We start from the raw sequence: 113498 nt of genomic DNA on the forward strand, positions 1-113498 counted from the left end.
GATGCGTCGATTAACACCACTTTGTCTTTATTGGCTTTATCGATAAACAGGATGGAAACGTTGGTTCCCGTGGTGGCGAAAATATTGGAAGGCATGGACACCACACCGGCGAGCATTTTGTTTTCCACCAAATATTCGCGGATTTTTTTGTCGATGCCCGATTGGGCAGTGATAAAGCCCGTCGGCAACACAATTGCCGCTTTGCCGTTTTCTTTCAGGCTGAACAAAATATGCTGGATAAAGAGCTGGTAGATTTCCATCTTATCCGTATCTTTCGCCTTGATTTTTGGGATACCGGCAAAAAAGCGTTCGCGGTTTTCCTCGCCTTCCAGTTGGTCGCGGAAATCGCTGAAATCCAATTTAAACGGCGGATTGGAAACAATGAAATCAAATTTTTTCAGACGGCCTGAAGCGTCTTTATGGGCGGGCGACAAAATCGTATTGCCCTGAACCACATTATTCAGCGAATGCACCAGATTATTCAAAATCAGATTCAGCCGCAACAGATTGGACGATTTCTGCGAAATATCCTGCGTATAAATCATACATTTATCTTCACCGATGGCATGGGCAACGTTCATCAACAGCGTTCCCGAACCGGCCGACGGGTCGTAAACGTCCACGCTGCGGATTTGCCCGCGCACCGCCTCCGGCACCAAAATATCCGCCATAATTCGCGCTACTGCGTGCGGCGTGTAGTATTCGGCGTATTTGCCGCCGGAATTGCTGTTGTAGTCTTTAATCAGGTATTCAAAAATCGTGGCGAAAAAATCAAATTTTTGCGCAAAAATCGCCTCGAAACTGAAACCCGCCAGTTTGGAAATCAGCGCACGGCAGAAATCATCGCGGCGACCTTCATCCGTAATATATTGACTGATACGCTCGAACAACACGATTTTCGCCCCGCCTTCGGTTTTCACTGAAAACAGTTCCGCATTATGCGCGGCGATGTCGGTGAGCGTATCGTCAAAGAGTTTGGCAAAGTCCGCGCCGTTTTGTCGCTCCGACAAATACTTGATGGAATGCTCAGGCTTCAAAACGGCTGTTTTTCCCTCAATATTCATATTGATGAACTCAATCGGCTCGTCGGGATTTTCTTTGCGAATTTGTTTCACTTCAAAATCGTATTTGTCGTTTAAGAATTTATACAAAAACGCCTGACTGATGATTTTGAACTCGTTGCCGTCATTGCCCAAACCATAGTTGGCGCAAATGGTTTTTAAGCTGTCGATTAGGGCTTTGGTTTGTTCGGTAAAGTGTTGTTCGGTCATTTTTTATCTCGTTTGTTTTATTGTATCAGTCCAATTTGAATCCGACGTTTTTAGCTTTATGGTTTATCGGACTAGCGGTATAGCCTAGTCCGCCACGGATACCTGTCCGTTCATCAGCATGGGCAGTAGGAAATCGCGGAGTTGGGTTAGTTGGTGGTTTTGTTTTTGGGTTATTAGCATTTTTTGAAAAATAGGAGTAACAATTCTTTCCATTTTTTCTAACAATAATTGAGAAGGAATACAAATATATGCTTGTTTTAAATGGTCTTGGGTAATATGTCCCATCGTCGTTTTTCTTAAATCAGCAATCATTTTAAAATGCTTCAAATAGTTTAATAATTCAAAATAAAAAAAGTATTTTGGATATTCGGAAGAAGTTACTTTAAAAATATGTTGATTTAAAGCCCCTTTGCCTTGAGACCAAATTTTGATTTCTAAAGTTGCAGACCAAGAAAATAAAATATCCCCTTCATCAATAATTGCTTCTTTTGGGATATTTGTTTTAGCTCTTTCAGTATTTAAAGAAACACCTTCATTCATTTCTCTAATTTTAATAACTGGCAAAAAATCATCGAATTCATTTTCAGGACGATATTTTTGCAAAGCTAATCCGTTAAAATACTTCGCTACTTTCCATAAACTCTTCACCTCCCACCCCTTCGGAATTTCCCGTTTCAAGGTTTCATCAAACACCATGTCGCCGCCTGAGGATTTGTAGGGCTTGCCTTCCGCGTCGGGGAAGTCAAACTGCACAAACCAGTAGTCGTACAGGGTTTTCGCCATCTCTTCCAAGCGCGCGTTGATTTGTTTGTTCAGGGCGATTTTTTTGTCCAAAGCGGATAGGACGGCGGCGATGGATTGTTGGGTTTGAGGTTCTGGAATCGGCAACTCCAGTGTTTTTAATGCATTTTCATTGACACGTTGCCTGCCGGAAGTTCCTTCCATACATTCAATCGCCCGTTTTCTAAAATCGGGACTGATTGCAAAATAATAGAGAAATTCGGGATTGGTTTCATTTTTTGCTCTTAACACGATAAATTCGGTAGAACCGAAAGCCACTTCTCCATCATCTAAAATATCTACAAAAGCGGTTTTCCCATTTTCCAAACACGGGGTAATCTTAGCTAATAAGGTATCACCATTGCGAAACTTAGCTCCACCGTTAAATGTCTTGATTTCGTAACCCGTAATTTGTCGTTGAAATTCTTTCAACATTGCCATCGGAACACTTTTTGCCAATGCTCCCTTGGCTAGTTGCTCTCTCGGATTAAAATCAGCAATATTTTGAATTTGTTGTTTCTTAAAATGATTCATGATGTTCTGTTATAAAACTCTTCAAAGGCCGTCTGAAAAAAACATTTCAAAATCCGACCGCACTTTTTCAAGCAGCCTGCATTGATGCCTGCTATTTTTTCAGGCTCAGCAGTTCGGCAATATGGCGTTCGCCCTCGCGTTCTTTTTCCAGTCTGCGTGCGGTGGCAAATTTTTCGTATTCGATGCGGGCTTTTTCGTCTGCCTGCGTTTTGCTGATTGTCCCTGCCGTTTGTAAGACTTGGCGGTCATTGAAGGCGAGGAAGGCATCCAGTTTTTCCGTCCAGTCTTGCAGGAATATCTGTTTTTTCATGCTCGCCTGGTCTTCGGCAAAATCCAGCCACATGGAAACAATGCGGTTGAGGGCGTCGATTTCTGCCTCGTTCAGGTAATTTTTGGCAACGGTTACATCGGCTTTGGCGATTTCTTTGCCCCGCCAATGGGTCAACCCCATATTGGGTTTCCCCGCATCTGCCCTTTGGTAAATAATTTCAGGGGCGGTATGGCGGGTGCAGGCGTAATGAAGTTTGTTTTGTATGATTTTGAAAAAATGGGTGGTTTCTTTGAAGCTGGGCTGGTAATCCGCCGCCATGGCGAATATTTCGCGCACGCGCAGATACATCCGCCGTTCGCTACTGCGGATGTCCCTGATGCGGTTGAGCAACTGTTCAAACTGATCTTCGGCACGGTTCGTCCCGACAGGCGGGTTTTTCAGCCGGTCGTCGTTTAATACGAAGCCCTTGCTGATGTATTCGCCCAATGTCCGTGTTGCCCATTGGCGGAATTGTGTACCGCGTGTGGAGCGGACGCGGTAGCCAACGGCGATGATTAGGGAGAGGGGATAAAGCCCCATCCGGTAGTTCTTGCCGTCTGCGGCAGTTGTAAACTGAAAGTTTACAACTGAATCGTCCAGTTCTTGTTCTGCAAATATGGCTTTGATGTGTTTACCGATGTTTTGTTTGCTGGTTTGGTAGAGTTCGGCAATTTCTTTTTGGGTAAGCCATAGTTCGCCGTCAAGCTCGCGCAGGGTAAATTCGGATAGTCCGTCTTCCGTGGTGTAGATGATGATGTCGTTGTTGTGCATAGCTTTCCTGTATTTATAAATGGTTAAGGCTGCCTGAAAATCTACTCCTCAAATCCGCCCGCTTTCTTTTAAATATTCCCGCACCAACAGGCGGTTGATGGCTTGGATGTCTTGGGGTTGAACAGGAAATTGTTGCTCCGTTCTAAAGCGTTTTAATACGATGCCCTGCATTTGTTTTTCAAAGTAATTCTGGTTGTCCAAAATCTGCTCCATATCCAGTACTTTTTGGTCGGCATCGGCTTTGACGCCGTTTAGCGCGTTAAAGACTTTGAGTTTGTCGCCGTAGAAGGCGGCGTTTTCCATCAGCCGCTTGTGGGTGCGGGCATATTTGGCATCGCCGCCGTATTTGTGCCGCAAGAGGTCGTTTTGGCGGTTCAGCTCTTTGATTTTGGCGTAGACGGTTTCTAGTGTGGCGATGTTTGCCTGCATTTCTTCTTGCCCGACTTCGGCGAGGTTCTTTTTCTTGAAGATGCGTTCCAGCTCTTCGCGCAGGCTGATGTATTCGGGGTCGTCTTGGTCGAAGTTGCCCGCCAGCCCTTCGCGCACTTTGCGCATGATGTCTTTTAAATCATCGGCAAGTTTGAGTTCGGCTTCGCCGATTTTGACGAATTGAAAGTAAACGTCTTCCAGCGCTTCATTGAGCAAATGGGCGGTGTCGCCTTGCTGTAGTTTTTCGGCAAGGTTTAAGGTATCCAAGCGGGCGGCGGTTTCGCGGTACAAAAGATTGAGCTTGTCAAAATCCAGATGTTCGAGAAATTCATGGCTGCCTTGCAGGCGCAGGATGTTGTACAACTCTTTGGCGGTTTGCAGGGCTTTTTTTAGGGCGAGAAGCTGTTTTTTGTCTTCTATTTGGCTAATTTGGCTGCAAAATTCTTCGGCGTTTTCGGTGTCGAAATCAAACAGGGCTGTTTTGATATTGACGATTTCTTGTTCGATTTCTTCGGCGGTTTTGAATAGCTGGCTGTAACTGCCGATTTCGTCGCCCAATTCGTTAGAAAGTTCGTCCCAATAGGCGCGGTTGGTTTTGTCGAATTCGCGCTCGATGTCGGCAAAATCGACAACATAGCCGTAACGGTAAGATTTGTAGGTGCGGTTGACGCGGGTCAGGGTTTGTAAAAGGTTATGGGCTTTTATCAGTCTGCCCAAATAGAGCTTTTTCAGGCGCGGCGCGTCAAAACCAGTCAAAAGCATGTTGTACACAAACAGGATGTCGATTTTGCCTGCTTTGAAGTCTTTAACCCATTGGTCGCGTCCGTCTTTGGTGCCGACGTCGTGCAATATCAGCGCGGCGGTGAGATTGTGGTCTGAGGCCGTCTGAAAATGCTCAAAAAGCTGGCGTGCCTGTTCTGCGCTGTCGCAAACGACCATGGCGCCGAGGCTGTCGTCTTGGTTGGTTTTTCTGAATTTGGCAAAGTCGGCCAAGATATAGTCGAGCATCGGGCGGACGAAGTGCGGATGGGCGTAGATTTCTTTGCGGTCAAAGCTGCCTTTTTCAACTTCAAGCTGCGCCAATGCAGCCTGCAATTGGGCTTTGTATTGGCTGCTGATGGCTTCGCGAATCAGGCGCAGGGTGTAGCCGTCGGCAATGGAGGCGTTGTAATAGTATTTGTGGATGTAGTCGCCAAAGAGCTCGCGGGTGTTGACGTTGCCTGCGGTTACGCCGATAAGTGGCGTGCCGGTCAGCCCGATTTTGACGGCGTTTACGTCGGACTGATTGAGGTTGGCAAGAAACGAGCCTTTGGGGTTGTAGCTGCGGTGTACTTCGTCGAGAAAATAAACGCGCTGGATGGCGAGGTCGTAGTCGTTACGGGCGACGACATCGGGGTCGTCTTTGAATTTTTGGATGTTAACGACAGTGATTTCCGCTTTGCCTGCGTGGTTGTGCAGGGTTTGGGCAGATTTGATGTCGGCAGCAAAGGCTTCGCGGCTGTCGATGGTATGGACGACTAAATCGCGGGCGGTAAATTCCCGCTGCGCCTGTTTCAATAAATCGAGCCTGTCCACGATGAAATAGAATTTCGGCACGATGCCCTGTTTGGCGTAATAGTGCGTCAGGTAGCGGGTGTTGTAATAGGCAAGCGCGGTTTTGCCGGAGCCTTGGGTGTGCCAAATCACGCCTTTTTTGCCGCCGTTTGCCAAATGTTTTTCAATGGCGAGAGTGGCAAATAGCTGCGGATAGCGCATGATGTGTTTTTGCAGCGCGCCTTGGTTACTTTTAACGTACGTCAGCCCGTGTTGCAGAAGAAAAGCGAGGCGTTCGCGGCAAAGCAGCGAAGTCAGGATGCGGTTGGTCGGCGTATCGGGCGATTTATTACTGATAAATTCGGGGCTGTGTTTGATAACGGGCAGATTATTGTCTTGCAGAACGTTGTTTTCGAGGTCGTCTGAAAGTGTGTTCAATAACTCGGCAAGGTTTAATTTATGCCCTTCGCGGAAATAGTTAAACACGGGCTTGCCGTAAGCAGACGAGGCATAAAACGCCCCCAGCGCCGGCTCGGTTGCGCCGTCATCGTATTCCATGTTGTTGGAAAAAATCATGAATTGGGTGATGTTGATGAAACGGCGGAATTTGGGGTTGTTCGCACGTTTGCCCATGCGCTCCCGCTCTTCGCCAATACCCCCTTTGTTATTAGGCTTTTTGACTTCGATAAAGACTAAAGGCATGCCGTTTACCAGCAGGGTAATGTCGGGGCGGAATTCTTCATCGCCGTTAATGCAGGGCAATTCGGTTACAACATGGAAGCTGTTGTTATTGAAATTTTGGAAGTCGATCAGTTTCTTGCCGCCGGATTGATTGGTGAGGCGTTCGTAAAATTTTTGCCCCAAGTCTTCGTTATCCAGCTCTAAGCGTATGTCGGTGAGCAAACGGCGTGCATCGTCCGGCGACAAATCAGGATTGATGCGGCAGAGACTTTTTATAAAGATTTCGGGAAAGATGTTGGTTGGTTGGTCCCAATTTTCGTTTTTGAGCGAGAGGTAATCGTAGCCCAACCGCATCAGATGCAAAATAGCAGGGATTTTGACGCGGGAGTTTTCGTTGTGGGTTTGGGGCATTCAGACTTCTCCTGGCTATTCTTTGCAAGCTGGAAATTATATCAATCCCGCTCTGGCAACACCATTACCACATTGATAATTTAAAATAAAATTTTTGATTGTTGCAGTTGGCTTATTTGAACAGGTATGGCAAAAACCCATCTTTCAGACGGCCTGACTTTGCCAAAGCAATTGATTTTATGTAAGGGGCTGTACTAGATTAGCAGATATGTTACCCTCGAAATATGAAGATAACACACTGCAAATTAAAGAAAAAAGTACAGAAAGAACTGCTCCGCTTTTTTGTACTCGAAGTTACCGCCCGTTCCGCTGCCGATATTTTGGGCATTCAGCCCAACTCTGCTATTCTGTTCTACCGCAAAATTCGTATGGTTATCAGCCATTATCTGGCCTTGGTTGCCGATGAGGTTTTTGAGGGCTCTGTCGAGTTGGATGAAAGCTATTTCGGCGGACGGCGTAAAGGCAGACGCGGTCGCGGTGCGGCAGGAAAAGTGGTTGTCTTCGGCATTCTGAAACGCAACGGACGGGTCTATACCGTTGTTGTAGATAATGCCAAGTCTGAAACGTTACTCCCTGTCATCAAAAGGAAAATCATGCCGGACAGTATTGTTTATACCGATAGTCTGAGCAGCTACGACAAGTTGGACGTGAGTGGTTTTATCCATTACCGCATCAACCATTCCAAGAATTTGCCGACCGCCAGAACCACATTAACGGCATTGAGAATGGGGCTGTACTAGATAAGCAGTCATGTTAGACTGCAAAAATGAAGATAACCCGTTGTAAACTAAAAAAGAGTATTCAAAAGAAACTGCTTCAGTTTTTTGTACTCGAAGTTACTGCCCGTTCGGCTGCTGATTTATTGGGCATCCACCCCAATTTAGCAGTGCTGTTTTACCGTAAGATTCGCGAAGTCATCAGCCATCATCTTTCATTGGAAGCCGATACGGTTTTTGGCGGCTCAATTGAGTTGGACGAGAGTTATTTTGGCGGACACCGCAAAGGCAAACGCGGACGCGGTGCGGCAGGAAAGGTGGCAGTCTTTGGCATTCTCAAACGCGGCGGCAAGGTTTATACCGTGGTTGTTGAAAACGCTAAAAGAGAGACGTTATTTCCTGTTATAACAAAGAAAATTATGCCTGACAGTATTGTCTATACGGATTGTTTGAGCAGCTATGATGTGTTGGATGTAAGCGGATTTACCCACCACCGTATCAACTACAGCAAGCTGTTTGCCGACAGACAAAACCATATCAACGGCATTGAAAACTTTTGGAATCAGGCAAAACGCGTACTGCGCAAATACAATGGAATCGACCGTAAATCTTTCCCGCTTTTCTTGAAAGAATGCGAATTTCGGTTTAACTTCGGCACACCGTCCCCGACAGCTAAAAATCTTGCGGGAGTGGTGTGGAATTTAGGGCTAATCTACGTCAGCCCCTTCAAAAGCCCTTAAAGGCATTTAGTGCAAAAGGTATTTAGTGCAAAAGCTGTTAAAAAACTGTGCAAAAGCTTTTCGCGCGTTACACATTTGCGAAACAGACAGCCAGGCGGTTTCTTCTGAAAAATTCACTTCGATAGAAACATTCCCGTCGCGGCTGTTGAATATGACAAGATCGGCTTTTTTATCATCCATGGCATTTGCTCCTTTTGGCAAGTCGTCAAGCCTGTAAAAAATAGTTTCCAACCGTCAACTTTTAATCACCGGTTGAATTTTGCGCATTTATTCCGCCTGCCCGATCTCCGCCACTATCTTGTCAATCTCGGCGCGCAGTTTTGCTATCTTGGCTACGGTCGTCTGAATTTCGGCGTTCAGCTCGGCGATGTTGATTTTTTCGCGCGTGTCTTTGGCTTCGACGTATGAACTCACCGCCAAATTGTAATCGTTGGCTTTAATGATGTCGTAACCGGCCATTTTGACGACGTGCGGCACGTCGGTTTTGTCGGCGAAAAGCTGCATGATGCGGCTGATGTGTTCTTCGGTGAGGACGTTGTTGTTGGTTTCTTTTTTAAACAGCTCGGACGCGTCGATGAATTGGGTGCGGGTGTCGGTTTTGTGTTTGGACAAAACCAAGATATTCACGGCGATGGAGGTGCCGTAAAACAGGTTGGGCGCGAGGGCAATGACGGTTTCGATGTAGTTGCCGTCGACAAGGTATTGGCGGATTTTCTGCTCTGCGCCGCTGCGGTAGAAAATGCCGGGGAAGGTGACGATGGCGGCGCGGCCTTTGGCGGAAAGATAGGACAGCGCGTGCATGATAAAGGCGAAATCGGCTTTGGATTTGGGCGCGAGCACGCCGGCGGGGGCAAATCGTTCGTCGTTGATGAGTGTGGGGTCTTCGTCGCCTATCCATTTGACGGAATACGGCGGATTGGACACGACGGCATCAAAGGGGCGGTCGTCTGAAAGAAGTGGATTGAGCAGGGTGTCGCCCAGTTCGATGCTGAATTTGTCGTAGTTGATGTTGTGCAGAAACATATTCATGCGGGCGAGGTTGTAGGTGGTGTGGTTGATTTCCTGCCCGAAGAAGCCTTCTTCGATGATGTGTTCGTCAAACTGTTTTTTGGCTTGCAGCAGCAGCGAGCCGGAGCCGCAGGCGGGGTCGTAGATTTTGTTGACGGTTTTTTGCCCGTGCAGCGCAAGGCGGGCGATAAGCTTGGAGACGTTTTGCGGTGTGAAAAATTCGCCGCCGGATTTGCCTGCGTTGGCGGCGTAGTTGGAAATCAGAAATTCGTAAGCATCGCCGAACAGGTCGATGTGGTTGTCTTCAAAGCGGCCGAAATCCAGATCTGCCACGCCTTTGAGCACGGCGGCAAGGCGTTGGCTTTTTTCTTTCACGGTGCTGCCCAGCCGTGTGCTGGTGGTGTCGAAATCGGCAAACAGGCCTTTGAGGGCTCGTTCGGATTTGTGGCCGTTGGCGGAATTTTCGATTGAATCGAAAACGGCTTTGAGCTGGGTATTGAGGTTTTCGTTGCTGTTGGCGGTGTTGACGACGTTGGCAAAAAGCTGGCTGGGGGCGATAAAATAGCCTTTGGTTTTGACCGCATCTTCGCGGATTTCGGCGGGAATGTCGCTGTCGCTCATGGCGGCATAGTTCACGCTTTCGTCACCCGCTTCGATGTAGGCGGTGAAATTTTCGCTGATAAAGCGGTAAAACGTGCGCCGAGCACGTATTGTTTGAAGCCCCAGCCGTCCACCGAGCCGCGTACATCGTTGGCGATTTGCCAGATGCGGCGTTGGAGTTCGGCGCGTTGTCGGATGCCGTCAGTCATAAAAAAACCTTTCTGAAATCATGTTGGTATCGTATTCGGAGGCCGTCTGAAAGTTTCAGACGGCCTCTTTATCTATACAAAAGCGCGGCTATTTCTCGGCCACATGGCAGGGGATGCCTGCTTCTTCGAGCTGTTTGGCCACTGCGGCGGCGGGGGCTTCGTCGGTAAAGACGCCGTCGAACTCGGTAACCGAGGCCATGCGAACGAGGGCGGTGCGGCCGGAGTGGCTGCGGTCGACGGCCAGATAGCGCGTGCGGGCATTGGCCATCATCGCCTGCATCACGCTCACTTCTTTGTAGTCGAAATCGAGCAGCGAGCCGTCGTTTTCCATCGCCGCCGCGCCGAGCACGGCATAGTCGGCCTTGAACTGGTTGATGAAATCCACCGTTGCCACGCCGGTGACGCCGCCGTCGACGGGGCGCACTACGCCGGAGGTGATGATAACGGTGTAGTCGCTGCGGCCGGAAACGAGGGCGGCGACGTGGATGTTGTTGGTGATGATGCGCAGGCTGCTGCGGCTTTTGATCAGGGCGGCGGCCACGGCTTCGATGGTGGCGCCTATGCTCATAAACAGGCTGGCGCCGTCGGGGATGCGTTCGGCAATCAGGTCGGCGATATGGGCTTTTTCGTTTTGGCGGCGGTTTTTCTGCAAAAGGTAGGTGTCGTTTTCCGCCGCCTCGCCCAGCGTCGCGCCGCCGTGGTAGCGGCGCAGCAGGCCGCTTTGGCAGAGTTCGCCGATGTCGCGGCGCACGGTTTGCGGTGTGACGTCCAATTCGCGCGCCAGTCCTTCTATCGGCATAAAGCCGTGTTCGCGCACGAGGCGGACGATTTTTTCGTGCCGGTGGATTTTGTGTGCCATGGTGTTTTTCTTTTGGTGTTTAAGTGTTTGCTACGATTTCAGACGGCCTGTGTTTGTTTGAGGCCGTCTGAAAAGCTTTTCAGTCTTCGGGCTCGAACAAGGCGAAAAAGTCTTCGATATTGTCGGCCGGGGTGCGCAAAACCAATTCCGCATCGTCCCAGTAAAGCACGGACGGGCGGCTTTGCGGGCGGGAGAAATCCATGAAAAACGGGTTGCCCGCGCCGTCGGCGGCGAAACAAACCAGGGTTTTCAGACGGCCTTCTTTTTCTGCGGCACCCATGTCTTCTTCGTCGAAGCTGTCGAGAAAAAATGACAGCTCGCGCGCGCTGACGGCGGCGATTTTTTCCGCCGTCAGGATGCTGCCGATTTCGCTTTCCAAGGGTTTGCCGAAGGCATCGCAACCGGCTTTCAGACGGCCTCCGTATTTGAATGCTTCGGCAAAGGCGGCATAGCCTGCGGGAAGGGTGTGTTGTTGTGCGTCCATATCAGGGTTTCCTTACGGCGGCGTTTCTGAAAAAACGCGGATGATAGCAGCACGGCCGCGCCGCGTGTCGGCGGCGGGGCGATTTTTTCAGACGGCCTCAGCCGCCTTCCGCTATCATACGCCCTTTGCTTTTTTGCCCGACCGCCATGCTGCACACCGACAATCTCACCGCCGCCGCGCCCGAACGCATCATCACCGCGCAAACGCTCTCTTCGCAGGAAGAACAAATCGAACGCGCCCTGCGCCCCAAATTCCTTGCCGACTACATCGGCCAGCACAAGGCCAAAGAACAGCTCGAAATCTTCATCCAGGCGGCGAAAAAACGCGGCGAGGCGCTCGACCACACCCTGTTGTTCGGCCCGCCCGGGCTGGGCAAAACCACCCTCGCCCACATCATCGCCAAAGAACTGGGCGTCAACCTGCGCCAGACCAGCGGCCCCGTGCTCGAACGCGCAGGCGACTTGGCCGCGCTCTTAACCAACCTCGACCCGCACGACGTGCTGTTTATCGACGAAATCCACCGCCTCAGCCCCGTCGTCGAAGAAATCCTCTATCCCGCCCTCGAAGACTACCAACTGGACATCATGATAGGCGAAGGGCCGGCCGCACGTTCGGTGAAAATCGACCTGCCGCCCTTCACCCTCGTCGGCGCCACCACCCGCGCCGGTATGCTCACCAATCCGCTGCGCGACCGCTTCGGCATCGTCGCCCGCCTCGAGTTCTACAACCATGCCGACCTCTCCACCATCGTTTCCCGCTCCGCCCAGCTTTTGCAGCTCGATATGGACGAAGGCGGCGCACTGGAAATCGCCCGCCGCAGCCGCGGCACGCCGCGCATCGCCAACCGCCTGTTGCGCCGCGTGCGCGACTACGCCGAAGTGAAAGGCAGCGGCCGCATCGCCGCCGACACGGCCGACGCCGCCCTTTCGTTGCTCGACGTTGACGCCGTCGGGCTGGACGTGATGGATAGGAAATTCCTCGAAGCCGTGCTGCACAAATTCGGCGGCGGCCCCGTCGGCCTCGACAACATCGCCGCCGCCATCGGCGAATCGTCGGACACCATCGAAGACGTGATCGAACCCTACCTTATCCAGCAGGGCTTTCTGCAACGCACCCCGCGCGGCCGCGTCGCCACCGAAATCTGCCGCCTGCATTTCGGTTTGAAAGCGGAATAAGGCCGTCTGAAAACAAAAAACGGAGCAGCCGCCGTGAAACTGAAACTACCCTATCCGCCCGAAGCCGTTGCCTCGTTTTTCCTTTATGACTACGAATTTATCGACTATTAGGGCGTGTTGACATTCGACTTTTGAAGCGGATTTTTTGGCATAAAACGGCAGATGCAAGGCGAAAATGCGAGCCTATGCCGCTCATAGGCGAGTATTTTCAACGCGGCAGATGCCGTTTTAGGACGGAAAAGCCGCCAAAATGTTGATTGTCAACACGCCCTATAACTTTATGCGCGACCCGCGCGAATGCCTGGAAAACTACGCCGCCTACGAAGCAGCTGTACGCGCGCATTTTGCCGCCCGCGTCCCCGTCGACAAAATGCCAAGCATCCCGATAAACGCCCTGTGGCTGCCGCCTTTCGTCCTCGCCGCCGTCTTAAAAGACGGCATCGCCCAATACGAACGGCGGCAGGGCATCAGCTCTTCTTGGTATCCCGACGCGCCGCTCGACAAATGCTGGACGCTGGGCTGCGTGCTGTTCCACCTTAAAGACAGCGAATACACCGGCGGCTCGTCGCTGCTGCTGTCGCCCTTCGAGCTGGACATTCCCCTGTATGGCTTATAGGCCGTCTGAAAACCGTTCAGACGTCCTCAGCCGCCCGCCGCAAAGCTGCTATAATCCGCGCCGTTTCAGGCCGTCTGAAAAAGCGTTTTCAGACGGCCTCACTATTCAAAACCGGACACCCCATGAAACCCTCGATTTTAGACAAACTGCAAACCCTCGCCGACCGCCTCGAAGAAGTTACCGCGCTGTTGGGTTCGCCCGAAGCCACCGCCGACATGGACAACTACCGCAAGCTCACGCGCGAACACGCCGAGCTGACCCCCGTAGTCGAAACCTTCCAACGCTACACCCAAGCGCAAAACGACATCGCCGACGCGCAAGAAATGCTGTCTGACCCCGAAATGAAAGACTTTGCTGCCGAAGAAATCGAAGCGGCCAAAGCGCGCATGGAAGCCTTGGACACCGAGTTGCAAAAACTCCTGCTGCCCAAAGATGCCGACGACGACAAAAACATCTTCATCGAAATCCGCGCCGGTACCGGCGGCGACGAAGCCGCGCTGTTTGCCGGCGACCTCTTGCGTATGTACAGCCGCTACGCCGAACGTAACCGCTGGCAGGTGGAAATCGTTTCCGCCAACGAAAGCGAGCTGGGCGGCTATAAAGAAGTCATCGCCCGCATCATCGGGCTGGGCGTGTACAGCCGTCTGAAATTCGAGTCGGGCGGTCACCGCGTGCAGCGCGTACCCGCCACCGAAAGCCAGGGGCGCATCCACACATCCGCCTGCACCGTCGCCGTGATGCCCGAAGCGGACGAACTCGAAGAAATCCAACTCAACCCCGCCGACTTGCGTATCGACACCTTCCGCGCATCCGGCGCGGGCGGCCAACACATCAACAAAACCGATTCCGCCGTACGCATCACCCATCTTCCCACCGGCATGGTGGTCGAATGCCAAGACGGCCGCAGCCAGCACGCCAACAAAGCCCAAGCAATGAAAGTGCTCGCCGCGCGGCTGAATGACGCGCAAAAACGCGAAGCCCAAGCCAAAGAAGCCGCCGAACGCAAATCTCTTATCGGCAGCGGCGACCGCAGCGAGCGCATCCGCACCTACAACTACCCGCAAGGCCGCGTTACCGACCACCGCATCAATCTCACCCTGCATAAGCTCGATTTTGTGATGGACGGCGATATGGAAGAAATCACCGCCGCGCTGATTGCCGAGCATCAGGCCGAGCTTCTGGCCGCAATGGGCGATTAAACGCAAAGGCCGTCTGAAAATCTGTTTGCAATCTTTCAGACGGCCTGAATCCCAATAGGAAACCCACCCATGTCCTTCACCTTCCGCCGCCACAAAAAACTGCACAAACAAGCCTACGCCGCCTTCGACAGCGGCGAACTGGCGCAGGCCGCCGAACACTTCGCCAAGCTGGTCAAACGCTTTCCCGACGACAGCAGCTACCACTACATGCAGGGTTTGACCGCCAAAAACCGCATAGACTGGCTGACCGCCCTGCGTGCCAACCTGTGCGCCATCGAATGCGCCGATGGTTTTGCCGAAGGCGTGCACTGGAACGCCGCCTTCGTCCGCTGCTCCGCCGCCGCAGACGCACAGGCACTCACCGAACTGCTGGAACAACACGGCTGGACGGCTGAAGACTGGACGCAAAGCCTGCGCTATCTCTGCCTGCGTTGCAGCTACGGTATCCCGCACCAACACACAGCCGACGCCGAAAAAGCCGTTGACAACAGCTGGCAGACCGAGCGCAGCATCGGCATCGCCGCCCCTGTTACCCAATCCGCCGAACTGGCCCCCTACAAAGCTGGGCACCCGCCGCCGCAGGCCGCGCATTCTCCGAACTCTGCCGGCAAGACTTCGCCCCGCCCGCACGGCAGGACGGCAAGGTCTGGTGGGTTTGGCATGAAGATTGATTAAAGGCCGTCTGAAAAACCGCTGCCGTTTTCAGAAACATCATTCCCGCACAGGCCGCAACGGCCTCCGCCACCTGTTTTTCAAACCATCCGACACCGAAAGGACCATCCGTGAATCAAGCAGCCAAACTTCTCCTTGCCGCCCTGCTCTGCGCCGCCCCCGCCGCGCAGGCCGACACCCCCGTCGAAATCGACACCAGCCACGGCAAAATCAAACTCACCCTCGACGAAAAACGCGCGCCGAAAACCGTTGCCAACTTCGTGCGCTACGCCCGCAGCGGCTTCTACGACAACACCGTCTTCCACCGCGTAATCGACGGCTTTATGATCCAAGGCGGCGGCTTCACCGCCGACATGGCGCAGAAAGCCACGGAAAAAGCCGTGCCCAACGAAGCGGCCAACGGCCTGAAAAACAGCGCGGGCACCATCGCCATGGCGCGCACCGGCAACCCACATTCGGCCACCAGCCAGTTTTTCATCAACCTCGCCGACAACCCCAACCTCGACCACAAAAACACCACGCCCGAAGGCTACGGCTATGCCGTGTTCGGCAAAGTCACCTCGGGCATGGACGTTGTGCGTGCCATCGGCAAAGTGAAAACCGGCGACCACGGTTTCCACCAAAACGTTCCCGTCAAACCCGTCGTGATCCGCAAAGTCACCGTTTTGCAATAAAGCGTTGCCGCAAAGCAGAGGCCGTCTGAAAGCCCCGTTCCGTCTTTCAGACGGCCTGTTTTGTTTTTTCAGACGGCCTCAAATCCTTTTTTCCGCAGCAAAACATTGACCGCCTACGGCAAAACACGGATAATCCGCCGCTTTCGTCGGCACTGCCCGGCCAAACCGAATCCCGCCGCCGCGCACAAGGCGCGGCTTTGTTAGGAGGTGATGTGTCCCTCACGGCGCGTAACCCGCCCTGCCCCGCCGCAGAAAGCGTTACCGAACCCCATTTGACCCGCCGTCGCCCTTTTCAGACGGCCTCACAGAATTTAAAGGAAACAAAATGCCTACAATCAAAGTTAAAGAAAACGAACCCTTCGAAGTTGCCATGCGCCGTTTCAAACGCGCCATCGAAAAAACCGGTCTCTTGACCGAACTGCGCGCCCGTGAAGCCTACGAAAAACCGACAACCGAACGCAAACGCAAAAAAGCCGCCGCTGCCAAACGCCTGCAAAAACGCCTGCGCAGCCAGCAGCTGCCGCCGAAAATGTACTGATTCCGACGGGCTTTACCGTTCCGACACCGCGCCTTTCGTTTGGCGCGGTGTTTTTCTATAATGCGCCCTCCCCAACGAGACAAGGAAACCCGAAATGTCCCTGAAACAGCAAATCAACGAAGACATGAAAACCGCCATGCGCGCCAAAGACCAAACCGCGCTCGGCACCATCCGCCTCATCAACGCCGCCGTCAAACAGTTTGAAGTAGACGAACGCGCCGAAGCCGACGACGCGCGTATCACCGCCATCCTCGGCAAAATGATCAAACAGCGCAAAGACAGCGCGAAAATCTACGCCGAAGCCGGACGGCAGGATCTGGCCGACAAAGAAAATGCCGAAATCGCCGTGCTGAACCGCTACCTGCCCGAGATGCTTTCCGCCGAAGCAATAGCCGCCGAAGTGGCCGCCGCCGTTGCCGAAACCGGCGCATCCTCGCCCGCCGACATGGGCAAAGTGATGGGCGTACTCAAAGCCAAGCTCGCAGGCAAAGCCGATATGGGCGAAGTGAACAAAGCCGTCAAAGCCGCCCTGTCGCAATAAACCCCAAGGCCGTTCCCGCCTTCGCGGGAATGACGTTTCCGAAAGCAGCTTCAACGCGGTTGGATTCATTCCGCATCCGATCCGCACCGCTGCAATCGGACGTTCAGACGGTCTCCTGCCATATCGCACAAGGATCGCCCCATGCGCCAGTCCTCCCTCTTCTTCCCGCTGCTGCTGATTACCGTCGGCGCCGTTTGGTTTCTCAAAACCACCGACATCCTGCCAGCTACCTCCACCCTGATTGCCATCGGCCTGGCCGCTTTCGGCCTCCTCGTGCTGCTGGCCGACGGCATCAACAAACAGTCCGTCGTTGCCGGCCCCCTGCTGATGTACTGCGGCGCGGCACTCTACCTGCAAAGCGAATACCTGCTCGACACCTCGCCGCTTGCCGCCTTCGGCATGATCCTCCTCGGCTGCCTGCTCCTGCTCTCGCGCAGCAGCCTCATCCCTTACAAAAGCGCCCATAAGCCGCCCGTGCAGTAACTTTTGAGAGGGTACACAAAAGGCCGTCTGAAAACCCTGTTTCGGGCTTTCAGACGGCCTTTTCTCATAAGCTGTCGGGGCAAACTGTGTTTAACCCATAAGGCTTATTTTTTCTTTTTCTGCGGCGGCAAATCGGTGCACACACCCAGCGCCACTTCCGCGCTCATGCCGATGGATTCGCCAAGCGTCGGGTGTGGGTGGATGGTTTTGCCGATGTCGGCGGCATCGCAGCCCATTTCGATGGCCAGACAGATTTCGCCGATCATATCGCCGGCGTGTGTGCCGACGATGCCGCCGCCGATAATCAGGCCGGTTTCGGCGTCGAAAATCAGCTTGGTGAAGCCTTCGTCGCGGCCGTTGGCGATGGCGCGGCCGGAAGCTGCCCACGGGAACACGGATTTGGTGATTTTGATGCCGTCGCGTTTGGCGATTTCTTCGGTTACGCCCACCCAAGCCACTTCGGGGTCGGTGTAGGCGACGCCGGGAATCACGCGGGCATCGAAGTAGGCTTTGTGGCCGGCGCAGTTTTCGGCGGCAACGTGGCCTTCGTGTACGGCTTTGTGCGCCAGCATGGGCTGACCGACTACGTCGCCGATGGCGTAGATGTGCGGCACGTTGGTACGCATTTGTTTGTCGACTTCGATAAAGCCGCGTTCGGTAACGGCCACGCCGGCTTTTTCCGCGCCGCAGAGTTTGCCGTTGGGCGCGCGGCCTGCGGCCACCAGTACGAGGTCGTAGCGTTGCGGCTCTTTGGGCGCTTTTTCGCCTTCAAAGCTCACGTAGATGCCGTCTGCTTTGGCTTCCACGGCTACGGTTTTGGTGTTGGTCATGATGTTGTCGAAGCGGTGGGCGTTCATTTTTTCCCACACTTTAACCAAGTCGCGGTCTGCGCCCTGCATCAGGCCGTCCATCATTTCCACTACGTCTAATCGTGCGCCCAGCGTGCTGTAAACCGTGCCCATTTCCAAACCGATGATGCCGCCGCCGATAATCAGCATTTTTTGCGGCACTTGGCGCAGTTCGAGCGCGCCGGTGCTATCGACGATGCGCGGATCTTGCGGGATAAACGGCAGGTTCACCACGCGGCTGCCCACGGCAATGATGGCGTTTTTGAAAGCGATGGTTTTCTTGGCGCCGGTTTCGGTAAGCGCGCCGTCGTATTGGCTACCTTCGGTCAGGGAAACTTGCAGATGGTTGGCGCCGACAAATTCGCCTTTACCCTGAATCAGATCGACTTTGCGCGCTTTGGCCATGCCCGCCAGACCGCCGGTAAGTTTGCCGATCACTTTTTCTTTGTAGCCGCGCAGCATGTCGATGTCGATTTCCGGCGCGGGGTATTTGATGCCGTTGGCAGCCAGGTGTTTCACTTCGTCAATCACCGCCGCATTGTGCAGCAGGGCTTTAGACGGGATACAGCCCACATTCAGGCACACGCCGCCGAGCGTTTTGTACTGATCGACGATGGCGACTTTCAAGCCTTCGTCGGCTGCGGCGAAAGCGGCGGAATAGCCGCCCGGGCCGCCGCCCAGTACCACTACGTCGTATTCGGCATCGGCATTGCCGCTGAACGATGCGGCTTGCGGCGCAGGCGTTGCGGCTTTCGGGGCTTCAGGCTGCGCGGCAGGCGCAGGAGCGGCTGCGGCTTTGGGGGCTTCGGCGGCCGCACCTTCGGCTTCAATCACGGCAATCAGGCCGCCTTCGGAGATTTTGTCGCCCACTTTGACTTTCACTTCTTTCACCACGCCGGCGGCTTCGGCCGGTACGTCCATCGTGGCTTTGTCGGTTTCCAAAGTAATCAGGGTGTCGTCGATGGCAACCTTATCGCCGGCTTTGATTTCCACGGCGATGATGTCCACGTTTTCATGTCCGCCGATGTCGGGGACTTTTAATTCGATTAAGCTCATGTTTATTTAACCTTTCTGCTGGTGCAGGAGCAAGTTGCGTTCCGTCGGGATGCAGCATACGCGTTTCAGACGGCATCATGCTGCAAAGCCTTGTTTTCGGCTTTCAGACGGCCTTTCGTATTGGCAAGGCCGTCTGAAAACGCTTTACAGGGTAATGCGGCGGAAGTCTTTCAACAGGTTGGCCAGGAACACGGTGAAGCGCATGCCGGCCGCGCCGTCGATGACGCGGTGGTCGAACGACAGCGACAGCGGGCACATCAGGCGCGGCTCAAATGCGGAGCCGTTCCAAACCGGTTTCATCTGCGATTTGCACACGCCCAAGATGGCTACTTCTGGGGCGTTCACAATCGGGGTGAAGCCGGTGCCGCCGATGCCGCCGAGGCTGGAAATGGTGAAGCACGCGCCCTGCATTTCCTGCGGTTTGAGCTTGCCTTCGCGGGCTTTTTTGCTCAATTCGGTCAGCTCTTGGCTGATTTCTTTCAAGCCTTTTTTGTCCACGTCTTTGATTACGGGCACAACCAAACCGTTGGGCGTGTCGGCGGCAAAGCCGATGTGGAAGTATTTTTTCAACACCAGATTATCGCCGTCGAGCGAGGAATTGAACTCGGGGAAGGCTTTGAGCGCGGCCACGGAAGCCTTGATGATAAAGGCCAGCGGCGAGAGTTTCACGCCTTCGCGTTCCCACTCTTTGTTGAGCTGTTTGCGGAAGTTTTCCAGCTCGGTCATGTCAGCATCTTCGTGAACGGTAACGTGCGGAATCACTACCCAGTTGCGCGACAGGTTTTGACCGGAGATTTTTTTGATGCGGGAGAGTTCTTTGACTTCGATTTCGCCGAATTTGGCAAAATCCACTTTCGGCCACGGCAGCAGGTTAAGTCCGCCGCCCAAAGAGGCTGCGGCAGGCGCAGCGGCTGCACCGCCCTGCATCACGGATTTCACGAAAGCTTTGATGTCTTCGCCCATGATGCGGCCTTTCAGACCCGTACCTTTGACGCGACCCAAATCCACGCCCAATTCGCGCGCGAGTTTGCGGGCAGAGGGGCCTGCGTGGGCTTTGGCAAACGCAGCTTCGTCAACGGGCGTATTGCCAAAGGCGGCCACAGGCGCGGGCGCGGCGGCAGGTGCGGAAACAGGCGCAGGGGCTGCGGCCGGAGCCGGCGCGGCGGCTTTCGGTGCTTCGGAGGCCGTCTGAACGGCGGCGGCTGCGGCGGCAGAGCCTGCGGTTTCCACTTCGATGATGGCTGTGCCTTCGGAAACTTTGTCGCCCACTTTCAGGTAAACGGCTTTCACGACACCGGCGGCGGTGGAAGGTACGTCCATCGTTGCTTTGTCGGTTTCCAATGTAATCAGTGTGTCTTCTTCGGCCACGGTGTCGCCGACTTTGATTTCCACAGCAATCACGTCCACATCGCTGTGGCCGCCGATGTCGGGCACGTTGACTTTGACGGTTGCGCCGCCCGCAGCGGGTGCGGGAGCGGCAGCAGGTGCCTCTTGCGCCGCAGGAGCTTGGGCGGGCGCAGGGGCTGCGTCTGCGGCAGCCGCGCCAGTTTCGACGGTCAGAATCAGGCCGCCTTCGGAGATTTTGTCGCCCACTTTGACGCGCACTTCTTTCACCACGCCTGCGGCATCGGCAGGTACGTCCATGGTGGCTTTGTCGGTTTCGAGGGTAATCAGGGTGTCGTCCACGGCGATGGTGTCGCCTGCTTTGACTTCGACGGCGATGATGTCCACGTTTTCGTGGCCGCCGATATCGGGTACTTTGATTTCTACGATGCTCATCGAGCGTTCCTTTTTTCTTGGTGATGCCGTCTGAAAAGGCTTTCAGACGGCCTGTTGTTCTACGGGATGTTTCATCCCGAAACCGTGTTCCGCTGCGGTGTTTCAGACGGCCTCACTGTATGGAGGCCGTCTGAAAGCAGCCGTTTAGCGTTTCCAGCTGGGCGCTGTGTCGGTTTTGATGCCGTATTTCTCAATCGCCTGCTGTACGGTTTCTTTGCCGATTTTGCCTTGGTCGGCCAGTGCGCTGAGGGCGGTAACGGCTACGTTGTAGCGGTCTACCTCGAAGAAGGAGCGCAGGTTGGCGCGGCTGTCGGAGCGGCCGAAACCGTCGGTGCCCAGGACGTGGTAGTCGTTGGGGATGTAAGCGCGGATGCGGTCGGCGAAGCTGCGCACGTAGTCGGTGGCGGCGATAACCGGGCCGTCGTGTCCTTGCAGCTGGCTGGTGACAAACGGCAGTTTGTTTTCTTCCAGCGGGTGCAGGCGGTTGTAGCGTTCGACTTCGATGGCGTCGCGGTGCAGCAGGTTGAAGGACGGGCACGACCAGATGTCGGCATCGACGCCGAAGTCGTTTTTCAGCAGGTCGGCTGCGGCAATCACTTCCTGCAAAATGGTGCCCGAACCCATCAGCTGTACTTTTTTACCGCCGTTTTCGCCGGCTTTGAGCAGGTACATGCCTTTGAGGATTTCCTCTTCAATGCCTTCGCGCTGCGGTAGGGCGGGATGGGTGTAGTTTTCGTTCATCAGGGTGATGTAGAAGAAGACGTCTTCGTTGTCGACGTACATTCTCTGCAAACCGCTGTGGACGATAACGGCCACTTCGTAAGAGAAAGTGGGATCGTAGCTGACGCAGTTGGGAATCAGGTCGGCCTGAATCTGGCTGTGGCCGTCTTCGTGTTGCAGGCCTTCGCCGTTGAGCGTGGTACGGCCTGCGGTGCCGCCCAAGAGGAAGCCGCGCGCGTGCATGTCGCCCGCCGCCCAGGCCAGGTCGCCGACGCGCTGGAAGCCGAACATGGAATAGTAGATGTAGAACGGAATCATGGCGAAGCGGCTGTTGGCGTAGCTGGTGGATGCGGCAATCCAGTCGGCCATCGCGCCCGGTTCGTTGATGCCTTCCTGCAGGATTTGACCGTCTACGCTCTCTTTATAGAACATGAGCTGGTCTTTGTCCTGCGGGGTGTACTGCTGGCCTTTGGGGTTCCAGATGCCGTATTGGCGGAACATGCCTTCCATGCCGAAGGTGCGGCTTTCGTCGGGAACGATCGGGACGATGCGCCGGCCGATCTGTTTGTCTTTCAACAAGGTAGCCAGCACGCGCACGAAGGCCATGGTGGTGGAGAATTCGCGGTCGCCGCTCGATTGCAGCTGGGCGTCGAAATCGCTTAGTGCAGGAATCGGCAGGGCTTCGTTGTTGGGGTTGCGCTGGGGCAGGTAGCCGCCAAGGGCGTTGCGGCGCTCGCGCAGGTATTTCATTTCTTCGCTGTCTTCGGGGAAGCGGAAGTAGGGCAGATCGCCGCTGTCAATCTGCTCGTCGGTTACCGGAATGCCGAAGCGGTCGCGGAACTGTTTGAGCGATTTGACGTCCATTTTTTTGGCTTGGTGGGCGATGTTCTGGCCTTCGCCGGACTGTCCCATACCGTAGCCTTTGATGGTTTTGGCCAGAATGACGGTGGGGCGGCCGCCGGCGTTGTTCACCGCTTCGTAGTAGGCGGCATATACTTTGTGCGGGTCGTGGCCGCCGCGGTTCAGTGCCCATACTTCCTCGTCGGACATGTTGGCAACCATGGCTTTGAGTTCGGGCGTATTGAAGAAGTGCTCGCGGACGTAGGCGCCGTCTTTGGATTTATAGGTCTGATAGTCGCCATCGAGACATTCGTTCATGCGGTTTTTCAGAGCGTTGTTGGTATCGCGTGCCAAGAGGGCGTCCCAGCGGCTGCCCCAAATGACTTTCAGCACGTTCCAGCCGGCGCCGCGGAAGTTGCCTTCCAATTCCTGAATGATTTTGCCGTTGCCGCGTACCGGGCCGTCGAGGCGTTGCAGGTTGCAGTTAATGACGAAAATCAGGTTGTCCAAGCCTTCGCGGGCGGCCAATGCAATCGCACCCTGGCTTTCGGGTTCGTCCATTTCGCCGTCGCCGCAGAAACACCAAACTTTGCGACCTTTGGTTTTGGCCAAGCCGCGCGATTCGAGGTATTTCAGGAAACGCGCCTGATAAATCGCCATCAGAGGGCCAAGACCCATGGATACGGTGGGGAACTGCCAGAAGTCGGGCAGAAGATGCGGGTGCGGGTAGGAAGGCAGGCCGTTGCCGCCGACTTCCTGACGGAAATTGTCGAGCTGCTCGTCGGTCAGACGGCCTTCGACATAAGCGCGGGCATAAAGGCCGGGAGCGGAGTGGCCTTGGGCAAAAACCAAATCGCCTTCTTCGCCGTCTCCTTTGGCGCGCCAAAAGTGGTTGAAGCCGACGTCGTACAGCGTGGCGGCCGATTGGAAGGAAGCAATGTGGCCGCCCAGTTCCAAATCTTTTTTACCGGCACGCAGCACCATGGCGGCGGCGTTCCAGCGGATGATCGAACGGATGCGGTGTTCCAGCTCGTGGTTGCCGGGCGACTTCTGCTCTTTGCCCACCGGGATAGTGTTCAGATAGGCTGTGGTCGCGTCAAACGGCATATGGATGCCGCGGCGGCGGGTGTATTTCACCAGATTTTCCAGCAGGAAGTGGGCGCGGTCGGTACCTTCGTTTTCGAGCACGGAGCTGAGCGCATCCAGCCATTCCTGCGTTTCAATCGGATCGATGTCGTTGATTTGGTTGGACATAGATTATCCCTTCAGTTGAGAGTTATGGAACACGGCAAAAGCCGCACCGTTTGGTTCTGCCGGAAGGAGGCCGTCTGAAAAGGCGGCTGCCCTCCGCTGATAGACGCGCCCCGTCCGGATCCTGCTCCGAAGCGCTTTTTGCGGGCACATTTTAGCCGCGAAATGCTATCAGTTATCCCCCGTGCTTGCAAATCGCCGAACGGCTTTTTTGCGCGGAATCAAAAAACCGCCGGCCTTTCCGGCGGGCGATTTTTCGTTTGTGAAAAACAAAAGCGGCAATGCCGTCTGAAAAATGTTCGGATAAAATCAAAAACAACAGAAACGGAAAAATACCCGCAGCGGATAAGAACGGTTTTCAGACGGCCTCAAATAAGTTAAAAACGGTAAAGGCAGCACGGCGGTTTCGTGCCCGCAAGGGCAGGCACGGCTCAGAAGTTTTTTGCGTCCTCCCCTTCCCTGCGCTGCCGTTTGAGCAGAATCAGCACCGCGCCATCGTTGTTTTGGTGCGGTTCGGCGTAGGCCAGAACGTCGGGGTGCATCATCAGCCAGCGGCGCACGAGGTTTTTCAGTTTCGGCTGATAACCTACCGAACCTAACCCGCTGCCGTGGACGATTTCGCCGCACACGCCGCGCCGCTGCACGAAAACGATAAATTCGTTCAACACCTGCTGCGCTTCTTCCTGCGTGTAGCCGTGCAGATCGACATCGGCGACAATCGTGTAATAACCGCTCTGCAAACGCTTGATATCGGCTTGGCCGCGGCCGTTTTTGCTGAATTGTGCGGGTACGTCCAGCCATTGCCCGTCGCCGACGTAAAAATAGTTTTCCGCCTCCTCTTCCCGCACATCGCGGCTGCGCGGGCGGATGGGCGACAAATCGCGCGGCGGCTCGTAGCGCTGCGTGCTTTTCAGGGGCTTCACATCGCCCATCAGGGCGGCGAAATCGGGTTCTTTCCGCGCCTGCCGCGCCGTTTCGCGCTGCCGCTCCTGTGCGGCCTGCGCTTCTTCTTTCGCCTGTTTGCCGAGGTTTTTCATCAGCTCTTGGAAATCGGTTTTTCCGTTCATATTCTGTATGTGTCCTTACGTGATGCGGTTGCAGGCGCGGGAGCCTACCGCCGCGGCGCTGCGCCGTCAAATGCCGCGGCCGTTCGGTTTCTTCCCCACAGCGTGTAGAATGCGCGTTTTTCGTTTTCAGACGGCCTCAGAAGCAATTATGGATACAGTCAGACAGCGCCCCATCGGAGTGTTCGATTCGGGAGTGGGCGGCCTCACCAACGTGCGTGCCCTGATGGAGCGCCTGCCGATGGAAAACATCGTCTATTTCGGCGACACCGCCCGCGTACCCTACGGCGTCAAATCCCGCGCCACCATCGAAAACTTCACCGCGCAAATCGTCGGCTTCATGCTCGAACACGACGTCAAAGCCCTCGTTATCGCCTGCAACACCATCGCCGCTGTGGCCGGCCACAAAGTGCGGCAGATGGCGGGCAATATGCCCGTACTCGACGTGATTAGCGCCGGCGCACAGGCTGCCCTGCAGGTCACCCGCAACAACCACATCGGCGTACTGGCCACCAACACCACCGTCAACAGCAACGCCTACGCCCGCGAAATCCACCGCCACCGCCCCGAAGCACGCGTCCAGTCGCAGGCCTGCCCGCTGTTTGTGCCGCTGGTAGAAGAAGGCTGGCTCGACCACGAAGTCACCCGCCTCACCGCCCGCGAATACCTCAAACCGCTCCTAGCCGAAGACGCGGACACGCTGGTGCTCGGCTGCACGCACTACCCGCTGCTCAAACCCCTGCTGCACCGCGAAGCGCCGCACCTGCAACTGGTCGACTCCGCCGTCACCACCGCCGAAGCCGTTGCCCGCGCCCTGCAGGAAAAAGACCTGCTTAACGACGGCAGCGGCGGCGCGGCTGACTACCGTTTCTACGTCAGCGACATCCCGCTGCGCTTCCAAACCATAGGCGAACGTTTTTTGGGACGCAGCCTGCAGCAGATAGAAATGGTGACGCTGGGCTGACGCGGTGCATCGCGGGCAGCATCAGGCCGTCTGAAAACGGAGCTTCAACGAAGTTAAAGCATCCGGATACATAAAACTTTCAGACGGCCTTTCTCTTGACCGCCGCGGCCTTGTTCCGTATAGTGCGCGCCTTCCCGCAACGCGCCCATCGTCTAGAGGCCTAGGACACTGCCCTTTCACGGCGGCAACCGGGGTTCGAATCCCCGTGGGCGTGCCAGCATTTGCAAAAAGGACTTTCGGATTTGCTCTGAAAGTCCTTTTTTCTTAGTCAAACCTTCAATCCGGTTATACCAAGGCCGTCTGAAACATGATTCAGACGGTCTCTTCGTGTCACATATTCTTTGTGGCTGTACTAGATAAGCAGTCATGTTAGACTACAAAAATGAAGATAACCCGTTGTAAACTAAAAAAGAGTATTCAAAAGAAACTGCTTCAGTTTTTTGTACTCGAAGTTACTGCCCGTTCGGCTGCTGATTTATTGGGCATCCACCCCAATTCGGCAGTGCTGTTTTACCGCAAGATTCGCGAAGTCATCAGCCATCATCTTTCATTGGAAGCCGATACGGTTTTTGGCGGCTCAATTGAGTTGGACGAGAGTTATTTTGGCGGACACCGCAAAGGCAAACGCGGACGCGGTGCGGCAGGAAAGGTGGCAGTCTTTGGCATTCTCAAACGCGGCGGCAAGGTTTATACCGTGGTTGTTGAAAACGCTAAAAGAGAGACGTTATTTCCTGTTATAACAAAGAAAATTATGCCTGACAGTATTGTCTATACGGATTGTTTGAGCAGCTATGATGTGTTGGATGTAAGCGGATTTACCCACCACCGCATTAATCACAGCAAGCTGTTTGCCGACAGACAAAACCACATCAACGGCATTGAAAACTTTTGGAATCAGGCAAAACGCGTACTGCGCAAATACAATGGAATCGACCGCAAATCTTTCCCGTTGTTCTTGAAAGAATGCGAGTTCCGCTTTAACTTTGGCACACCTTCCGAGCAGCTTAAAGTGCTGCGTCGGTGGTGTGAAATTTAGGGCTTATCTAGTACAGCCCCTATTCTTTTCTTTAAGCCCAACACCCGATGTAATCCCACTCAAAACAACAATCACGCAGCCCATTTCAGCCCGTCTGAATCTGTCGCCCGAGGCGTTTATGGAACGGTACGGCCGTCTGAACGTGGTCGGGGAGAGCCTGACGCAGGACGGGGTGTTTTCGCAGGCGTTGGCTTCCGCGCCGCCTAAAGGCTGGGTGCATGTTGCGGACGGAGCGGAAGCGGCTGCGTTATGGAACGGCACAAGCGACGCGCAGGCGGTGTTTTGGGATATGCCGCAGGGGAAACTGGCGCAAGATGTACCGTCGTTGGCGGGATATTCGTCGGTATCGGCGGACAAAAATGCCATCAACCATATCCGCAACCATCACGGCAATGCGGATACGGAAGCGGTACGCGGGCAGCTTGCAGTTACAGACGGCGATATTGCGCGTATTCCCGAGATTGTCGGCGGGTATGACGGCATCCGTTCGGTTGATATTGCGGGAACGCACAATAAGCGCGTGGTGTTCGCCAAGCGTTTTGATGATGGTTTGGTGGTGTATGTCGCCGAAAGCAGCGTGAGAAAGAAAGATTTGAAAGCTGTGAGTATGTGGAAGTATCCCCAATCGGCCAATGCCCAAGACGCTTTGAATCACGCCATGTCCCTGTACCCAACGCCCGAAACGGAAGGGGGCGTATCCCACATACAGGCTGATGATAGCGCAGCCGCCCCCCTCTTTCAAGACATGACCGCCGAACAGGCGCAGTTTGCCGAAACGGAAGCGGCATACGGCGGGCGCGAAGCCTATGAAGCGGCCAAGGCCGAAGGCAGAACCGAACTGGACTACCGCCAGTGGGTACAGGTGCGCACGCCTGCATTTAAGGAATGGTTCGGCGATTGGGAAAACAGCCCCGAAGAAGCGTCCAAAGTCGTGAATCCGAGAACGGGCGAGCCGTTGGTGGTGTATCACTATACAGAGGAACAATTTGACCAATTTGAACTCGCTAAGGCGCGGCAATACAGTGATATTCCTGCATTCTTCTTTACTACCGACCCCGAAATGGGTATGGAATACGGCAGCAATGAAATGCAGGTTTTCCTGAATATTCGGAATCTGACGAAAAAACCGAATATCTCTTCCGGCAAAGACGGCAAAGCATTGCGTGAAGAGTTGGTAGAACAGGGTTATGACGGCACGATTGTTGATGATTCATACGATGATGTATTGAGTATCGAATATGCCGCTTTCAACCCCAACCAAATCAAATCCGCCACGGCCAACAGCGGCGCATTCTCGGCAGATAACGACAGCATTCTGTATCAGAGCATCTATGAAGACGCTTTGGACAAGATGGAACGGGCGTTTGGCAAAATGGGCGTGCCGGTTCGCCGCGACACTTCGCGCGTATCGGCTTCGGAATACCTGTATGCCTATCTCGACGACCCCGACGGCGAAAATCCGCGCTATGTGAAGTTCCGCGCTTCCAATCACGATCTGCCCGCGCACTATGCCGACAACTTCGCAGAGCGTACCTATGATGTGAAGTCGGGCAAAAACGCAACACACGTCACAGACGGCGATTGGGCAGACGCAGTCAAATGGTTTGCGAACGAATACGGCCTGAAAATACCGGCATCGGTCAAGGCTTCGTTAACGAAACGGGCGCAAGGCTATTCAGACAGCAAGCTGATCCGCAACACCATCGCGCATTTGGAGAACCAGCTTGCCGCCGTTGAAGCGGCAGCGCAAGACGACAGCATTACCTATACGCGCTCGGGCAGCAAAAAAAGCGGCTACTTCCGTGATGCGGTCGGCAAAACCGTTTCAACCATCCCCCAGTTGTCCGGGCAAAACCAGATGGCGACGAAACAGGAGCAGATTGACGCGCTGCGCGAAATGCTTTCGGCACGCCTGGCCGAAGTGAAAGACCAACTGCTCCGCCAAGACGCACGCGGCATGTTCGACCGCATGGGCAACACCATCGCCCTCTTGAAAAACGCCGACGCTTCGACCTTTATCCATGAGTTCGGCCATTTCGAGTTGGAAGTGATGAGCCGCATCGAGCGGGATTTGCGCGCCGTTCCGGTTTCGGAAATGACGGAGGGCGAGCGGCAGGTGCTGGCGGACTTTCAGACGGCCTTGGACTGGTTCGGCGTGAAGGACGCGGATACTTGGGCGGCGATGAGCCTTGAAGAGCAGCGCGAGCATCACGAGAAATTCGCGCGTGGTATGGAAGCCTATCTGTTTGAGGGCAAAGCGCCGAACGAAGCCCTGCGCGGCGTATTCAGCCGCATGGCGCGACTGCTGAAACGCATCTACCGCTCCCTGCTGAATCTGAATGTGGAACTGTCGGACGACATACGCGGCGTATTCGACCGCCTGCTGGCAAGTGACGGGCAGATTGCGGAAACCTCGTATATCAACGGCGCGACGCTGCTGTTTGCCGAAGACGCACAATTTCAGGCGATGGATGAAGCGGCGCGGCGCGAAGCGGAGGACGAACTGGGCAGACGCGCCCTGCGCGATATGGCCTTTGCCCGCAACGCCCGCAGCCGCGAGATACGCCGCCTGAAAAAGGAATACAAGGCCGACTTTGCGCGGGCGGAGATGGCGGCACGCGGCAGCATCATGAAGCAGCCCGTCTACCGCGCATGGCAGCTTTTGACGGCGAAGATGACCGACGAGGACAGAATCGACGGCAACAGCAAGGAAGAGCGCGAGTTCAGGCGCAAGGCCAAAGTGTTGCAGGGCAAGCCCGTGTACACCATCGCGACGCGTACCGCGCCACAGGGTTTTAAAGCATTGCGGGAATGGGCGCAGGATATTTTCGACAAGGTAGGCAATCAGGCCGCAAACCCTGAAATCGGCACTGTTTTACTGAACGAACGTTCGGTGCGCGACTCCATTGCCCACGGCATGAATCCGTTTAAGGCGGAGGCTTTTCAGGCTGTGCCCGATGTGATCGCAAAAGGCGCGGTAGTGCATCGGGGAGAGAATCCTGAAAACGGCGTGAAGTATGCCTATATCAGTGCGCCTGTAGTAATTGAAGGCAAAGAAGATATTGTTACGGTATTGGTGCGTGATTCGGGAGACGGCGGACGCATGTATCTGCACAGCGTCGCCACAAAAGAAAGTATCCTGAATGCCAGTGATACCGAGACGACTGAAATCAGCCGCGAAACGGGGAAGGTCAATTCAGGATACATAGCCAATATACTCCGCTCCTATCTCAAATACAAGCCCAAAACCGACCGCACCGCGCTTGATCCGTCGTCCGACACCCTTATGGCCGCCATCGCCAAACTGGGCGGCCTGAACAAAGACGAGCTGGTGCGCGAGTGGGGCTTGGATGCGAAAGACAAAATCCCCGCGCCGGTATTCGGTATGCCCGTTCTGCGGCGCACGAAAGGCCGCAGCATCGACGAGATGGCGGAACTGCTGGCCGAAGAAGGCTATCTGCCGACCGACAACGGCAAGGCCGACGTGCGCGATTTGGAAGAGCGTTTTTCAGACGGCCTCTCGGGGCGCGATTGGTACAGCCGCCACTATGTGCCGCGCGAAGAGAGAAAGGCGGGCGAAGAGGTCGTCAATCCCTTTGCGCTGACGGCCGTGCGGCTGGACGAAGACAGCCTGGCCGTCTTCTGTGCAGCAGCAATCTGCCGTCTTCCAAGAGGCCGTCTGAAACCGACCGCAGCCTGCCTCCCCTTTCAGACGGCCTTTCGGCTACAATTCCGCCCCCTTTACTCTCTATTAAGCAAACCCGCCATGAAAAACATTGTTATCCTGATTTCCGGACGCGGCAGCAATATGCAGGCCGTTGTCGAAGCCGCCATTCCCGACGTCCGCATCCGTGCCGTGCTCAGCAACAACGAACACGCTGCCGGACTGGTTTGGGCGGCAGAGCGCGGCATCGCCACCGCCGCCCTCAGTCACAAAAACTACCCTGACCGCGCCGCCTTCGATACCGCCATGGCAGCCGAAATCGACCGCTACGAGCCCGATCTCGTCGTCCTTGCCGGCTTTATGCGCATCCTGACGCCGGAATTCTGCCGCCGTTACGAAGGCCGTCTGATCAACATCCATCCTTCCCTACTGCCCGCATTCCCCGGCCTGCACACCCACCGGCGCGCCCTCGATGCCGGCTGCCGCCTTGCCGGCTGCACCATCCACTTCGTCACCCCCGAACTCGACTGCGGCCCGGTTATAACACAGGGCGCCGTACCCGTTTTCGACGGCGATACTGCCGACACTCTTGCAGAGCGCGTCCTCGCCGTAGAACACAAACTGCTGCCGCAGGCCGTCGCCGACTTTGCCGCAGGCCGTCTGAAAATATCCGGAAACCGCGTCAGCAACACCCGCTCTGCCGATTCGGATACATTTTTGTCCAACTGACTGCTTTCCGGCAGACGCGGAAAAAGGCCGTCTGAAACCGGTTTCGGCTTTCAGGCGGCCTTTGGTTTGTCCGCAGTTACTTTCCTGACATTAGCCACAAAACCGCACATCACCGCCGTTACAGACAAAACAAAACCGCTGTCGCGACAGGACGGCGGTTTTGTGCATAACAAGCTGTACGGCAGAAATCAGCCCTGTGCTTTGCGGGCAGGCAGTTTTTCTTTGATGCGGGCGGCTTTGCCGGTCAGACCGCGCAGGTAGTACAGCTTGGCGCGGCGCACGTCGCCACGGCGTTTGACTTCGATTTTTTCGACGTTGGGGGAGTAAAGCTGGAAAGTACGCTCGACGCCTTCGCCGCTGGAGATTTTGCGGACGATGAAGTTGCTGTTCAAACCGCGGTTGCGGCGGGAAATAACAACGCCTTCGTAAGCCTGCAGACGGCTGCGGTTACCTTCGACCACACGCACGGATACGACAACGGTGTCGCCCGGTGCAAATTCGGGGATGGTTTTGTTCAGGCGGGCGATTTCTTCCTGCTCGAGTTGTTGGATTAGATTCATTGTTTTTCCTAAATTATGATTGGATTTCCCGTTGCTCCTGCTCGATTTTCTGCAAGAGGCGGGCTTCCTGTGGGATCAAACTGCGCCGTGCCAGCAAATCCGGCCGGCGCACCAAGGTGCGTCGCAGCGATTGTTCCAACCGCCACTCGGCTATCAGGCCGTGGTTGCCCGAACGTAAGACTTCGGGAACAACCATGCCCTGAAATTCTGTGGGTCTGGTGTAGTGCGGACAATCCAAGAGGCCGTCTGAAAACGAGTCCTGCTCGGCAGAGCGCGCGTCGCCCAATACGCCGGGCACCAGTCTCAATACCGCATCCATCAGCATCATAGCGGGCAATTCGCCTCCGGAGACGACGAAGTCGCCGATACCGATTTCTTCATCAACGCCGCTTTGCAGCAACCGCTCGTCTATGCCTTCGTAGCGGCCGCACAGCAGTATAAGATCGGAAAGCTGCGCCAGTTCTGCTGCTTTTGCATGGGTCAGCGCTGCTCCCTGCGGGCTGAGGTATATCACCCTGCCCCTGCCGCTTTGCGTCTGCGCCCGTGCGGCTTCGATGGCGGCATAAAGCGGCGGTGCCATCATAATCATGCCCGGTCCGCCGCCAAACGGTCTGTCGTCGATATAGCCAAGTTTGTTGTCGGCAAAACGGCGCGGGTTGACCGCTTCAAACTGCCAAAGCCCCTGTTGCAGCGCCCTTCCGGTCACGCCGTAGCCGGTAATGCTGTCGAACATTTCCGGAAACAGGGTAATCGCTTGGATTTTCATCAGTAATCCGCAGCCCAATCGGCGGTGATGGTACGGTTTTCGCGGCTGACGTCATCGATAAAGTGATCAACGAAAGGAATCAGCTGCCGCCCTTTGTCGCCGTCGACGATGAGAATATCGTGCGCACCCGTTTGCATCAGCCCGGACACTGTACCGAGAGATTCGCCGCTGCGGCTGATAACCGCCATACCGACCAAATCCGCCCAATAATATTCTCCTTCTTCGGTTTGGGCGAAGTCGGCGCGGCTGATTTCGATGGTGTAGCCGCGCAGGGCGTGCGCGGCATCACGGTCGTTTGTGCCGGAAAATTTGACTTGCAGTTCGCTGCCGTTCAGTTTCCCGGCCTCAACTTCGACCTGAACGGCATGTGTGTCTTTACGCAGACGCCACTGCGGGTAATCCAGCAGGCTGTCGGCGTATTCGGTGTCAGCCGAGACTTTTACCCAGCCTTTCACGCCGAACGCGCCTTTGATGTAGCCCATGGCCACCCATTGCGTTTCGTCTGCCATAAATTAAGCGGCTGCCTGTTGCTCTTTAACCAGTTTGGCAACGGAATCGCTCATTTGCGCGCCCTGGCCGACCCAGTGGTTCAGGCGTTCGCTGTTCAGGCGGACGCGTTCCTGTTTTTCGTTGGCAACGGGGTTGTAGAAGCCGACGCGTTCGATGAAGCGGCCGTCGCGGCGGTTACGGCTGTCGGTCACGACAACGCTGTAAAAGGGACGTTTTTTCGAGCCGCCGCGGGCCAAACGGATAACTACCATGTTTATTTTCCTCAAATGAAAGTTCGGAGATACACAAAGGCGCGGATTTTAAGCTGCTTTGGCGGCTTCGCGCAAGCGTTTATTGCCGCAGCAGGCGGTTTTTCGGGCGTTTTTCTTTTTGCAGCGGCAGCTTCGCGGAAAAAAGGCCGCCGTCCTCCGCCGAAGGCGCGGTTTTGAAACCCAGTTTTGCGGCTAGGGCGAGCATGGCGGCGTTTCCGGCGAGGATTTCGGCGCAGACGGAACGGTAGCCCTGCCGCCCGGCGCTGCGCACCAGCAGCCGCATCAGATACTGCGCCAGTCCCTGCCCTTTCATGTCGGCGGCCACGGCGATGCCGAACTCACAGGCGTCGGGGAAACGCAGGCAGGCGTATTGCGCCCAGCCGGCCATCTCGCCGTTTCCGTACCACGCGGCAACGGCTGCCTCGCGGGCATAGTCCAAACGGCTGAAACGGGCAAGGCGCTCGCCCGGCAGTTCTTTGACGGCGCTCATAAAACGCGTGCGGCGGTCGTTTTCGTCCATATTGCGGACAAACTGCTGCAAGGCTTCGGCGTCTTCGGGCAAAAGCGGGCGGACGAAAAGTATCCGTCCGTCGGCGGCGGTGAAGAAGCGGCCGTCTGAAAGCGGCGCGGCGGCAAAAAACGGGGGGCTTTGTCCGTCGGCTTCCCGGGCGACAGACAGGCTTTCCGTCTGCATCCGTGCAGCGGCGGTATCGACGCGGATACGCAGCGATTGCAGCTGCGGCAGGCCGTAAGCGGCGGCATTGAGGGAAAACAGCAGCTGTTCCAGCGCGCCGGTCAGCCTGCTGCCGCCGAAAAAGCGGTTTAGGCGGCGGGCGTGGCCGGTGTCGAAGGGCGGCAGAAGCATCACCGTCTGTCCGCGGTATTGCGCTTCAAGCGCCGCGCCGTAGTGCGGCAGGATGCGGTAGGACAAAAGGCCGTCTGAAAACAGGTTTTCCGCTTCCGTCGGCGGCAGGTGCAGGGCGGCGGCAAGCTCGGTTGGATGCTCGGACAACAGCGCGGCCTGACGCAAATCGGGCGGCGACGGCGTCTGCTGCGGCGGTTTGGCGGCGGTTTGCCGCTCTTTGCGGATGCGCTGCCACGCGCTTTGCGCCGCCAGCGTGCGTACTGCCTGCTCGGATGTATCGAAAGTCAGAAGGCCGTCTGAAAACCCTGCCGCCGCGCTGCCTGCGGCCAGATAAAGCGGCGTTTCGCTCTGTTTTTGCAATTGGGCAAGCTGCGGCACGGCATCGGGGCGTTCGGCGGCCGACACCAGCAGGGCGCGGCAGTCTTGCCCGTTCAGCGCGGCGGCGGCCAAATCGCGGATTTCCAGAGGATTGGCGTGGCGGCCGTAGGCAGGCAGGACTTGCGGCTGCACACCGGCGGCGCGCGCCATATCGGCCAGCCAGCCCGTTTCGCCACCGCCGAGGATGTGGACGCCCGCCGCGTGGCGCAGGCGCGGCAGGCAGGCGGCGTGCACGGCGGCGCGCAACTCGTCGGGCGTGCGCGTCGGCAATGCGCCGCAGCGTCCGCACAATGCGTGCAGCAGCGCGGTTTCCTGTTCGGACAGGCTTTGCGCGGCGTGGAGAATGATCTGTTTGTCCTGCGCCGCGAGCCGCAGCGTGCTGTAAAAAGCGGCATCCTGTCCGGGCAGGTATTGGACAACCAGCACATGGCTGCCCGCGTCTTCGCGGAAACGGTTCAGCCACGGGTCGGGCGGCGCGGCGGGCGTCAAGCCGGCGGCAAAGGAAAAGCCGACATTCAAACCGTCCAGCCGGTGGAACACGTCACGGCAGAAGCCGTCCTGCCGCCCGATCAACGCCACGCGCCCCGCTGCGGGAAACAGGCCGCCGCCGTTGGCATACAGACCGTTTTGCGGCAGGTTGAAACCGTCTTCGCCGCAGAGCAGAAGCTGCGTCGGCGCATCTTCGCCGCCTGCCGCTTTCAGCAGCGCGGCGTATTCGCCCGCGCCGCCGTCTTCACCGTCGGCCGTCAGCACCAGCACGCAGGGCACGCCCGCCGCCGCACAGGCCGCCACCGCGCCCGCCCTGCCCTGCGCGTTGACGGCAACCACGGCTGCGTCGGGCGTTTCGCCGATCTGCGCCACCGCCGCATAAGCCGCCAGCCCTGCCACGGTTTTGCGTCGCAGGTTGACGGGTGTGAGCCGACCGTAGAACGGCCGGTGCAGCAGGGCGGCAAACACGCGCCCGCCGAGGGTTTCCATGCGCTGGCTGGCGCCGATAACGGCGATGTGGCGGGCATCGAAAAGCGGGGTCAGGGGAAGGGGCAGCATGGTTTTCTCCTGTGCGGCGGTTTCAGACGGCCTCTTTATAAAGGACGGGAGGCGCCCCGCCTTCGCGGGGATGGCGTTTCTGGAAAGACGGACTTTGCGGCGGAGACCGTCTGAAAAAGCGGTTGGTCTGTTTCCAGATAGCTTTTTATTTTGAATGATTGGCATGGTTTGCAGCAAACCAAAACCACGTGCGTTGCTGCGCAACACGCCCTACGGGGAGGAACGGTTTCCGCTTCGTGCCGCGTGTTTGCTGCGGCACGCACTCTACTGACGGAGGCCGTCTGAAAATCAAGGCGGCTCGTTTTCAGACGGCCTGATTGATGGCGGTGGGACGGTTTTTGGTTCTCCAAACCGCGTGCGTTGCTGCGCAACATACCCTGCAACAGGCCGTCTGAAAGGTTTTTCTGAGAAGGATTTTACAGATAAGGCTCGAGGGTGCGGCGGAGGATTTCCGTGTCTTCGACGGCGGTGATTTCGGCTTGGCCGAGGCGTTCGAGGCCGACGAAGCGCATGACGCCGCCGCTGACTTTTTTGTCGTGGCGCATGTGTGCCAGCCATTGTTCAAAGGGGAATTTCGGCGGGGCGTCGGGCAGGCGGGCGCGGCGGATGAGGGCGGCGGCGCGTTCGGTGTCGGCGGCGTTCAGACGGCCTGTCTGCTCGGACAGGCGGCAGGCGAGCACCATACCGGCGGCGACGGCTTCGCCGTGCAGCCAGTTGCCGTAGCCCATTTCGGCTTCGATAGCGTGGCCGAAGGTGTGGCCGAGGTTGAGGTAGGCGCGGATGCCGCGTTCGGTTTCGTCGGCGGCGACGATGTCGGCTTTCATTTTGCAGCAGTGGTAGACGGTGTGCGCGAGGGCTGCGGGCTGCTGCGCCATCACGGCGTCGATGTTGTTTTCCAGCCAGTCGAGAAAATCCGCGTCGCCCAACAGGGCGTATTTGATGACTTCGGCCATGCCTGCGGAAAATTCGCGCGGCGGCAGGGTGGCGAGGGCGGTGAGGTCGGCGAAGACGGCCTGCGGCTGGTAAAACGCGCCGATCATGTTTTTGCCCAGCGGGTGGTTGACGGCGGTTTTGCCGCCGACGGAGGAGTCGACCTGGCTTAAGAGGGTGGTGGGGATTTGGACGAAGGGGGCGCCGCGCTGGTAGGTGGCGGCGGCAAAGCCTGCGGTGTCGCCGATAACGCCGCCGCCGAGGGCGATAAGGGTGGTGCCGCGTTCGGCGTGGCGGCGCAGGAGTTCGTCGTAGATCAGGTTGAGGGAGTCGAAGGTTTTGTAGGCTTCGCCGTCGGGCAGGATGACGGGGAAGTGTTCGACGCCGAGGCTGTCTAAGGCCGTCTGAACGTGTTTGAGGTAGAGGGGGGCGACGGTAGTGTTGGTGATGACGGCGGCTTTTTTGCCGACGTAGGGGGCAAGGTGCGGCGCGAGGCCGGACAGCAGGTTTTCGCCGATAAAGATGGGGTAGCTGTGCGACGGGGCGGCGACGGTGAGGGTGCGCATGGTTTAGTCCTGTTGGAGAAGTTGCAGGATGCGGGCGACGGTTTTGCGGCCGTCGTGTTGGTCGGCTTCGACGACAAGGTGGGCGGCAGCGCGGTAGACGGCGTCGCGCGCGTCGTAGAGGGCGCGCAGTTTGGTCAGCGGGTCGGCCACTTGCAGCAGCGGGCGGTTTTTGTCGCAGCGGGTGCGCTCGAGCAGGATTTCGGGCACGGCGTGCAGGTAGATAACGGTGCCGCGTTCGTGCAGGCGGCGGCGGTTTTCTTCGCGCATGGCCGCGCCGCCGCCGGTGGCAAGGACGATGCCGTCAAGGGCGGTGAGCTCGTCGATAACGGCCGCTTCGCGGATGCGGAAGCCTTCTTCGCCCTCCATCTCGAAGATGGTGGGAACGGACACGCCGGTGCGCCCGCAGACGGTTTGGTCGCTGTCGTAAAACGGACGGTCGAGCCGTTTGGCAAGCTGTCTGCCGAGGGTGGTTTTGCCCGCGCCCGGCAGGCCGATTAGGAAGAGGTTGTTTTTGGCTGGGTTCATGGCAACGTATTTTAACCGAAAAATACGGAAATCTGCGCTGTGTGAAAAAGGCTTTCAGACGGCCGTCTGAAAGCCTTTTTCTGGTTATTTTTTGTCGGCGCTTTGCTTTGCCGCTTTTTTTTCTGCTTTGGCGGCTTTGCGTTTGGCGCGGGATTCGGCCAGTTTTTCGCGGTAAAAGCGAATGCGGGTGCGTTTTTTCCACCAAAACCAGCCGATAACGGCCGCGCCGATGCCGATGGCGGCGAACAGGCCGTGTTGGAGTTGGTGGACGGTTTTCATCAGCCAGTCGCGGTTGGTGGCGCCGTAGTCGCCGAGATAGACCCAGATGGGCACGGAAATCAGGGCGGCGAGGCCGTCCATCACGATAAAGCGCAGCACGGACACTTTGCCGCTGATGCCTGCAGTCATGTAGATGGGGGTGCGCAGGCCGGGCAGGAAACGGGCGACGAAGAGCACCCAGTTGCCGTATTTTTCAAATTTTTCTTCCACCTGCGCGTAGCGCTTGGGCGTCATGACGCGGGCGATGGGTTTGAATTTGAGGATGTTGTCGCCCCAGATGCGTCCGGCGGCAAACACCAGCCCGTCGCCCGCCAAGACGCCCGCCATGCCCACGACGACCATGATGTGCACGTCGGTGTAGCCGAGGCCGGAGATGATGCCGCCGGTGACGAGGGTGATGTCTTCGGGAATGGGCACGCCGAAGCCGCAGGCGATAAGCACGGAAAACACGGCTGCGTATCCGTATTGGAGGAAGAAACTTTCTAAAAAGGCAGCCATAAATCCTGTTTCCTGTCGGGCGTTGTCGAAAAACCGAAACCTGATGCCGCGCGGCATCAGGCCGTCTGAAAGAAGCGGCGGATTATACCGTATCACAAGCCATGCGGCGCGCCGTTTTTACACCGTTTAGCCCTGCGGGCGCGGCGGCAAATCCGCAGGGCTGATCGGTTCAGACGGCCTTATCCGGCCGCTTGGCGGATGGCGTCGGCGATTTTCTCCGCGCCCTGTTTGGCGGCGTCGGCGCGGCGTGCTTCGACCATCACGCGCACTACCGGCTCTGTGCCCGATGCGCGCAGCACCACGCGGCCTTCGCCCGCAAGGCTCTGTTCCACTTCGGCCAGCACGGCGGCCGACGCGCTCTGCCAGTCGCGCCCTTTTTCAATGCGCACGTTAATCATGGTTTGCGGGAAGGCTTTCCAGTCCACCGCTGTTTCCAAGTCCTGCCCCAGAATTTGCAGGGCGGCGAACACTTGCAGGGCGGAGATGATGCCGTCGCCCGTGTTGTGTTTGTCCATGCACAGCACATGGCCGGAGGCCTCGCCGCCCACCAGCCAGCCGCGCTCCTGCAACTGTTCGAGCACGTAGCGGTCGCCGACTTTGGCGCGTGCGAAGGGGATGTTTTTCTCCTGCAAGGCCAGCTCCATCGCCATATTGGTCATGACCGTGCCGACCACGCCGCCCAACGGCAGCCCTTCCTGCGCGCGGGCTTTGGCGATAACGTAGATGAGTTTGTCGCCGTCGTAGACGCGGCCGTTTTTGTCGGCCATCAGCAGGCGGTCGCCGTCGCCGTCGAGGGCGATGCCGTAGTCGGCTTCGTTCTGCAAAACGGCGGCCTGCAGGTTTTTCGCATAGGTTGCGCCGCAGCGCTCGTTGATGTTGTAGCCGTTGGGTTCGTCGGCGATGCTCACCACTTCCGCGCCCAGCTCGTGGAACACTTTCGGTGCGACGCCGTAGCCCGCGCCGTTGGCACTGTCTACCACCAGTTTCAGGCCGCGCAGGTCGAAATGGTTGGGGAAGGTGGATTTGCAGAACTCGATGTAGCGGTCGTCGGCGCCGTTGATGCGGCGGGCGCGGCCGAGGCGGTCGGAATGCTCGGTTTGCGCCGTTTTGTCCAATTCGGCCTCGATTTCCAGCTCGATTTTGTCGGACAGCTTCACGCCGCCTTCGGCAAAAAACTTGATGCCGTTGTCGGCATAGCCGTTGTGCGAGGCGGAAATCATCACGCCCGCCGCCAGCCGCAGCGCGCGCGTCAGATAGGCGATGCCGGGCGTGGGCAGCGGGCCGGTCTGGATTACGTTCACGCCCGCCGAGGTGAAGCCCGCCACCAGCGCCGCTTCCAGCATATAGCCGGAAATGCGCGTGTCCTTGCCGATAATCACCGTCGGCCTGCCCTTGCCGTCGTGTTTTACCAGCACGCGCCCGGCGGCATAGCCCAGTTTCAACACGAAATCGGGGGTAATCGGAAATTTGCCCACCTCGCCGCGCACGCCGTCGGTGCCGAAATATTTTTTAGCCATGATTCTGCTCCTTTTATAGAATGAAAATATAGAATGAAAACGGAAAAATAATTTTGAAAAACAGCAGTTAAGCGCGTAATAAACCGCCATATTGAGCCATGCGCCACGCTTTCTCGGTCTTTGTGCATCGGAGGCCGTCTGAAAGGCTTTTCAGACGGCCTCATATCCCGTCAAGCCAAATCCCCACCCAGCGCCGCCCACACTTTTAGCGCGTCGGCGGTTTCCTTCACATCGTGCACGCGCAGGATGTTTGCGCCGCGCGACACCGCCGCCAGCGCCGCCGCCACGCTGCCCGCCGCCCGTTCAGACGGCTTCTCTTCGCCTGTCAGCGCCCCGATCATCCGTTTGCGCGACACACCAATCAAAAGCGGCAGGCCGCATTCCCGCGCCAGCACCCGCAGGCCGCGCATCAGCGCGGTATTGTGTTCCAGCGTTTTGCCGAAACCGAAACCCGGATCGAGCACCAGCCGCCGCCGCGCAATGCCCGCCGCTTCGCAGGCCGCCGCGCGTTCGTTCAGATAGGCCGCCACTTCCGCCACCACATCGCCATAGGCGGGATTGTCCTGCATCGTCTGCGGCAGCCCCTTCATATGCATCAGGCAGACGCCGACCATCGGATGCCGCGCCAAAAGCGCCGCCGCACCCGCATCTTCCAGCGCCTGCACATCATTAATCACGTCCGCCCAGCCCGCATCCAGCAGCCGCCGCATAATCTCCGTGCGCCGCGTATCGACACTAATCGGCACATTCCATTTCGCCAGCTCGGGCAGTACCGTCGACAGCCGCCGCCACTCCTCTTCCGCCGGCACGAAATCCGCGCCCGGCCGCGTCGATTCGCCGCCCACGTCCAAAATGTCCGCACCGCCGCGCAGCAGCTTCTCCGCATGCGCAAGCGTGTCGGCCGCAGCCGCCGCATAAGTGCCGCCGTCGGAAAACGAATCGGGCGTCACATTCACAATGCCCATGATTTTCGGCGCGGCCAAATCCAATTCAAACCGCCCCGCCTGCCAAATCCGTTCCATACCCTGCCCCGCCCTTGTGAAAAAGGCGCGATTATACAGCAGGGCGGGCAAGACCACGGCAGACTAATCCGCTACAATGCCGCCTTTTTCCGACACGTTTTCAGACGGCCTTTTCGCCCGCAAAAGGCCGTCTGAAAGCCATGTTCCAACCCGGTTAAAAACCGCGCCAAATACCATGAACAAAACCCTCCACGCCGCCGCCCTGCGCCGCATCGAAGACAAAATCGGCCACCGCTTCGCCGATCCCGCCCTGCTCTTGCGCGCCCTCACCCACCGCAGCCACTCGTCCGCCCACAACGAGCGCTTCGAATTTGTCGGCGATTCCATCCTCAACTATGCCGTCGCCAAAATGCTGTTCGACGCCTATCCCGACCTGCCCGAAGGCCGCCTCTCCCGCCTCAGAGCCAACCTCGTCAACCAAGAAACTCTGGCCGAAACCGCCGCCGCCATCGGCCTGGGCGACGGCTTGCTTCTGGGCGCGGGCGAACTCAAAAGCGGCGGTTTCAGACGGCCTTCCATCCTCGCCGACGCCCTCGAAGCCCTGTTTGCCGCCGTCAGCTTCGATGCCGATTTTGCCGCCGCCGAAGCCGTCGTCCGCCGCCTGTTTGCCGAGCGCGTCCGATCCGCCGACTGCGGCGAAACCGAAGCCAAAGACGCCAAAACCCGCCTGCAGGAAGCCTTGCAGGCACAGCGCTTCGCCCTTCCAAAATACCGCATCGAACATCAGGAAGGCGAAGGCAGCGACGCCCGTTTCACCGTTTCCTGCGACTTGGGCGAACTCGGCTTCATCTCCACCGCCGAAGCATCCAGCCGCCGAGCCGCCGAACAGCAGGCCGCCGCCGAAGCCTTCGCCTGGCTCGCCGAACGCCATCCGGTTTCCGCCCCCGCGAAAAAACGCAAAAGCCGCCACGGCAAAAAGGCCGTCTGAAAGCAAAGTTCCAGCGGAGCGAACAATGAACAGCTTCTCCCCCGATTTGCACGACCGCAAAATCCTCGGCGCCCGCCACCACCCGCAGCAGGAAACGCTGGACATCTTCCTCGACGGCGGCACGCTGCGCCTCAGCTCCGTCGCCGCCTTCCTGCTGCAAACGCTGACCGAACAAAACATCATCCTCGACGTCTACACCTGTCCCGCCCGCCAAGCTCCGCAAAGCTGGCTGGACGAATACCCGTGGTTGGAAGACTTCACAGACGACGCCTACCGCTTCGTCTTGATCACCCCCTCCGCCGGCTGCATCGGCATCATCGTCCAGCGTACAAACGGCACCATCGAATATTCGGCGGAGTAAAACCGATTTCAGACGGCCTTTGCCCGTAAGGCCGTCTGAAAAACAAAAAGGCCGTCTGAAAAGCATTTTGCTGCTTTTCAGACGGCCTGATTGTTTGCCGACTGCCTGCGTTACGACGGCACAAAAGCGCCGATAAGAGGTTTCAGACGGTCTGTCTGCTGCGCGTTCAGGCGGATTTGAATCAGGGAAATGCCGCTGCATTGTCGGACTTCGGGCGTCGGCCACAGGGTCAGCAGGCCGCCGCAGGTAAATTCGAGGGTTTTCATGATGCGTTCAAGCCGTTCGGGGGTGGGTCAAAAATACTGTTGCGTGCGGCAACGCCTGCCTTAGGGCGTGTTGACAATCAACATTTTGGCAGCTTTTCCGTCCTAAAACGGCATCTGCCGCGTTGAAAATACTCGCCTATGTCGCATTTTCGCCTTGCATCTGCCGTTTTATGCCAAAAAATCCGCTTCAAAAGTTGAATGTCAACACGCCCTAGCACGGCTGCGTTCAGCCGCGTTTCATTATGCGTGCGGTTTCGTGCCAGAAGCCGTCGGGACGGCGTTCGAGGGCGGCGAAGAGGCCGTGCGGTTCTTGGCGGATTTGCCGCCAGTCTTGCGTTTCATCTTCGCGCACCCGTGCGGGGGCGAGGTAGGACAGGCGCGGCAGGCGGGTGTAGCGCAGGCCGTCTGAAAACCCGTTTTCAGACGGCCATTGGTCGAAATAAAGGCCGTGCCAGCCCAGCGGGTTGAGCGGGCTCTGCCAAACGGCGGCGGCGGGGGCGAACAGGGTGCCGCGCAGGATGCTGACGCTGCGCGGCTCGCGGGAAACGCCCGCTGCGGCCAAAGCTGCCCGCCCTGCTCCGCTCTGTGCGGCGGCAAGCTGTTTTTGCAGCTTGGCGGCTTTGGCGGTAAGGCGGTCTTGCGGGTTGAGGCCGACAAAGCCGTCGGGGCTGCCGTCGGCCGCGCCGTAGTATTTGCAGGCCAATTCGATGTGATAGGGCGTGCCGCTGAGTTCGGCGATGAAATCGAGTTCGCCCGCCGTGTTCAGGCCGTCTGAAAGGCGGAGGTTGCGGGCGAGCAGGCGGCTGTGCGGGGCGGTGTCCAGCCAGAAGGCAAGCAGGCTTTCGGCGTAGCGGCCGAGGCGGCCGTGGTGCGGGGCGTCGGCGGCGAGGCGGGCGGCAAGCGGTGCGGGATCGTCGTCCAAAGCGAGAAGGTAGCGGAAGCCGCCTTCGCCCAGCAGGGTGCGCACGGGCAGTTCGCAGCCGCTGTGCCAGGGGGCGGGGGCGGTGAGAATAGCGGCAAGGGCGCGGACGTGCGGGTCGGCGAGCCGCCACCAGAGGGCGTCGAGGGCGTAGTTCATGGTTCGGCAAAGGAGCGGGCGGAATGTTTCAGACGGCCTCAAAGTATGTTTGAGGCCGTCTGAAAAGAAGTTTAGCGTTGCGCCTGGAAGGCGGCAAATTCGCGCAGGAAGTTGGCGAGCATGTCGTGGCCGTGTTCGGTGAGCAGGGCTTCGGGGTGGAACTGCACGCCTTCGACGGCGTATTCTTTGTGGCGCAGCCCCATGATTTCGCCGTCCTGCGTCCATGCGGAGATTTCGAGGCAGTCGGGCAGGCTGTCGCGTTCGACGGCGAGGCTGTGGTAGCGCGTGCAGGTGACGGGGTTGGGCAGATTGGCGAACACGCCGCCGTTGTTGTGGTACACGGGCGAGACTTTGCCGTGCATCAGCTCTTTGGCGCGGACGATGCAGCCGCCGAAGGCTTCGCCGATGGCCTGGTGGCCGAGGCACACGCCCAAAACAGGCAGCCTGCCCGCGAAATGCCGTATCGCCTCCACCGACACGCCCGCTTCTTTGGGCGAGCAGGGGCCGGGGCCGATCACGAGATACTGCGGCGCGAGGGCGGCGATTTCTTCAAGGGTGATGCCGTCGTTGCTGCGTACCAGCACTTCCTGTCCGAGTTCGCCGAAGTATTGGACGATGTTGTAGGTGAAGCTGTCGTAGTTGTCGATAAAGAGTAGCATGGTTCACTAAGCGTTTGATTGGATTGAAGACGCGGTTTCGCGGGAGGCCGTCTGAAAACAGATGTGCCGTCTGCTTTGCTTTTCAGACGGCCTTTTTATCTGCCTGCACGGTTCAGGCCGTCTGAAAAATCTGCCGCACGCGCTCGAGGTCTTCTTGGGTGTCGACGCCGGGGGCGGGGGCTTGGGCGGTGATGCCGACGGCGATGGCGCGGCCATGCCAGAGGACGCGCAGCTGTTCCAGCGATTCGGTGTGTTCCAGCGGCGAGGGCGGCATGGCGGCGTATTCCTGCAAAAATCCGGCGCGGTAGGCGTAGATACCGATGTGGCGCAGCGGCAGGGGCTGCGGCAGTTCGCGCAGGTTTTGCCGCATGGTGTCGCGCGGGTAGGCGATGGGGGCGCGGCTGAAATAGAGTGCCTGCCCCTGTGCGTTGGGCACGACTTTGACGACGTTGGGGTTGAGGAATTCGTCGAAATCGTTGATTTCGTGGGCGGCGGTGGCCATCGGTGCCCGGCCGTCGGCGAGGGCGGCGGCGGTTTGGCGGATGAGTTCGGGATCGATCAGCGGCTCGTCGCCCTGCACGTTGACGACGACGGTTTGCGGCGGCAGGCCGAGGATGTGCGCGGCTTCGGCCAGGCGGGTGGTGCCGCTTTCGTGACTTTCGGCGGTGAGCACGGTTTCGATGCCGTGCGCTTGGCAGGCCGTCTGAATTTCGGCGGCATCGGTGGCGACGACGATGCGCACCGCGCCGCTTTTGCCCGCCTGTTCGGCCACGCGCACAACCATCGGTTTGCCGCCGATGTCGGCCAGCGCTTTGCGCGGCAGGCGGCTGGACGAGAGGCGGGCGGGGATAATAACGGTGAATTCCGTGTTCATGCTGCTAACTCCTCTTCGCTCAGTTCGCGCGCTTCGCTTTCGAGCATATAGGGGATGCCGTCTTTAATCGGGAAGGCGAGTTTGGCCTGGCGGCTCCACAGCTCCTGTTTGTCGCGGCGGTATTCGAGTCTGCCTTTGGTAACGGGGCAGACGAGGATGTCGAAGTATTTTTGTTCCATGGCGGATTCCTTATTTTTCGGGGCGGGCGGAGAGGCGCTCGAGTTCTTTGATGTAGGCGCGGGCGTGGCGGGCGGTGGTTTCCTGCGTCATTTTCATCACCTGCGGCATGATTTTTTTGACGAAGCCGACCTGTTTGCCGAGTATCGACTGGCCGACGGGTGTGCCGAAGAAGGCGGTCATGGCGTCCACTTCTTCCTGCGTGTAGGTGGCTTTCATTTCCTGCATAACGTATTTTTTCAGACGGCCTTGAAAAGCGGGCGAAGCAGTTTCGGCGGCGGTGTCGCGCAGGAATTTTTCGGTGATTTGGGCAAACCGCTCTTTTTTGCTTTCGGGTACGCGCTCCAACACGGCCTTCATTTCGCCGCTGTCGGCGATGACTTGCTTGGCCATGTCGGGAATGGCGGCGGACATGTTTTTCCACATCTCGTCGATGTGCTGCACTTCCATCAGCTTTTCCAGCGAGGCATCGGTGGGCGGCGCGGCGAAGGCGGCGGCGCAGACGCAGGAGAGCACGGCGGCCAGCAGGTTTTTTTTCACGGTGTTGTCCTTTCGTTCGGTTCGCAAACGGGTTGCGGGTTTTTCAGACGGCCTGCAAGCTGCGCCGCCAAATCGGGGCGGATTATCGCACAAACGGGCAGCACCCAAACGTTTTCGGGGATGGGGCCGTCTGAAAATTTGGCCGCGTCTTTTTCGGTGACGAACACCGTATCGGCCGCGGGCAGATCGGCGGCGGACAGGGCGGCATGGTCGGGCAGGGACACGGTTTCGTCGGGCACGATGCCCAGCACGCGCAGGCTGCGGAAAAAGCGTTCGGGCTTGGCAATGGCGGCCAGGGCGGCGGTTTTGCCCGTTTTCAGACGGTCTGTATCGAAGGTTTCGCCGGGGTCGGCAAGGCGGTAGATTGCGCCCGGCTGCACGGTCGAGAAAAACACTTTTTCCGGCGGCAGGCGCAGCGGCGCGGCGTCGGTGTCTTCCGTGCTGCCGCTGATAACGACGTAATCGGCCTGCGCCAGTCGGGAGGGCGGTTCGCGCAGGCAGCCGTTGGGCAGCAGGTCGAGATTGCGCCGCGCCAGATCGGCGGCGGGAAAAACGGCGATTTCGATGTCGCGCGCCAGCGCGTAATGCTGCAAACCGTCGTCGGCGACAATAGCATCCAAATCGGGATGCGCCGCCAGCAGGGCGCGGGCGGCGTCGGCGCGGCGGCTGCCGACGGCGGCGGGCGCGGCGGTTTGGCGGTAGAGCATCAAAGGTTCGTCGCCCGCGGCGGCGGCGGTGCTGCGCGGGTGTAAAACGTGGACGCCGCCGCCCTGCCGCCCGTAGCCTCGGCTGACGATACCGACTTTCAGCCCCTGCGCCTGCAAGCCTTTTACCAGCGCGGCGGTGACCGGCGTTTTGCCCGTGCCGCCCGCGTGGATGTTGCCGACAACGATAAGGGGCACGGGCAGTTTTTCGCTTTTCAGACGGCCTGTGCGGTACAGATGGCGGCGCAGGGCGGAGGCCGTCTGAAACAGGCGGGCGGGCAGCCACAGCAGCAGGGTGAGCGGCAGACGCGGCCGCTGCCAGTGGCTTTCGATGATTTGGTGGAGCTTGGGCATTTCAGACGGCCTATCCGGCAGACGGCTGGTTGCGGCCGTCTGAAAGGGACGGAGCGAAGAGTTCTTCGTACAAGGCCGTCTGAAAGCCGCAGTGGACAGCGCCGCCGTGTTCGAGCACTGGGCGTTTGATCAGGCTCGGTTCGGCGGCCATCAGGGCGACGGCGGCCGCGGGATTGTCGGCGGCGGCCTGCTGTTCGGGCGTCAGCCTGCGCCAAGTCGTGCCACGCCGGTTGAGCAGCACGGACAAGGGGATGTCGGCCAGCCAGGCTTGGATTTGGTTTTCAGACGGCCTCTGTTTTTTAAAGTCGGAAAATTCGTAAGCGATGCCGTGTTCCTGCAGCCAGAGGCGCGCTTTTTTCACCGTGTCGCAATTGGGGATGCCGTATAAAACCGTCATGTGCCGATTCCTTGTTTCGCAAAAGCCGCGATTGTAGCAAAGCCGCGCGGCAGTTGCCTCATGCGGGGTTTCTCTATATGCTTGCCGCGTTTTGTGCAAACCGTATTTGGAGAAAACAGATGAAAAAAACCGTATTCCTGCCCGCTGTTGCCGCCCTGCTGCTTGCCGCCTGCGGCAGCGGCAACGAGGCCGGCGAAGCGAACTTCAAAAAAGCGCTCGAAGAGTCGGGCGGCGGACGCAACGTCTGCCTGCCGCTGGTGCTCGACGTGCAGACGCCCGACGGACAGCCGGCCTTCCGCAATGTGGCGGTGGGCGAGCCGCTGCTGCAATACGCCGCGCGCGATGCGGCGGGCAAACGCATCAACGAAACGGCGGCCAAACAGATTGAAATCCTGACAAAAGAGGGCTTCTACCGCAAAGTGAAAGCGCAGGACGGCGGAGACAAAAACGCCCCCGCCGTTTTCGAGCTGACCGAAAAAGGCGCGGCACAGGCACGCGGTACGCCGCGCGGGCCGCTGTTCTGCGTCGGCAAACAGAAAATCGGCAAAATCAACTGGTTCACCACGCCGACGCCCGACAACGGTTTCACCGTGTCGGAAGTGTCCTATCAGGCCGAATTGGACGCGGAAAAATGGGCGGACAAGCTGATTAAGGCGGGCGGCAAAGAATGGGAGCCGCTCAAAGAGCCGCGCAACCAAAGCATTACCCTGGTGCAGACCAACAAGGGCTGGAAGGATATGCGGGATTTGAGCCGTTAAGCCGTCTGAAAGCGAAGTTTCAACGAAGTCAAAACGCATTTTTGTATGAAAAAGGTCGTCTGAAAACCCGTTATCCGGTTTTCAGACGGCCTTTGACGTATAGTGAGTCAAAATAAAAAAGATACAAGGCAGCAAGCCGAAGACAGTACAGGTAGTACGGCAAGGCGCAGCAACGCCGTAGATTTTTTATTTTGGCTCTCTATATCAATGGAGTTTGTAGGTCGGGCATTCATGCCCGACAAATCCCGTTCACAAAATTCGGGCATCAATGCCCGACCTACCGCCGCCAAACACAAAAAGGCCGTCTGAACATCTTTACAGACGGCCTTTGGCGTATCGGCAGCTAAGTTTACCCGCGTTTGGCGGCAGACGGTTTTTTGCCTTTGAAACCGTCGCGCTTTTTAAAGCCGCCCTCTTTCTTGAAGCCGCCTTCTTTTTTAAACCCGCCCTCGCGGTGGCCGAATTTTTTGTCTTTGTCGAAGCCGCCTTTGCTGCCCCAGCTGCCGCGTGATTTGGGCTTGCCGCCTGCGGCTTTGCGTTTTCGGGTCGGCTCCATGCCTTCGATGGTCAGCTCGGGCAGTTTGCGGCCGATGTATTTTTCGATTTTGTGCACTTTCACGTATTCGTTGACTTCGGCAAAGGTGATGGCGGTGCCGGTGCGGCCGGCGCGGCCGGTGCGGCCGATGCGGTGCACGTAGTCTTCGGCCTGTTTGGGCAGGTCGTAGTTGATAACGTGGGTGATGGTGGGCACGTCGATGCCGCGTGCGGCCACGTCGGTGGCGACAAGGATTTTGCAGCGGCCTTTACGCAAATCCATCAATGTTCGGTTGCGCCAACCCTGCGGCATATCGCCGTGCAGACAGTTGGCGGCGAAGCCTTTTTCGTAAAGCTCGTCGGCGATGACTTCGGTCATGGCTTTGGTGGAGGTGAAAATCACGCATTGGTCGATGTTGGCATCGCGCAAAATATGGTCGAGCAGGCGGTTTTTATGGCGCATATCGTCGCAATACAAAAGCTGCTCTTCGATTTTGCCTTGTTCGTCCACGCGTTCGATTTCGATGACTTCGGGGTTTTTAGTAAGCTTGCGGGCAAGTTTGCCGACCGCGCCGTCCCATGTGGCGGAAAACAGCAGGGTTTGGCGCTCTTTGGGCGTGGCGGCGACGATGGTTTCGATGTCGTCGATAAAGCCCATGTCGAGCATACGGTCGGCTTCGTCGAGAATCAGCACTTCGAGCCGGTCAAAATCAACCTTGCCGCTGTTCATCAAATCCATCAGACGGCCGGGCGTGGCCACAATCAGATCAACCGGTTTGCTCAAGGCGCGGGTTTGGTAGCCGAACGACGCGCCGCCGACGATGCTGACGGTGCGGAACCATTTCATGTTTTTCGCGTAATTGAGCGCGTTTTTTTCCACTTGGGCGGCCAACTCGCGCGTGGGCGTGAGCACGAGCGCGCGCGGGCCTTTGCCGGGTTTGTCGCTGCGGCGGGTCAGGCGTTGCAGCGTGGGCAGCAGAAAGGCGGCGGTTTTGCCCGAACCGGTTTGTGCCGAAGCCATGATATCGCGGCCTTCCAGCGCAAAAGGCACGGCCTGCGCCTGAATCGGCGTGGGTGTTTCGTAGCCCGCGCTTGTCAGGGCGGAGAGGATGTTTTTGTCGAGGTGTAAATCGGAGAATTTAATAGACACGGCTATCTTTCAGAGACAACAACACGCTTCCGTCTGCACGTTTTCAGACGGCCTGAAGCTCGGATGGGTAACGTCAATGAAGATTGGCGGTACAGGGTTGTCGCAAGCGGTTCTGGCTTGTGGTTAACATCGACAACAACCTGCAAGATACGTTTTCCGCAAGGGAAAAGACAAAAGAAACGCGCCCGTCGGGGCGGTTTGAGAATCTGTAAACAATCAGATTCTTAGGTTGGCAGACGATGGCTTCGGATAAAAAGGCGAACGGCGGATAATATAGGCGCAAGGCGACGCGGTCAAGCGCGGCGGCGTTAATTACGGTAAAATCAAGCCCTTTGCAACCCTGCCGCACGAAAGGCCGTCTGAATGACCGACATCACCCCCTTTGCCAACCGCCTGGGCAAAAACATCAAACACCTGATGAAATGGGCCAAGCGCAACGGCCTCGAAGCATGGCGCATTTACGACCGCGACATTCCGCAGTTTCCCTTTGCAGTCGATGTGTACGGCAGCCAAATCCATTTGCAGGAATACGACACCGGCTGGCTGATGGCTGACGACGAATACGAAGAATGGCTCGCCGCAATCATCGAAGCGGTTGTTTTCGTAACCGGTTTTTCGCCCGACGACATCCACCTCAAGCGGCGCGAACGGCAAAAGGGCACGCAGCAGTATGAAAAAACCGGCCGCGCAGGCGAAGATTTCACCGTATCCGAACACGGCCGCCGCTTTTGGGTCAATCTCGACAAATACCTCGACACCGGCCTCTTTCTCGACCACCGCAACACGCGCAAAAAAGTGGGCGACAGCGCGGCGGGCAAACGCTTTCTCAACCTGTTTTCCTACACCGGCAGCTTCACCGTATATGCCGCAACGGGCGGCGCGGTATCGAGCGAAACCGTTGATTTGTCGAAAACTTATCTCGATTGGGCCAAGCGCAATTTCGAGCTCAACGGCATCGATGCCGCGCAGCACCGAATCATCCGCGCCGACGTGTTCCAATACCTTCAGACGGCCTCGCGCGAGGGCAAGCGGTTCGACCTCATCGTGATGGACCCGCCCAGCTTTTCCAACAGCAAAAAAATGCCCGACACGCTCGACATCCAGCGCGACCACGCCCGCCTCATCGACGGCGCCATGAGCCTGCTCGATTCAGACGGCCTTTTGTATTTTTCCAACAACCTCCGCAGCTTCACTCTGGACGAAGACGTCTCGCAACGCTATGAAATCAAAGACATTTCCAAACAATCCGTACCCGACGATTTCCGCAACAAAAAAATCCACCAGTGTTGGGAAATCCGCCATCAGGCCGTCTGAAACGGCAGCACGAAGGCCGTCTGAAAGTGCGTTTCAGACGGCCTTTCGCATATAATCCGCCCCCTCAAAGGGCATCAGCAAAGGGCAGAACATGCAAACCTATCTCGTCGGCGGCGCGGTGCGCGACGCCCTGCTCGGATTGGCAGTAAAAGACCGCGACTGGGTGGTCGTCGGTGCGGACGCCGCAGCCATGCTGGCGCAGGGCTATCAGCCCGTCGGCAGAGACTTTCCCGTCTTCCTCCATCCCGAAACGCACGAAGAATACGCCCTCGCCCGCACCGAACGCAAAACCGGCAAAGGCTACGCAGGCTTTGCCTTCCACACCGACAAAAGCGTCACCCTCGAACAAGACCTGATGCGGCGCGACCTCACCATCAACGCCATGGCACAGGACAAAGACGGCCGCATCACCGACCCCTTCGGCGGCCGCGCCGATCTGCAAAACAAAATCCTGCGCCACGTATCCCCCGCCTTCGCCGAAGACCCCGTCCGCATCCTGCGCACCGCCCGCTTCGCCGCCCGCTACGGCTTTGCCGTCGCCCCCGAAACCATGAGCCTGATGAAACAAATGGTGGATGCGGGCGAAGCCGACGCCCTCGTTGCCGAACGCGTCTGGCAGGAGCTGGCCAAAGGCCTGATGGAAAAACAGCCGCGCCGCATGATTGAAGTTTTGCGCGAATGCGGCGCGCTCAAAACCATCCTGCCCGAAGTGGACGCCCTGTTCGGCGTGCCGCAGCGTGCCGAACACCACCCTGAAATCGACAGCGGTATCCACACACTCATGACCCTGCAACGCGCCGCCGACCTCGGCCTGAGCCTGCCCGAACGCTACGCCGCTATGCTGCACGATTTGGGCAAAGCCCTCACCCCGCCCGACATCCTGCCGCGCCACCACGGCCACGACATTGCGGGCGTCAAACCCGTCCAAGCCGTCAACCGCCGCTGGCGCGTACCCAAAGCCTGCGCCGAGTTGGCCGAACTCGTCTGCCGCTGGCACATCATCCTCCACAGCGTCAAAACCCTGCGCCCTGCCACCGCCCTCGACGTTTTGCAGCGCACCGACGCCTTCCGCCGCCCCGAACGTTTTCAGACGGCCTTAAACGTCTGCCTGGCCGACGTGCAGGGACGCCTGGGCAGGGAACACGAACCCTACCCGCAAATGGCGCACTGGCTTGCCCTCCTGTCCGCCGCCAACGAAACCGACACCGCCGCCGTCGCCGCCTCCTGCACCGACCCCGCGCGCATACCCGAAGCCGTCAGACGCGCGCGCCTGGCAAAACTCCAAGCCGTGCACGAACCCTACCGCAAAACGGCCGTATGAAAGCGAAGCTTCAACGAAATTAAAACGTGAAACGCCCCTTTCAGACGGTCTCCGACAAACCAAACGGAAAAAAACATGACCAAAGAAACCCGCCCCAACACCTACAACCGCATCCTCGACGCCGCCCTCAAACTCTTCAACGAAGAAAGCGAACGCGCCACCACCACCAACCACATCGCCGCCTACCTCGGCATCAGCCCCGGCAACCTCTACTACCACTTCCGCAACAAAGACGAAATCATCCTCCAGCTCCACCGCCGCTACAGCAGCACCATGATGGCGCAAATCCGCGAAGCCGACGCCCCGCAAAACCTGTCCGACGTCGCCGCCTACCTCGACGCCATCTTCGCCACCATGTGGGACTACCGCTTCCTGTTCAGCGACACCAACGCCCTCCTTTCGCGCAACGCCGAACTTCTGGGCGACTACAACGAATTCACCCGCGCCAAAGCCTCCCCCGTCGTCCTGCGCTACCTCGAACACCTCGCCGCCACCGGCATCCTGCAGGCCGACAAAGAAGACCTGCAAAACCTCGCCCTCAACATGTGGATCATCACCAAATACTGGTTCGACCTGCACGGCTCCGTACGCCGCAGCGGCAAACTGCCCGAAGACACCAAACGCCTGGGCGTGCTGCGCAACCTCAGCCTGCTCAAACCCTACATCCACCCCGACCACCGCGCCGAGTTCGCCGCCATCAACGCCAAACTCAAAGCCTGAAACCCACAGCCCCGCCCCGTTATGCCCCAAACGGATACAGGCACAAACCGCCCCCGAGCCGCACCATGAGCAAACCCGATTACCCCGTCACCCCCGCCGTCCGCTTCCTGCGCGCCGCCCGCGCCGCCTTCACCCCCCGCCTCTACCCCTACGAAGAACACGGCGGCACGGCGCATTCCGCCGCCTGCCTCAACGTGCCCGAACACCAAGTCGTCAAAACCATCGTCCTGCAAAACGAAGCCAAAAAAGGCCTCATCGTCCTCATGCACGGCGACCGGCAAATCTCCACCCGCAACCTCGCCCGCCAACTGGGCATGAAACATATCGAACCGGCCGCCCCGCAGCAGGCCGCCAAATGGACGGGCTACCTCGTCGGCGGCACCAGCCCCTTCGGCACCAAAACCGCCCTGCCCGTCTTCGTCGAACGCAGCATCTTGGATTTGGACACCATTTACATCAACGGCGGCAAACGCGGCTTCCTCGTCGAAATCAGCCCGCAGGTGCTGCACACCCTCAACCCGCAAAGCGTCGACGTGGCAACGGATTAGCACAACCGCAACACGAAAGGCCGTCTGAAAAAGGCCGTCTGAAAGCCCGGATTCGGCTTTCAGACGGCCTTCTACCCGCAGGATCCAGCATCGTTTGAGCCAAGCCGCATAGAATATGCCGCCCTGTAGCGCACGCGTTTACCGATGATACTCTGATACGACGTTAACAGAACAAATCGTTTGAACACAGACATGACAAATTCTTTTTCCACTTCGTTGAAACTTCAGCTTATAAACATTGCTTCCGCGCAGGCAGGAACGGCCTCCAAACGCGCATCATCAACATCCGGTTAACGCAGCCTCTGCGAAAGCCGTCTTTATCCGTCTCTGCAGCGCTTCTACAATCCGTACCTTTGCACACGCATAAAAAGAGAAAGCATCATGAACAGCAAACCAATCAAAATGCCTGCCCTGTTTCTCGGCCACGGCAATCCGATGAACGTACTCAAGCGCGACAATCCGTTTAACCAAGGTTTTGCCCGCGTCGCGCAGACTTTTGCCAAGCCTAAGGCTGTGTTGATGGTGTCGGCGCACTGGTACGGCGCGTCATTGGAGCTAACGGCGGCCGAGAGGCCGGGGCTGGTTTACGATTTTTACGGTTTTCCAAGCGAGCTGTATCAGGTGGATTACCCCGCTCAAGGCAGCAGCGCATTGGTTGCGCGGGTGCGCGAACTTCTGTCGGACGAGGACGTGCACGAAAATCGTGAGCGCGGTTTTGATCACGGAATGTGGACGGTAATGAAGCATTTGTATCCTGATGCCGATATTCCGGTTGTCCAACTGAGCATCGACAGCCGGTTGGGCGCGCAGCAGCATTTTGAGCTGGCACGCAAATTGCGGCCGTTGCGCGACGAAGGCGTATTGGTGGCAGGCAGCGGCAACATCGTCCACAACCTGCGTCTGATGAGCCGCGAACACATCGACCAAATCGGCACGGGTTACGCTTGGGCGTTTGAATTTGCCTACCACATCAACCAAGCCGTAATGCAGGGGGACAACGATACGCTGACCGATTATCTGCGTCTCGGCGATGCCGCCGCGTTGTCCGTACCCACGCCCGAACACTATCTGCCGCTCTTGTATGCTGCGGCATTGCGCGATGAGGGCGAACCGGTGGAGCTGTTCAACGACGCGCTGGTCGGCGGGTCTTTGAGTATGACTTCGGTAAAAGTGGGTTGATGCGCGGATATTAAGGCCGTCTGAAAACAGGTATATAAGGCAGGATTGTGCTTGAAATCTAATTTATTCATATGTTTTTTACTGATAAAACAATAGACTATACACACAACATCATTTGAGTAAACCGCAGTTTCCGTCTTGCCAACATACGCTTACAAAACTTGATATAAATCAAAATTCATAATATCATTTTATACAATAATGGTTACCATTAGATTATATATCATGATAATATGAATCAAGTAATAAAAATCCGGTCCGACCAAGCCGTGCCCGACGCCTTTCCCGAACGCCAGGCTCTGATGCCGATATGGGGCGGCCTGCCCGTGCCGAACGGCCAATGGCAGCAGCTTTGGCGCGAGCAGGCACAAACCGTTTTACACGAAGACGCGCTGGCCTATCTGCACATCCCCTTCTGCGCCAACCACTGCGTTTTCTGCGGTTTCTACCGCAACGCTTGGAAAGACGATCAAAGCCAACGCTACACCGACAAGGTTATCGAAGAGCTCGCCCAAGAAGCCGAAATCCGCCAAGGCGACGGCAAAATCCGCGCCGTTTATTTCGGCGGCGGCACGCCCACCGCCCTGCTCACCGACGACCTCGTCCGCCTTATCCGCGCCTGTTACCAATACCTGCCGCTGGCCGACGACTGCGAATTCACCCTCGAAGGCCGCATGAGCCATTTTGATTTGGACAAAGCCCAAGCCGCCATCGACGCCGGCGTCACCCGCATCTCCATCGGCGTACAAACCTTCGACACCCACATCCGCCGCCGCCTCGGCCGCAAACACAGCGGCGAAGAAGCGGCGGCCTATCTCGAACGCTTAGGCCGTCTGAAAACCGTTTTGGTGGCCGACCTTATCTTCGGCCTGCCCGGCCAAACGGAAGAAATCTGGCAAAACGACCTGCGCACCGCCGCCGCCCTGCCGCTGGCCGGACTCGACACCTACGCCTTCAACTGCTACCCCTTCCTACCCATCAACCGCATGATAGAAAAAGGCGCGTTTCCCGCCCCCGCCGGTTTCGACATCCAGGCCGTGCAATACGCCCACACCGTCGACTACATGGACAAGCAAGGCTGGCGGCAAATCAGCAACAACCACTTCGCCTACCCCGGACGCGGCGAGCGTAACCTTTACAACAGCCTCGTCAAATCCAACATTCCCTGCCTCGCCTTCGGCTCGGGCGCGGGCGGCAACGGCGGCGGCTACAGCTATCAGGTACAAAGCGATCTCGAAAACTACCTCGCCACCCCCGCCGGGCAAAAAAACATCAGCCACATGAGCCGCCACAGCGACAACAAATACCTCCTCGGCCGCCTGCAATACGACATCGAACTCGGCCGCATCGACAGCCGCCTGTTCGCCGCCCACCCCCGCGCCGCCGCCCTGCTGCGCCAATGGCAAGAAATGGGACTCACCAACCCGCCCGATTCAGACGGCCTCATCGAATTAAACACCAGCGGCCGCTACTGGTCGCCCACCCTCACCCGCAGGCTCATGCTTGCACTTCCCGCAACCGAAGAAAAGGAGCAATCCATGCAACCCCTGTCAGAAGAACAAAAAACCGTCCTGCGCGACACCCTGGCCGAAAACCCCGGCCAAATCCTCGAAATGCTGGCTGCCAAACACCAGTGCACTTTTGAGGAAATCATCAACTGCCTGCCCGCCGGCACCGTGCACCAAACCGACGGCGGCCGCTTCGTCGAAATCATGCAGGCCATAGCCGCCTGGAACGAAGCCGTCACCTTCATCGCCCACACCCCCGACGTCATCGCCGAAGTCACCGGCAAACTGCCCGACGGCAGCGTCGGCCGCGGCTTCTACAACTTCAAAGAAAGCGAACCCGGCGGCATCCACGGCCACATCTACTACGAAAACTGCGCCGCCATCTACCTCATCGAACGCCCCTTCATGGGCAAACGCACCGTCTCCCTCAACTTCATCAACCGCGCAGGCGGCGCCATGTTCAAAATCTACGTCGGCCGCGACCAAAACGGCGAACTCATCGAACGCCAAATCCAAGCCATGCGCGCCCTCTTCAACGCCAACGCATAAAAAAGGAGAACCACATGCTCATGATATTCGGCGCAAACGGCAAAAGCGGCCGCGCCCTCATCACCCGCCTGCGCCAAAACGGCTTTTCAGACGGCCTCACCGCCGTCCTGCGCCGCCCCGAACAGGCCGCCGACCCCTTCTACGCCCAACACAACGTCCAAACCGTCATCGCCGACGCCCTCGACGCCCCGGCCGTCCTCGAAGCCGTGCGCCGAACACAGCCCGACACCATCGTCAGCTTCGTCGGCGGCAAAAACGAAGCCGGACAACGCAGCGACGCCGCAGGCAACATCCACATCATCGAAGCCGCCCGCACCGCCGCCCCCAAAGCCCGCTTCCTGCTCGTCACCAGCATGGGCTGCGGCGACCAGTACGAAGGCATGAGCGACATGTTCAAACAAGCCCTCGGCGAAGCCGTCCGCGCCAAAACCGAAGCCGAAAACCACCTGCGCCAAAGCTCCCTGCAATGGGTCATCCTCCGCCCCTGCGGCCTCGGCGACGACAAAGGCGGCAGCCACACCCTGCACACCGGTCTCACAGAAATCCCGCGCGACTACATGGACAGAAACGGCCTCGCCGCCGCCGTCGCCTCCGTCATCGCGGCAGAACCGTGGCCGTCTGAAACCGTCTATTCCGTCACCGCTTAAACCGCAACAGCATAAAAAGGCCGTCTGAAACCCGCATTCAAAGTTTCAGACGGCCTTTTCGTGTTTGCGTTTACCTAGTTGCCAAGGCCGCGGCAGATCATGCGGCAAAAGCAGAGGCCGTCTGAAACCAGGGTTTGCGGTTTCAGACGGCCTCTCAAACAGTAAGGAACGCATGGTCGCAAGCAACAGCCCCTAGTACAGCCCCAAGTATTATTAATTGCTTGCCAGCCGCCGCCCACGCAGGCTACCATGCCGCACATAAACGATACCGATACGACCCGATCCGGAGCCCAAATGGATTCCCCCGCGAACACGCCGTACCGCCGCACCAACAGCAACACCGCTGCCGCCAGCATGGCCTTCATGCTGCGCACAGCGGTGTTTTTGTTTGACGGGTACGGATGCGGAAGAGGCTGCCTGAAAACAGGCGGTGAAGATTGGTAAAGAGCAAAGGAAAGGTTTTCAGGTGGCCTCAAGAAGGGAAAAGTGCCTACCGAAAGGCTACCTGAAAACTAAGAAACTTCAGCGAAGCGAAAACTTAAAAGCCAAGCCTGCAATCAGAAAGCCCCTCCCACACATGCCGAAAACTTTTCAGGTAGCCCTATAGGCAGACCGATTCAAAACCCGGCCAGACAAGCAAAGGACACCATCCTTCATGATTACCACACGCGATGTTCTCTTCATCTATAACCTGTTTCATTGGGGCGGGATAATATTGCTGATCGTAGCCGTAAGTTTTGTCTGTTATCAGATAAACCCCAAACTATTTAATAAAAACCCGCAGTTAATATTTCTGCCCGGGCTGGCTGTAGCCGGGCTGCTTTATGCGGCAGGGCAGGTAGAAAAAATGCAGGAGAGGCGGGAAGCCGAAGCGGAAGAAGCCGCATGGCGCAAACGCTACGATCCCGCCAAAGCCCGCTTCGACCAGCTGTGCCAAAACGCCGGCGAGAAGATTTACCGCACCGCAGACAATGTGGACGGCATCCTGCTGCTGAAAGTGCGCGGGGATGACGAGAAATATCAAGACAGCTTCTACAACCCGCTGAAAGACCAGATGTGGGAGGATGCGGCGGTGGAGAGTGAATTCGAGCGAGAGGAGTATGTTGCCAGCTTTTTGCCATATTTTTCCCGTGCCCATTATGATTATGTTGATGTATTACAAAAAGACGGGTCTATCATCCGCTATAGTGGTGATTGGCATATGTCCGACAAGCCATTTAATCAAGAAATTAACCCGCCTCATCCTGCCCGCTATGCCGTTACCTATGAGAATGATGTTTCTTGGGAAAACCGAAAACATTGGATAGCGGGCACAACTATCAAGATTATCGATACCAAAACTAACACACTGATGGCTGAAAAAACGATGTATGTTTTTGTGCCGGAACTAGGCTATTCTAAATTTGAGCAAAATCCAAATCCTTGGGGCAGAGGGGAAAGATGTCGTCCTAATGAAAATTCCTATGAGCAGAGAACTAGTACATTTGTAAAAAGAGTTTTACTTTCACCATCATTCAAACCGGAGACTAAAAATGACTAATCAACAACAAAATGCTAATACTAATCCTACAACTATTTTAGAGTTTGCTAAATTACAGTTAGCAGCAGAAGTTTTATATGATCTTAAAAATGCTATACCAAATTGGGAAATTACGGTTGATAACCCAAATATAGGGAATTTATCCTTTGATAATCTAATAACCAAGAAGCGTTTACAGGCTGGTAATGACCATAACAGTAAATTCACACCAACCGATGCACAAGACTTTGATAAAAACTGGGAGATGGTGGCGCATATTGCCAATACCACAACCGGATTTTCAGCAAGCGTAGCCCGTACGCCGTAGCAAGCGTAGCCTGCATAAGCCAGCATAGCCTGCATTGTAGGGAGTGTCGCCTAAGCGACGCACGCGGTTTCCCAACCTCAAAGGCCGTCTGAAAACCCAAAGCCGTCGGAAAGCGCAGCTTGGGCGAAGCCGAAACGGCATTGGAAGATTTCAGACGGCCTCTCAAACGGCAAAAATGCGTGCGTCACAGAGTGCCGCCCCCCTACGCTTGCTTGCCGATACGATACGTCGGCAGTTTGGCGGTAGAAAGAGGCCGTCTGAAACCCTGTATCAGGGTTTCAGACGGCCTCTTTCTGTTTGCTCCCTCGGACGTCAGTTGTTTTCTTCTTTTTTGTCCTTGTCTTTCTTCACCGGTTTTTTCGCGGCGGCGCCCAAAGACTCCTGCCATTTGGCCGGGTCTTTCACCAAATCGAGCGCGGCTTTGAGCTGGGCGTCTTTGGCGGGGTCGGGATTGCGGCGGGCGGCGGCTTCGTCTTCGAGCTTCTGTTTTTCGCTGCGTTTGTCTTCGGGCGCGGAGGCGGCCTGTTCGGCGGCGTCTTTTCCTTCGCCTTCGATGACGCGGCCGTTCACTTCCTCTCCGCCCAAGGGGTTGCCGATGTGTCCAGCCAGGTCGGCTTCGCGGCTTTCAAAGGTGCGGTTTTTGTCTTTCACTTCTACGTCGGGAACGATGCCCTGCGCCTGTATCGAGCGGTCGTTGGGCGTGTAGTAGAGCGAGGTGGTGATTTTGACGGCGCTGCCGTTGGAAAGAGGCATCACGGTTTGAACCGAGCCTTTGCCAAAGCTCTGCGTGCCAACGATGACAGCGCGTTTGTGGTCTTGCAGGGCGCCGGCAACGATTTCGGAGGCGGAGGCCGAACCGGAATTGATGATGACGGTGAGCGGGATGTTTTTCAGCTCGGCGGGCAGGTTTTTGAGCGGATCGCTGCCGGGGCTGAGGATGTAGTCTTCGCGCTGCGCTTTGAGCACCATGCCTTCTTTGCCGTCGCGGCCTTTGGTGCTGACGACTTTGGCGTTGTCGGGCAGGAAGGCGGCGGAAACGCCGACGGCGCCGTTAAGCAGGCCGCCGGGATCGTCGCGCAAATCGAGCACCAGGCCTTTGAGCGGGGCTTTGTTTTCTTTGGCGAGCTTTTGTGCGGCTTCGTTCAGGGTGGCGACGGTGCGCTCCTGAAACTGGGTGATGCGGATATAGCCGTAGCCGGGTTCGAGCAGTTTGGAGCGCACGCTCTGTACTTTGATAATAGCGCGGGTGAGTTTGAAGACCAGCGGTTTGCTGCTGTCTTTGCGGGAAACGGTCAGCTCGATGTTGGTGCCGGGTTTGCCACGCATTTTTTTCACGGCTTCGCTCACGGTCATACCGCGCGTGGAAACGCCGTCGATTTTGACGATGTAGTCGCCGCTTTTGATACCCGCGCGTTCGGCGGGCGTGTCTTCGATGGGGGAGATGATTTTGACGAAGCCGTCTTCCGAGCCCACTTCCATGCCCAAGCCGCCGAACGAGCCGGAGGTGTTTTCCTTCAGGTCGGCATAGTCTTTTTTGTTCATGTATTCGGAGTGGGGATCGAGGCCGGTTACCATGCCTTTCATGGCGCCTTCGAGCAGGGATTCGTCAGATTTGTCTTCGTAATAGTTGGCTTTGATCTGGCTGTATACTTCGGCCAGGGTGCGGATAGACTGGACGGGCAGCGCCTCCTGTTTTTTGTCGACGGCCAAACCCTGCACGCTGACGGTGAGCAACGCGCCGCTGAGGGCGCCCAGTGTGTAGAGTGCGACTTTTTTCAAAGTGGGGATTTCCATGTCTGTGTGTTCTCTGTTCGGTTGCCGCGCCTGCGTGCGCAAAAACGCGCACTTTATTGGATTTGCCGCGCTGCTTCAACCGCTTTTATAAACTTTTGCGGGCACGGGCGGCGGCTTTCAGGCGGCTTACCGGTGCTTAAGATTTGTTCGGCGGGTTAATCGGCAATGACGAATGTCTTACTTTGATATGCGGCTGTTTGCGTTTGAGCAGGTGGCGGAACACTTCCACTTTCCGGCAGTCGGCGGTGCGTTCGTAATTGGTGCCCAAAATCACTTCGTCCAGCCTGGTACAGACATTGCCGTATTCCAAAAAGGCGGTGTTGGTCTCGGGGCAATACTGCACTTTGTCCGAGCCGATTTCTTCGATTTGCAGCAGGCGGAATTCTTCTTCGTCGCGGAATGCGTGGTCTTTAAACAGATAGCGGATGTATTCCAATGCGGCTTTGTTTTCTTGGAACTCTTCTTTTTTCCGATCGGCATTTTTCCAATATCTGCATAAAGCATTTAATGCTTTTTTGAGCTGTCGTTTTCTAACTGTATGCCATTTTGAGTTATCGCTAATCGGCTTTAAGCGGACGCCGAAATTTGGGTTGTCAAACATCACATCGTATTCTTTATCCTGCGTATATTCGTCGCGGTAGAAAATATAGGCGATTTGGTACAGTGGCAGGTTTTCAGACGGCCTTTGGGCTTTGGCTGCCGTTTCCATATCGTTTCCCGCCATGAAGCCCTGTTCGCTCAATCGCCGGTAGGAAGCGTCAATATCGGGCTCACGTATCCAATTACCGCGCCTGTTGAACACCAGGCAGCAGCCTGAAGCTTCGACGTTGCCGACTTTGCCGTACAGGCGGAACTGGTTTAAATCGTTTACCCGCGAAGAAAAGCAGGCAAAAAAGGCATTGTAGGGGCTGGACTCTGACAGGTTTTCCAAATCCGGCTCCTGAATGCCCAAAAAGTCATACAGGCTTTTGCCTTCATAGGGGTCGTTCATATAGGCTGAGCTGTTCATCCGCATTTTGCTGGCGGCGATGCTTTCCTGCTTGGACTCTTTCTGCCCTATGCCCAATAATTTTTCGCATACGGTGGGGCTGGTGTAATGCGCCAGCGGCCGGTCGAATTCAATCGGGTCTATGCTCAGTACGGCCAAAACCGCAGCGATATTTTCTTTCAGACGGCCATTTATCTTTTTATTTTTAGACAGTGTTTTTGATTTTTGAATCTGTTTTTGTTTGGATTTGAAGTAGCTGTCGTACTTGCCTTTTGCAAAATCAAGTTCTCGGAAATCACGCCTTAATTTCGCAATTGCTCGTTTTTTAAAAGCCTTGTCTGTTGCTTTTTTAACTAATTTGAACACTTTGCCAAAGTGCTCTTCCGCTTCGGACAAATTTTGCTCTATGCCTTCTTTAGTTTGCTTAGTCTGTTTCAAATAACAATAACCCAGCCAAGATTGGGCATTAGCCTGTTCTTCAACGCCCTTATCTCCGCTTAATTTCTTAGTACATTCCAACCATTCTTGAAAATACCTGCGGGCATCGTCAAACAAAGCTGCGTTGCCAGTTTGAAGCGCCTGCTCAAAATAACAACGACCCAGCCAAAATTGGGCATTAGCCTGTTCTTCAACGCCCTTATCTCCGCTTAATTTCTTAGTACATTCCAACCATTCTTGAAAATACCTGCGGGCATCGTCAAACAAAGCTGCGTTGCCGGTTTGAAGCGCCTGCTCAAAATAACAACAACCCAGCCACAATTGGGCATTAGCCTGTTCTTCAACGCCCTTATCTCCGCTTAATTTCTTAGTACATTCCAACCATTCTTGAAAATACCTGCGGGCATCGTCAAACAAAGCTGCGTTGCCGATTTGAAGCGCCTGCTCAAAATAACAACAACCCAGCCACAATTGGGCATTAGCCTGTTCTTCAACGCCCTTATCTCCGCTTAATTTCTTAGTACATTCCAACCATTCTTGAAAATACCTGCGGGCATCGTCAAACAAAGCTGCGTTGCCGATTTGAAGCGCCTGCTTAAAATAACAACGACCCAGCCAAGATTGGGCATTAGCCTGTTCTTCAACGCCCTTATCTCCGCTTAATTTCTTAGTACATTCCAACCATTCTTGAAAATACCTGCGGGCATCGTCAAACAAAGCTGCGTTGCCGGTTTGAAGCGCCTGCTCAAAATAACAACGACCCAGCCAAGATTGGGTATTAGCCTGTTTTTCAATGCCCTTATCTCCGCTTAATTTCTTAGTACATTCCAACCGTTCTTGAAAATACCTGCGGGCATCGTCAAACAAAGCTGTGTTGCCGGTTTGAAGCGCCTGCTCAAAATAACAACGACCCAGCCAAAATTGGGCATTAGCCTGTTCTTCAACGCCCTTATCTCCACTTAATTTCTTAGTACATTCCAACCGTTCTTGAAAATACCTGCGGGCATCGTCAAACAAAGCTGCGTTGCCGGTTTGAAGCGCCTGATTAAAATAACAATAACCCAGCCAAAATTGGACATTAGCTTGTTCTTCAATACCCGTATCGCCGTCTAATTTTTTAGCTAATGCCAATTGTTCTTGATGGTGCTGACGAGCCTTATCAAACAAGGCTGTATTACCAGTTTGAAGAGCCTGCTCCAAATAACAACGCCCCAACCAAAAATTGACATCAGCTTGTTGTTGAGGATTGTTTGCTGTCTCTAAAGCCTCATCCAGCTTTTGAATAGCTTCGGCATATTTTTCAGAGTTAAAGAGTTCAATAGCTTGGTTAATTAAATCAACTTCCATCACTTATCCTTTGTTTATCGCTATTACTCGGCCTTTTCATTTCAAGCATTTTTGTACGGCAGTTTGTCCGAATCAATGCGCATCATCCCAATTACTACCCACCCCCACTTCCGCCAGCAGCGGTACATTCAGACGGCCTTGCGCCACTTCGGCCATCACTTGCGGCAGCATTGTTTTCACGGTTTCCAATTCCGATTCGACTACTTCCAACACCAATTCGTCGTGCACCTGCATAATCAGTTTGCTTTGTAGGCCGTCTGAATGCAGGCGGTTTGATACGGCGATCATGGCGCGTTTGATGAGGTCGGAGGCGGTGCCCTGCATGGGGGCGTTGATGGCGGCGCGCTCGGCGCCGGCGCGGGCGTTGGCGTTTTTGGCGCGGATGTCGGGCAGGTAGAGGCGGCGGCCGAACAGGGTTTCTACGTAGCCTTGTTGGGCGGCCTGCTCTTTGGTGCGCTGCATGTATTCGGCCACGCCGGGATAGTGGGCGAAGTAGCGGTCGATGAAGTTTTTGGCGGACAAGTTGTCGATGCCCAGCGATTTGGCGAGGCCGTATTGGCCCATGCCGTAAATCAGGCCGAAGTTGATGGTTTTGGCGTAGCGGCGCTGCTCGGGGCTGACGTTTTCGGGCGCGATGCCGAACACTTCGGCGGCGGTGCGGCGGTGTACGTCTTCGCCGTTTTGGAAGGCGGCAATCAGGGTTTTGTCGCCCGACAAATGTGCCATGATGCGCAGCTCGATTTGCGAGTAGTCGGCCGACACAATCAGGCTGCCTGCGGGCGCGGTAAAGGCGCGGCGCACGCGGCGGCCTTCGGCTGTGCGGATGGGGATGTTTTGCAGGTTGGGATTGCTGCTGGCAAGGCGGCCGGTGATGGCGACGGCTTGGGAATAGGTGGTGTGCACGCGGCCGGTGCGCGGGTTGATCATTTCGGGCAACTTGTCGGTGTAGGTGGATTTGAGTTTGGCCAGGCTGCGGTTTTCCAAGATGATTTTGGGCAGGGGGTAGTCGGGCGCGAGCTGTTCGAGCACGGCTTCGTTGGTGGAGATGCCGCCGGATGCGGTTTTTTTCAGCCCTTTGGTGGGGATGCCCATTTTGTCGAACAGGATTTCTTGAAGCTGCTTGGGCGAATTGAGATTAAACGGCTGTCCGGCCGTCTGAAACGCCTGCTCTTCGAGTTTCAGTAAGGCCGCGCCCAATTCGCTGCTTTGCGCGGCGAGCTCGGCGCGGTCGATGTGCACGCCGTTGCGCTCCATTTCAAACAATACTTGGGCGACGGGCAATTCCAGATTCAGATACATTTCAAGCTGTTTGTCGTCCATCTGCGCGCGCAAATGCGCTTCGAGGCGCAGGGCGAAATCGGCGTCTTGCGCGGCGTATTCGGTGGCTTGCTCCACGGCGACATCGGCAAAAGAAATCTGCTTCGCGCCCTTGCCGCACAAGGATTCGTAAGTAATCGTGGGCAGGCCGAGCCAGCGTTCGGACAATTCGTCCAAACCGTGCCCCAAATGGCTCTCGACAATATACGAAGCCAGCATGGCATCGCCCGCAATGCCGCGTAACGCAATGCCGTAGTTGGCGAAAACGTGTTGGTCGTATTTCAAATTCTGGCCGATTTTTTTCAGGCTGCCGTTTTCCAAATAGGGTTTCAGACGGCCTAATGTGTTTTGCAAATCAAGCTGCTGCGGCGCGGCGGTAAGGCTGTGGCCGAGCGGGATATACACAGCTTCGCCCGCTTCAAAGGCGATGCTGATGCCTACGAGCTGCGCGTTCATCGCATCGAGCGAGGTGGTTTCGGTGTCGATGCCGATTTGCTCGGCTTTGGATAATTTGTCCAACAGGGCGGCAAACCCGGTTTCGGTAGTAACCGCCCGATAGTCGAGTTTTTCGGGTGCGGCGGCTTTTTCAGGCTGCTTTTCAGACGGCATCTCTAATGCCAAAGCGGCGCGTTCGCCCACATCGGCGCTGCCGAACAAATCGCCGTCTGCCGCTTCGTGCATCCGGCTTTCGGCTTCTTTGAGCCAGGTTTTGAAGCCCCAGCGTTTGAAATCCTCCGCCAGCTGCGCCCATTTGGGCGGCGTACGGCGCAGGCTTTCGAGGCCGTCTGAAAGCTCGGCGTGCAAATCCACATCGGTTTTAATCGTAACCAAATCGTAGGACAAGGGCAGTTGCGAGAGCGCGGCTTGCAGGTTTTCGCCGACTTTGCCCTTGATGTCGCCCGCATGTTCCATCACGCCCGCCAAAGTTTCATAGGCTTCGAGCCATTTCACCGCCGTTTTCGGCCCGCATTTTTCCACGCCCGGCACGTTGTCTACTTTGTCGCCCATCAGCGCGAGATAGTCGCGGATTTGGTCGGGGCGCACGCCGAATTTGGCCTTTACGCCGTCAATGTCCAGCGTTTCGCCGCTCATCGTGTTCACCAGCGTAACGCGCTCGTTCACCAGCTGCGCCATGTCTTTGTCGCCGGTGGAAATCACCACGTCCCAGCCCGCCGCGCCGCCCTGCGCCGCCAGCGTGCCGATCACATCATCCGCTTCCACCTGCGGCACCACCAGCACCGGCCAGCCCATCAGCCGCACCAAATCGGGCAGCGCTTCGGCCTGCGGGCGCAAATCGTCGGGCATCGGCGGGCGCGTGGCCTTGTAGTCGGCAAACATTTCATGACGGAAATTTTTTCCTTTCGCGTCAAACACCACCGCGCAATAGTCGTGCACATAATCCGCACGCAGCCGCCGCAGCATGTTCAATACACCGTACATCGCCCCTGTGGGCGCGCCGTCGGGCGCGGTAAGCTGCGCCATCGCGTGATAGGCGCGGTAGAGATAGGAAGAGCCGTCGACGAGAAGAAGGGTGGGGCGGGTGTTGGAAGACATGGGATGAGGCCGTCTGAAAAGTTGGAAAGGGGCGGATTATATAGGCAAAAGGCCGTCTGAAATTGTTCAGACGGCCTTTTGCCGTTTCGCGCCGCAGGGAGCAAGCCCGTCCGCTATATAGAGGCCGTCTGAAATCCGAAGCGGGGTTTCAGACGGCCTCTGTGGCGGCGTATAATCCGCGCCTTTGACGCGGCGCTTCGAGGCCGTCTGAAAACCGTTTGCCGAGGAAAAAACATGCAAATCATCCACACCGTTCAAGAGCTGCGCCAATGGCGCAAAAACGTCGGCCGCGTGGCCTTTGTGCCCACGATGGGCAACCTGCACGAAGGCCATCTGGCTTTGGTGCGTGAGGCAAAAAAGCGCGCCGACCATGTTGTCGTGAGCATTTTCGTCAACCGCCTGCAATTCGGCCAGGGCGAGGATTTCGACCGCTATCCGCGCACCTTGCAGCAGGATGCGGACAAACTGGCGGGCGAAGGCGTGGCCGTGGTGTTTGCGCCCGATGAAAAAGAGCTGTATCCCCATGTGGAGCAGCGTTACAACGTCGAGCCGCCGCACCTGCAAAACGAGCTTTGCGGCCGCTTCCGCCCCGGGCATTTTCGCGGCGTGGCAACCGTAGTGTCCAAGCTGTTTAACATTGTTGCCCCCGATGTTGCCTGTTTCGGCAAAAAAGACTACCAGCAGCTTGCTATTATCAAAGGCCTGACCGAAGACTTAAACTTCAACATCGAAATCGTGCCCGTCGATACCGGCCGCGCTTCAGACGGCCTCGCGCTCTCCAGCCGCAACCAGTATTTAAATGAAACCGAACGCGCCGAAGCCCCGCGCCTCTACCGCGTGTTGAACGGCATTGCCGACGCGCTCAAAGGCGGCAATCTGGCCTACGCCGATTTGGAAGCCGCCGCCGTGCGCGAGCTGGAAGCAGCAGGCTGGACGGTGGATTACGTCGAAATCCGCCGCGCCGCTTCGCTGGAAACCGCCCACGCCGGCGACAAACAACTCGTTGTCCTCGCTGCCGCGCGTTTGGGGCAGACCCGTTTGATTGACAATATCGAAGTGGATTTGCTTTAAGCCTTTGAGGCCGTCTGAAACGTTTCAGACGGCCTCAACACCTGCCCGACAACCACAAGACAAAGGAAAACCGACTATGTATCCGATTCAAGAACCCCGTCGCAGCGGTCTGCTGCAAGTGTCCGCACTGCACCAAATCTACTGGGAAGAAAGCGGCAATCCAGACGGCATCCCCGTTATCTTCCTGCACGGCGGCCCCGGCGCGGGCGCGTCGCCGCAATCGCGCGGCTTTTTCAACCCCGAAAAATACCGCGTTATCATCATCGACCAGCGCGGCTGCGGCCGCTCGCTGCCCTATGCCGAAACGCGCGAAAACACCACTTGGGATTTGGTGGCCGACATCGAAAAAGTGCGCGAAATGCTCGGCATCGAAAGCTGGCTGGTGTTCGGCGGCTCGTGGGGCAGCACCCTGTCGCTGGCCTATGCCGAAACCCATCCCGAACGCGTGCGCGGCCTGATACTGCGCGGCATCTTCCTCTGCCGCCAGCTCGAAATTGACTGGCTCAACGAAGCAGGCGGCGTCAGCATGGTTTATCCCGCGCAATGGCAGCGCTACCTCGCGCAAGTGCCGCCGGAAAAACACGGCGAACTGGTGCAGAGCTACCACGCCCTGCTCAACTCGCCCGACCGCGCCACCGCCCTGGCCGCCGCCAAAGCCTGGGCCGACTGGGAAAACTACCTCGTCTGCTTCGAGCCGCAGGAGAGCGACGAAGACGCGGAAAAATCGCTGGCCATCGCCCGCTTGGAAAACCATTATTTCGTCCACCTCGGCTGGTTCGGCGACGGGCGCGGCCTGCTGGAAAACGCACACAAAATCCGCCACATCCCCACCGTTATCGTGCAGGGACGCTACGATTTGTGCACCCCCACCCGCAGCGCGTGGGACTTGAAACAGGCACTGCCCGAAGCCGATTTGCGCATTATCCAAGGCGGTCACGCCGCATCCGAACCCGCCCTTTCCGCCGCACTGGTGGAGGCAACCGACGAATTCGCCAAACGCTTGGCCTGAACCGAGCAAGCGTTGCGGGCGACAGGCAGAAGGCCGTCTGAATGCGGACTTTAACTTCGTTTGGAGCTTCGTATTCAGACGGCCTCGGATTTGAGGCCGTCTGAATGCGAAAAGGCCGTCTGAAACGCACGGACAGCGTTTTCAGACGGCCTTTTTATCCGATTGAGGCAACAGAAAAGCAGGCTGCGCAGCCTGCTTTTCTGATACCGGGTGTTTTATCCGCCGGATCCGGCCGGTTCGGGCTCGGATCCGGTTTGCGTTTCGGCATCGTCTCCGTCGGCCAGGTCGTCGAATTCGGGTTCGACTTCAAACACTTTGCCATTGAGCTTCATGCGGCCTTGGGCGATTTCGATGCGGGTGGCGATGTTGCCGTCGTCGTCGAGGGTGAGGAAGCCTTGTCCGGCCATGTTGCGCACGGTGCTCTGCACCATCAGGCGCAGGGTTTCGTCGATGTCGTCGACGGCTGCTGTGCCTTCCGCTTCGTCTTCGGGATTGACGGTAAACAGGCTGCGCGCCTGGCTGACGGCCATGTTTTCCAAAAGCGGCTCGGGCACGTTGAAACGGAATTCGGCCTGCGTTTTTTTCAGCATGGCGGCAAAGTCGTCCAAATCGCCGCGCGTGAGGCCGTTGAAGGCGATTTGGCCGTCGGCGTGGATTTTGCCCTGCGGCAGGGAGAAGTCGAAGGTGCGGACTTTGATGACGGGGTTTCCTGTGAAGAGGCCGGAGGCTTCGTTGCGGGCGGTGTGCAGCAGGGCGGCGCGGATGTCGTCTTCGCTCATGTTTTTCGAGGCGATTTCGGCCAGCTTGCGTTTGACGGCCAGCAGCGAGGCGGCTTCGAGATGTTCGGCGGCAACGTTGATGTCGAGCGGGCCGTAGGTGTCGTTGCCGTAGGCGAGTTTGTCGAAGCGGAAGCGGCCTTCGCTGCTTGCCCAGCCGCCCTCTTCGTTCATGGTGGTGTCGAAGCGCAGGTTTTCTACGGTAATTTTGGACGGGGGGACGGTGCCGGTGGGGTTGATGAAAGCACCGATCTGCAAATCGGTGACGAGATTGACCAGCTCGTTGAGCTTGATGTTGTAGTCCAAGCCTTCCTGCCATTGCAAGGCTAGGCGGTCGAGTTTGAAGCTGCTGCTGCCGACGGCGAGTTTGCTCGGGCTGTCGTAGGTGTCGCTGCCGATGTGCAGGTTTTCCAGCACGATGTCGCCTTTGTCGGCCAGTTTGACGTGCAGGCCGGGGGCGGTGTAGCCGCTTTTGTAGTTTTGCCAGCCTGCGGTGTAGTCGGTCTGCCCTTCGAGGCCTTTCCAGTTGAGGGCGATGCCGGAGAGTTCGTCGTAATCGAAAGCGGGGATGCTGAGGTTCAGACGGCCTGAGCCGCCAAAACCGATGGTGTTGGTTAGGGAAACGGGGGTTTTGTCGCCGAAAAAGCGTTTCAGCACTTTTTCCGATTCGGCGCGGTAGCGAAATTCGCTCTCCACTTTCGCAGCGGCCAAACCGCCGGCAAATGGGGCGTGTCGGATATGGTTGACGACGGTAACCGGTTCGGAAAGCACGGTTTTCAGGTTGTCGGGCAGATAGGCAGCGGCATTGTTGAGCAACGTCGGTTTGAGGCGCACCTGCAGCGTTTCGGTGGAGGAAAACCAGCCGCGATCGTAAGTGCGCGATTCGACCGTGACGAAACTGCTTTCCTGCAGCAGGCGGTATTGCCCGTCCAGCACCGTTTCGGCCTGTTTGCCGAAATAATAGGGCAGCCCGCCGACCACTGCGGCGGCCGCAGCGGCGAGACCCGCCAAACCCGCAACCAGTTTTTTCTTCATCGTGACGCAATGCCTGAAATTCAAAGGCGGCAAGCATAGCACCATTTGCCCGCTTTGTCTTTTCAGACGGCCTTTTGCGGCGCGAAAAAAGCCTTTTTCCGCCGCCCGTATCCGCTATAATGGCGGCCTTGCAAACAGGAGCAGAACCATGTACGACTACCAATCCGACGCCACCAAATTCCTCAACGAATACATAGAAAAACACCCCGAAGAAGCCGAACGCCGTCTGAAAAACCGCGGCCTCTTGTGGGATGTCGAACTCAATCCCGAAGAAGAAAAGGAATTTGCCGCCGCCAAAGTGGCGAAAAAACCCTACACCTACTATTCCTACGACTAACCTCCGCCGCATGAGCATCCGCGCCACCGCCGCCACGCCCGGGCTTCTCGCCTATCTGCGCGGCATCAACCCCGCCGAACACCCCGCCCTCACCCGTCTGCGCGAACGCACCGCGCAACACCGCATGGGCAAAATGGCCGTCGCTCCCGAGCAGGCGGCCGTTTTGGCTTGGCTCGCACGACTCACAGGCGCGGAAAACTATTTGGAAATCGGCGTTTTCACCGGTTACAGCAGCACCGCCGTCGCCCTCGCCCTACCCGAACACGGCCGCGTCACCGCCTGCGACATCAACGCCGCCTACACCGAATACGCCCGCCAAGCCTGGCAGGACGCGGGCGTGGCGCACAAAATCAGCCTGCACCTGCAACCGGCCATCTTCACCCTCGACGAACTCCTCGCCGCCGGACGCGCCGACAGCTACGATATTGCCTTTATCGACGCCGACAAAGCCCCCACCCCGCATTACTACGAACGCTGCCTGCGCCTCGTGCGTCCCGGCGGCATCATCGCCATCGACAACCTCCTGCTCGGCGGCCGTGTTACCGAACAGGCGCGGGAAGACGACCCGCCCGCCCTGCCCGTCATCCGTGCCTTCAACTCCGCCCTGCCGCACGATGCCCGCATCGAACCCCTCACCCTGCCCCTGGGCGACGGCCTCACCCTGCTGATCAAACGCCCGCACCCCGAGGCCGTCTGAAAAAACGCCGCACGACATATGAAACTCCCCTTCCCTGCCGCCATCCTCCTGCTTACCGCCTGCGCCGCCGCACCCCAAAACGGCAATACGCCCGCTGCCGAAACCGCATCCGCAGAAACCGCCGTCCCCTACCCTGTGCCCGACCTGCAAAGCCAGATCGACAGCCTCGGCACGGAAATCGCCCGCCTCAACGGCCAAATCGAAGCCCTGCAAACGCGCATCAAACGGCTCGAACACCCCAGCCGCCGTGTCGCGCCCGTCCGCAGCTCCGAAGCCGCGCCGCCTGCCGCCGCACTTCCTGCGCCCGACCCGCTTGCCGCCGCCCGCAAACAATACCGCAGCGGCAACTACGCCGCCGCCGCCCGCCTGCTGCAAGCGTCCGAAAGCGGCGGCAGCGGCAGCCCCGCCGACCGCCAGGGCATGCACCTGCTGCTGCAAAGCCACCAAAAACTCGGCAACTGCCAGTCGGTTATCAACATCGGCAACCGCTACGTCTCGCGTTTCCGCAATAGCCCCGAAGCCGCCGACACCCTGTTTGCCGTCGGCCAGTGCCAGTGGAACATCCAGCAGCGCGACGTCGCCCGCGACACCTGGCGCAAACTGATGCGCCTCTACCCCGCCAGCGCCGCCGCCAAAAAAGCCGCGCAGCACGCCGACAAATACTGAAAACACCTTTTTTCGGAAACCTCCTAACCAAGCACCCTTCTTCAATCCGCTTGCCAAAGGCCGTCTGAAAACGTATCCCACCGCTACGCAACGGTATCGCGCAAACACACGTAGCCGCCGATGTCCCGTCAGCCTGCGTCGGGCTTTGCCATCCGCAAACCACCGAATGCCCGCAACACATACCCGGAGCCGATGCTTGAAGGCCGTCTGAAAAATCATTTTTCCGCGAAGCACGCGGTTTCCGATATACGGACACAGCACAGGCAGGACAATCCGTCAGAACACAGGTGCAGCACATTCCCTTTTCAGAAACCTCAACGACGCGAAAACCTCCGTCTGCAAACCGTTTCCCAACCCCAACAGAAAGGCAAAAACATGGCCAAAATCGGCATCATCATGGGCAGCAACAGCGACTGGCCCGTTATGGAACACGCCGCCCGCGTGCTGCAAGAGTTCGGCATCGCCTGCGAAACCCGCGTCGTTTCCGCCCACCGCACCCCCGACCTGATGTTCGAATACGCCCAAACCGCCCGCGAACGCGGCATCCAAGCCATCATCGCAGGCGCAGGCGGCGCGGCGCACCTCCCCGGTATGGTGGCCGCGAAAACCACCGTGCCCGTGCTCGGCGTGCCCGTACCGAGCAAATACCTGCGCGGCGAAGACTCGCTGCTCTCCATCGTGCAGATGCCCAAGGGCATCCCCGTCGCCACCTTTGCCATCGGCGAAGCGGGGGCGGCCAACGCGGCGCTGTTTGCCGTTTCCCTGCTCGCCAACCACGATCCCGTGCTGGCGGAAAAACTCGCGCAGTTCCGCGAAACGCAAAAGCAGACCGTGCTGGCGATGGAGCTGCCTGAGGCCGGTTAGACCGTCTGAAAGCGGCGGCTTTAAGGAAACCAAAACGCATCGGCCTGTCGCAACAAGAGGCCGTCTGAATGCTTTTCAGACGGCCTCTTTCTTTGCACCCGACTGGATGCGTGCGCCCACATGCTGCCGCTGAAAAGGCCGTCTGAAAACCGGATTGCAGGTTTTCAGACGGCCTTTTGTTTCATCAAGCCAAGCCGTATCTAGCAGCACCGTCCGCCGTTTGCGCCGCAGCGGCGTTTGCGGCAGTAGTCTTGGAACTGCTGTTCGCTCATCACGGGGGCGTTGGGATTGTGTCTGCGCTGTTGTGCCACGTAGTTTTCATAATCCGGCACGCCCGCCATCAGGTTGGCCGTGAGCTTGGCGGTTTTCCAAAACGCGGCGAGTTTGCGTTTTATCGCGGCTTTATGATGCTTCACTCTGCGCCTCCGCAGGCTGGGTGCCGTCGCGGTACACCGCCGGAATTTCTTTGGCAGTCGGCCAGCCGACTTTGCGGGCTTTGAGGGCGGTGCGCAGGCCGTAGAGGGCGACGACGACGACCACGCCGAGGAACAGGGCGGTGAGGCCGGAGTTCACGTAGTCGTTCAGAATCACCTGCGACATTTCGCCGAGGTCTTTGGCGGGAGCGAGCACTTCGCCTTTGTCCAATGCGGCCTGATACTTGGCGGCGTGGGCAAGGAAGCTCACGCGCGGGCTTGCGTCAAACAGTTTCTGCAGGCCTGCCCAGCAGGTTACGAACAATACGCCGAACGCGGGCACAAGCGTTACCCACACATAGCGGTCGCGCTTCATTTTGATGAGGACGACAGTACACATAATCAGCGCGACGCCCGCGAGCATCTGGTTGGCGATGCCGAACAGCGGCCACAGCGAGTTGATGCCGCCCAGCGGGTCGGTTACGCCGGTGTAGAGGAAGTAGCCCCACAGTGCAACGGCGATAAAGGTGGCGACAAGGTTGGCGGGGATGGAGTCGGTGTTGCCGAAGGGTTTGAAGAAAATGCTGCCCAAGTCTTGAATCATAAAGCGGGCGACGCGCGTGCCGGCATCGACGGCGGTAAGAATGAACAGGGCTTCAAACAAGAGGGCGAAGTGGTACCAGAACGCCATCATGGCTTCGCCCGGAATCAGGCGGCTCATGATGTGCGCCATGCCCACGGCGAGGGTCGGCGCACCGCCCGCGCGGGAGAGGATGGTGTTTTCTCCGACTTCTTTGGCGGTGTGCAGCAGGGTGGCGGCATCCACGGGGAAGTGGAGCTGGTTGGTAATCACCTGCGCGGCGTTGGCGGCATCGGTGCCGATTAACGCGGCGGGGCTGTTCATGGCGAAATACACGCCCGGGTCAAGCGAAGCGGCGGCGGCCAGTGCCATAATCGCCACAAAGCTCTCCATCAGCATGCCGCCATAGCCGATCATGCGCACATGGGTTTCGTTTTCCAGCATTTTCGGGGTTGTGCCCGAAGAAATCAGCGCGTGGAAACCGGATACCGCGCCGCAGGCGATGGTGATGAACAAGAACGGGAACAGATGGCCGGAGAACACGGGACCCGAGCCGTCGATAAAGTGCGTTACCGCAGGCATTTGCAGTGCGGGGTTCACAATCACAATGCCGATCGCCAGCGCAACAATGGTGCCGATTTTCAGGAAAGTGGAGAGATAATCGCGCGGGGTGAGCAGCAGCCACACCGGCAATACCGAGGCGACAAAGCCGTAAATCATAATCGCCCAAGTGAGCTGGATACCGTCGAGGTCGAAAATATGGCCGAAAGAGCTGTGCGCCACGTCTTCGCCGTACACCACCGCCAGCATCAGCAGGATAAAGCCGACGATGGAAATCTCGCCGATTTTGCCCGGACGGATATAGCGCGTGTAAATGCCCATAAAGAGCGCGATCGGCATGGTGGCGGCGATGGTAAACGTGCCCCACGGGCTGTGTACCAGCGCTTTCACCACAATCAGCGCGAGCACGGCCATGATGATTACCATAATCATCAGAATGCCGATGGAGGCAATCACGCCGGGCACAGTGCCCAATTCCTGTTTCACAATATCGCCCAAAGACTTACCGTCGCGGCGCATCGACACAAACAGCACCATCATGTCCTGTACCGCACCGGCAAACACCACGCCGAAGATAATCCACAGCGTGCCGGGCAGATAGCCCATCTGCGCGGCCAACACGGGGCCGACCAACGGGCCTGCGCCAGCAATCGCGGCAAAATGGTGGCCGAACAATACGCCCTTATGCGTGGGCACATAGTCCAAGCCGTCGTTGTGCCGCTCGGCGGGCGTGAGGCGGTTGGGGTCGAGCTGCATCACACGGTTGGCGATGTAGAGGCTGTAAAAACGGTAGGCGATGCAGTACACCGACACGGCGGCCGTAACCATCCATATCGCGCTGACCTGCTCGCCCCTGCTGAGGGCAAGCGTGGTAAACGAGGCCAAGCCGACCAAGACCACGATGCCCCAAATCAGAAAGGTTTTTAGTGATTTCATGGTTCCATCCTTAAAAATCAACGGTTAACTAAACAGGGCCCGAATGTTTGCACCGGCAAAAGACAGCAAAGGCCGACGCTCTATGGCATAAAACATGATGATGAAAGTGTGCAAGCCCGCCCGAAAGCTTAACACAAAGCAGCAAAACACGCGGCGGATTTAACACGGCCGCACTCCACGCGGCGCAGCAAAGAGGCCGTCTGAAAACGTGAAATGCGGCTTTTCAGAAACGTCATTCCCGCATAGGCAGGAACAGCCTCTTCGCTCCTAGAATTTCCCCGTAAAACCAATGGTTACCGCCCGTCCCGGGGCGGGGATGGGGACGTTGGACATCGGGTCGAGGTAGTAGCGGTTGGTGAGGTTGGTGATGCCGAAGTTCAGGCCGAAGTTTTTGCTTATCTGATACTTGCCGTACATGTCGAACACCAGCGCGGCGCGCCAGTGGTAGGGGCGGCCGGTGGCTTCGAGAATGCGCGCCAAGCCCTGTTCGGCCAGCTGGTCCTGCTGTTTGGTGCTGACGGTGCTGTGGTAGATGCCGCGCATGCCGAGCTCCAAACGGTTGTTCAGACGGCGTGTGCCGACATCGAGGTTGAGCGAGTATTTCGGCTGCATGGTCTGGTAGAAACGGGTGGCGCCGAAGCCGCCGTCTATGCATTCGGGGATGCGGTTGTTGTAGACGTCGTAGTTCCACGCCGTCGTTTTGTCGCAGACGCGCTGGCGCAGGCGGTAGTTCGCGCCGAAGGCGGCAAACCATCTGCCGCTGTCGAGGCGGCTTTGCAGCTCGATGCCCGCGCTTTGCTTTTTGTCGTATTGGGTGAGGTTTTTGTTTTCGGTGATGTCGATGGCGTTTTTGATGGTGTTGTTGTAGTAGGTCAGGCGCACGTCGCCCGCTTTGAGCCGCTTGGCATAGGGGGCGAAGTTGAAGGAATAGCCGATTTCCCAGTTGGTACTGCGCTCGGGTTTGAGGTGAAACTCGGTAGAGTGGGGATACAGCAGGTTGACATTGGTGGTGGTGGCTTCGTAAATGCTGGGGAAGCGGGTGGCGCGGGCGAAACGGGCAAACAGGCGGCCGTTGTCGGTGAGATCGTAGCTGACGGCCAGCATCGGCGACCAGGAGTGGGCGGTCAGGCGTTGCGGCGTCGGCCAGATTTCTTCTTCGGTTTGCGGTTTTTTGTAAACATCGGACAGGTTTCTTGCCAGATCCGCCTGATTTTTTCTTTCCAGATAGTTGTATTGTCCTCTGGTTGCCATTCCGTTTAGATATTTCCAATAGTTGCCGGCCAGTCCCTGCGGATTTTCCGCCCTTTCGTCAAACTGGCCCTTGCGGAATAGCGGGCCCTGGTATTGGCCGTTGACATAGGGCGTGTAGACATATTTTAGGCGGTAAACCGCGCCGTCGTAGCGGCCTATCAAATCTTGCCCGTTGCGGTCGGTGATTTTGATAGGCTCTTGTATATTTCCGCTTTTATTGGTTACATCGTCATAGTCGTAGCCGTATTTGTTTCTAAATCTGTCGCGCAGCTCCTGAACCTTGTACGGATCATGGGTTTCATCCCATGTCCGCAAAATCCGCCGTATATCGTCAGCCTCTTCTTTATTGCTTATCAGCTCGTAATAGGGTGCTTCTGCGCCGACGACATAACCGGTGGAAAGCTTTCCTCCTTGCATATCGGAAGAATAAAACGGATCTTTCTTCTCACGCCGCGCTTTGGCCAAGGCATCATCAAACGCCCAGAATTTTTCATAGCGCACGCCCGCCTGAATGTTCAGACGGCCGGTCGGCTGCCAGTCGAAGGCCAGACCCGCTCCCCATTCGTGGCGGCGTCCCGCCCGCGGGCCCGCAATGGCGGTAGCGGTGCTGACCGCGCCGATAATATCGAAGAAATCTTTGTCGTTATGGGAGATCTGTGTTTTTTCGTCGAGTTTTTCGTATTGGATATTGCCCGACAAAGTCATGCTTAATTTGTCGCTGAGGCGGAAACGGTTGCTGATGTCGGCGCCGAAACGAGTGGCATAAGTACGCTGCTCAGCACCGGATTTGACGCGGTATGCACCGGGAACGGGAGGAGGATCTTTCGGCTCTTCCTTCGGTATGTCGTTGCAGGTCATGCCCTGTTCTGTCAGTCGTTGGGGGGTTTTATGGCGAATGAAACATTGCACCCAGTTATCGTAATTGGTATCCCCATAGGTAACGCCCAATTCGGGGCCGCCGCTCTGGTGGCGGCTGCTGTCGGTACGGATACGCCAAACATTGGCCTGCAAGTCTATCCAGCGGCTGTTTTCCGGCTGCCATTCGTAGCCCAGTTTGTAGCTTTTGCTTTGGATATGGGAATCCAGACCTTGAATAGGATAATAGCGCGGTTGTTGGCCGACAAAATTATATTCATCGCTGAATCCAAGCACCAATGCATTATAAAAAGGGTTGTTTTCGCCGAAGCGGACGCGGGTGCGCATATGGCTGAGGCTGATTTTCTGGTTGTGCGGCAGATACCAGTTGTTTTTCAGCAGCAGGGTTTTGCTCTCGACATTGCTGTTGAACACCTCTTCGCCCGGGCGGTAGAGCTTGGCCATATTGGGAATCATGGTGGCGGAAGTGTTGCCGAAATCGGGATGGTCGGAATCGTAAACGGGATTGTAGAGATAGCCTCCCGCACTGCGTTTGCCGGAAAAATAATTGCCCTTGCTGCGGTCGCTGTAAGCAATAAGGCCGTCTGAAAGACGGCTTTTGAAGGCGGCAGCTACCAGTCCCGAACGATCGCCCTTGAAATTGGACAGTTTGTGGCTCCGGCTTCTCGGGGGTACATAATTATCAAATTCCAAAGCCTGATATATCTCCCCCGTTCCCGCTACCTGCCCGCTCGGACCATCGGCGATTGGCCGGTTTGGAATGGTTCGATAGTCTTCCACACCCAAATATTGCAGATTGTCCACGCGCGGTTTGGCGGTATTGTCGGAAAAGCTGCCTTTGATTTGAATCCCCCATTTGTCGCCTTCCGGCACGATATCGTCCGCTTCGATGGTGGAAATCGCTACCGAACCGCCAACGCCCGATTTGACGCCGCGCGTCATGGCCGGGCTTTTTTCCACAGCAATGCTGCGAAACAGGGCGGGATCAACGTAGTTGCGGTCGGCAATGCCGTAGTTGTTCATCCATACATCTACAGTCTGCTCTGTGCCGTCGATGGTAACGGGGATGCGGCCTTTACCGGAAATGCCGCGTATGCTCGGTGTAATCGCGCTGCCCGCGTTGCGGGTGTTCATGTTGTAGACACCGTTGAGCCCTTTGAGGACATCGCCTGCGGCGTCGGTTTGGTAGCGTTCGAGATATTCTTTGCCGAGATAGGCATTGGAGACATTTTTGCTGTATTGCTGCGCTTCGCCTTTTTCATCACGGGTAAGGCGTTTGGCGCGGACGGTAACAGAATCGAGGGCGTTGCTTTCGGACGTATTTTCAGCAAACGTACTGTCGGCCGCCCAGACTTCGGGCATGCAGAACAGCAGGCCGAGACAGGCGGCGAGGGTGTTTACGCGACGGTTGGTTTTCATCTTTCGCTCCTTTATGTTGTTTGCGTTTTTAAAAAACAGGCGGAGCGGTTTGTGTTTTTTTGGGGATTTGTAGAAATAAAAAAGCCACTCTGTGTCGGCTTGGCGGCAGATTGTACGGCATTTGCAAAGATTTGATAAGGCGGCATCATAGCCTTTACATATAGGCCGTCTGAAAACGCCTTCCGTAAAGAAGCAGTTTTACCACCAACCTATCCACCCAATATTCTAAATCAATTAATGATGGATTTTATATAATATTTTTTCAATGATTTAATCTTTACACAATTTCTACCATTAACCGCTTGCAATATGGAATAATTGGAATTATCATCCGCAACCATTCAGACAGGCAGCCCGAAGGCTCTTAGCAAAAAACAAGCGGATTTCACAAATCCGCCCGATAAAACACATAAAAAAAGCCGTCTGAAAGACTGCCGCCAATACACAAACACCACGCCGCCGAGTTCTGCGCAACGCGCATATCAGCCGCAAGCCCGTCCGCAAGACGGCTTGATTATCCGACCTTTAACTTGTAAAGGAAATTCTTATGAATACTTCAGTAAAAGTATTGGCCGCAACTTTGGTTTTAACCGTATCTGCTTTTGCGGCAGCCAAACCGGCAGGTGAGTCTTCCAATTCCGATTACGTGAATACTAATGAAGCGTCTACCGCCATTCCGTTTGGTGCTGGCAAAGCCTCGCTGAAAATTAACAAAAGCTCCATCAACATCAATATCGGCAACGGCCCGGTCAAACATATCAACAAAAAATACAGCGGCAACGCTATCAACGGCAATAACTTTACTGCCAGCGTAGACGGTTTAGCACATGAAAAATACCTGACCATTAAGGATGTCAACCCTGTTCTCGGTTTCTTTAACAATGATACCTTGGGTCGTGTTTGGTATGAAAAACGTGCCCAAAATGTTGATGTTTATTCGGTGCGCCAGCTTGCCGATCCCAGACTGCCCATTGCACCAAAATTCGGCGGCTTGGTTATCGGCCAGGTGAAAAACCTGTCTGACGGCAGCGGCGTGTACTTCGGCGAATGGGCGCCGCGTAAAAATAACACCATCGTCAAGGAAGATCCTCTCGGCTTGAAAGATCCCAACCACACCGTTTGGTTTGCAGGCGACAATCCGACCGGCAGAACCCAAGGCTTGGCCAATGTTACTTATGATGTGGTCGGTATCAACCAACACACCCCCGGCAAAGAAGACTTCTATCGCGGCAAAGTAACCGCCAAGTTTGGTACGACTCCGACAGGCAGCATGAGCGGCGCGATTGTCCGCGGTAATGACAGGTTGAGCTTTGACAAAGCTGTGATTACCAACAGTACCGGCAAATTCGAAGATACTGCCCAAGGCATGAAAGGCCAGTTCTTCGGCAGGGGCGCGGAAGCGATGGCAGGTATCGCCACACGCGGCACAGCCGACCGTAAAGACGACATCGCCTTTGGCGGCCGCAAACAGTAAGAAGGCCGTCTGAAAGAAACTCCAAAATCATGATGGGTTTGAACAGGGGAAACCGGACTCCGTGTCCGGTTTCCCCTGTTATTGGGAGACACTATGAAAAAACACCTTCTGCCGCTTATCCTGCTTGTCCTGCCCGCCGCCGCGCTGGCCGACGAAGACGATACCCGTATGCTGCTCGACGGCGCGCAAAAGGAAATGCGCCGCCAACAGGACGCGGCGGCGTTTTCAGACGGCCACTCCGGAAGCGGCAGTATCGAAATCGACGGCGAAACCTATATCGTGCCGCACACCGCCCGCGATTTGGAATTGGGCATTTACTACGCGATAGACGGCCGCCAATGGGGCAAGGTGCGCGAATTTGCCGCCGCCTACCGCCGCCTGCCCGAACACAAAACCCATCTGGCGCTGATGGCCGAAGGCTTGGCCGAACGCGCCGAGGGCAAAGTCGGCGCCGCTTTGAAAAAAATGAAAGCCGCACACGCAGCCGCGCCGGATGATGTGCGCGTCGGTTTGGAGCTGGCGCGGCTCTACGGCGAAGACAACCAAAACCGCGAATCGCAGGCGCAGTTCAAAGAAGTATTGAAAGGAGAGATGCCGTCTGAAACCCGCGCAGCCGTGCAAAGCTATCTCGACATCCTCGACAAACGCCGCCGCTGGCACGGCAGCATCAGCATAGGCGGCGGCTATAACGACAACATCAATCAGGGCAACGGCAAGCGCGAATGTGTCGGCTCGTTTATGGGGCAGTGTTTCAGCTACCGCACCCTGCCCTCGCCCGTCGGTTCGCCGTTTTGGCAATACAGCGCCGTTGCCGCGAAAAAAATCCCGCTGCGCGGCCACCACAACCTGCTGCTGCGCCCGCTCTCCTACGGTACGAAATACCGCCGCGACGACAGCCAATCCGAGCCGCCCGAGCCGTACAGCGAAAACACCGCCGCCCTCTACGCGGGCTACGAACACAACACCGCCGACAGCGATTTCACGTTTACCCCCTATTTCGAACACTACTTTCGCGGCGGCCGCAGCCGCTACCGCGCATGGGGCGCGGAAGCCGCGTGGGAAAAAAACCTCACGGCCAAATGGTCGCTCAACGTCCGCGCCGAAGCCAAGCGGGTGAAATACCTCGAACAGGAGCGGCAGTATTACAGCGACTACACCCTCTACACCGGCGGCGCGGGGCTGGGCTACACCTTTTCAGACGGCCTCGGCCTCTACGGCGGCATAGACCTCGCCCGCCGCAAATACCCCTACGCCGCCTCGCGCAGCAAGGAATACACCGCCCGCATCGGCGGCTACAAAATGTTTAAAAACGGCGTTTACTTCAACGCCGCCGCCCTCTACCGCCTCAGCCGCTACGACGCCGGCAGCTATCTCACCGCCGGCGAAGCACGCCGCGACCGCCAAACCATCCTTACCGCCGCCATTGGCGCGTCGAAATTTTCCTTTAAAGACATCTATCCCGAATTGCGCGTCAAACGCACCGTCGGCCGCAGCAATGCCGATCTGTTTGCCTACAAGCAAAACGAAATCGCCCTGGCTTTGAAATACCGTTTTTAAGCGTTCGGGCAATAATAGAGGCCGTCTGAAAGCGCTGCTCCGCGTTTTTCAGACGGCCTTCCAAGCGTTTTCGTTTGAGCGAAGAGGCCGTCTGAAAACGTGAAATGCGGCTTTTCAGAAACGTCATTCCCGCATAGGCGGAAACGGCCTCCCCATCCCAATCCATTACGGAAAACCAAGCGAAAAGCCGCAGGCAAAACCTGCGGCTTTTTCAAATAGGGCGGCGAGCCCGACCCCCGGCACTGGCTCGTCGGAGTGGGCTGCTGGCTTCCGCCCCTGACCCGTTGTTCCAAGTTGCCATGCGGGGAGACCCGCCATAAGAAGCCGCGCATTATAACCGCGCCGTCGTGAAACACCAAGCGGATTTTCTCCCGCGCCCGCCTGCCGCCGGATTGTCTACATTCCAACTTGAAACGGCGTTAAATTTACATTACATTGCGGCCGAAACACGCACTGCCGCTTTCAGACGGCCTCTTGCATAAAAACAATACCAAAACACGGAACACAACCATGACCGCAAGCCTTGCCACACCTCCCGCAACGTCTCCCGCGCGTATGCGCGAAATCCCCTACAACTATACTTCCTACACCGACCGCGAAATCGTGATCCGTCTGTTGGGCAATGAAGCCTGGCAGACGCTGGAAGACTTGCGCGCGCAGCGCAAAACCGGCCGCTCGGCGCGGATGCTGTTTGAAGTGTTGGGCGATATTTGGGTGGTGGAGCGCAATCCGTATCTGGTGGATGATTTGCTGGCGCACCCCAAGCGCCGCGCGGCTTTGGTGGGCGAGATGCGCCACCGCTTGGGCGAAATCCACAAGCGGCGCGACGACAATCCGCAGGTTGCCATGCTCGTAGCGGCGGCCGAAGCGGCGGTGAAACGCTTTGACGAAAGTTTTGACGACACCCGCGCCAAGCGCGAGCGCATCTTGCAGCGGCTCTCAAAAATCACCAAGCCGCACAATATTATGTTTGACGGGCTGGCGCGGGTGACGCACGTAACCGACGCTACCGACTGGCGCGTGGAATATCCTTTCGTTGTCGTCAACCCCGACACCGAAGCCGAAGTCGCGCCGCTGGTGCGCGCGCTGATTGAGCTGGATTTGGTGATTATTCCGCGCGGCGGAGGCACGGGCTATACCGGCGGAGCGGTGCCGCTGGATGCCAACAGCGCGGTAATCAATACCGAAAAACTCGATTTGCACGGCGGCGTGCAGTATGTGCCGCTGGCCGGTTTGGAGGGCAAACACCCGATTATCCATTGCGGCGCGGGCGTGGTAACGCGGCGGGTGGAAGAAACCGCGCATCAGGCCGGGCTGGTGTTTGCCGTTGACCCGACTTCGGCCGACGCATCCTGCGTGGGCGGCAATGTGGCGATGAACGCCGGCGGCAAAAAGGCCGTGTTGTGGGGCACGGCGCTGGATAATCTGGCCTACTGGCAGATGGTGAACCCGCAGGGCGAATGGCTGCGCATCGAGCGCGTGCGCCACAATTTCGGCAAAATCCACGACGAACAAACCGCTGTGTTTGACGTGCACACGCTCGATTCAGACGGCCTTAAAGCCGTGAAAACCGAGCGGCTGGAAATCCCCGGCCACAAATTCCGCAAAGTCGGTTTGGGCAAAGACGTTACCGACAAATTCCTAAGCGGCCTGCCGGGCGTGCAGAAAGAAGGCACCGACGGCATCATCACCAGCGTGGCCTTTGTGCTGCACACCATGCCCAAACACACGCGCACGGTGTGCATGGAATTTTTCGGCACGGTGGCCAAAGCCACGCCGTCGATTGTCGAAATCCGCGATTACCTGCTGGGGCACGAGAGCGTGCGGCTGGCCGGTTTGGAGCATTTGGACTGGCGTTATGTGCGCGCCGTCGGCTACGCCACCAAAGCCGCCGGACGCGGGCGGCCGAAAATGGTGTTGCTGGCCGACATCGTGTCCGACGACGAAGATGCCGTATCCGCCGCCGCCGAGCGCATTTGCGAGCTGGCACGCGCGCGCGAAGGCGAAGGCTTTATCGCCGTTACGCCCGAAGCACGCAAAACCTTCTGGCTCGACCGCAGCCGCACCGCCGCCATCGCCAAACACACCAATGCCTTTAAAATCAACGAAGACGTAGTGATTCCGCTCGAACGGCTGGGCGAGTATTCAGACGGCATCGAGCGCATCAACATCGAATTGTCGATTCAAAACAAGCTCAAACTGTGCGACGCGCTCATCCGATATCTTTCAGGCAGCCTGCCGGTGGACAAAATGGACACCGACCTGCCCAGCGCCGAATTATTGGGCGATCGCGCCCGCCACGCCCTTGCCCATGTCGAAGCCGTACGGCAACGCTGGCAATGGCTGCTCGATCATCTCGACTCGCCCTTGTCTGAGTATAAAAACCGCTTCGGCGATGCCGTTCAGGCTGCTTCGGAAGCGCGCGACGACGAAAGCTGCTTTATCGCCTTTCGCGATTTCAGGCTGCGTGTGTCGGTGAAAACCGATGTGATGAAGCCCTTGGCCGATATTTTCAGCGGCAAGGCCGACGCCAAAATCAACGCCGCGCTGGGCAAAATCCACAGCAAAACCGTGCGCGGCCGCGTGTTTGTCGCCCTGCACATGCACGCGGGCGACGGCAACGTCCACACCAATATCCCCGTCAATTCAGACGACTACGAAATGCTGCAAACCGCCCACCGCGCGGTTGAGCGCATCATGCGTATCGCACGCCGTCTGAACGGCGTGATTTCCGGCGAACACGGTATCGGCATCACCAAGCTCGAATTTCTCACCGACGAAGAAATGCAGCCCTTTTGGGACTACAAAGCGCGCGTCGATCCAGAAGGCCGCTTCAACCGCCACAAACTGATGAAAGGCTCCGACCTGCGCCGCGCCTACACGCCGTCATTTGAATTGCTCGGCGCGGAATCGCTGATTATGGAAAAATCCGAACTCGGCACCATCGCCGAATCGGTCAAAGACTGCCTGCGCTGCGGTAAATGCAAGCCCGTCTGCTCCACCCACGTTCCCCGCGCCAACCTGCTCTACAGCCCGCGCAACAAAATTCTCGGTGTCGGCCTGCTCACCGAAGCCTTTTTATACGAAGAGCAGACGCGGCGCGGCATCTCGGTGAAACATTTTGAAGAACTCGGCGACATCGCCGACCACTGCACCGTCTGCCACCGCTGCGTCAAACCCTGCCCGGTCAACATCGATTTCGGCGACGTAACCGTGGCCGTGCGCAATTACTTATCTGATGCCGGCCACAAACGCACCACGCCCGTGGCCGCCGTCGGCCAAGCCCTGCTCAACGCCACCAGCCCCCGTGCCATCAAAGCCCTGCGCACCGCCATGGTACGCACCGGCTTCCCCGCCCAACACTTCGCCTACAAAGTCGGCAAACTGCTGCCCTTGGGTACGAAAAAACAAAAAGCCGAACCCAAAGCCACCGTCGGCAAAGCGCCGCTTAAAGAACAAGTTATCCACTTTATCAACCGCCCGCTGCCCAAAAGCGTACCCGCCAAAACCCCGCGCGCCATGCTCGGCATCGAAGACAGCAAAAGCATCCCCATCATCCGCAATCCGCAAAGCGCGGAAGACGCCGAAGCCGTGTTCTACTTCCCCGGCTGCGGCTCGGAGCGGCTGTTCAGCCAAATCGGCCTCGCCGTGCAGGCCATGCTCTGGCACGTCGGCGTGCAAACCGTTTTGCCGCCGGGCTATATGTGCTGCGGCTATCCGCAGGAAGCCAGCGGCGACCGCCAGCGCGCCGACAAAATGAGCACCGACAACCGCGTCGCCTTCCACCGCATGGCCAACACCCTGAATTATCTCGACATCAAAACCGTTGTCGTCAGTTGCGGCACCTGCTACGACCAGCTCGAAAAATACCGTTTTGAAGACATCTTCCCCGGCTGCCGCATCATCGACATCCACGAATACCTGTTGGAAAAAGGCGTAAAACTCAATGGCGTGCAAGGCCAGCAGTATCTCTACCACGACCCCTGCCACACGCCGATTAAAACCATGAACGCCACCCAAATGGCGAGCGAACTCATCGGCCAAAAAGTGGTATTGAGCGACCGCTGCTGCGGCGAAAGCGGCATGTTCGCCGTCAAACGCCCCGACATCGCCACCCAGGTCAAATTCCGCAAACAGGAAGAAATCGAAAAAAACCTCAAGCAGCTGCCGCAGGGCGAACCGGTAAAAATGCTCACCACCTGCCCCGCCTGCCTGCAGGGTCTAAGCCGCTACGCCGACGACAACAATATGCCCGCCGACTACATCGTTATCGAAATGGCACGGCATATCTTGGGCGAAAACTGGCTCGATGAGTTTGTCAAAAAAGCCAACGCGGGCGGGGTGGAGAAGATTAGGTTGTAGGCCGTCTGAAACGTACGAAAAGGCCGTCTGAAACCGCCACCCCGCCGCGCCCTTTACCCCCGTCCCTGCGCCCCAAGCGCGGGGGAGGGTCGGGGTGGAGCGGCAGTTCGCAGAACTGCATTTGTGCCGCTGCCCCGCAGAAACAACCGCAACGACACAAACCCCGCCAAATGGAAAACGGACGAGGTTGCAACTGTTTCAAACAACAGCAAGGCCGTCTGAAAACGAAGTTCAAATCCCGTTTGAAGCTTTTCAGACGGCCTCAAAGCCCCGCAACATCTTCCTGCCACCGCACGCCTTTCCTATATAATGCCGCCTCTTTTTCCGACCGAGCGCACACATGAAAAAATACCTTTTCGCACCGGCCGCCGCCCTGCTGCTGGCTGCCTGTTCCTCCGCCCCGCCCGCCTATTACACCCTGCCTGACAGCCGCTTCGAGATGCCGCAGCACACGGCAGGCAAAACGGAAACCGCCGTGCGCGTGGTTCTGGCCGAACCGCTCGGCAGCGGCGGCCCCGCCTACCAGTCCGACGCCCTGCGCCTCGAACCGGCACGCAGCCATCTGTGGGCGCAGCCGCTGGAACAGGCCGCCGCCGCCCGTTTTGCCAACGAGTTCAACCGCATGGGCGATGCACGGCGCTATTTCGTTCCCGCCCACCAAAGCAGCGCAGCGCAGCGCGTTACCGTGTATATCGAAGCCTTCCAAGGCACCTACCTCGGCCACACAGTAGTCGAAGGCTATGTGCGCTCGCCCGAAGGCAGCCGCCGCTTCCGTGCCGAAACGCCGCAGCAGGGCAACGGCTACGCCGCCATGCTCGAATCCCTGTCGCAGGGCATCTCTGCCGCTGCCGCGCAGGTATACGGCCGCTAACCCCCCCCGCTTTCAGACGGCCTGTAAGGCCGTCTGAAACGCCTTTTCTCATCCAAACCTTATGTCCAAACCGCAAAAATCCGCCCTGCCCCTGCGTGCGGCCGTCGTCGTTGTTCTGCCGCTGCTCACCATCGGCTGGTTTCTCCTCTTTCCCGCACAAACACACACCCGCTTCCTGATCAACGGCATCATCCTGGCCTGCGAATGTACCTTCCTGTTCAAATACGTGCTGTTCGCCGTCATCGGCAGCCGCTTGAAAGGCGATATGAAAGCGGCGCGGCAAAACACCCTCCTTTTCCTACCCCTAGCGCTGTTTGCTCTTTATATCTGCCATTATTTCGGCGCGTTCTGAAATTTTGTTGACAATCCCCGCTGCCTGTTTTAAAGTCCGCGCCATTATTCCGCATCTGCCCCCAAGGGAAAACACCATGCTTATCCGTTCAGCCGTTTATTTCTGTTGGTATCGCACCTCTGTGCGGTATCTTTTTGCGTCTGCGTAAAACGAATAAGCAACAGCAAAAAAGCCGCCAGTCACATCCGAACAGGCGGCTTTCTTGTATCCGAACCCTTTTACAGGCCGTCTGAAACCCAAAGACTTTCAGGAGCCTGATATGCAAACCGTACGACAAACCCGCCCCGCCGCCGCAACCGAAATCCTGCACCGCTGCTGCCTGCTCTCCGAAGAGGCGCTCGGCGCAGCCCTCCCGCCGCAAAGCGGCCACGCCGCCGCCGAAGCCCTGCTGCCGCAAATCCGCGCCGCCGCCATGCTGATTGCTGCCGAGCGCCACGATTTTTCCGGCCGCAGCCCGCAAACCTTCGCCGACGAAGCCGACTGGTTTGCCGCCCGCATCCTGGTTTTGCGCGTACGCGCCTTCCACATCGGCATCGGCCGCCGCTCCGTCCTCGCCGCCGCCAACCGCCGCGCCGCCGCCTTCGCCGAACGCCGCGGCCTGCCCTTTGTTCCCGCAACGGCGGTTTTGAGCCTGCGGCGGCACGGCAGCGGCATCACCGTTGCCGACTGCGCCCTGCCCTGCGGCGGCAGCGACCTCGGCCCGATAGAAAACGCCCGCCGCATCGCCGCGCAGCTGCCCGACTTCTCTTAGGGGCTGTTAACATTCAGCCTTGCGGCGGCGTTTTTGGCAAAAAACCGTCCCGCAAGCCGAATGTCAACAGCCCCCGGGCCGTCTGAAACGGCACAAACACACACAGAAAGCCCCTCCATGCAGCAACTGCTCCGCGACAAAATCCGCAATGCCGACTACATCCGCATCATCGAAACGCACAGCGCGCCGTTCAGCCCCGCCGAAACCGCCCTTTTGGCCGAAATCCTCGGCCGCTTCGATTTCGACGTAGTGCAGGAACAGGCGCTGGCGCAGGCCGTGATGCAACAGGCACGTTTCGACCCCAACACCCTGCACATTGAAGAATACGACGACGAAGACGTCACCGGCATCTGCCCCCACTGCCTCAACCCGCCCGTGCCGCCGCTGCGCGACTACCTGATGTGGCGCGAAAAATAAACGCCCCGCAGCCGCAAACAGCACAAAGGCCGTCTGAAACCGTTTTTGGAAACCCATCCGTGAAACCCGCCATCCGCCTCCTTCTCTGCGCCGCCCTGCTGCAACTGGCAGCCTGCGGCGGCATCAGAAAACCCGCCGCCACCGCGCACAAAACCAAACCCGCCCGCAGCGCCCAAACCATCCGCATCACCCATGTCGGCCGTACCGCAGGCGGACAGGAGCTGATGCTGCACAGCATGGATCTGGTCGGCACGCCCTACCGTTGGGGCGGCAGCAGCGACAGCGGTTTCGATTGCAGCGGCATGGTGCAGTATGTCTACAAAAACGCCATCGACGTCAGCCTGCCGCGCAGCTCGCGCGACATGGCCGCCGCCAGCCGCACCATCCGCACGCAGGATCTGCAAACGGGCGATCTGGTGTTTTTCAACATCTCCGGCCGCGGCGTCTCCCACGTCGGCCTGTATATCGGCAACGGCCGCTTCCTCCACGCCCCGCGCTCCGGCAGCAGCGTGCAGACCGAAAGCCTGAGCACGCCCTATTACGCCAAACGCTTTGTCAAAGCAGGAACGTTCTTCTGAACATACCGCCCGAACGCAAAAGACCGTCTGAAACCGTTTTTCAGACGGCCTTTTGTTATAATCCGCGCCTTTCATTCCCCTCATTCCCCGCCGCCACCGCCATGAACCCCGCACAATTCAAACACGCCGCCGCGCTCTCGGCCGAAGTCCTCACCTTCCGCCAGCCCGCCGATGCCGCCGTTTCCGCCTACTTCCGCACCCACAAAAAACTCGGCCGCCAAGACCGCGGCGAAATCGCCGAAACCGTCTTCGCCGCCGTGCGCCACTACCAGAAAATCGCCGCCGCCCTCCGCCGCCCGCACGCGCAGCCCGAAAAAGCCGTCCTCGCCGCCCTCGTACTCGGACGCGGCTTCAACATCAGCGGCCTCGACGGACTGGCCGGTGCCGAAGAAAAAGCCTTTCTCGCCGCCCTCAAAGCCCGCAAAACCGAGTTTTCAGACGGCCTCCACACCGCCGCCGAACTGCCGCAATGGCTGACCGACACCCTGCGCGGCAGCGGCTTTGCCGACGAAGACATCCTCGCCTTCGGCCGCAGCGCCGCCCGCCCCGCCCCGCTCGATCTGCGCGTCAACACCCTCAAAGCCCGCCGCGACAAAGTGCTCGCCGCCCTGCAAGAAGAAGGCCTGAAAGCCGAAGCCGCACCCTATTCCCCCTGGTGCATCCGCCTGCACGACAAAACCGCCCTGCACGGCCACCCCCTCTTTCTCGACGGCACACTCGAAGTACAGGACGAAGGCAGCCAGCTCATCGCCCTGCTCCTCGGCGCCAAACGCGGCGAAATCGTCGTCGACTTTTGCGCCGGCGCAGGCGGCAAAACCCTCGCCATCGGCGCCATGACAGCCAACAAAGGCCGCATCTATGCCTTCGACGTCGCCGAAAAACGCCTCGCCAACCTCAAACCGCGCATGACCCGCGCCGGCCTCACCAACATCCATCCCGAGCGCATCGGCAGCGAACACGACCCGCGCATAGGCCGTCTGAAAGGCAAAGCCGACCGCGTCCTCGTCGACGCCCCCTGCTCCGGCCTCGGCACACTGCGCCGCAACCCCGACCTCAAATACCGCCAGTCGCCCGACACCCTCGCCAAACTCGTGCAGCAGCAGCACAGCATCCTAGCCGCCGCCGCCGGACTCACCGCCCCCGGCGGCCGCCTCGTCTACGCCACATGCAGCATCCTGCCCGAAGAAAACGAGCGGCAGGCCGAACGCTTTTTGGCCGAACATCCCGACTTCGAGCCGCTCGACTGCGCCGAACTGCTCGCCGCCCAAAAAGTCCCTCTCGACACCGGCCGCTACCTGCACCTCAACACCGCCGCCCACCACACCGACGGCTTCTTCGCCGCCGCCTTCCAACGCAAAGAGGCCGTCTGAAAGCGAAGCAAGCAACCCGCCATGAAAACCTTCCTGAAAAAACAGACCGCCTGGCTCACCGACCAAGCGCTCTGTCTTACCGTTTCCTTCCTCACCGGCGTCAAACCGCAAAGCGCCCGCCTGCCCGACTTCACGCCGCAGCGCAAAATCTACTACGCCAATCACGGCAGCCACGGCGACTTCATGCTCGTATGGATTTCCCTGCCCCGCCGTTGGCGCACCGCCGCCCGCCCCGTCGCCGGATCGGACTACTGGCTCACAGGCCGTCTGAAACGCTTCATCATCCGCAACGTCTTCAACGCCCTGCTCATCCCGCGCCACAGCGGCCGCCCGCAGGACATCACCGAGCAAATGGCCGCCGTCCTCGATGCGGGCGACTCCCTCATCCTCTTTCCCGAAGGCACGCGCAACACCGACGACCAAACCCGCCTGCTCCCCTTCAAATCCGGCATCTACCACCTCGCCCGCGCCCGCCCCGACACCGAACTCGTCCCCATCTGGATAGACAACATCAGCCGCGTCCTGCCCAAAGGCAAAATCCTCCCCGTGCCCCTGCTGTGCGAAGTCCACATCGGCTCCCCCCTGCGCCTGCACGACAACGAAGACAAAGAAAGCTTTCTTGCCCGCAGCCGCGAAGCCCTCCTCGCCCTCGCCCCCGCCGACACCAAGGCCGTTTGAAAAGCAGGGAAACCCTTTTCAGACGGCCTCCGACCCGTTTTGTTGCCAACCGCAAAGAAAGAGCCCCGACCATGCTGATCACCAATATCGAAACCGTTCCCGGCCGCACCATCGTCCGCCACCTCGGCCTCGTGCAAGGCTCCACCGTCCGCGCCAAACACGTCGGCCGCGACATCATGGCCGGGCTGAAAAACATCGTCGGCGGCGAACTCAAAGGCTATACCGAGCTGCTGAACGAAGCGCGCGAAGAAGCCATAGCCCGCATGAGCGAACAGGCGCGGCAGATGGGCGCGAACGCCGTCGTCAACGTCCGCTTCTCCACCGCCTCCGTTGCCGCCGGTGCGGCGGAAATCTTCGCCTACGGAACCGCCGTCGTCATCGAAGACTAGGAGGCCGCCGTGAACCAGCCCGACAACAGCACCGTCTCCCTCATCCTCGCCGCCTGGCCGATATGGGTGCCCCTCATCCTGATAGCCGTCAGCTTCTTCACCGGCCGGCACAACGAAAAAAAACACCTCGCCGACCTCGAACGCCGCGAAGCCGGCTTGCGCCACATCACCCTTGTCGCCGTCAAACACCCGCCGCCAACCTTCGTCGCCGACCGCCTCGTCTGCGGCAGCGTCGTCCTCACCTCCGACAGCTTCCGCAACCTCGTCGCCCTGCTGCACAACCTTATCGGCGGCCGCATCGGCGTGTACGAAACCCTGCTCGAACGCGCCCGCCGCGAAGCCCTGCTGCGCCTGAAAGAAAAAGCCGCCGCCCTCGGCGCGGACACCGTCTGCAACGTCAAAATCGACACTGTCACCATTTCCCAGCCGACCGATCAGAGCAAAGGAGGTCTTGTCGGCACGGTGGAAATCCTCGCCTACGGCACGGCAGGCAATACCGCCCGCTGAGCCGACGCGGCAGAAAGGCCGTCTGAAAGCCCGGATTCGGCTTTCAGACGGCCTCTGTTATTTGCCGACAAGACAGCTTGTCAGTCTATGCCGATGTCCAGACACACGGTTTCGCCGCAATATGCCCTGCCCGCTTCTCTCAAATGCGCGGGTTTGTAAGCGGCGAAGGCGTAGGTGATGTCGGCGCGGAAGGTGTCTTTGTCGGCCGTGCCGCTGTCGCAGTTCAAACCTGTAGGGATGTCGAGCGCGGCTTTGAGGCCGTCTGAACGGTTCAGCAGGCGGCAGACGGCGGCAATGTTTGCGGGCAGCGCGCCGGTAAAGCCCGTGCCGAAAATGCCGTCGATAATCAGCGTGTAACCGCTTTTCAGACGGCCTTCGAGTTCGTCAGCGGCGATAATTTCGATGTTTGCCAACCCTTGCAAACGGCGGCGGTTGAGTTCGGCCAATTCCGACAAACCACTGCCCGCTACAAACGCAATGTCCGCGCACCAGCCCGCCGCCTGCAACACCCGCGCGATAACGAGGCCGTCGCCACCGTTGTTGCCCTTGCCGCACACAATCAGTGCATGCCCCGCCTCGGGCAGCCGCCGCAGCAAATCCGCCGCAGCTGCTTGCCCCGCGTTTTCCATCAGTCCTTCAAACGTTGCACCCTTATCCACGGCAGCCTGCTCGCGCTCGCGCATTTGTTGCGATGTGTAGATTTTCATGGGTTTCTCCTTTGTGAAGCCGGTAAAGCGAAAGGCCGTCTGAAAACCCTTCGCGGCTTTCAGACGGTCAATCAAACAAAACTGCGCCGATACGCGCCAATACGTCGTCCAATACATAATCGGGTACGGTTTCTTTAAATGTGGCGCGGCGGATTTTCCAGTCCAGCGATTTGAGTTGGTGGCAATGGACGTTTCCCTGCGTATCCGTTCCCGTGCCCAGCAGCGTGGAAACCATGCCGCTGCTTCTGGCCTGCATCGCGCCGCCCTGAGAAATCGGGCAGGCAAACACCAATCCGGTGGCGCGGTTGAACGCTTTGGGCGATAAGGCCAGAGCGTAATGGCCGCCTTTCATTTCGCTGCCGACGGCGGGGTCAAACGCCAAATGGAAAATGTCGCCACGGTCGGGAATGTACATCACAACACCTCTTCACCGGCATCTGGCATCGCTTCCCAGCCCTCTGTGCGCGGCGGCTCCTGCTGCATTTCGGCCAGCAAATCGGCCAGTTGGTAGCGCGGACGGCTCACGGCTCTGAGAATCAGTTCGTTGTCGCGGATTTCGGTTTCCAAACTGTCGCCGATTTTCATGCCAAGCTGTTTCAGCATTTCGGCAGGCAGGCGCACGGCCGCGCTGTTGCCCCATTTTTGCAATCTCAACATGATAATGTTCCTTTTCAAATGAGTAGATACATTGTAGAAACATCTTAACCGGCCGTCAATCAAAAAGGCCGTCTGAAAACCCTTCGCGGCTTTCAGACGGCCTTTGCCGTGTCTAATCTTGTTTCAACGCTTCCAGCAGCCTGCCGTGTATGCCGCCGAAGCCGCCGTTGCTCATCACCAAAATATGGTCGCCCTGTTTGGCGTTGCGGGCGATTTCGGCGACGAATGCGTCAAAATCTTTGCCAACGTGCAGCTTGCCGCCCAGCGGGGCGAGGGCTGCGGCCACGTCCCAGTCCACGCCGCCGGCGTAGCAGAACACTTGGTCGGCTTCGGCGAGGCTCGCGGGCAGCGCGGCTTTCATCGTGCCGAGTTTCATGGTGTTGGAACGCGGCTCGAGCACGGCCAGAATCCTTGCGCTGCCGATACGCTGGCGCAAACCGGCCACGGTGGTTGCGATGGCGGTGGGGTGGTGGGCGAAATCGTCGTACACGGTTACGCCGTTTGCTTCGCCTTTGATTTCCATGCGCCGCTTCACGTTTTTAAACGCGCTCAGGGCTGCGCAGGCCGTCTGAACGTCCACGCCGGCGTGGCGGGCGGCGGCAATCACGGCCAGCGCGTTCATGCGGTTGTGTTCGCCCATCAGGTTCCACGCGATGTGTCCGGCCTTTTTGCCTTGGAACAACACGTCAAACGCGCCGCCGTCAAACACTTCGCCCACCTGCCAGCCGTCGGCCGTGCCGAAGGTTTCCACGGGTGTCCAGCAGCCTTTGTCGAGCGTGTCGCGCAGGCTTTGTTCGCGGCCGTTGGCGGCAATCAGGCCGTCTGAAGGAATGGTGCGGACAAGATGGTGAAACTGGGTTTGAATCGCGGCCAGGTCGGGGAAGATGTCGGCGTGGTCGTATTCGAGGTTGTTCAACACGGCCGTGCGCGGGCGGTAGTGGACGAATTTGGAGCGTTTGTCGAAAAAGGCGGTGTCGTATTCGTCGGCCTCAATCACGAAAAACGGCGATTTGGAATGCGGGTCTTGGCGCGGCGTTTGCGGCAGGCGGGCGGATACGCTGAAATTTTCCGGCACGCCGCCGATAAGAAAGCCCGGCGCGAGTCCGGCAAATTCGAGTACCCACGCAAGCATCGAGGCGGTGGTGGTTTTGCCGTGCGTACCGGCCACGGCCAGCACCCAATGCTTGTGCAACACGTTTTCCGCCAGCCATTGCGGGCCGGATGTGTAGGGCAAACCCCGGTTCAAAATGGCTTCCACCACGTCCATGCCGCGCTTGGCCACGTTGCCGATCACATACATATCGGCCGGATACTGCTGCAACTGCGCCGCGTCGAAACCTTCATGTACGTCTATGCCCAAGGCTTCAAGCTGGGTGCTCATCGGCGGATACATTTTCGCGTCGCAACCGCTGACTCTGTAGCCCGCCTCTTTGGCAATCGCGGCCACGCCGCCCATAAATGTGCCGCCGATGCCGATAATGTGGATGTGTTTCATGGTGGTTCTGCCGGATGGAAAAGGGCGGATTATAGCCCAAGCGTTTGTTGGGGAGGTCGTCTGAAAAAAGGCCGTCTGAAAAGCGGCGGAGCACTTTTCAGACGGCCTCTATGCCCTAGGGCGTGTTTACAATCAGAACTTGTAGTTCACGCTCAGGCGGAAGTCGCGGCCGACTTCGGGCAGCGACGAGCCGTCGCGGGCGCTGCTGCGCTGGCTGTGCGGTTTATACAGTTTGTTACCGACGTTGTTGACGGCAAAGTTGACGTTCAGGTTGTCTTTGCCGGTGGGCTTCCAGTTGGCGAAGATGTCGTTGACGCCGTAGCCCGCGCGCACTGTGTTGGTGCCGCCCGAGCCGCGCTGGCTGGTGCCGGTGTCGTAAACCGATTTCTGAACGTAGCGGCCGCGCCAGCCGATTTCCAGATTCGGACGCTCGAAGCGGTAGGAGAGGCCTGTTGTCCAGGTGCGTCCCATCGGGATGGCGGTGACGATGGAGTCGAGGCTGGCGCCGTCCATTTTCGGCTTGTTGTAGGCCATGGCGGCGCGGGCGGTGAGACCCTGCCAGCGGTAGGCCGCGCCCAGTTCGTAGCCGCTGTTTTTCAGCGTGCCGCCGTTGTAGTAAAGGTAATGGTCTTTCGTGGGTAGGTTTTTTACAGCCTGAACGTCTTTAATCTGCTGGTTGAAGTAGCTGGCATTCAGCGAGAGGGCGTTGTTCCAGTTGTATTTCACGCCGACTTCGGCATTGCGCGAGCGTTCGGCTTTCAAATCGCCGCTTATGTGGGAATAGCGGCCGCCGGAAAGGGCAACTTCGGTCAGGCGCGGGCTGCGGCTGGCGTAGTTCAGGCTGGCGTTGAGCGAGAGTTCGGGCGTGATGTCGTAAATCGCGCCGATGCTGGGGTTGACGTTGTGGCCGGACGCTTTGCCGTTGGAGAAGGTGGCGTTGAAGCGGTCGTAACGCAGGCCGGTGGTGAGGGTGACGGGTTCGATGTCCCAAATACCTTCGAGATAGAAGCCGGTATCGGTTTTTTTCTCTTGGTTGAGACCGGCTTTTAATGTGCGCGGCTCGGCTTCCTGATGGCGCCAGTTGATGCCGTATTTGAGGGTGTGGCGGTCAAACAGGCGGCTGTCGAGTTTGAGGTTGGCGCCGGTGGTGCGCACTTTGGCATCCAGCTCGTATTGGCTGCCGCTGGCTTCGTCTCGGTTCATCACTTTGCGGTACACGTTGGCCTGGGCTTGGCTGATGAAGCCGATGTTGTGGCCGAGGTATTCCAGGTTGGTGGTGTCGTGGGTCAGCGTGCGGTATATCGGGCTGTTGTTTTCGGTGTCGGGTACGCAGCTGCCGTCGGGATTGTAGATAATCGGGCCGCCGCGTCCGCGTGTTTTACAGGCTTGGGAGAAGTCAAACTCTTCGCGCAGGGCACGTGTACCGTAGGTTTTTTCCTGACGGTGGCTCAAGGTGAGGCGGTGGTCTTCGTTGAAGTTGTAGCTGATTTTGCCCAACAGGCCGCGTTGGCCGAGGGCGCTGTTGTGCACGCGGCTGCTGTGGTCGTGGGGCGCGTAGCCTTTGCCCGGTTTGTAGTCTTTTTCGGTAACCCAGTTGGCGGCAACAACGGCATCGAAGCCGCCCGCGCGGCCGTAGGCGGAGAAGCCTCTGTTCCAGCCTTTGTTGCTGGACACGCCGGCGTTGACTTTAAAGCCGAAATCTTGACCATCGCGCAATAAATCTTTGGCATCAATGGTTTGTGCAATCACCGCGCCGCTGGTCGCGCCGATGCCCGCAGAGGCCGAGCCCGTGCCTTTTTGCACGCCGATCACTTTCACCAGCGCGGGATCGAACAGGAAGCGGCCGTTATGGTGGAAAAGCTGGGTGTCGGAATAGGTGTCGTCCACTTTCACATCGATTTGATCCTGACCCATGCCGCGGATGGTGACCCATTGCGATGTGCCGTTGCCGCCGCCGAAGCTGACAGCGGGTTCGGCGGAGAGCACGTCTTTCATGTCGGTGGCGGTGCTCTCGTCGATGCTGCGGGTGTTCACGCGGTGGGTGGCCGATACGCCTTGGCCGCGCACGTGCACGGTTTCGAGGCCGGAAGCCTCCTGCGAGGCATCGCCGTCGGCTGCTTGGGCAAAACCGCTGCACAGGGCGAGCGTGATCAGGCTGAGGGAGAAATGGGGGAAGCGGGGGTTTGTCTGCATAAGGCAAAACTCCTTGAATTTGAGGCCGGACGGCAAGGCAGAGGCCGCCGGAAATGTTTTAAAAATAAGAAAAAGATGATTAAAAACGGAAAAAGAACGTCGGGTTTGGGCAGCAAATCCCAACGTACGCCATGATTATAACTAAAATTTGTTATCGTTTGTACTGTTTGTTTTAAGAAATGCGTCAGATACGCTTTTAAGGCCGTCTGAAACGCAGTCTCAACGAACTCGAAAGCCCGCTGCTTTGTTTTAACTTCGTTGAAGCTTGGCTTTCAGACGGCCTTTTGCCGCCGCAGACAAAACAGCGCCGACAGGAAAAACGCCAGCTGCGCCAGATTGAAAGTTGCGCCGCCGACGGCTGCCGCGGCAACGGATTGGGGAAACAGGCTGCACAAAACGGCAATCAGCGCCCCGACAGGCAGCGGGTTGAACCATGCCGCCCGCCGCGGCAGGCTGGTTTGCCCGCGCAGGGTCTGCACCAGCAGAATCAGAAATGCCGCCGCCGCGCAGCCCACAGAAGCCCACCAATGGACGGCGAGCATACGGTAGAAAGCGGCAAACTGCGCCAGCAGCAGCGCATGGTCGGCAGGCGCGGCATTCGGCAGCGTCTGCGCCGACATACCCAGATAGTAAAAACCCGCATGCCCCAGCGGCGAGAGCGCGTAAGCCGCAAACAACAGCGCAAAACAGCACGCCGCCGCCCTGCCCCGCCGCATCAGCCGGTACACTCCGAAAGCGGCGGCCAGATACAGTGCCACAGAGAACGTGGCGGGCAATACGCCCCAAAACAGCCGTTCGGGCGAACCGTCCAGCATCAGCAAGGCCAAATCCGCTTTTCCATCCAAATCCGCCGCCAGCGTTTGCGACAGCAGCGGATATTTTTCCGGCGCGGGCACAAAGCCCACCAGCAGCATATCCGCCGCCGCCCAGCAGACCGCCGCCAACGCGCCCGCCGCCAGCAGCGGCTGCGTGGCAACGGCATGGCCGCCGCGTTTTTCAGACGGCCTTTCCGCTTCGGCCGCCGCATCTGTTTTGCCCATGGCATCCTCCTTTTCGTTTGCCAGCCGTTTGAGGCCGTCTGAAAAACGGTTTCAGACGGCCTCAAACGCCGTTCCGTTTCATATAAACCGCTGCGATTAAAGCACATTCCCGCCCGCCGTCCAAACCGCCAGCGCCTGATGCGCGGTTTTTCAGACGGCCTTGATGGTAAAATGCCGCCGTTTTCCACTCTCCCGCCGTTTGATGACCATCCTCCAAGCCCTTTTCGTCCTCGTGCTGCTGATTACCGTCAGCGCATTCGTTTCCAGTGCCGAACTCTCGCTGGCCTCGGCGCGCAAAATCAAGCTGCAAGTGATGGCCAAAGACGGCGGCGACACCCGCGCGCTCGACGTACTCAATATGCAGCAGCAGCCGGGCAGCTTCATCACCATCGTCCAAATCGGCCTCAACGCCGTGGCGATTCTGGCCGGTATTGTCGGCGAAGCGGCGGTGCGGCCGTATTTCGCGTCGTTTTTCAACCGCTTCGGAAGCTGGGGCGAAACCGCCGCGCCGCTGCTCACCTTCGTTCTGGTAACCGGCAGCTTCATCCTTGTGGCCGACCTGATGCCCAAACGGCTGGCCATGAACTATCCCGAAGCCGTGGCCGTGCGCATCGTGCGGCCGATGATGTTTCTGATTTTCCTGTTGAAACCCTTTGTCTGGATATTCGACGGCCTGGCCAACGCCGTGTTCAAGCTGCTGAAAATTCCCACCGTGCGCCAAGAGCAGCTCACCTCCGAAGACATCTACGCCGTGGTGGACGCCGGCGCGCAGGCGGGCGTTTTAAAAGAGCAGGAGCACTATCTGATCGAAAACATCTTCGACATGCAGGAGCGCACCGTCACCTCCACCATGAACACCCGCGAATACATCGCCTATTTCGACAAAAACGACGACAGCGACACCGTGATCGCCGCCATGTCAGAAAAGCCGCACAACAAATTCCTCGTCTGCGACGGCGATTTGGAGCGCGTGATCGGCTACATCGAATCGCACACCCTGCTCACCCTGTTTCTCAAAGAAAAAAACGTGCGCCTCACCGACAAACGCGTGCTGCGCAAAGTGCTGTTCATCCCCGACACGCTCTCGCTGTTCGACGTTTTGGAAACCTTCAAAACCTCGGGCGAAGATTTTGCCGTCGTCGTCAACGAATACGCGCTGGTGGTCGGCGTGGTAACGCTCAAAGACGTGATGAGCATCGTGATGGGCGAACTCGTCAACACCGAAGAAGAGCCGCAAATCATCCGCCGCACCGAAGACACCTGGCTGGTGGACGGCGCGACCCCGCTGGCCGACGTGATGCGCGCCCTCGACATCGAAGCCTTCCCCAACTCGGAAAACTACGAAACCATCGCCGGCTTCATGATGTACTCCCTGCGCAAAATCCCCAAGCGCACCGATTCCGTCGTCTACGGCCCTTACAAATTCGAAATCATCGACACCGAAAACCTGAAAATCGACCAGCTTCTGGTGACACGGCAGGAAGCCGCGCGGGAATAAACGCGGCAAAGCAAAAGGCCGTCTGAAAGCCCTGTTTCGGGGTTTTCAGACGGTCTTTTGTGTCTTTTTGGCTCTTTATTCGCCGCACAAAGAGCGAACCTGCTGCGGCACTTCGCCGCTGCATATCCAAGTAATCTGCCTGCCTTCCTGCAAGGGCAGCATCACCAGCGCTTTTTCGCCGTCGACGGGCGTGGCGTTGATGGTGCCTTGCAGGATGCTGACGTTCTGCCAGTATTTCTGCTGGGTGTCGTTCAGGGTGAGCGCTTCGGTGATTTGGTTCAGCTCCACGCCCTGCGACACACGCTCGGCAACAATGTTTTGCGTGAAGACCAGCGCGTCGGCGGGCGAATCGGGATTGGCCGCGGGTTTGAGCTCGATTTCGGGCGCGGGTTTGCCGGTGACCGACGACACGGCAACAGGCTCTTCCAAGCCGGCCAGGCGGTAAACGGGCTGGACGAGATGGTTGAACTGAGGCGCAAATTGGGTAACGGCAGCGCAGAGGCCGACCAACAGCAGGCACAGAAAGCCGAGGATTTTTCCCGTCAGCGCCGCGCCGCCTTCGCCTTTGAAGCCGCAGACAAGAGCCAAAACGGCCAGCGCCACAGGCAGGGCATAGGACGGCATGCCGGTATCGGCCAGCAGGGTGCCCATGTCCAGCGCGTTGAGCAGCGGCAGCACGGCAAAGGCGGCGATGCCGAATAAGAGCGCCAAAGCGCCTGCCGCCGCACCGGGGCGCAGCGGCTTTTTCACGGGGGCTTTCTGATCGAAAGGAGTGGTTTTCTTGAAGAGTGGGAGGGAAAGTTTCGCCATAATGTGAAAGTGCTTAACTGAAATTTAAAATGTCCGCGATTTTAGCAATTTGCGTTAAATCAGGCAATCTCAGGCCGTCTGCAAGGGCGGTTTCAGACGGCCTCTCGAACAATTAGTTCCTGCCGCAGCAGGCTTTGTATTTTTTGCCGCTGCCGCAGGGGCAGGGGTCGTTGCGGCCGGTTTTCGCTCCTTCGCGGCGCACGGTTTGCGGCTTGTTTTTCACCGCGTGCCAGTAGGCGTGGATGTCGCGCACGGCATGGGGGACTTCGTCTTGCAGGCTGCGGATTTCGCTGTCGTCCAAATCGGAGAGGACGTCGTCTTCTTCGTAAATGCCGCCCAGTGCCATCAGCGGGTAGAACAGGTCTTCAAACTCTTCGTCGTCGATGGCGGCAAACCAGTCGGTCGGCGTGGTGTCGAGGGCGTAGAGGTAGGCGTTGCACCAGGAAAAGTAGTCGGGTTCGCCGTTGTCGTATTCGTGCAGTAGCAGCGCGGGCGGCTGTTTCTGCGCCCACGCCTGCCGCAATTCTTCCGCCCATGCGCTCACGGCTTGGCCGACGCGGGCTTTGTCTTCGTCGTTCAAGGGGGAGTTGCGGCAGGTTGTCGGTGATGTCGTCCGGGCCGCTTGCCCAAGCGGTGAGATAGGCTTGGACTTCGTCGTCGCGCATGGCCGCGCCTTCGGCGGCATGGGCGTTGAGCAGTTGTGCGATGGTTTGTTGCGGGGTCATGGGGTTTCCTTACTTACATAGTGAAACAACACGAAAATCTACGGCGTTGCTGCGCCTTGCCGTACTACTTGTACTGTCTGCGGCTTGCTGCCTTGTATCTTTCCGTGTTGTTTCACTATAAAAACGGCGCACTGTTCCATACAGTGCGGCAGATGAAAAACGGCAGGGATGAGGCCGTCTGAAAGCAGGGCTTCAACGAAGTTAAAACCCCTTTTTCGGTTTTCAGACGGTCTTTACTGCCTTTCAGACGGCCTTAACGCTCAATCTGCGATACGTCGCGCACCGCGCCTTTGTCGGCGGAGGTGGCCATCGCGCCGTAGGCACGTAGGGCGGCGGAGACGTAGCGTTCGCGGTTTTCCGGCTTCCATGACCGGCTGCCTTTGGCTTCCATTTGGGCGCGGCGCTCGGCGAGTTCTTCGTCGGAGATTTTCAGATTGATGCTGCGGTTGGGGATGTCGATTTCGATGGTGTCGAACTCGCGCACCAGGCCGATGGCGCCGCCTTCGGCCGCTTCGGGGGAAACGTGGCCGATGCTCAAGCCCGATGTACCGCCGGAGAAACGGCCGTCGGTGAGCAAGGCGCATTGGGCGCCCAGGCCTTTAGATTTGAGATAGCTGGTGGGATAGAGCATTTCCTGCATGCCGGGGCCGCCTTTGGGGCCTTCGTAGCGGATGATGACGATGTCGCCGGCAACGATTTGGTTGGCCAAAATGCCTTCGACGGCGGAGTCTTGGCTTTCAAACACGCGGGCGCGGCCGGTGAATTTGAGAATGCTGTCGTCCACGCCGGCGGTTTTCACCACGCAGCCGCGCTCGGCGATGTTGCCGAAGAGTACGGCCAGGCCGCCGTCTTGCGAGTAGGCGTGTTCGACATCGCGGATGCAGCCGTTGGCGCGATCCAAATCCAGCGTTTTCCACATACGGTTTTGCGAGAAGGCCTGGGTGGTGCGCACGCCGCCGGGTGCGGCTTTGAAGCGCTCGATAGCGTGGGTGTTTTCGGGGTTGGTTACGTCCCATTTTTCAATCGCGTCTTTGAGCGTGGGGGCGTGGATGGTGTAAACGTCGGTGTGCAGCTTGCCCGCTTTGTCCAGCTCTTTGAGAATGGCGAAGATGCCGCCGGCGCGGTGCACGTCTTCCATATAGTAGTCGTGGTTGTTGGGCGCGGTTTTGCAGATGCAGGGCACTTGGCGGCTTAAGCGGTCGATGTCGGCCATTTTGAAATCGACGCCGGCTTCGTGGGCCACGGCAAGCAGGTGCAGGATGGTGTTGGTAGAGCCGCCCATGGCGATGTCCATGGTCATGGCGTTTTCAAAGGCTTTTTTGGTGGCGATGCTGCGCGGCAGCACGGTTTCGTCGTCTTGTTCGTAATAGCGTTTGGTGATTTCGACAATCATGCGGCCTGCTTCGAGGAACAATTCTTTGCGGCCTGCGTGGGTGGCAAGGTAGGAACCGTTGCCGGGTAGGGACAAACCAAGCGCTTCGGTCAGGCAGTTCATCGAGTTGGCGGTAAACATACCGGAGCAGGAGCCGCAGGTGGGGCAGGCGTTTTGCTCGATTTCGTCGATGGCGGCATCGGAAACGTTGTCATCAGCCGCGTCAATCATGGCATCCACCAAGTCCAAACGGCGCTCGGGCTGGATATTGGCCACGCCCAAAACCTTGCCCGCTTCCATCGGCCCGCCGGATACGAAAATGGTGGGGATGTTCAGGCGCATGGAAGCAATCAGCATTCCCGGGGTGATTTTGTCGCAGTTGGAAATGCACACCAGCGCATCGGCGCAGTGGGCGTTGACCATGTATTCGATGGAGTCGGCAATCAAGTCGCGGCTGGGCAGCGAATAGAGCATGCCGCTGTGCCCCATGGCGATGCCGTCGTCCACGGCGATGGTGTTGAATTCTTTGGCCACCGCGCCCGCTTTTTCAATCTCGCGGGCAACGAGCTGGCCCATATTGTGCAGATGCACATGGCCGGGAACGAACTGGGTGAAGGAGTTGGCAATGGCGATGATGGGTTTGCCGAAGTCGGTTTCCATCATGCCGGTGGCGCGCCACAGCGCGCGCGCGCCGGCCATATTGCGGCCGTGGGTGGAGGTTTTGGAGCGGTAGTCGGGCATGGTTGTGTGTCCTTGATTGTTGTGTGGCGGAGGCCGTCGCCGCCTTTGCGGGAATGACGTTTCCGAAACCGTTTCAGACGGCCTCCGAAGAGATGGCGCAAGGGCGCGATTCTATACCAGTGCGCGGCACGAAAGAAGCGGCGGCGCGCCAAATCGGCCCGACTGTTGCCAAAGCGCGGCAGATACGGGAAAGGCCGTCTGAAAGCGAAGCTTCAACGAAGTTAAAAGCTAAAACGGGTTTTAGCTTTGGTTGAAATTCTGCTTTCAGACGGCCTTTTGGAGCAAATGTAAAACGTACCATCCTGCGATGCACGCGGTTTGGGGTTTGTCGGGAGCCGTGCGGGTGCGCGAAAGGCCGTCTGAAAGCGGAAATTCGGGTTTCAGACGGCCTTTGGGTATGGCGGGTATTGCACCGAGTACGTGCGTCGCCAGGGGCGGCAGACCCTACGGATGAGCCACGCTACGCTTGCTTTATAAATCGGAACGTGAAGGAATTGAGCAAGACTCAGGAACAAAAATCTGGCAATGACTTATTCCCGCTTTCTTACATTCATGCAATGCTGCTGCTTCTGCATTACTTGCCTTAGTCATAAAAACAACACCATTTTTCTTGCCCTGTTTCCCTTGTACCCCGGCAAAACAACCATTACGCACCCAAACTTCAATTTTGCAGTTGACGCCACCATATTTTCTACACTCATTCAATGCAGCTTGTTCCGCCCTCTCTCTGGAGCTTTCATTGATCGCCCACCCCAAACACCCAATTGAGAACTAGTCGCCAATGCCCCGTATTTCGACGGCAGCATCACAGGGGGCGGGGCTTCCTGCCTTGTCCGCGATTGCGGCGGGGCGACATTGCGGCGGGGCGACATTGTAGCGAACCAGATCCCCATTGTTTCCCTGAAAGCTGCAAATGCCGCTCACGGGTCAAATTGTCCCGGACAGCCGTTTGCGTATACGTTCAAACTAGCCAAGCCCGACAATACAAAACACATTTCTTCATTCGGTTTTTCGTCCTTTTTGCTTCTGCCGAATCCTTGCGGTTCGGGTCGTTGATAAACAAGGTGTGCCGTCATACATATGACTGGCAGGCGCAGTCCGTATAAGGCAGGTGTCGCGCTTCGCTTTCAGACGGCCTCCATCCGTTTGCAGGCTATTTCATCATGTTTTTAATCACGCCCATCACGCTGCGGGAAATGGCGTTGGTAACCTGTTTGTTGATGCGGTTGCCGATGCTGTCGGCCAGATCGTAGCCCAATCCCTGATTGGCTTTTTTTCGGCTGCCGAACAGGCCGCCGAGGAAGCCTTCGAGCAGGCCGGGTTGGGATTTTTCCTGCGGCGCGGCGCTTTGCGCGGGGGCTTGCTGCGCGGCGGGCTGCTGCGCCTGCTGCGGTGCTTGGGCGGCCAGCTGTTGCAGGGCTTCGTAGGCGGAGAAATTGTCGACGGCGTCTTTGTAGTGGCGGTAGAGGATGTCGTTGCAAAAGCGCTGGTCGCGCTCTTGGGCGGCAAGGGGCGCGAGCAGCGACTGGGGCGGCAGGACGAAGGCGCGTTCCACGGGTTCGGGCATGCCTTTTTCGTCGAGGAAGGAGACGAGCGCTTCGCCGACGCCCAGTTCGGTGATGGCTTCGGCCACTTTGACGCCGGGTTTGCTGCGGAAGGTGTCGGCGGCGGCTTTCACGGCTTTCTGATCGCGCGGGGTGAAGGCGCGCAGGGCGTGCTGGACGCGGTTGCCGAGCTGGCCGAGCACGCTGTCGGGGATGTCGAGTGGGTTTTGCGTGACGAAATAGACGCCGACGCCTTTGGAGCGGATCAGGCGCACGACTTGTTCGACCTGTTCGAGCAGCGCGGGGGCTGCGTTGTCGAACATCAGGTGGGCTTCGTCGAAGAACATGACGAATTTGGGTTTGTCGGGGTCGCCCGTTTCGGGCAGGGTTTGGAAGAGTTCGGCAAGAAACCACAGCAAAAAGGCGCTGTACATGCGCGGCGAGCGCATCAGTTTTTCGGCGTTGAGGATGTTGATCACGCCCTGCCCTCCTTCGCTTTGCAGCCAGTCTTGCAGGTTGAGGGCGGGTTCGCCGAAAAAGCGCTCCGCGCCTTCGTTTTCGAGGGTGAGCAGCTGGCGCTGGATGGCGCCGACGCTGGCGGCGGAGACGTTGCCGTATTGCGTGCGGTATTCCTTGGCGTGTTCGGCGACGTATTGCAGCATGCCGCGCAGGTCTTTCAGGTCGATCAGGTGCCAGCCTTGGTCGTCGGCGGCTTTGAAAACGAGGTTGAGCAGGCCTTCCTGTGTGTCGTTGAGGTTCATCAGGCGGGAAAGCAGCATCGGCCCCATCTGCGATACGGTGACGCGCACGGGAATGCCGGTTTCGCCGAACACGTCCCAAAAGCGCACGGGAAAGGCTTTGAGATAGCCGCTTTTGTCGATGCCGAACTCTGCCATGCGCTCGCCGGGTTTGCCCGCGCCGTCGCCCGCTGCGGCGATGCCGGAGAGGTCGCCCTTTACGTCGGCGAGAAAAACGGGGACGCCGAGGTTGCTGAAACTTTCGGCCATTTTGCGCAGGGTGACGGTTTTGCCGGTGCCGGTCGCCCCGGCAATCAGGCCGTGGCGGTTGGCCATTTTGGCAATGATGTCGAGCGGGCTGTGTTCTGCGCCGTGCACGGCGATGGTGAGCGGGTTCATGTTGCGGCTCCTGTGTCGGATAAAAAACAGGCGGCATTGTAGCGGTTCGGCGCGGTTCGGACATCATAAAAACCTTGCTTGCCGGTGCCGACGGCCGTCTGAACGCCTCGCCGGGGCGCGCGGATTGTTTGGTTAAATTATTTATGTTCATACGGCGGAACACGCCGTTTTCCCGAGTCCGCACAAGCGCCCTACCCCACCGCGCCCGCCCGGATGGTTCAGACGGCCTGACGATTATTCCTGTCAAAACATGCTTTGCGCTAAATCAAACAATGCTTGATTCGACAATTACCATGCGTTACTACATAACAAAACAGGTTATAATTGACGCGTAATTACGCTTTATTAATCATTTTAACAAACCATACAGGAGATTATCGAAATGAAACAAAAAACCTGGTTGCTGCTGCCTTTGGCGCTGGCCGTATCCCAAGTCTGGGCGGCGGAAGAAACCGTCGAACAAAACGCATTGGATTCCGTGGTCGTCACCGGCACCCAGCAGAAAAAAGCCAATACGGTGAAATTCAATCCCAAAGCCGCCATCCAGCCGCTTCCCGCGGGCGACGGCGCGGATTTGCTGCAATCCGTGCCCAATATGAGCATCATCCGCAAAGGCGGCAGCTCGGGCGACCCGCTGTTTCGCGGTTTGGGCGGCTCGCGCCTGTCGATTAATGCCGACGACCAGTTTATCTACGGCGGCTGCAATATGCGCATGGATCCGCCCACAGCCTACATCCACCCCAACACTTTCGACGAAGTGATCGTCACCAAAGGCCCGCAAACGGTTACGCAGGGCATGGGACTGATTACGGGTTCGGTGCGCTTTGTCCGCCACGATCCGAAATTTGACGAAAAACCCTATTCCGTCAGCGGCGGCGTCACAGTCGGCAGCCACGGCCGCCGCGACGCTTCGTTTGAAGGCGAAGCGGGCGGCAAATACGGCTACCTGCGCGCCAACGTGTCGCACAACGAGGCCGACGACTATAAAGACGGCGACGGCAACCGCGTGCATTCCGAGTTCAAACGCGACAACCAAATGGTGCAGCTGGGCGTAACGCCGTCTGAAAACACCACCATCGCGGGCACATACGAACGCAGCCGCGCCAAAGCCGCCTACGCCGACCGCATGATGGACGGCAGCAAATTCGACCGCGACGCATGGAACGTGCGCTTCACACAAAAACGCCTCACCCCCTGGTTTACAGAACTGGAACTGCGCTACGGCGAGAGCGAAATCGACCATGTGATGGACAACTACAGCCTGCGCACGCCCGGCAAAATGCCCAACGGCATGACCATGCCCAAAAGCGCGATGAACCCCAAACGCAACACGGACACGGGCAACCTCCGCGCCACTTTCGACTGGGACAATCTCAATCTGCAAACCGGCGTTGACTATATGCGCGACAAACACGCTTCCCGCATGGAAATGCGCGGAGAAGGCTACAGCCACAAACCCTATATGCCCAACCAAAGCTTCAAACAGTGGGGCGCTTTTGCCGAAGCCGCATGGCAGCATAACGACAGCCGCAAATGGGTGGTCGGCCTGCGCCACGACAAAGTCAAAGCCGATTATGAGGGCAGCCACAACTTCGCCGCCGGCGCACAACGCCACCAAAACTATTCGCTGACCTCGGGTTTTGCCCGCTGGGAAGAAACCGTCGGCAACATCAAATATTACGCAGGTTTGGGCGTCGCCCAACGCTCGCCCGACTATTGGGAACGCAACAGGGCGCCGAACCTGAAAAAAGAAACCAACCGTCAAATCGATGCCGGCCTAATCTACAGCAGCGGCAACGTCCACAGCTCCTTGTCCGTGTTCGGCAGCAAAGTCAAAGACTTCATCATTGTCGAGAGCGCCAAAACCCACTGCCCGCAATATACCGCCTGCAACATCGATGCCACCCGCGTCGGCGGCGAAGCCGAAGTGAAATGGAAATTCGCCCCCGACTGGGAAATCGGCAGCAGCCTGGCCTATACGCGCGGCAAAAACCGCAGCCACGGCCTGCCGCTGGCGCAAACCCCGCCCTTAGAATGGAACAGCAGCCTTGCTTGGGACAACGGCAAATTCAGCGCAGGCGCACTTTGGCGCGTAGCCGCCAAGCAAAACCGTTATGCGCAAGGCCAGGGTAACATCGTCGGCCAAGACCTCGGCGCAGCCGCAGGCTTCGGCGTCCTTTCGCTCAACGCAGGCTGGAAAATGAACAAATACACCACTTTGCAAGGCGGCGTGGACAATGTATTTAACAAAACCTACGCCGAATTTGTCAGCAAAAGCGGCTCCAACGTCGACCCCGCCGCAGGCATTAAAACCACCCGCGTCAACGAACCAGGACGCACTGCCTGGCTAAGACTGCAGGCACGGTTCTAATCGGGCACAACAAGCAGCAGAAAGGCCGTCTGAAAACCTATTTTCGGTTTTCAGACGGCCTTTTGCCGAATCGGGATTCATAGCGGATGAGGCTTTTTGATAGGGGCTGTACTAGATAAGCCCTAAATTTCACACCACCGGCGCAGCACTTTAAGCTGCTCGGAGGGTGTGCCAAAGTTAAAACGGAACTCGCATTCTTTCAAGAAAAGCGGGAAAGATTTACGGTCGATTCCATTGTATTTGCGCAGTACGCGCTTTGCCTGATTCCAGAAATTTTCAATGCCGTTGATATGGTTCTGTCTGTCGGCAAACAGCTTGCTGTGATTAATGCGGTGGTGGGTAAATCCGCTTACATCCAACACATCATAGCTGCTCAAACAATCCGTATAGACAATACTGTCAGGCATAATTTTCTTTGTTATAACAGGAAATAACGTCTCTCTTTTAGCGTTCTCGACAACCACGGTATAAACCTTACCACCGCGTTTGAGAATGCCAAAGACAGCTACTTTCCCTGCTGCCCCACGTCCGCGTTTACCTTTGAGGTGTCCGCCGAAGTAGCTCTCATCAAGCTCAACAGTACCATCAAAAACTGTATCGGCTTCCAATGAAAGATAGTAGCTGATGACTTCGCGAACCTTGCGGTAAAACAGTGCTGCTGAATTGGGATGAATGCCCAACAAATCAGCAGCCGAACGGGCAGTTACTTCAAGTACAAAAAACTGAAGCAACTTTTTCTGTGTACTCTTTTTTAGTTTACAATGGGTTATCTTCATTTTTGCAGTCTAACATGACTGCTTATCTAGTACAGCCCCAAACAAAAACCGCATCCGGTAAGGGATGCGGTTTCCAGTATGCCTAATTGCAGGCTGCCAAAAGATTATTCGGCAGCAGCAACGACGGCAACAGTAATTTTGGCAACGGCGTCGGTGTGCAAAGCCACTTCTACTTCATATTCGCCAACGGCTTTGAACGGGCCTTCGGGCAAACGAACATTGGCTTTTACAGCCTCCACACCGGCAGCAACGATGGCAGCAGCGATGTCGGCATTGGTAACCGAGCCGAACAGACGGCCGTCGACACCGGCTTTCTGCGCGATGGTAATGGTTTGTCCGTCCAGTTTTTCCCTGCGTGCCTGCGCATCAGCCAGGATTTCGGCTTGACGTGCTTCCAGTTCGGCACGGCGGGCTTCAAATTCGGCTTTGTTGGCTTCGGTTGCGCGTTTCGCTTTACCTTGGGGAATCAGGAAGTTGCGGGCATAGCCGTTTTTAACGGTAACGATGTCGCCCAAGTTGCCCAAACCGCCGATTTTTTCTAACAGAATAATTTGCATGATTTACGCTCCAAAATTATTTGTGTTGGTCGGTGTAAGGCAGCAGCGCCAAGAAGCGCGCACGTTTTACGGCAACCGCCAGCTGGCGCTGGTAGTGCGCTTTGGTACCGGTAATGCGGGCAGGGATGATTTTGCCGTTTTCGGTAATGAAGTCTTTCAGCAGATCGACCTGTTTGTAATCGACTTCTTGGATTTTTTCAGCCGTGAAACGGCAGAATTTTCTACGTTTGAATGTTTGACGAGCCATGTCGTTTTAACCTTTATATTCTTGAATGTTCTGTATCCGCAGTATCGGTTTGGGATGGCGCTGGCTCTTGGCGGCAATAAAGCCGCCGACTTGAACCGTGCTGTTTTCCCGATGCTGCCATATCAAAGCGTCCTTACCGACGATTTTGGCCTGGATTTCCAAGCGCACCGTACACGGACGGTTGTTTTCGCTCTGCATTGATTTGTGTTCGAGCAGCAAATCCAACACAGGTACACCCGCAGGCGTATAACGCAGCGCACCGCATTTGGCGATGCGGGCGGTAAGGATCAGGAGGTTGTCCAATTACGCTTCGGCAGTTTCCTGCTGGGGATTCAGCAGATTTTTCGATTTCTCTTCCTTCATCATCGGAGAGGCTTCGGTCACTGCGTGTTTGGTTTGGATGGTCAGATGGCGCAGAACGGCATCATTGAAGCGGAAACCGGTTTCCAGCTCTTCAATAACGGCCGGAGTGGTTTCGACGTTCATCAGTACATAGTGCGCTTTGTGGATTTTGTTGATCGGGTAAGCCAGTTGGCGGCGACCCCAGTCTTCCAAACGGTGAATGACACCGTTGTTTTCGGTTACCAGTGCTTTGTAGCGTTCAACCATGGCGGGCACCTGCTCGCTTTGATCGGGATGAACGATAAACACGATCTCGTAATGACGCATGTTATCTCCTTACGGTTTAAAAACAGTCTGCCGCCATGCGGGTGCGGCAGACAAGGTTGCAAAGCGCGGCATTATAGCGGCCGCAAAACGGGCGCGCAAGTTTTAAAGCGTGTCGACGCCGAACAAATCGGACGCAAACAAATCCGGCTCTTTCACGCGCTCGCGGCAGTCGATTTTGATGTCTTCGCTCACGCGGCAGCAGCAGGGCAGGATTTCGCCGGGCGCGACGAAAGCCAGCGGGAAATTGTCGTAAGACACGCGGCCGCTGAGGATTTTGACGCGGCACGAGCCACAATAGCCGCTACGGCACTGGTATTCGACCTCGTGGCCGGTGCGCTCCAAGCCCTCCAAGAGCGTTTCGCCGTCTTGCAGCTCGAAAGTTTTGTCGTGTGTGCTGATGAGTGCCATGTGTGTTTTAGGGCATAGAGGCCGTCTGAACAATGTTTCAGACGGCCTTAAATATATAAATTCAAATAATCAAGCCTTTTTCCCACAAGGCTAAAACGACATGAAGCTGGCTGTTATATTTTTTTCATTCCCCACAATTTCGCGCCAAAAAACGGATTTTTTCTGATTTGCCCATTCGGGATCATTTTTTAAAAGGCTGACCGCTGCAACGGCATATTCTCCGTTTTTGGAATGTTTGGTTTTGACTTTTTCCGGGTTGATTCCTTTAACCAACCCCGCACGACACAATCCCAAAAATGCATTCTTTGGGCATCCTTTTTTTCTAATTGACTCCTTGATGGGAAATGATGCCGCAATTTCTGTCCAAGCTTGTTCCATATCTTCATATTTAGAATATGATTCAGCTGCTTTTACCGCAATGTCGCCATAAATCTTCATTTTTGGTTATACCTTGAGGATTGAAAAGAGATTTTCAGACGGCCGGTTACGCCCAAAGGCCGTCTGAAACGCGGTTTACAGCTCGAAGTCGCCCAAATCGTCCGCGCTGACTTCCGAATCGATCTGACCGATTAAGTAAGAAGAAATTTCCACTTCCTGCGGCGCGACCTGTACGTTGTCGGACGACAGCCACGCGTTAATCCACGGAATCGGGTTTTGGGTGGCACCTTCGAATCCGGCGGGCAAACCGACCGCCTGCATACGCAGGTTGGTGATGTATTCGACGTATTGCGCCAGAATTTCCTTGTTCAGACCAATCATCGAACCGTCTTTAAACAGATAGACCGCCCATTCTTTTTCCTGCTCCGCCGCTTTTTTGAAGAGTTTGAAACATTCGTCCTGCAATTCGACGGCGATTTCCGCCATTTCAGGATCGTCGGCACCGGCGCGCATCAGGTTGAGCATATGCTGCGTGCTGGTCAGGTGCAGGGCTTCATCACGGGCAATCAGCTTGATGATTTTGGCGTTGCCTTCCATCAACTCGCGCTCGGCAAAGGCGAACGAGCAGGCAAATGAAACGTAGAAACGGATGGCTTCCAACACGTTGACGCACATCAGGCAGAGATAGAGTTTTTTCTTCAATTCGCGCAGTTTCACGACCACGGTTTTGCCGCCGACTTGGTGCACTCCCTCGCCCAAGAGGTTGTAATACTGGGTGTATTCGATCAAATCGTCATAGTAGCAGGCGATGTCTTCGGCGCGGGCGATGATGTATTCGTTTTGCACGATGTCGTCGAACACGACAGACGGGTCGTTGACGATATTGCGGATGATGTGGGTGTAGCTGCGCGAGTGGATGGTTTCGGAAAAGCTCCACGTTTCAATCCATGTTTCCAATTCGGGAATCGACACCAAGGGCAGCAGCGCGACATTGGGGCTGCGGCCTTGAATGGAATCGAGCAGGGTTTGGTATTTTAAGTTGCTGATGAAAATGTGTTTTTCGTGTTCGGGCAGGTTGGCGTAGTCGATACGGTCGCGCGACACGTCGATTTCTTCTGGCCGCCAGAAGAAAGACAGTTGTTTTTCAATCAGTTTTTCAAACACTTCAAACTTTTGCTGGTCGTAGCGCACCACGTTGACCGGCTGGCCGAAAAACATCGGCTCTTTGAGCGCGTCGTTTTTCTGTTTGCTGAAGGTGCTGTATTGCATGACGAGGTGTTCGCAGGACATGGATTGGCTCTCTGTGGATTGTCTTGAATGAAGTTTGGTTTGGGCTTGAGGCCGTCTGAAAAGGCTGCCTAAAATGATCGGAGCCGATACAAGTATCCGGCCTACGATGAATTTTCAGGCAGCCTGTTTTCCCGCTGTTTAGCGGAATACCATGCCGCCGTCGGTAAGGATGGCTTGTCCGGTGATGTAGTCGGAGTCTTCCGAGGCAAGGAAGGAGACGAGTTTGGCTACGTCTTCAGGCTGCTGCGGGCGGCCGGCGAGGATACCGGCGGTAAATTCCTTCCATGCCTGCTTGGGCTGGTAGCCTTTGTGTTCGACAAAGGCGGCGTCGATGCGC

General features: G+C 57.4%; 102 protein-coding genes, 1 tRNA gene, 1 other RNA gene and 5 pseudogenes (2 of these 109 cut by a window edge). 49 read left to right on the forward strand and 60 right to left on the reverse strand.

The window, feature by feature from the left end; genetic code table 11:
• The 4 genes from ACG2K1_RS06135 to ACG2K1_RS06150 all read right to left on the reverse strand — a co-directional run.
• Window positions 1-1271, reverse strand: the 5' portion of a protein-coding gene (locus ACG2K1_RS06135) for a class I SAM-dependent DNA methyltransferase (RefSeq protein WP_395429603.1). It extends 331 nt beyond the left edge of the window; only the first 1271 of its 1602 coding nucleotides appear in the window; the start codon lies at window positions 1269-1271; the stop codon falls past the left edge of the window.
• Window positions 1272-1355: 84 nt separating this feature from the next.
• Window positions 1356-2585: a restriction endonuclease subunit S gene (locus tag ACG2K1_RS06140; protein ID WP_395429602.1), complete on the reverse strand. Its 1230-nt coding sequence runs from the start codon at window positions 2583-2585 to the stop codon at window positions 1356-1358.
• Window positions 2586-2676: 91 nt separating this feature from the next.
• Entirely contained in the window at window positions 2677-3666 is a 990-nt protein-coding gene (locus tag ACG2K1_RS06145) for a virulence RhuM family protein (protein WP_395429601.1), read from the reverse strand.
• A gap of 48 nt (window positions 3667-3714) precedes the next feature.
• Complete coding sequence (locus ACG2K1_RS06150; protein WP_395429600.1) at window positions 3715-6720, reverse strand: type I restriction endonuclease subunit R; 3006 nt, start codon at window positions 6718-6720, stop codon at window positions 3715-3717.
• A gap of 224 nt (window positions 6721-6944) precedes the next feature.
• Between ACG2K1_RS06150 and ACG2K1_RS06155 the strand changes: the two are divergent.
• Together ACG2K1_RS06155 and ACG2K1_RS06160 are read left to right on the forward strand one after the other, a co-directional pair.
• Window positions 6945-7447: pseudogene (locus ACG2K1_RS06155) on the forward strand (IS1595 family transposase); the annotation flags it as partial.
• A 39-nt stretch (window positions 7448-7486) separates the two neighbouring features.
• Window positions 7487-8141, forward strand: a pseudogene (locus ACG2K1_RS06160) (IS1595 family transposase).
• A 41-nt stretch (window positions 8142-8182) separates the two neighbouring features.
• On the opposite strand, the gene ACG2K1_RS06165 reads toward ACG2K1_RS06160, so the two are convergent.
• The 4 genes and pseudogenes from ACG2K1_RS06165 to ACG2K1_RS06180 form a co-directional block, all read right to left on the reverse strand.
• Window positions 8183-8356, reverse strand: coding sequence for a hypothetical protein (locus ACG2K1_RS06165; protein WP_395429567.1), 174 nt, complete (start codon window positions 8354-8356; stop codon window positions 8183-8185).
• An 87-nt stretch (window positions 8357-8443) separates the two neighbouring features.
• A pseudogene (locus tag ACG2K1_RS06170) lies at window positions 8444-9993 on the reverse strand (type I restriction-modification system subunit M).
• An 88-nt stretch (window positions 9994-10081) separates the two neighbouring features.
• On the reverse strand, window positions 10082-10852 hold the full coding sequence (locus ACG2K1_RS06175) for a DeoR/GlpR family DNA-binding transcription regulator (RefSeq protein WP_395429568.1): 771 nt from the start codon (window positions 10850-10852) through the stop codon (window positions 10082-10084).
• A gap of 79 nt (window positions 10853-10931) precedes the next feature.
• Window positions 10932-11336 (reverse strand): SMI1/KNR4 family protein, encoded by a 405-nt coding sequence (locus tag ACG2K1_RS06180; protein ID WP_395429569.1) that lies wholly within the window; start codon window positions 11334-11336, stop codon window positions 10932-10934.
• A gap of 146 nt (window positions 11337-11482) precedes the next feature.
• Between ACG2K1_RS06180 and ruvB the strand changes: the two genes are divergently transcribed.
• From ruvB to ACG2K1_RS06220, 8 genes are all read left to right on the forward strand, one after another.
• A complete protein-coding gene (gene ruvB / locus ACG2K1_RS06185; protein ID WP_009425164.1) occupies window positions 11483-12511 on the forward strand; it encodes a Holliday junction branch migration DNA helicase RuvB in 1029 nt (342 codons plus the stop codon).
• Between the two features lie 250 nt (window positions 12512-12761).
• Window positions 12762-13127 carry a hypothetical protein gene (locus ACG2K1_RS06190; RefSeq protein ID WP_395429570.1) on the forward strand — a complete coding sequence of 122 codons (366 nt, stop codon included), beginning with the start codon at window positions 12762-12764 and terminating at the stop codon, window positions 13125-13127.
• A gap of 122 nt (window positions 13128-13249) precedes the next feature.
• Window positions 13250-14326, forward strand: a complete 1077-nt coding sequence (prfA, locus tag ACG2K1_RS06195) for a peptide chain release factor 1 (protein ID WP_395429571.1) — start codon at window positions 13250-13252, stop codon at window positions 14324-14326.
• Between the two features lie 69 nt (window positions 14327-14395).
• Window positions 14396-15001, forward strand: coding sequence for a hypothetical protein (locus ACG2K1_RS06200; RefSeq protein ID WP_395429572.1), 606 nt, complete (start codon window positions 14396-14398; stop codon window positions 14999-15001).
• Between the two features lie 107 nt (window positions 15002-15108).
• Window positions 15109-15672: a peptidylprolyl isomerase gene (locus ACG2K1_RS06205; RefSeq protein WP_009425160.1), complete on the forward strand. Its 564-nt coding sequence runs from the start codon at window positions 15109-15111 to the stop codon at window positions 15670-15672.
• A 325-nt stretch (window positions 15673-15997) separates the two neighbouring features.
• Window positions 15998-16210 (forward strand): 30S ribosomal protein S21, encoded by a 213-nt coding sequence (rpsU, locus tag ACG2K1_RS06210; RefSeq protein ID WP_009425158.1) that lies wholly within the window; start codon window positions 15998-16000, stop codon window positions 16208-16210.
• Between the two features lie 94 nt (window positions 16211-16304).
• Complete coding sequence (locus ACG2K1_RS06215) at window positions 16305-16751, forward strand: GatB/YqeY domain-containing protein (protein WP_009425157.1); 447 nt, start codon at window positions 16305-16307, stop codon at window positions 16749-16751.
• A gap of 141 nt (window positions 16752-16892) precedes the next feature.
• Window positions 16893-17234, forward strand: coding sequence for a hypothetical protein (locus ACG2K1_RS06220; protein ID WP_009425156.1), 342 nt, complete (start codon window positions 16893-16895; stop codon window positions 17232-17234).
• 104 nt (window positions 17235-17338) lie between these two features.
• Here the strand turns inward: ACG2K1_RS06220 and lpdA are convergent, their stop codons facing one another.
• The 4 genes from lpdA to ACG2K1_RS06240 form a co-directional block, all read right to left on the reverse strand.
• Window positions 17339-19138: a dihydrolipoyl dehydrogenase gene (lpdA, locus tag ACG2K1_RS06225; protein WP_395429574.1), complete on the reverse strand. Its 1800-nt coding sequence runs from the start codon at window positions 19136-19138 to the stop codon at window positions 17339-17341.
• A 144-nt stretch (window positions 19139-19282) separates the two neighbouring features.
• Window positions 19283-20917 (reverse strand): dihydrolipoyllysine-residue acetyltransferase, encoded by a 1635-nt coding sequence (gene aceF, locus ACG2K1_RS06230; RefSeq protein WP_395429575.1) that lies wholly within the window; start codon window positions 20915-20917, stop codon window positions 19283-19285.
• 144 nt (window positions 20918-21061) lie between these two features.
• Entirely contained in the window at window positions 21062-23731 is a 2670-nt protein-coding gene (gene aceE / locus ACG2K1_RS06235) for a pyruvate dehydrogenase (acetyl-transferring), homodimeric type (RefSeq protein WP_395429576.1), read from the reverse strand.
• A 428-nt stretch (window positions 23732-24159) separates the two neighbouring features.
• Window positions 24160-24795, reverse strand: coding sequence for a Smr/MutS family protein (locus ACG2K1_RS06240; protein ID WP_395429577.1), 636 nt, complete (start codon window positions 24793-24795; stop codon window positions 24160-24162).
• Between the two features lie 148 nt (window positions 24796-24943).
• Here ACG2K1_RS06240 and murI point away from each other — a divergent pair, with 148 nt between their 5' ends.
• The 5 genes and pseudogenes from murI to purN all read left to right on the forward strand — a co-directional run bounded on the left by murI (window position 24944) and on the right by purN (window position 31185).
• A complete protein-coding gene (murI, locus tag ACG2K1_RS06245) occupies window positions 24944-25756 on the forward strand; it encodes a glutamate racemase (protein ID WP_036495486.1) in 813 nt (270 codons plus the stop codon).
• 141 nt (window positions 25757-25897) lie between these two features.
• Window positions 25898-25973: transfer RNA gene (locus ACG2K1_RS06250), tRNA-Glu, on the forward strand.
• Between the two features lie 165 nt (window positions 25974-26138).
• A complete protein-coding gene (locus ACG2K1_RS06255) occupies window positions 26139-26792 on the forward strand; it encodes an IS1595 family transposase (RefSeq protein WP_402835549.1) in 654 nt (217 codons plus the stop codon).
• Between the two features lie 289 nt (window positions 26793-27081).
• Window positions 27082-29889, forward strand: a pseudogene (locus tag ACG2K1_RS06260) (hypothetical protein); the annotation flags it as partial.
• Between the two features lie 669 nt (window positions 29890-30558).
• On the forward strand, window positions 30559-31185 hold the full coding sequence (gene purN / locus ACG2K1_RS06265; protein WP_395429551.1) for a phosphoribosylglycinamide formyltransferase: 627 nt from the start codon (window positions 30559-30561) through the stop codon (window positions 31183-31185).
• A gap of 188 nt (window positions 31186-31373) precedes the next feature.
• Here the strand turns inward: purN and rplS are convergent, their stop codons facing one another.
• The 10 genes from rplS to folP all read right to left on the reverse strand — a co-directional run bounded on the left by rplS (window position 31374) and on the right by folP (window position 40899).
• Window positions 31374-31745 (reverse strand): 50S ribosomal protein L19, encoded by a 372-nt coding sequence (rplS, locus tag ACG2K1_RS06270; protein WP_009425574.1) that lies wholly within the window; start codon window positions 31743-31745, stop codon window positions 31374-31376.
• Window positions 31746-31758: 13 nt separating this feature from the next.
• Window positions 31759-32511: a tRNA (guanosine(37)-N1)-methyltransferase TrmD gene (gene trmD / locus ACG2K1_RS06275; RefSeq protein ID WP_009425575.1), complete on the reverse strand. Its 753-nt coding sequence runs from the start codon at window positions 32509-32511 to the stop codon at window positions 31759-31761.
• On the reverse strand, window positions 32511-33020 hold the full coding sequence (gene rimM, locus ACG2K1_RS06280) for a ribosome maturation factor RimM (RefSeq protein WP_395429549.1): 510 nt from the start codon (window positions 33018-33020) through the stop codon (window positions 32511-32513). Before rimM ends, trmD begins: the two co-directional genes overlap by 1 nt.
• A gap of 3 nt (window positions 33021-33023) precedes the next feature.
• On the reverse strand, window positions 33024-33272 hold the full coding sequence (gene rpsP, locus ACG2K1_RS06285) for a 30S ribosomal protein S16 (RefSeq protein ID WP_009425577.1): 249 nt from the start codon (window positions 33270-33272) through the stop codon (window positions 33024-33026).
• A gap of 79 nt (window positions 33273-33351) precedes the next feature.
• Window positions 33352-35562: a GNAT family N-acetyltransferase gene (locus ACG2K1_RS06290; protein ID WP_395429548.1), complete on the reverse strand. Its 2211-nt coding sequence runs from the start codon at window positions 35560-35562 to the stop codon at window positions 33352-33354.
• Window positions 35563-35978: 416 nt separating this feature from the next.
• The gene (gene aroB / locus ACG2K1_RS06295; RefSeq protein WP_395429547.1) at window positions 35979-37058 is read right to left on the reverse strand and encodes a 3-dehydroquinate synthase; all 1080 of its coding nucleotides are present in this window, start codon (window positions 37056-37058) and stop codon (window positions 35979-35981) included.
• A 3-nt stretch (window positions 37059-37061) separates the two neighbouring features.
• Window positions 37062-37583: a shikimate kinase gene (locus tag ACG2K1_RS06300; protein WP_009425581.1), complete on the reverse strand. Its 522-nt coding sequence runs from the start codon at window positions 37581-37583 to the stop codon at window positions 37062-37064.
• An 84-nt stretch (window positions 37584-37667) separates the two neighbouring features.
• Window positions 37668-38360, reverse strand: a complete 693-nt coding sequence (locus tag ACG2K1_RS06305) for a DedA family protein (protein ID WP_395429545.1) — start codon at window positions 38358-38360, stop codon at window positions 37668-37670.
• 179 nt (window positions 38361-38539) lie between these two features.
• Window positions 38540-39877 (reverse strand): phosphoglucosamine mutase, encoded by a 1338-nt coding sequence (gene glmM / locus ACG2K1_RS06310; RefSeq protein WP_395429544.1) that lies wholly within the window; start codon window positions 39875-39877, stop codon window positions 38540-38542.
• 170 nt (window positions 39878-40047) lie between these two features.
• Window positions 40048-40899, reverse strand: coding sequence for a dihydropteroate synthase (gene folP, locus ACG2K1_RS06315; protein ID WP_395429543.1), 852 nt, complete (start codon window positions 40897-40899; stop codon window positions 40048-40050).
• Window positions 40900-41074: 175 nt separating this feature from the next.
• Here folP and rnc point away from each other — a divergent pair, with 175 nt between their 5' ends.
• Together rnc and ACG2K1_RS06325 are read left to right on the forward strand one after the other, a co-directional pair.
• Window positions 41075-41827 (forward strand): ribonuclease III, encoded by a 753-nt coding sequence (rnc, locus tag ACG2K1_RS06320; protein ID WP_036495710.1) that lies wholly within the window; start codon window positions 41075-41077, stop codon window positions 41825-41827.
• A 25-nt stretch (window positions 41828-41852) separates the two neighbouring features.
• Window positions 41853-42188: a hypothetical protein gene (locus ACG2K1_RS06325; RefSeq protein WP_395429542.1), complete on the forward strand. Its 336-nt coding sequence runs from the start codon at window positions 41853-41855 to the stop codon at window positions 42186-42188.
• Between the two features lie 110 nt (window positions 42189-42298).
• On the opposite strand, the gene ACG2K1_RS06330 is transcribed toward ACG2K1_RS06325, so the two are convergent.
• The 8 genes from ACG2K1_RS06330 to ACG2K1_RS06365 all read right to left on the reverse strand — a co-directional run bounded on the left by ACG2K1_RS06330 (window position 42299) and on the right by ACG2K1_RS06365 (window position 47237).
• Window positions 42299-42454, reverse strand: coding sequence for a hypothetical protein (locus tag ACG2K1_RS06330; RefSeq protein ID WP_009425587.1), 156 nt, complete (start codon window positions 42452-42454; stop codon window positions 42299-42301).
• A 226-nt stretch (window positions 42455-42680) separates the two neighbouring features.
• Window positions 42681-43532, reverse strand: coding sequence for a DUF1853 family protein (locus ACG2K1_RS06335; RefSeq protein ID WP_009425588.1), 852 nt, complete (start codon window positions 43530-43532; stop codon window positions 42681-42683).
• Between the two features lie 71 nt (window positions 43533-43603).
• On the reverse strand, window positions 43604-44191 hold the full coding sequence (locus ACG2K1_RS06340) for an aminodeoxychorismate/anthranilate synthase component II (RefSeq protein WP_094031174.1): 588 nt from the start codon (window positions 44189-44191) through the stop codon (window positions 43604-43606).
• Window positions 44192-44303: 112 nt separating this feature from the next.
• Entirely contained in the window at window positions 44304-45065 is a 762-nt protein-coding gene (gene kdsB, locus ACG2K1_RS06345; RefSeq protein WP_395429541.1) for a 3-deoxy-manno-octulosonate cytidylyltransferase, read from the reverse strand.
• Window positions 45062-45244, reverse strand: coding sequence for a Trm112 family protein (locus ACG2K1_RS06350; RefSeq protein ID WP_395429540.1), 183 nt, complete (start codon window positions 45242-45244; stop codon window positions 45062-45064). Before ACG2K1_RS06350 ends, kdsB begins: the two co-directional genes overlap by 4 nt.
• 10 nt (window positions 45245-45254) lie before the next feature.
• Entirely contained in the window at window positions 45255-45782 is a 528-nt protein-coding gene (locus ACG2K1_RS06355) for a DUF2059 domain-containing protein (RefSeq protein WP_395429539.1), read from the reverse strand.
• Window positions 45779-46840, reverse strand: coding sequence for a tetraacyldisaccharide 4'-kinase (gene lpxK / locus ACG2K1_RS06360; RefSeq protein WP_009425593.1), 1062 nt, complete (start codon window positions 46838-46840; stop codon window positions 45779-45781). The genes ACG2K1_RS06355 and lpxK overlap by 4 nt, the downstream gene beginning before the upstream one ends.
• Window positions 46841-46850: 10 nt before the next feature.
• Window positions 46851-47237: a Spx/MgsR family RNA polymerase-binding regulatory protein gene (locus ACG2K1_RS06365; protein WP_009425594.1), complete on the reverse strand. Its 387-nt coding sequence runs from the start codon at window positions 47235-47237 to the stop codon at window positions 46851-46853.
• 119 nt (window positions 47238-47356) lie between these two features.
• Between ACG2K1_RS06365 and ACG2K1_RS06370 the strand changes: the two genes are divergently transcribed.
• Complete coding sequence (locus ACG2K1_RS06370; RefSeq protein ID WP_036495713.1) at window positions 47357-47995, forward strand: hypothetical protein; 639 nt, start codon at window positions 47357-47359, stop codon at window positions 47993-47995.
• 349 nt (window positions 47996-48344) lie between these two features.
• On the opposite strand, the gene ACG2K1_RS06375 is transcribed toward ACG2K1_RS06370, so the two are convergent.
• Window positions 48345-49679, reverse strand: coding sequence for a DEAD/DEAH box helicase (locus tag ACG2K1_RS06375; protein ID WP_395429538.1), 1335 nt, complete (start codon window positions 49677-49679; stop codon window positions 48345-48347).
• Window positions 49680-50042: 363 nt separating this feature from the next.
• Here ACG2K1_RS06375 and ACG2K1_RS06380 point away from each other — a divergent pair, with 363 nt between their 5' ends.
• From ACG2K1_RS06380 to ACG2K1_RS06425, 10 genes are all read left to right on the forward strand, one after another.
• Window positions 50043-50993, forward strand: a complete 951-nt coding sequence (locus tag ACG2K1_RS06380) for a class I SAM-dependent methyltransferase (protein WP_395429537.1) — start codon at window positions 50043-50045, stop codon at window positions 50991-50993.
• A gap of 91 nt (window positions 50994-51084) precedes the next feature.
• Window positions 51085-52314: a multifunctional CCA addition/repair protein gene (locus ACG2K1_RS06385; RefSeq protein WP_395429536.1), complete on the forward strand. Its 1230-nt coding sequence runs from the start codon at window positions 51085-51087 to the stop codon at window positions 52312-52314.
• A 75-nt stretch (window positions 52315-52389) separates the two neighbouring features.
• Complete coding sequence (locus ACG2K1_RS06390; RefSeq protein ID WP_009425601.1) at window positions 52390-53034, forward strand: TetR/AcrR family transcriptional regulator; 645 nt, start codon at window positions 52390-52392, stop codon at window positions 53032-53034.
• Between the two features lie 65 nt (window positions 53035-53099).
• Window positions 53100-53582 carry an aminoacyl-tRNA deacylase gene (locus tag ACG2K1_RS06395; protein ID WP_009425602.1) on the forward strand — a complete coding sequence of 161 codons (483 nt, stop codon included), beginning with the start codon at window positions 53100-53102 and terminating at the stop codon, window positions 53580-53582.
• A gap of 381 nt (window positions 53583-53963) precedes the next feature.
• Window positions 53964-54761, forward strand: a complete 798-nt coding sequence (ygiD, locus tag ACG2K1_RS06400) for a 4,5-DOPA dioxygenase extradiol (protein WP_009425603.1) — start codon at window positions 53964-53966, stop codon at window positions 54759-54761.
• 233 nt (window positions 54762-54994) lie between these two features.
• The gene (hutW, locus tag ACG2K1_RS06405; RefSeq protein ID WP_395429535.1) at window positions 54995-56818 is read left to right on the forward strand and encodes a heme anaerobic degradation radical SAM methyltransferase ChuW/HutW; all 1824 of its coding nucleotides are present in this window, start codon (window positions 54995-54997) and stop codon (window positions 56816-56818) included.
• 14 nt (window positions 56819-56832) lie between these two features.
• Window positions 56833-57465: an NAD(P)H-binding protein gene (locus ACG2K1_RS06410; RefSeq protein WP_395429534.1), complete on the forward strand. Its 633-nt coding sequence runs from the start codon at window positions 56833-56835 to the stop codon at window positions 57463-57465.
• A 249-nt stretch (window positions 57466-57714) separates the two neighbouring features.
• Window positions 57715-57909, forward strand: a complete 195-nt coding sequence (locus tag ACG2K1_RS06415) for a hypothetical protein (RefSeq protein WP_402835569.1) — start codon at window positions 57715-57717, stop codon at window positions 57907-57909.
• Window positions 57910-58120: 211 nt separating this feature from the next.
• Window positions 58121-59005 carry a hypothetical protein gene (locus ACG2K1_RS06420; RefSeq protein WP_395429621.1) on the forward strand — a complete coding sequence of 295 codons (885 nt, stop codon included), beginning with the start codon at window positions 58121-58123 and terminating at the stop codon, window positions 59003-59005.
• Window positions 58998-59312 carry a hypothetical protein gene (locus ACG2K1_RS06425; protein ID WP_395428526.1) on the forward strand — a complete coding sequence of 105 codons (315 nt, stop codon included), beginning with the start codon at window positions 58998-59000 and terminating at the stop codon, window positions 59310-59312. Before ACG2K1_RS06420 ends, ACG2K1_RS06425 begins: the two co-directional genes overlap by 8 nt.
• 312 nt (window positions 59313-59624) lie before the next feature.
• Here the strand turns inward: ACG2K1_RS06425 and ACG2K1_RS06430 are convergent, their stop codons facing one another.
• The 4 genes from ACG2K1_RS06430 to ACG2K1_RS06445 all read right to left on the reverse strand — a co-directional run bounded on the left by ACG2K1_RS06430 (window position 59625) and on the right by ACG2K1_RS06445 (window position 66990).
• Window positions 59625-61106 carry a S41 family peptidase gene (locus ACG2K1_RS06430; RefSeq protein WP_395428527.1) on the reverse strand — a complete coding sequence of 494 codons (1482 nt, stop codon included), beginning with the start codon at window positions 61104-61106 and terminating at the stop codon, window positions 59625-59627.
• Between the two features lie 136 nt (window positions 61107-61242).
• Window positions 61243-63879: a tol-pal system YbgF family protein gene (locus tag ACG2K1_RS06435; protein WP_402835573.1), complete on the reverse strand. Its 2637-nt coding sequence runs from the start codon at window positions 63877-63879 to the stop codon at window positions 61243-61245.
• A gap of 72 nt (window positions 63880-63951) precedes the next feature.
• A complete protein-coding gene (gene polA, locus ACG2K1_RS06440; protein WP_395428529.1) occupies window positions 63952-66750 on the reverse strand; it encodes a DNA polymerase I in 2799 nt (932 codons plus the stop codon).
• A 66-nt stretch (window positions 66751-66816) separates the two neighbouring features.
• The gene (locus ACG2K1_RS06445; RefSeq protein WP_395428530.1) at window positions 66817-66990 is read right to left on the reverse strand and encodes a hypothetical protein; all 174 of its coding nucleotides are present in this window, start codon (window positions 66988-66990) and stop codon (window positions 66817-66819) included.
• On the opposite strand from ACG2K1_RS06445, the gene panC reads away from it, so the two are divergent.
• The gene (panC, locus tag ACG2K1_RS06450; RefSeq protein ID WP_395428531.1) at window positions 66985-67821 is read left to right on the forward strand and encodes a pantoate--beta-alanine ligase; all 837 of its coding nucleotides are present in this window, start codon (window positions 66985-66987) and stop codon (window positions 67819-67821) included. The genes ACG2K1_RS06445 and panC overlap by 6 nt on opposite strands.
• Before the next feature lie 76 nt (window positions 67822-67897).
• On the forward strand, window positions 67898-68830 hold the full coding sequence (gene pip / locus ACG2K1_RS06455) for a prolyl aminopeptidase (protein WP_395428532.1): 933 nt from the start codon (window positions 67898-67900) through the stop codon (window positions 68828-68830).
• A 215-nt stretch (window positions 68831-69045) separates the two neighbouring features.
• Here the strand turns inward: pip and ACG2K1_RS06460 are convergent, their stop codons facing one another.
• The gene (locus tag ACG2K1_RS06460) at window positions 69046-70641 is read right to left on the reverse strand and encodes a YdgA family protein (protein ID WP_094030956.1); all 1596 of its coding nucleotides are present in this window, start codon (window positions 70639-70641) and stop codon (window positions 69046-69048) included.
• A 148-nt stretch (window positions 70642-70789) separates the two neighbouring features.
• On the opposite strand from ACG2K1_RS06460, the gene ACG2K1_RS06465 reads away from it, so the two are divergent.
• From ACG2K1_RS06465 to purE, 4 genes are all read left to right on the forward strand, one after another.
• On the forward strand, window positions 70790-70978 hold the full coding sequence (locus ACG2K1_RS06465) for a DUF3460 family protein (protein WP_036496359.1): 189 nt from the start codon (window positions 70790-70792) through the stop codon (window positions 70976-70978).
• Window positions 70979-70988: 10 nt separating this feature from the next.
• Entirely contained in the window at window positions 70989-71675 is a 687-nt protein-coding gene (locus ACG2K1_RS06470) for a class I SAM-dependent methyltransferase (RefSeq protein WP_395428533.1), read from the forward strand.
• A gap of 18 nt (window positions 71676-71693) precedes the next feature.
• The gene (locus tag ACG2K1_RS06475; RefSeq protein ID WP_395428534.1) at window positions 71694-72341 is read left to right on the forward strand and encodes a hypothetical protein; all 648 of its coding nucleotides are present in this window, start codon (window positions 71694-71696) and stop codon (window positions 72339-72341) included.
• 375 nt (window positions 72342-72716) lie between these two features.
• Window positions 72717-73205 carry a 5-(carboxyamino)imidazole ribonucleotide mutase gene (gene purE, locus ACG2K1_RS06480; RefSeq protein ID WP_395428535.1) on the forward strand — a complete coding sequence of 163 codons (489 nt, stop codon included), beginning with the start codon at window positions 72717-72719 and terminating at the stop codon, window positions 73203-73205.
• 200 nt (window positions 73206-73405) lie between these two features.
• Here purE and ACG2K1_RS06485 read toward each other — a convergent pair whose 3' ends face one another.
• The 3 genes from ACG2K1_RS06485 to ACG2K1_RS06495 form a co-directional block, all read right to left on the reverse strand.
• The gene (locus ACG2K1_RS06485) at window positions 73406-73600 is read right to left on the reverse strand and encodes a YbdD/YjiX family protein (protein WP_036496363.1); all 195 of its coding nucleotides are present in this window, start codon (window positions 73598-73600) and stop codon (window positions 73406-73408) included.
• A gap of 7 nt (window positions 73601-73607) precedes the next feature.
• Complete coding sequence (locus ACG2K1_RS06490; RefSeq protein ID WP_395428536.1) at window positions 73608-75695, reverse strand: carbon starvation CstA family protein; 2088 nt, start codon at window positions 75693-75695, stop codon at window positions 73608-73610.
• A 267-nt stretch (window positions 75696-75962) separates the two neighbouring features.
• Entirely contained in the window at window positions 75963-79241 is a 3279-nt protein-coding gene (locus ACG2K1_RS06495; protein WP_395428537.1) for a TonB-dependent receptor domain-containing protein, read from the reverse strand.
• Between the two features lie 547 nt (window positions 79242-79788).
• Between ACG2K1_RS06495 and ACG2K1_RS06500 the strand changes: the two genes are divergently transcribed.
• Together ACG2K1_RS06500 and ACG2K1_RS06505 are read left to right on the forward strand one after the other, a co-directional pair.
• Window positions 79789-80715, forward strand: coding sequence for a Slam-dependent surface lipoprotein (locus tag ACG2K1_RS06500; RefSeq protein WP_395428538.1), 927 nt, complete (start codon window positions 79789-79791; stop codon window positions 80713-80715).
• A gap of 93 nt (window positions 80716-80808) precedes the next feature.
• Window positions 80809-82272 (forward strand): surface lipoprotein assembly modifier, encoded by a 1464-nt coding sequence (locus ACG2K1_RS06505; protein ID WP_395428539.1) that lies wholly within the window; start codon window positions 80809-80811, stop codon window positions 82270-82272.
• A gap of 219 nt (window positions 82273-82491) precedes the next feature.
• On the opposite strand, the gene ffs is transcribed toward ACG2K1_RS06505, so the two are convergent.
• An RNA gene (ffs, locus tag ACG2K1_RS06510) (signal recognition particle sRNA small type) lies at window positions 82492-82588 on the reverse strand.
• A gap of 194 nt (window positions 82589-82782) precedes the next feature.
• Here ffs and ACG2K1_RS06515 point away from each other — a divergent pair.
• From ACG2K1_RS06515 to ACG2K1_RS06560, 10 genes are all read left to right on the forward strand, one after another.
• A complete protein-coding gene (locus ACG2K1_RS06515; RefSeq protein WP_395428540.1) occupies window positions 82783-86634 on the forward strand; it encodes a DUF3683 domain-containing protein in 3852 nt (1283 codons plus the stop codon).
• 340 nt (window positions 86635-86974) lie between these two features.
• A complete protein-coding gene (locus ACG2K1_RS06520; RefSeq protein ID WP_009426646.1) occupies window positions 86975-87505 on the forward strand; it encodes a membrane integrity-associated transporter subunit PqiC in 531 nt (176 codons plus the stop codon).
• Window positions 87506-87566: 61 nt separating this feature from the next.
• A complete protein-coding gene (locus ACG2K1_RS06525; protein WP_009426645.1) occupies window positions 87567-87857 on the forward strand; it encodes a hypothetical protein in 291 nt (96 codons plus the stop codon).
• A gap of 259 nt (window positions 87858-88116) precedes the next feature.
• Entirely contained in the window at window positions 88117-88608 is a 492-nt protein-coding gene (locus tag ACG2K1_RS06530) for a hypothetical protein (protein ID WP_009426643.1), read from the forward strand.
• 117 nt (window positions 88609-88725) lie between these two features.
• A complete protein-coding gene (locus ACG2K1_RS06535) occupies window positions 88726-89025 on the forward strand; it encodes a hypothetical protein (RefSeq protein WP_009426642.1) in 300 nt (99 codons plus the stop codon).
• Window positions 89026-89084: 59 nt separating this feature from the next.
• Entirely contained in the window at window positions 89085-89603 is a 519-nt protein-coding gene (locus ACG2K1_RS06540) for a C40 family peptidase (protein ID WP_051040451.1), read from the forward strand.
• A gap of 101 nt (window positions 89604-89704) precedes the next feature.
• Window positions 89705-90973, forward strand: a complete 1269-nt coding sequence (locus ACG2K1_RS06545; RefSeq protein ID WP_395428541.1) for an RsmB/NOP family class I SAM-dependent RNA methyltransferase — start codon at window positions 89705-89707, stop codon at window positions 90971-90973.
• 21 nt (window positions 90974-90994) lie between these two features.
• Window positions 90995-91651: a 1-acyl-sn-glycerol-3-phosphate acyltransferase gene (locus tag ACG2K1_RS06550; RefSeq protein ID WP_009426639.1), complete on the forward strand. Its 657-nt coding sequence runs from the start codon at window positions 90995-90997 to the stop codon at window positions 91649-91651.
• Window positions 91652-91722: 71 nt separating this feature from the next.
• Window positions 91723-92040 carry a YbjQ family protein gene (locus ACG2K1_RS06555; protein ID WP_009426638.1) on the forward strand — a complete coding sequence of 106 codons (318 nt, stop codon included), beginning with the start codon at window positions 91723-91725 and terminating at the stop codon, window positions 92038-92040.
• 9 nt (window positions 92041-92049) lie between these two features.
• Window positions 92050-92547, forward strand: coding sequence for a YbjQ family protein (locus ACG2K1_RS06560; RefSeq protein ID WP_395428542.1), 498 nt, complete (start codon window positions 92050-92052; stop codon window positions 92545-92547).
• 80 nt (window positions 92548-92627) lie between these two features.
• On the opposite strand, the gene ACG2K1_RS06565 is transcribed toward ACG2K1_RS06560, so the two are convergent.
• From ACG2K1_RS06565 to ACG2K1_RS06590, 6 genes are all read right to left on the reverse strand, one after another.
• Window positions 92628-93254, reverse strand: a complete 627-nt coding sequence (locus ACG2K1_RS06565) for an NAD(P)H-hydrate epimerase (RefSeq protein WP_395428543.1) — start codon at window positions 93252-93254, stop codon at window positions 92628-92630.
• Window positions 93255-93321: 67 nt separating this feature from the next.
• Entirely contained in the window at window positions 93322-93669 is a 348-nt protein-coding gene (locus ACG2K1_RS06570; RefSeq protein ID WP_009426635.1) for a type II toxin-antitoxin system PemK/MazF family toxin, read from the reverse strand.
• Window positions 93669-93911 (reverse strand): AbrB/MazE/SpoVT family DNA-binding domain-containing protein, encoded by a 243-nt coding sequence (locus ACG2K1_RS06575; protein WP_395428544.1) that lies wholly within the window; start codon window positions 93909-93911, stop codon window positions 93669-93671. Before ACG2K1_RS06575 ends, ACG2K1_RS06570 begins: the two co-directional genes overlap by 1 nt.
• A gap of 112 nt (window positions 93912-94023) precedes the next feature.
• Window positions 94024-95406 carry a UDP-N-acetylmuramate:L-alanyl-gamma-D-glutamyl-meso-diaminopimelate ligase gene (mpl, locus tag ACG2K1_RS06580; protein WP_395428545.1) on the reverse strand — a complete coding sequence of 461 codons (1383 nt, stop codon included), beginning with the start codon at window positions 95404-95406 and terminating at the stop codon, window positions 94024-94026.
• A gap of 132 nt (window positions 95407-95538) precedes the next feature.
• Entirely contained in the window at window positions 95539-97599 is a 2061-nt protein-coding gene (locus ACG2K1_RS06585; RefSeq protein ID WP_009426632.1) for a TonB-dependent receptor domain-containing protein, read from the reverse strand.
• Between the two features lie 272 nt (window positions 97600-97871).
• Window positions 97872-98639 (reverse strand): DUF6796 family protein, encoded by a 768-nt coding sequence (locus ACG2K1_RS06590; RefSeq protein ID WP_395428546.1) that lies wholly within the window; start codon window positions 98637-98639, stop codon window positions 97872-97874.
• A 202-nt stretch (window positions 98640-98841) separates the two neighbouring features.
• Here ACG2K1_RS06590 and ACG2K1_RS06595 point away from each other — a divergent pair, with 202 nt between their 5' ends.
• A complete protein-coding gene (locus tag ACG2K1_RS06595; RefSeq protein ID WP_395428547.1) occupies window positions 98842-100137 on the forward strand; it encodes a hemolysin family protein in 1296 nt (431 codons plus the stop codon).
• A 75-nt stretch (window positions 100138-100212) separates the two neighbouring features.
• Here the strand turns inward: ACG2K1_RS06595 and ACG2K1_RS06600 are convergent, their stop codons facing one another.
• The 3 genes and pseudogenes from ACG2K1_RS06600 to ilvD form a co-directional block, all read right to left on the reverse strand.
• Complete coding sequence (locus ACG2K1_RS06600; RefSeq protein WP_009426629.1) at window positions 100213-100947, reverse strand: hypothetical protein; 735 nt, start codon at window positions 100945-100947, stop codon at window positions 100213-100215.
• Between the two features lie 112 nt (window positions 100948-101059).
• Window positions 101060-101672 (reverse strand): annotated as a pseudogene (locus ACG2K1_RS06605) (UPF0149 family protein).
• A 253-nt stretch (window positions 101673-101925) separates the two neighbouring features.
• Window positions 101926-103785, reverse strand: coding sequence for a dihydroxy-acid dehydratase (gene ilvD, locus ACG2K1_RS06610; RefSeq protein WP_395428548.1), 1860 nt, complete (start codon window positions 103783-103785; stop codon window positions 101926-101928).
• Between the two features lie 53 nt (window positions 103786-103838).
• Between ilvD and ACG2K1_RS06615 the strand changes: the two genes are divergently transcribed.
• On the forward strand, window positions 103839-104039 hold the full coding sequence (locus tag ACG2K1_RS06615) for a hypothetical protein (protein WP_395428549.1): 201 nt from the start codon (window positions 103839-103841) through the stop codon (window positions 104037-104039).
• A gap of 217 nt (window positions 104040-104256) precedes the next feature.
• On the opposite strand, the gene ACG2K1_RS06620 is transcribed toward ACG2K1_RS06615, so the two are convergent.
• Entirely contained in the window at window positions 104257-104541 is a 285-nt protein-coding gene (locus ACG2K1_RS06620; RefSeq protein ID WP_232304400.1) for a DUF4189 domain-containing protein, read from the reverse strand.
• 397 nt (window positions 104542-104938) lie between these two features.
• Window positions 104939-106465, reverse strand: a complete 1527-nt coding sequence (locus tag ACG2K1_RS06625) for a helicase HerA-like domain-containing protein (protein WP_009426623.1) — start codon at window positions 106463-106465, stop codon at window positions 104939-104941.
• 382 nt (window positions 106466-106847) lie between these two features.
• Between ACG2K1_RS06625 and ACG2K1_RS06630 the strand changes: the two genes are divergently transcribed.
• The gene (locus ACG2K1_RS06630) at window positions 106848-108836 is read left to right on the forward strand and encodes a TonB-dependent copper receptor (protein WP_009426621.1); all 1989 of its coding nucleotides are present in this window, start codon (window positions 106848-106850) and stop codon (window positions 108834-108836) included.
• 122 nt (window positions 108837-108958) lie between these two features.
• Here the strand turns inward: ACG2K1_RS06630 and ACG2K1_RS06635 are convergent, their stop codons facing one another.
• From ACG2K1_RS06635 to ACG2K1_RS06675, 9 genes are all read right to left on the reverse strand, one after another.
• Window positions 108959-109612 (reverse strand): IS1595 family transposase, encoded by a 654-nt coding sequence (locus ACG2K1_RS06635; RefSeq protein ID WP_395428550.1) that lies wholly within the window; start codon window positions 109610-109612, stop codon window positions 108959-108961.
• 104 nt (window positions 109613-109716) lie between these two features.
• Window positions 109717-110169 carry a 50S ribosomal protein L9 gene (rplI, locus tag ACG2K1_RS06640; protein ID WP_395428551.1) on the reverse strand — a complete coding sequence of 151 codons (453 nt, stop codon included), beginning with the start codon at window positions 110167-110169 and terminating at the stop codon, window positions 109717-109719.
• A 16-nt stretch (window positions 110170-110185) separates the two neighbouring features.
• The gene (gene rpsR, locus ACG2K1_RS06645) at window positions 110186-110416 is read right to left on the reverse strand and encodes a 30S ribosomal protein S18 (protein WP_002641495.1); all 231 of its coding nucleotides are present in this window, start codon (window positions 110414-110416) and stop codon (window positions 110186-110188) included.
• Window positions 110417-110422: 6 nt separating this feature from the next.
• Window positions 110423-110719 carry a primosomal replication protein N gene (priB, locus tag ACG2K1_RS06650; protein WP_009427509.1) on the reverse strand — a complete coding sequence of 99 codons (297 nt, stop codon included), beginning with the start codon at window positions 110717-110719 and terminating at the stop codon, window positions 110423-110425.
• On the reverse strand, window positions 110720-111085 hold the full coding sequence (gene rpsF / locus ACG2K1_RS06655) for a 30S ribosomal protein S6 (protein ID WP_009427510.1): 366 nt from the start codon (window positions 111083-111085) through the stop codon (window positions 110720-110722).
• A 102-nt stretch (window positions 111086-111187) separates the two neighbouring features.
• Window positions 111188-111493 (reverse strand): class I ribonucleotide reductase maintenance protein YfaE, encoded by a 306-nt coding sequence (yfaE, locus tag ACG2K1_RS06660; protein ID WP_036496859.1) that lies wholly within the window; start codon window positions 111491-111493, stop codon window positions 111188-111190.
• A gap of 90 nt (window positions 111494-111583) precedes the next feature.
• Window positions 111584-111931: a DUF6979 family protein gene (locus ACG2K1_RS06665; RefSeq protein WP_395428552.1), complete on the reverse strand. Its 348-nt coding sequence runs from the start codon at window positions 111929-111931 to the stop codon at window positions 111584-111586.
• A 75-nt stretch (window positions 111932-112006) separates the two neighbouring features.
• The gene (gene nrdB / locus ACG2K1_RS06670) at window positions 112007-113140 is read right to left on the reverse strand and encodes a class Ia ribonucleoside-diphosphate reductase subunit beta (protein WP_395428672.1); all 1134 of its coding nucleotides are present in this window, start codon (window positions 113138-113140) and stop codon (window positions 112007-112009) included.
• Window positions 113141-113299: 159 nt separating this feature from the next.
• On the reverse strand, window positions 113300-113498 hold the final stretch of the coding sequence (locus tag ACG2K1_RS06675; RefSeq protein ID WP_395428553.1) for an acetoin reductase. 578 nt of this gene lie beyond the right edge of the window; 199 of the gene's 777 nt are visible here — the last part of the coding sequence; the start codon falls outside the window, past its right edge; the stop codon is at window positions 113300-113302.

Origin of the sequence: Neisseria sp. 23W00296 (assembly GCF_044772855.1) — a bacterium.
Classification (GTDB): domain Bacteria; phylum Pseudomonadota; class Gammaproteobacteria; order Burkholderiales; family Neisseriaceae; genus Neisseria.

What these genes read in the sequence shown, in the direction of transcription:
- ACG2K1_RS06425 (WP_395428526.1), top strand. Translation starts at nt 58,998, where the DNA reads ATGACTAATCAACAACAAAATGCTAATACTAATCCTACAACTATTTTA.
- yfaE (WP_036496859.1), bottom strand. Translation starts at nt 111,493, where the DNA reads ATGGCACTCATCAGCACACACGACAAAACTTTCGAGCTGCAAGACGGC.
- ACG2K1_RS06600 (WP_009426629.1), bottom strand. Translation starts at nt 100,947, where the DNA reads ATGGCGAAACTTTCCCTCCCACTCTTCAAGAAAACCACTCCTTTCGAT.
- purE (WP_395428535.1), top strand. Translation starts at nt 72,717, where the DNA reads ATGGCCAAAATCGGCATCATCATGGGCAGCAACAGCGACTGGCCCGTT.
- ACG2K1_RS06505 (WP_395428539.1), top strand. Translation starts at nt 80,809, where the DNA reads ATGAAAAAACACCTTCTGCCGCTTATCCTGCTTGTCCTGCCCGCCGCC.
- ACG2K1_RS06325 (WP_395429542.1), top strand. Translation starts at nt 41,853, where the DNA reads ATGAACAGCTTCTCCCCCGATTTGCACGACCGCAAAATCCTCGGCGCC.
- ACG2K1_RS06590 (WP_395428546.1), bottom strand. Translation starts at nt 98,639, where the DNA reads ATGGGCAAAACAGATGCGGCGGCCGAAGCGGAAAGGCCGTCTGAAAAA.
- aceE (WP_395429576.1), bottom strand. Translation starts at nt 23,731, where the DNA reads ATGTCCAACCAAATCAACGACATCGATCCGATTGAAACGCAGGAATGG.
- ACG2K1_RS06340 (WP_094031174.1), bottom strand. Translation starts at nt 44,191, where the DNA reads ATGCTACTCTTTATCGACAACTACGACAGCTTCACCTACAACATCGTC.
- ACG2K1_RS06465 (WP_036496359.1), top strand. Translation starts at nt 70,790, where the DNA reads ATGTACGACTACCAATCCGACGCCACCAAATTCCTCAACGAATACATA.
- ACG2K1_RS06410 (WP_395429534.1), top strand. Translation starts at nt 56,833, where the DNA reads ATGCTCATGATATTCGGCGCAAACGGCAAAAGCGGCCGCGCCCTCATC.
- ACG2K1_RS06570 (WP_009426635.1), bottom strand. Translation starts at nt 93,669, where the DNA reads ATGTACATTCCCGACCGTGGCGACATTTTCCATTTGGCGTTTGACCCC.
- rpsR (WP_002641495.1), bottom strand. Translation starts at nt 110,416, where the DNA reads ATGGCTCGTCAAACATTCAAACGTAGAAAATTCTGCCGTTTCACGGCT.
- ACG2K1_RS06515 (WP_395428540.1), top strand. Translation starts at nt 82,783, where the DNA reads ATGACCGCAAGCCTTGCCACACCTCCCGCAACGTCTCCCGCGCGTATG.
- ACG2K1_RS06215 (WP_009425157.1), top strand. Translation starts at nt 16,305, where the DNA reads ATGTCCCTGAAACAGCAAATCAACGAAGACATGAAAACCGCCATGCGC.
- rnc (WP_036495710.1), top strand. Translation starts at nt 41,075, where the DNA reads ATGAACAAAACCCTCCACGCCGCCGCCCTGCGCCGCATCGAAGACAAA.
- ACG2K1_RS06330 (WP_009425587.1), bottom strand. Translation starts at nt 42,454, where the DNA reads ATGAAAACCCTCGAATTTACCTGCGGCGGCCTGCTGACCCTGTGGCCG.
- prfA (WP_395429571.1), top strand. Translation starts at nt 13,250, where the DNA reads ATGAAACCCTCGATTTTAGACAAACTGCAAACCCTCGCCGACCGCCTC.
- murI (WP_036495486.1), top strand. Translation starts at nt 24,944, where the DNA reads ATGGATACAGTCAGACAGCGCCCCATCGGAGTGTTCGATTCGGGAGTG.
- mpl (WP_395428545.1), bottom strand. Translation starts at nt 95,406, where the DNA reads ATGAAACACATCCACATTATCGGCATCGGCGGCACATTTATGGGCGGC.
- ACG2K1_RS06290 (WP_395429548.1), bottom strand. Translation starts at nt 35,562, where the DNA reads ATGCTGCCCCTTCCCCTGACCCCGCTTTTCGATGCCCGCCACATCGCC.
- kdsB (WP_395429541.1), bottom strand. Translation starts at nt 45,065, where the DNA reads ATGAACACGGAATTCACCGTTATTATCCCCGCCCGCCTCTCGTCCAGC.
- ACG2K1_RS06535 (WP_009426642.1), top strand. Translation starts at nt 88,726, where the DNA reads ATGCAGCAACTGCTCCGCGACAAAATCCGCAATGCCGACTACATCCGC.
- rplI (WP_395428551.1), bottom strand. Translation starts at nt 110,169, where the DNA reads ATGCAAATTATTCTGTTAGAAAAAATCGGCGGTTTGGGCAACTTGGGC.
- ACG2K1_RS06530 (WP_009426643.1), top strand. Translation starts at nt 88,117, where the DNA reads ATGCAAACCGTACGACAAACCCGCCCCGCCGCCGCAACCGAAATCCTG.
- ACG2K1_RS06665 (WP_395428552.1), bottom strand. Translation starts at nt 111,931, where the DNA reads ATGAAGATTTATGGCGACATTGCGGTAAAAGCAGCTGAATCATATTCT.
- ACG2K1_RS06180 (WP_395429569.1), bottom strand. Translation starts at nt 11,336, where the DNA reads ATGGACGCACAACAACACACCCTTCCCGCAGGCTATGCCGCCTTTGCC.
- ACG2K1_RS06435 (WP_402835573.1), bottom strand. Translation starts at nt 63,879, where the DNA reads ATGGAAGTTGATTTAATTAACCAAGCTATTGAACTCTTTAACTCTGAA.
- ACG2K1_RS06370 (WP_036495713.1), top strand. Translation starts at nt 47,357, where the DNA reads ATGAAAAAAACCGTATTCCTGCCCGCTGTTGCCGCCCTGCTGCTTGCC.
- ACG2K1_RS06520 (WP_009426646.1), top strand. Translation starts at nt 86,975, where the DNA reads ATGAAAAAATACCTTTTCGCACCGGCCGCCGCCCTGCTGCTGGCTGCC.
- ACG2K1_RS06525 (WP_009426645.1), top strand. Translation starts at nt 87,567, where the DNA reads ATGTCCAAACCGCAAAAATCCGCCCTGCCCCTGCGTGCGGCCGTCGTC.
- ACG2K1_RS06335 (WP_009425588.1), bottom strand. Translation starts at nt 43,532, where the DNA reads ATGAACTACGCCCTCGACGCCCTCTGGTGGCGGCTCGCCGACCCGCAC.
- ACG2K1_RS06490 (WP_395428536.1), bottom strand. Translation starts at nt 75,695, where the DNA reads ATGAAATCACTAAAAACCTTTCTGATTTGGGGCATCGTGGTCTTGGTC.
- ACG2K1_RS06585 (WP_009426632.1), bottom strand. Translation starts at nt 97,599, where the DNA reads ATGCAGACAAACCCCCGCTTCCCCCATTTCTCCCTCAGCCTGATCACG.
- ilvD (WP_395428548.1), bottom strand. Translation starts at nt 103,785, where the DNA reads ATGCCCGACTACCGCTCCAAAACCTCCACCCACGGCCGCAATATGGCC.
- rimM (WP_395429549.1), bottom strand. Translation starts at nt 33,020, where the DNA reads ATGGCAGACGAAACGCAATGGGTGGCCATGGGCTACATCAAAGGCGCG.
- ACG2K1_RS06165 (WP_395429567.1), bottom strand. Translation starts at nt 8,356, where the DNA reads ATGGATGATAAAAAAGCCGATCTTGTCATATTCAACAGCCGCGACGGG.
- ACG2K1_RS06140 (WP_395429602.1), bottom strand. Translation starts at nt 2,585, where the DNA reads ATGAATCATTTTAAGAAACAACAAATTCAAAATATTGCTGATTTTAAT.
- ACG2K1_RS06420 (WP_395429621.1), top strand. Translation starts at nt 58,121, where the DNA reads ATGATTACCACACGCGATGTTCTCTTCATCTATAACCTGTTTCATTGG.
- rplS (WP_009425574.1), bottom strand. Translation starts at nt 31,745, where the DNA reads ATGAATCTAATCCAACAACTCGAGCAGGAAGAAATCGCCCGCCTGAAC.
- ACG2K1_RS06555 (WP_009426638.1), top strand. Translation starts at nt 91,723, where the DNA reads ATGCTGATCACCAATATCGAAACCGTTCCCGGCCGCACCATCGTCCGC.
- ruvB (WP_009425164.1), top strand. Translation starts at nt 11,483, where the DNA reads ATGCTGCACACCGACAATCTCACCGCCGCCGCGCCCGAACGCATCATC.
- ACG2K1_RS06415 (WP_402835569.1), top strand. Translation starts at nt 57,715, where the DNA reads ATGCCGCACATAAACGATACCGATACGACCCGATCCGGAGCCCAAATG.
- ACG2K1_RS06630 (WP_009426621.1), top strand. Translation starts at nt 106,848, where the DNA reads ATGAAACAAAAAACCTGGTTGCTGCTGCCTTTGGCGCTGGCCGTATCC.
- ACG2K1_RS06350 (WP_395429540.1), bottom strand. Translation starts at nt 45,244, where the DNA reads ATGGAACAAAAATACTTCGACATCCTCGTCTGCCCCGTTACCAAAGGC.
- ygiD (WP_009425603.1), top strand. Translation starts at nt 53,964, where the DNA reads ATGAACAGCAAACCAATCAAAATGCCTGCCCTGTTTCTCGGCCACGGC.
- ACG2K1_RS06145 (WP_395429601.1), bottom strand. Translation starts at nt 3,666, where the DNA reads ATGCACAACAACGACATCATCATCTACACCACGGAAGACGGACTATCC.
- ACG2K1_RS06150 (WP_395429600.1), bottom strand. Translation starts at nt 6,720, where the DNA reads ATGCCCCAAACCCACAACGAAAACTCCCGCGTCAAAATCCCTGCTATT.
- rpsF (WP_009427510.1), bottom strand. Translation starts at nt 111,085, where the DNA reads ATGCGTCATTACGAGATCGTGTTTATCGTTCATCCCGATCAAAGCGAG.
- ACG2K1_RS06595 (WP_395428547.1), top strand. Translation starts at nt 98,842, where the DNA reads ATGACCATCCTCCAAGCCCTTTTCGTCCTCGTGCTGCTGATTACCGTC.
- panC (WP_395428531.1), top strand. Translation starts at nt 66,985, where the DNA reads ATGCAAATCATCCACACCGTTCAAGAGCTGCGCCAATGGCGCAAAAAC.
- ACG2K1_RS06575 (WP_395428544.1), bottom strand. Translation starts at nt 93,911, where the DNA reads ATGTTGAGATTGCAAAAATGGGGCAACAGCGCGGCCGTGCGCCTGCCT.
- rpsU (WP_009425158.1), top strand. Translation starts at nt 15,998, where the DNA reads ATGCCTACAATCAAAGTTAAAGAAAACGAACCCTTCGAAGTTGCCATG.
- glmM (WP_395429544.1), bottom strand. Translation starts at nt 39,877, where the DNA reads ATGGCTAAAAAATATTTCGGCACCGACGGCGTGCGCGGCGAGGTGGGC.
- aceF (WP_395429575.1), bottom strand. Translation starts at nt 20,917, where the DNA reads ATGAGCATCGTAGAAATCAAAGTACCCGATATCGGCGGCCACGAAAAC.
- ACG2K1_RS06475 (WP_395428534.1), top strand. Translation starts at nt 71,694, where the DNA reads ATGAAACTCCCCTTCCCTGCCGCCATCCTCCTGCTTACCGCCTGCGCC.
- ACG2K1_RS06390 (WP_009425601.1), top strand. Translation starts at nt 52,390, where the DNA reads ATGACCAAAGAAACCCGCCCCAACACCTACAACCGCATCCTCGACGCC.
- ACG2K1_RS06385 (WP_395429536.1), top strand. Translation starts at nt 51,085, where the DNA reads ATGCAAACCTATCTCGTCGGCGGCGCGGTGCGCGACGCCCTGCTCGGA.
- ACG2K1_RS06565 (WP_395428543.1), bottom strand. Translation starts at nt 93,254, where the DNA reads ATGAAAATCTACACATCGCAACAAATGCGCGAGCGCGAGCAGGCTGCC.
- hutW (WP_395429535.1), top strand. Translation starts at nt 54,995, where the DNA reads ATGAATCAAGTAATAAAAATCCGGTCCGACCAAGCCGTGCCCGACGCC.
- ACG2K1_RS06175 (WP_395429568.1), bottom strand. Translation starts at nt 10,852, where the DNA reads ATGGCACACAAAATCCACCGGCACGAAAAAATCGTCCGCCTCGTGCGC.
- ACG2K1_RS06550 (WP_009426639.1), top strand. Translation starts at nt 90,995, where the DNA reads ATGAAAACCTTCCTGAAAAAACAGACCGCCTGGCTCACCGACCAAGCG.
- ACG2K1_RS06615 (WP_395428549.1), top strand. Translation starts at nt 103,839, where the DNA reads ATGACGTTTCCGAAACCGTTTCAGACGGCCTCCGAAGAGATGGCGCAA.
- ACG2K1_RS06240 (WP_395429577.1), bottom strand. Translation starts at nt 24,795, where the DNA reads ATGAACGGAAAAACCGATTTCCAAGAGCTGATGAAAAACCTCGGCAAA.
- aroB (WP_395429547.1), bottom strand. Translation starts at nt 37,058, where the DNA reads ATGCGCACCCTCACCGTCGCCGCCCCGTCGCACAGCTACCCCATCTTT.
- ACG2K1_RS06220 (WP_009425156.1), top strand. Translation starts at nt 16,893, where the DNA reads ATGCGCCAGTCCTCCCTCTTCTTCCCGCTGCTGCTGATTACCGTCGGC.
- ACG2K1_RS06365 (WP_009425594.1), bottom strand. Translation starts at nt 47,237, where the DNA reads ATGACGGTTTTATACGGCATCCCCAATTGCGACACGGTGAAAAAAGCG.
- polA (WP_395428529.1), bottom strand. Translation starts at nt 66,750, where the DNA reads ATGTCTTCCAACACCCGCCCCACCCTTCTTCTCGTCGACGGCTCTTCC.
- ACG2K1_RS06500 (WP_395428538.1), top strand. Translation starts at nt 79,789, where the DNA reads ATGAATACTTCAGTAAAAGTATTGGCCGCAACTTTGGTTTTAACCGTA.
- ACG2K1_RS06300 (WP_009425581.1), bottom strand. Translation starts at nt 37,583, where the DNA reads ATGAACCCAGCCAAAAACAACCTCTTCCTAATCGGCCTGCCGGGCGCG.
- ACG2K1_RS06395 (WP_009425602.1), top strand. Translation starts at nt 53,100, where the DNA reads ATGAGCAAACCCGATTACCCCGTCACCCCCGCCGTCCGCTTCCTGCGC.
- pip (WP_395428532.1), top strand. Translation starts at nt 67,898, where the DNA reads ATGTATCCGATTCAAGAACCCCGTCGCAGCGGTCTGCTGCAAGTGTCC.
- ACG2K1_RS06380 (WP_395429537.1), top strand. Translation starts at nt 50,043, where the DNA reads ATGACCGACATCACCCCCTTTGCCAACCGCCTGGGCAAAAACATCAAA.
- ACG2K1_RS06190 (WP_395429570.1), top strand. Translation starts at nt 12,762, where the DNA reads ATGTTGATTGTCAACACGCCCTATAACTTTATGCGCGACCCGCGCGAA.
- nrdB (WP_395428672.1), bottom strand. Translation starts at nt 113,140, where the DNA reads ATGCAATACAGCACCTTCAGCAAACAGAAAAACGACGCGCTCAAAGAG.
- folP (WP_395429543.1), bottom strand. Translation starts at nt 40,899, where the DNA reads ATGGAACGGATTTGGCAGGCGGGGCGGTTTGAATTGGATTTGGCCGCG.
- ACG2K1_RS06460 (WP_094030956.1), bottom strand. Translation starts at nt 70,641, where the DNA reads ATGAAGAAAAAACTGGTTGCGGGTTTGGCGGGTCTCGCCGCTGCGGCC.
- rpsP (WP_009425577.1), bottom strand. Translation starts at nt 33,272, where the DNA reads ATGGTAGTTATCCGTTTGGCCCGCGGCGGCTCGAAAAAACGTCCCTTT.
- ACG2K1_RS06430 (WP_395428527.1), bottom strand. Translation starts at nt 61,106, where the DNA reads ATGGAAATCCCCACTTTGAAAAAAGTCGCACTCTACACACTGGGCGCC.
- ACG2K1_RS06545 (WP_395428541.1), top strand. Translation starts at nt 89,705, where the DNA reads ATGAACCCCGCACAATTCAAACACGCCGCCGCGCTCTCGGCCGAAGTC.
- ACG2K1_RS06635 (WP_395428550.1), bottom strand. Translation starts at nt 109,612, where the DNA reads ATGAAGATAACCCATTGTAAACTAAAAAAGAGTACACAGAAAAAGTTG.
- ACG2K1_RS06495 (WP_395428537.1), bottom strand. Translation starts at nt 79,241, where the DNA reads ATGAAAACCAACCGTCGCGTAAACACCCTCGCCGCCTGTCTCGGCCTG.
- purN (WP_395429551.1), top strand. Translation starts at nt 30,559, where the DNA reads ATGAAAAACATTGTTATCCTGATTTCCGGACGCGGCAGCAATATGCAG.
- lpxK (WP_009425593.1), bottom strand. Translation starts at nt 46,840, where the DNA reads ATGCCCAAGCTCCACCAAATCATCGAAAGCCACTGGCAGCGGCCGCGT.
- trmD (WP_009425575.1), bottom strand. Translation starts at nt 32,511, where the DNA reads ATGAAAATCCAAGCGATTACCCTGTTTCCGGAAATGTTCGACAGCATT.
- ACG2K1_RS06625 (WP_009426623.1), bottom strand. Translation starts at nt 106,465, where the DNA reads ATGAACCCGCTCACCATCGCCGTGCACGGCGCAGAACACAGCCCGCTC.
- ACG2K1_RS06470 (WP_395428533.1), top strand. Translation starts at nt 70,989, where the DNA reads ATGAGCATCCGCGCCACCGCCGCCACGCCCGGGCTTCTCGCCTATCTG.
- lpdA (WP_395429574.1), bottom strand. Translation starts at nt 19,138, where the DNA reads ATGAGCTTAATCGAATTAAAAGTCCCCGACATCGGCGGACATGAAAAC.
- ACG2K1_RS06255 (WP_402835549.1), top strand. Translation starts at nt 26,139, where the DNA reads ATGAAGATAACCCGTTGTAAACTAAAAAAGAGTATTCAAAAGAAACTG.
- ACG2K1_RS06305 (WP_395429545.1), bottom strand. Translation starts at nt 38,360, where the DNA reads ATGGCTGCCTTTTTAGAAAGTTTCTTCCTCCAATACGGATACGCAGCC.
- ACG2K1_RS06200 (WP_395429572.1), top strand. Translation starts at nt 14,396, where the DNA reads ATGTCCTTCACCTTCCGCCGCCACAAAAAACTGCACAAACAAGCCTAC.